Raw genomic sequence first — 109,660 nt, 5'->3', positions numbered from 1 at the left:
GTCATCCGTGTTCTCTGTGCCGTGCGTGCCTGGCACGCGGTGGAACGGGGGCGCGCCCTGCCTGTGCCAGACTGGGCGCGATGTCTGCCATGCTACCGGTGCCCGCCGACACGGCTCCGCGCCTCACCGACGTGCTCGGCAGTTGCCTCGCGAGTCTCGACGGCGGCGAGAACGCGCTCGGCCTCCCCGCCGCCCGGAGCGCGATCGTCGTGCTCGTCGACGGACTCGGTGCGACGAACCTCCGCAGCCGCGCCGGGCACGCGCGGTTCCTCGCGTCGCGGTTCGGCAGGCGCGACGTCGCCCGCACCGTCTTCCCGTCGACGACCGCCGCCGCACTCGCGAGCCTCACGACGGGCGCGTCGCCGGGCGAGCACGGCCTCGTCGGCTATCGCACCCTCGATCCGGCGCACGACCGACTCGTGAACCAGCTCAACGGCTGGGACGACCGGATGCGGCCCGACGTGTGGCAGCTCCGGCCGACGATCTTCGAGGCGGCGGGGGAGCGCGGCGTCGACGCCGTCGTGATCGGCGCGCCCAAGTACGTCGACTCCGGATTCACCCGTGCCGTCCTGCGCGGCGCCCGCTACGTCTCCGGCACGACCATCGCCGACCGGTTCGCCGCGGCGCTCGACGTGGTCGCAGCAGCCGATCCGGCGGTCGTGTACCTCTACGTCCCCGAGCTCGACCAGGCCGCGCACGCGCACGGCTGGGAGTCGGACCGCTGGCTGGGCCTGCTCGAACAACTCGACGCCGAGCTGGCCTCGTTCGAACGGCGGATGCCGCGTGGCACGGGCGTGCTCGTGACGGCCGACCACGGCGTGGTCGACGTGCCGGTGCACCGGCACGTGCTCGTCGACCACCGTCACGACCTCGTCGACGGCGTGCGGCACATCGGCGGCGAGCCGCGCGGCCTCCAGCTCTACGTCGAGCCCGATCTCGATGCGGCCGGGCTGGCGGCCCTCGTCGAGCGCTGGCGGGCCGCCGAGTCTGCGCGAGCCTGGGTGCTGACCCGTGAGGAGGCGATCTCGGCCGGGCTGTTCGGCGAGGTCACACCAGAGGTCGTGCCGCGCATCGGCGACCTCATCGTGGCGGCCCGAGCCGGCATCGCCTACTACGACGGTCGGCTCGCCGACCGGAAGGCGGAGCGCATGATCGGCCAGCACGGCTCGCTCACCGACGAGGAGTCCCGCGTGCCGCTCGTCCGGCTCGGTGCGTTCGCACGCGGCTGAGACGACGAAGCCCGGCTCGAGGCATCCTCGGCCGGGCCGTGCGTGCGCCCGGGACGGGCGCCTCGGGTTCAGGACGGGTACTGGCGGCGCTTGACCTGCGGCTTCGGGAGCCGGAGCGCGCGCAGCTGGAGCGCCCGCATCGCGGCGTACCAGCGCACCTTCTCGACCTTGCCCGCGCCGAACTTCGCGGTGAGCTTGCGCTGCAGGGTGAAGCCCAGGATGATCACGTCGACGAGCGCGATCAGGAAGAACGCCCAGAGCAGCATGATGCTCGCGGCCTGGATCTCGGCGCTCGGGATGAACGTCAGCACGATCACGGCGAACATCACGGGGATGAGCACCTCGCCGACGCTGAAGCGCGCATCGACGTAGTCGCGGACGTACTTCTTCTGCGGTCCGCGGTCGCGCGCGGGCAGGTACTTCTCGTCGCCCATCGCCATGCCGATGCGGGCCTTCTCACGGGCGTCGGCCGCCTTCAGCCGCGCCTGCTTCGCCGCCTCTTTGCGGTCGTTCGGCACGAGCGGGCGCTTGTTCGCGGCCTCGCGCTCGGCGCGCGTCGGGGTGGGGGCACCCTTGCCGCCCTGCTTCAGGCGGGCCTGGGTCTCTTCGAGCGACTCGGCGCTCGGCTGATCGGTGCTGTTGGGGTGCTTTGCCACGGGGATCCCTCGAATCGGTTCCCCTTAAGATTACCGGCATGACCGACTCTCTCCCCACCGCAGCAGCAACCTCGGCGACCACCCCGAATGCCGACGAACTGCGCGCGGCCGTCGAGGCGGGCTTCCCGTCGACGATCGCCGACCTCACCCGTCTCGTGAAGATCCCCTCGGTGTCGTGGCCGGCGTTCGACCCCGAGCACGTGGCCGCGAGCGCCGAGGCCGTCGCCGAGCTCGTGCGCGGGCTCGGGGTGTTCGATCTCGTCGACGTCCGGCGCGCACCCGTCGCCGGCGCAGAGGGCGACGCCGAGCCGCAGCTCGGCGCGCCCGCGGTGATCGCGCACCGCGCCGCGCGCAACGGCCGCCCGACCGTGCTGCTCTACGCGCACCACGACGTGCAGCCACCGGGTCGCGACGAGGACTGGGAGTCGGCGCCGTTCGAGCCGACGCTCCGCGGCGACCGGCTCTACGGTCGCGGCGCCGCCGACGACAAGGCCGGCATCATGGCCCACGTCGCCTCGATCCGGGCGCTCACCGAAGTGCTGGGCACCGACCTCGACCTCGGCATCGCCGTGTTCATCGAGGGTGAGGAGGAGTACCTCTCGCAGTCGTTCGGCAACTTCCTGCGCGAGCACCGCGACCTGCTCGAGGCCGACGCGATCATCGTCGCCGACTCCGGCAACTGGGACCTCGAGACGCCCGCGATCACGGTCGCGCTCCGCGGTGCGGTCGCGTTCAACCTGCGGATCGACACCCTCGGACACGCCTCCCACTCCGGCATGTTCGGGGGAGCGGTGCCCGACGCGATGTTCGCGGCGATCCGCCTGCTCGACACGCTGTGGGACGCCGACGGCGCGGTGGCGGTCGAGGGCCTCACCTCGGCCGGCTTCGAGACCCCCGAGTACGACGAGGCTCAGCTGCGCGCCGAGACCGGACTCCTCGACGGCGTCGAGCCCGTCGGCCGCGACTCGATCCTCTCCCGCATCTGGGCGAAGCCCTCGATCACGATCACGGGAATCGACGCGCCCGACATCGCGAACGCGTCGAACACGCTCGTGCCCGGGGTGAAGGTGCGCGTGAGTGCGCGGGTCGCGCCCGGACAGGACGCCCGTGAGGCGTTCGAGGCGATCCGGGCGCACCTCGAGGCGAACGCGCCGTTCGGGGCGAAGCTGACCTTCGACGACATCGACACCGGCCAGCCCTTCCTCGTGGACACGAGCGGCTGGGCCGTGGCCGAGACCCGCGCGGCGATGGCCGAGGCCTGGGGACGCGAGCCCGTCGAGATGGGCGTCGGCGGTTCGATCCCGTTCATCGCCGAGCTCGTCGACGAGTTCCCCGCCGCGCAGATCCTCGTGACCGGGGTCGAGGACCCCGACTCGCGCGCGCACAGCCCCAACGAGTCGCTGCACCTCGGAGTCTTCCGGCGGTCGGTGCTCGCCGAAGCGCTCTTCCTCGCGCGGCTCGACGCCCGTTCGGCGGAATGATGACGACTCACAGCCGTCGTGCTGCTCGCGGCGGCTACCATGGAGTGAGGATTCCGCGTTCCTGACGCACCGAGGAGAGACATGAGCGACACGATCACCGAGACCACGCACGGCGTGAAGCTGAGCGACCCCGCCGCCGACAAGGTGCGCAGCCTCCTCGCGCAGGAGGGCCGCGACGACCTCCGGCTCCGGGTCGCCGTGCAGCCGGGCGGCTGCTCGGGGCTCATCTACCAGCTGTACTTCGACGAGCGCCTGCTCGACGGCGACGCCGTGGTCGACTTCGACGGCGTCGAGGTCGTGGTCGACAAGATGAGCGTGCCGTACCTCGACGGTGCGGCGATCGACTTCGAGGACACGATCCAGAAGCAGGGCTTCACGATCGACAACCCGAACGCGCAGGGCAGCTGCGCGTGCGGCGACTCGTTCCACTGAGCGATACCGCAACTTCCTGAAAGGAGGCCGCATCTGCGGCCTCCTTTCGCGTATTCAGGCTGATCGAAGGATGTTTCCGCGCCGCGGCGCGCCCGACATGGGCCGGGGATGCACACCGCGGGTGCCGAGTCGGAGTAGGGTAGATACCGATCACCGCGCTTCACTGTGAAGCGCCTTCGAGTCTCCCGAAAGGTCACCGGTGCGCCACAATCGCCGTCTCCGATGGGCTGCAATCCCGATCGCAGCGTCTCTCAGTCTCGTGCTCGCCGGGTGCACGCAGGCGCAGCTCAACGGCTTCCTGCCCGGCTTCGTCGAGGGCGAAGCGCCGGTCACGAACCACACGGAGACCGTCTCCGGCCTGTGGGTCACGTCGTGGATCGTGCTGCTCATCGTCGGTGTGCTCACGTGGGGCCTGACCATCTGGGCGGTCATCGCGTACCGCCGGCGCAAGGGCCAGACCGGTCTGCCCGTGCAGCTGCGCTACAACATGCCGATCGAGGTGTTCTACACGATCGTCCCGCTCATCCTCGTGCTGGGGTTCTTCGCGTTCACCGCGCGTGACCAGCAGCAGATCGAGCAGCGCTTCGCCGCCGACGACGTCGACGTCCAGGTCGAGGTGATCGCCAAGCAGTGGGCCTGGGACTTCAACTACGTGAAGGAAGACGTCTACTCGCCCGGCATCCAGGGCCAGCTCGACGAAGAAGGCCCGCAGGGGTCGCTCGTCCAGTCCGAGCTCCCGACGCTCTACCTGCCGGTCGGCGCGAACGTCGAGATCGAACTCGAGTCGCGCGACGTGATCCACTCGTTCTGGGTCGTCGACTTCCTCTACAAGAAAGACATGTACCCGGGCAAGACGAACTACATGTCGTTCGTCCCCGAGCGCGAGGGCACCTACGCCGGCAAGTGTGCCGAGCTCTGCGGCGAGTACCACTCGCTCATGCTCTTCAACGTGAAGGTCGTCTCGCAGGCCGAGTACGACGACTACATCCAGTCGCTCCGAGACGCGGGCCAGGAGGGCCAGCTGTCGAGCGAGTACGACCGCAACCAGAACCTGCCCGGTGCAGGTGCACCCGACCTGAAGGAAGAGCGAGAAGCCGAATGAGCACCACGACCGCACCGGCTCGGCCGCAGTCGAGCAGCTTGCCGTTCGGCGCCTCGAAGGTCGAGCGCAAGGGCAACGTCCTCGTCAAGTGGATCACCTCCACCGACCACAAGGTCATCGGGTACATGTACCTGATCACCTCGTTCGTCTACTTCTGCATCGGCGGCGTGATGGCGCTGGTCATCCGCGCGCAGCTCTTCGAGCCCGGCCTCGAGCTCCTGCAGACCCGTGAGCAGTACAACCAGCTGTTCACGATGCACGGCACGATCATGCTGCTGATGTTCGCGACGCCGCTCTTCGCCGGCTTCGCCAACGTGCTCATGCCGCTGCAGATCGGCGCCCCCGACGTCGCGTTCCCGCGACTGAACGCCTTCGCGTACTGGCTGTTCAACTTCGGTTCGCTCATGGCGGTCGCGGGCTTCCTGACCCCGCAGGGCGCCGCCTCGTTCGGCTGGTTCGCCTACCAGCCGCTCGCCTCGACGACCTTCTCGCCCGGCGTCGGCGGCAACCTCTGGATGCTCGGACTCGGCCTCTCGGGCTTCGGCACGATCCTCGGTGCGGTGAACTTCATCACCACGATCATCACGATGCGTGCGCCGGGCATGACCATGTTCCGCATGCCGATCTTCACCTGGAACACACTCGTCACCTCGATCCTCATCCTGATGGCGTTCCCGGTGCTCGCCGCCGCCCTTCTCGCGGCCGGTGCCGACCGCGTGTTCGACGCGCACATCTACGACCCGGCCAACGGCGGCGTCATCCTGTGGCAGCACCTGTTCTGGTTCTTCGGCCACCCTGAGGTGTACATCATCGCCCTGCCGTTCTTCGGCATCGTGTCGGAGATCTTCCCGGTGTTCAGCCGCAAGCCGATCTTCGGATACAAGACCCTCATCTACGCGACGATCGCCATCGCGGCGCTGTCCGTGACGGTGTGGGCGCACCACATGTACGTCACCGGCTCCGTCCTGCTGCCGTTCTTCGCGCTCATGACGATGCTCATCGCGGTGCCGACGGGTGTGAAGATCTTCAACTGGATCGGCACGATGTGGCGCGGCTCGATCACCTTCGAGACGCCGCTCATCTGGTCGCTCGGCTTCCTCATCACGTTCGTGTTCGGTGGCCTCACCGGCGTCATCCTCGCGTCGCCGCCGCTCGACTTCCACGTTTCCGACACGTACTTCGTGGTCGCGCACTTCCACTACGTGGTCTTCGGCACGGTCGTGTTCGCGATGTTCGCGGGCTTCTACTTCTGGTGGCCCAAGTGGACCGGCAAGATGCTCAACGAGACCCTGGGCAAGTGGCACTTCTGGCTGCTCTTCATCGGCTTCCACACGACGTTCCTCATCCAGCACTGGATCGGAGTCGTCGGCATGCCGCGTCGCTACTTCTCGTACCTCCCCGAGGACAACGTGACCTGGATGAACCAGCTCTCGACGATCGGTGCCGGCATCCTCGCCGTCTCGCTCATCCCGTTCTTCCTGAACGTGTACATCACGGCGCGTCGCGCTCCGAAGGTCACGGTGAACGACCCGTGGGGCTACGGCGGCTCGCTCGAGTGGGCGACCAGCTGCCCGCCGCCGCGGCACAACTTCACGTCGATCCCGCGCATCCGCTCGGAGCGCCCGGCGTTCGACCTCAACCACCCCGAGGCCGGCATCCCGGTCGGCATCGGTCCGGCGAAGGACGCCCCTGAGGCGCCGACGTACGACGCCGCCACGGAGGAGATCAAGTAATGCGCGCCAACGTCATCCTGTTCTGGATCCTCTCGGTCTTCTTCCTCATCATGGCCGGGGTCTACTGGACCTGGACCACGCTCGAGTACGGACAGCCCGAGTGGGCCGGCTCGATCGCGATCACGCTCAGCGCGATCCTCGCGGCGTTCATCGCGTTCTACCTCGGCCGTGTGCACAGCGCCCAGGGCGCCGAGCTCCCCGAAGACCGCCTCGACGCCAACATCGACGACGGCGACGCCGAGCTCGGGTTCTTCAGCCCGTGGAGCTGGTGGCCGATCATGCTGGCGGGCGCCGCGGCGCTGCTGTTCCTCGGCCTCGCGGTCGGCTTCTGGATTTCGTTCATCGCGGTCGGCATCGGCGTCATCAGCCTCGTCGGCTGGGTGTACGAGTACTACCGCGGCAACTTCGCGCGCTGATCCACACCCAGACGTACGAAGCCCCGGACCGATCGGTCCGGGGCTTCGTCGTTCGCGCTGATCACCCGTGCACGGCGCCGACGACGCACCACGATCCGGCCCGCCGACGGTAGCGAGCCTCGAAGCCGTTGCGCTCGAGTGCGGCGACCATCGCCTCGGGAGAGTGGATGTACCCGCGGTAGCTCCGCCGCTGCAGTCGCATGAGGAGATTGCCGGATGCCGCAGCGAAGGTGGTCACGAGGTTGCGAGGGGGATGCGTGAAGACGAGGGCACGGCGCGCTCGTCCGGCTGCGGCCGTCAGCAACCGGTCCGCATCGGGGTAGCAGCAGACGACTCGGTGGAGGATGACGACGTCGGCCACGTCGACGGCGTCGGGATGCAGTGCGAGATCGATGCCGATCCGACGGGTCATGGCCTGCGCGGTGCCGGACTCCGCGGCGACGCGCGCCGCAACCGTCTCGTACGAACCGGACAGCTCGAGGTTCACCGCCGCGGCGGCGCCGCGCTTGATCAACTCGATCTGGATCTCGCCGATGCCGCCGCCGATCTCGAGCACGGTCGCGCCCTCGACCCCCACTTCATCGGCGAGGTACTCGACGATGCGCCGCTCGGGCGGCGTCAGGCCGTCCTTCGCGTAGCGTCGGGCGATGCGCTCCGCGAAGCGGTCGGTGAATACGGGCTCGTATCGATCGGCACCGTCGCCGGGCGCCGCGCAGCAGTCGTCCATGCTGCAAGTATCGACCCTGCCGGGTTCGGGCGCACCACCCGACTCATCGACGAGCGGGCGTCACCGCTCGAGCACGAGCAGCTCGACGGATACGGTGATCGGGAGCGGCCGTGCATCCGCGTCGGCCGATTCCGGCCTTCCGTCACCGGCATGGTGCGCCGACGGCCCCATGCCCGCCAGCAGGCGCTGCGTCGTCGCATCGGCACGGAGCTCGTACTCGATCGGACGAATCTCCACTGCCGTGAAGCCGTTCGTGGAGAGCTGATCCACGAGGCGATCGGACTTGCCGGCCGGCACGTCCAGCATGGTCCCGGTTGCGCGGAGTTCGTGCAGGTGACGTTCGGTGGGCACGACCGTCAGCAGGCGGCCGCCCGGACGGAGGATTCGTGCGAACTCGGGACCGTTCCTCGGGGCGAACACATTGAGCACCAGGTCGGCGCTCGACGACCGGAGCGGGAGAGGGCGCCAGATGTCGAGCACGATACCCGTCGACGCCGGAACGGCGCGGAGGCTCGCGCGCACCGCGTCGGGGGAGCGGTCAGCCAGGAGGAAGCTCGTACGCGGGAGTGCTCGGGCGAGTTCGGCGGAGTAGTGGCCGGTTCCGCAGCCGAGATCGGCGATACGCGTCGGCGAGGTCGAGGCGGTGCGGGCGCGTGCGGCGCCGACGACGGCGTCGGAGATCGGCGCATACGATCCGCCGCCGAGCAGTGCCGCACGGGCGTCGAGCATCGCCCGGTCGTCGCCGATCGTCTTCGGCGCCTTCGGCGGGAGGAGCGTCAGGAAGCCGTGCTTCGCACGATCGAAGCGGTGCCCTTCGGCGCAGCCGAACGTGCCCTCGGTGATCGGCGCGAGGTCGCCGAAACAGTTCGGGCACCGGAGCCACGTCGAATCGATCGACATGGCCCGGTGCCCGAATCCGTCAGTCAGCGAGTCAGTGGTGGCCGTCGTGGCCGGCCTCGAGCTCGCCCTTCGTGACCGGCGCGATGCGGTCTTCGAAGAACCAGCGAGAGAGCGAGGCGCGGACGCGCTGGCCGAACGTGATCTTGCCGCGTGCGTTCGGGCGGATCATCAGCGGCTCGTAGCTCTCGAAGTCGACGAGCTTCCACCGGTCGTACTCGTCGAGGGGCTGGTGCACCTCGATGAACTCGCCACCGGGCAGCTTCACGATGCGGCCCGACTCGTAGCCGTGCAGGACGATCTCGCGATCCTTCTTCTGCAGGGCGATGCACACGCGCTTCGTGATGAAGTACGCGATGAACGGGCCGATGATGACGACGGCCTGCAGTGCGTGGATCACGCCCTCCATCGTCAGCGAGAAGTGGGTCGCGAGGATGTCGGAGCTCGCCGCGGCCCAGAGACCGGCGTAGAACGTGACGCCGGCGGCGCCGATCGCGGTGCGGGTCGGGGCGTTGCGCGGGCGGTCCGCGATGTGGTGCTCGCGCTTGTCGCCCTTGATCCAGGCCTCGATGAAGGGGTAGAGCACGACGAGGATCAGGAACACGCCGATGCCGATGAGCGGCACGAGGATGTTGAACGACCAGGTCCGGTCGAGCCACACGAACTCCCAGCCCGGCGGGATGAGGCGCAGGGCGCCGTCCGCGAACCCGATGTACCAGTCGGGCTGGGTACCGGCGGAGACGGGGGAGGGGTCGTACGGGCCGTAGTTCCAGATCGGGTTGATCGTGAACATCGAGGCGATGAGCGCGAGCACGCCGAAGATGATGAAGAAGAACCCGCCGGCCTTGGCCGCGTAGATCGGGAGGATGGGCGGGCCCACGGCGTTCTGCTGGGTCTTGCCCGGCCCCGCGTACTGCGTGTGCTTGTGCACGACGACGAGCACGAGGTGGATCGCGACGAGTGCGACCACGAGTGCGGGGAGCAGGAGGATGTGCAGCGTGTAGAGGCGGCCGACGATCGCAGTGCCCGGGAACTCGCCTCCGAAGAGGAGGAACGAGGTCCACGTTCCGATGATCGGGATGCCCTTGATCATGCCGTTGATGATCGCGAGGCCGTTGCCCGAGAGGAGGTCGTCGGGGAGCGAGTAGCCGGTGAAGCCCTCGGCCATGGCGAGGATGAACAGCGTGAAGCCGATCACCCAGTTCAGCTCGCGGGGCTTGCGGAACGCGCCGGTGAAGAAGATGCGGAGCATGTGCAGCCCGATGGCGGCCACGAACAGCAGGGCCGCCCAGTGGTGCATCTGGCGGACGAAGAGGCCACCGCGGATGTCGAACGAGATGTCGAGCGTCGACGCCATGGCGACGGACATCTCGACGCCCTTGAGCGGGACGTACGAGCCGTCGTAGTGCACCTCGGCCATCGAGGCCTGGAAGAAGAACGTCAGGAACGTTCCGGAGATGAGCACGACGACGAAGCTGAAGAGCGCGACCTCACCGAGCAGGAACGACCAGTGATCGGGGAACGCCTTGCGACCGAGCTCCTTGACGAAGCCGGCGAGGCTCGTGCGCTCGTTGACGTAGACGGAGGCTGCCGCGGTGAACGACCGCTTCTGCGGCGCGGTGGCGGACGGTGCGGTGCTCAATGGCGCTCCCAGAAGCTCGGGCCGACGGGTTCGGTGAAGTCGCTTCGCGCGACGAGGTAGCCCTCGTCGTCGACGGTGATCGGCAGCTGCGGCAGCGGGCGCTTGGCCGGGCCGAAGATGACCTCGCAGTGGTTGGTGACGTCGAACTGCGACTGGTGGCAGGGGCACAGCAGGTGGTGCGTGTGCTGCTCGTAGAGTGCGACGGGGCAACCGACGTGCGTGCAGATCTTGGAGTACGCGACGATGCCGTCGTACGACCAGTCCTTGCGCTCGGGGAGCTCGTTGAGCTCGGCCGGGTCGAGACGCATGAGGAGGACGGCGGCCTTGGCCTTCGCCTCGAGCTTGCCGTGCTCGAGCTCGGCGAGCCCCTCGGGGATCACGTGGAACGCGCTGCCGATCGTGACATCGGCGGCCTTGATCGGGGTGCCCGACGGGTCGAGCGTGAGTCGGCTGCCCTTCTGCCACATCGTGTGGCTGAGCAGCTCGACCGGGTTCTCATCCTGCGGAGCAAAGCCGCGGAAGAGCACGACCGCGGGGAGCGGGAAGACCAGGAGCGCGCCGATGAGGCTGTTGCGGATCGCGGTGCGGCGCGTGAAGCCCGACTCACGGTCGGAGTCGGCGAACACCTTCGCCGCGGCGGCCTGGGTCTCGGGAGAGCCACCGATCGGGTGCCGCTCGTCGGCGAGCTCGACCTCGGACATGACGGCCTTACCCCAGTGCACCACGCCGAAGCCGATGCCGAGGAGGGCGAGGGTCACTCCGAGACCGAAGAACATGTTGTTCAGCCGGACCATCCCGACGTCGTTCGACTCGATCGGGAAGAGCATGTACGCGGCGATCGCCCAGACGCTGCCGAGGATCGACAGGTAGAACAGCGTGTAGACGGTGCGCTGGGCCCGCTTGTCGCGCTTCGGGTCCTCATCGGTCACGCGAGGACGGTGGGGCGGGAAGCCGGGGTTCTCGAACGCGTCGGCCGCGATCACCGCGGTGCCGTGCGAGACGTTCGAATCGTGCGCGGCGTGCGACGAGTCTGCAGCGGCGACTTCCGTGCCGCTGTGGTCGTCCTGTGCCATGGTTCTCCTTCTGAGTCTTCTTCGGTGCCGGGCTGCCGCTAGTTGGACTTCGCCGTGATCCACACGGTGATCGCGACGATCGTGCCGAGACCGAAGATCCAGATGAACAGGCCCTCCGAGACCGGGCCGAGCGAGCCGAGCTCGAATCCGCCGGGCGAACGGTTGTCCTGGACGTACTTGAGGTACGTGATGATGTCGCGCTTGTCTTCGGGCGAGATGTTCAGGTCGTTGAAGACCGGCATGTTCTGCGGGCCGCTGACCATCGCCTCGTAGATGTGGACGCCCGTGACCTCGGTCAGCGGGGGCGCGAACTTGCCCTCGGTGAGGGCACCGCCGGCACCGGCGACGTTGTGGCACATCGCGCAGTTGATGCGGAAGAGCTCGGCGCCGTTCGCAGCGTCACCGCCGCCGTTGACGAGGTGGTCGGCGGGGATCTCGGGCCCGGGGCCGAGCGAGGCGACGTAGTATGCGAGCTGCTTGACCTGCTCGTCGGTGAACTGCGGCGGCTTCTGCAGCGCCTGCGGCCCCTGCATCTGCATCGGCATGCGGCCGGTGCCGACCTGGAAGTCGACCGCGGCCGCGCCGACGCCGATGAGGCTCGGGCCGTTGTCGGTGCCCTGGGCGTCGAGGCCGTGGCACGTCGCGCAGTTCGCCTGGAAGAGCTTCTTGCCCTCGTCGATCGTCTGCTGCGACGTCGGGTCTCCCTCGGCCTGGGCGGCCGTACCGGCGCTGAGCGCAGCGTAGGCGCCGCCGGTGAAGACGAGGCCCAGGGCGAGGAGCGCGACGGTTGCGAGCGGGTGCCGGCGGCCGGTGCGACGCTTCTGGCGGGTCATGTGGTTCTTCCTGTTCACGGGCTTTCGGGACTGACGCATCGGGGACGGCCTATTTCAAGACGTAGATGACGAGGAACAGGCCGATCCAGACCACGTCGACGAAGTGCCAGTAGTACGAGACGACGATGGCGCTCGTCGCCTCGCGGTGGCCGAAGTTCTTGACCGCGAAGACCCGCCCGATGACGAGGAGGAAGGCGATGAGACCGCCGGTCACGTGCAGGCCGTGGAAACCGGTCGTCAGGTAGAAGGCGGAGCCGTAGGAGTCGGAGCTGAGGGAGATGCCCTCTGAGACGAGCGTCGCATACTCCCAGATCTGCCCGGCGACGAAGATCGCGCCCATGGCGTACGTGAGGAAGAACCACTCGACCATGCCCCACTTGGCCGGGTTCCACCACGGACCCCGCGCGTAGGGCTGCAGGCGCTCCGCCGCGAACACGCCGAACTGGCAGGTGAACGACGACAGAACGAGGATGATCGTGTTCGTCAGCGAGAACGGGAAGTTCAGCCGATCGGCCTGCGCCTCCCAGAGCTCGGGCGACGTCGACCGCAGCGTGAAGTAGATCGCGAAGAGTCCCGCGAAGAACATGACCTCGCTGCCCAGCCAGACGATCGTGCCCACCGCAACGGTGTTCGGTCGATTGATCACGGGCGCGCTCGCCTGATAAGTGATTGAGGTGCTCGTCACGCTCCCCATTATGGCCGAAATCCCGGCGGAGTTTTCGTCATCATCTGCCGTCGTGTCGCGCCAGAGGTGGTTAGGGAACCCTAAGTCGCACTGTGCAACGCCCGAGAATCCGCCGTGAATCGGGCAGATAGGATCGGCAGCATGCCCGCGCACCAGAATTGGCCAGACATCCTGAACTCCCTCCTGCAGGGCGAAGACCTCAGCGTTTCCGATGCCGCGTGGTGCATGGAGCAGGTCATGACCGGCCAGGCGACCGAGGCCCAGCTCGCCGCTTTCCTCGTCGCGCTCCGCATCAAGGGGGAGACCGTCGACGAGATCGTCGGCTTCCGAGACGCGGTGCTCGACCACGCGGTGCCGCTGCCCGCCGACCCCATGGCGCTCGACATCGTCGGCACGGGCGGCGACCGGTTCGGCACGGTGAACGTGTCGACGATGGCGTCGATCGTCGCGGCGGCGGCAGGCGTGCCCGTCATCAAGCACGGCAACCGTGCCGCGAGCAGCGCCTCGGGCTCGTCGGACGTGCTCGCGGCGCTGGGCCTCGACCTCGCACTCGCACCCGAGCGGGTCGCGTCGGTGCTCGAGGACGCCGGCATCACGTTCGCCTACGCGGCGGCGTTCCACCCGGGCTTCCGCCACGCCGGGCCGGTTCGCGCCCAGTTGGGCGTCGCCACGGTGTTCAACTTCCTCGGGCCGCTCTGCAACCCGGCCCGGCCCGAGGCGTCCGCCGTGGGCGTCGCCCACCTCGATCGGGTTCCGCTCATCGTCGGCGTCTTCCAGACGCGCGGGGCGACGGCGCTCGTGTTCCGCGGCGACGACGGACTGGACGAGCTGACGACCACGGGCCACTCCCACGTCTGGGAGGTGTCGGGCGGCACCGTGAAGGAGCACGACCTCGATCCGCGCGACCTCGGCATTCCGCGCGCGACCATCGACCAGCTCACCGGCGGCGACGCGGTGCACAACGCGGCGATCGTGCACGAGGTGCTCGGCGGCGCACGCGGCCCGATCCGCGACATCGTCGTCCTCAACGCGGCGGCCGGCCTCGTCTCGTTCGATCTCGCGAAGGACCCCGGTCAGTTCCAGCGGCCGATCCTCGACCGCTTCCGCGACAAGATGGCCGTCGCCGAGGAGGCGATCGACAGCGGTGCCGCCGCCGCCAAGCTCGAACAGTGGATCGCGGCGACCAAGCGCTGACGAACTGATCGTCGGCGGGGTTCCGGCATCCCCCCGGAGACGGAAGGAGGGCCCGTGGTTCCACGGGCCCTCCTTCGACGTCGATCACTGCACGTCGTCGTCGACCCAGTCGAAGGTCTTCGTCACGGCCTTCTTCCAGAGTCGCAGGCGGCGTTCGCGCTCCTCGGGGGCCATCGCCGGCTCCCAGCGCGAGTCCTCCTGCCAGTTGGCGCGGAGCTCGTCGAGATTCGCCCAGAACCCCACCGCGAGCCCGGCCGCATACGCGGCGCCGAGGGCGGTCGTCTCGGCGACGACGGGACGAACGACGGGCACGCCGAGGATGTCGGCCTGGAACTGCATGAGCGTGTTGTTCGCGATCATGCCGCCGTCGACCTTCAGCTCGGTGAGCTCGACGCCCGAGTCGGCGTTCACCGCGTCGAGGACCTCCCGCGTCTGGAAGGCGGTCGCCTCGAGTGCGGCCCGGGCGATGTGGCCCTTGTTCACGAACCGGGTGAGGCCGACGAGCGCGCCGCGCGCATCGGGTCGCCAATACGGCGCGAACAGGCCCGAGAACGCCGGCACGAAGTACGCGCCGCCGTTGTCCTCCACCGTCTTCGCCAGGTCTTCGACCTCTGGCGCGGACTGGAACAGGCCGAGGTTGTCGCGCAGCCACTGGATGAGCGACCCGGTGACGGCGATCGATCCCTCGAGTGCGTAGTGCGGAGCGTCATCGCCGAGCTTGTAGCCGAGCGTCGTCAACAGGCCGTTCTTCGAGTGGACGATCTCCTCGCCGGTGTTGAAGATGAGGAAGTTGCCGGTGCCGTAGGTGTTCTTCGACTCGCCGGGGTCGAAGGCGGCCTGGCCGAAGGTCGCCGCCTGCTGGTCGCCGAGGATGCCGGCCACGGGAACCTCCCGAAGGAGGCTCGACGGCTCGACGTTGCCGTAGACCTCCGACGACGACTTGATCTCGGGCAGCATCGAGCGGGGCACGTCGAACGCCGCGAGGATCTCGTCGTCCCACTGCAGGGTCTCGAGGTCCATGAACATCGTGCGGCTGGCGTTCGTGACGTCGGTCGCGTGCACGCCGCCGTCGGGTCCGCCCGTGAGGTTCCAGAGCACCCAGCAGTCGGTGGTGCCGAACAGCAGGTCGCCGGCCTCGGCCTTCTCGCGGGCACCGGGCACGTTCTCGAGGATCCAGACGATCTTCGTGCCCGAGAAGTAGGTCGCGAGCGGCAGGCCGACCTGCTGCTTGAACCGTTCGACGCCGCCGTCGGCCGCGAGGCGGTCGACGATCGGCTGGGTCCGCGTGTCCTGCCAGACGATGGCGTTGTAGACGGGCTCGCCGGTGCGGCGGTCCCAGACCACGGCGGTCTCGCGCTGGTTGGTGATGCCGACCGCGGCGATGTCGTGTCGGGTCAGGTCGGCCTTGCCGAGCGCCTGGCCGATCACTTCGCGGGTGTTGCGCCAGATCTCGGCGGGGTCGTGCTCGACCCAGCCGGCCTTCGGGAAGATCTGCTCGTGCTCGAGCTGTCCGGTCGCGACGATCGATCCGGCCTTGTCGAAGATGATCGCGCGCGAGCTCGTGGTGCCCTGGTCGATCGCGAGGATGTAATCGGGCATGGGTTCCTCTCATTCCTGCGCGCAGCACGACACGGCGCGCACGTTTCGTGTGGAGTCGAGTCGGTTCGGTGGCGGTGCTCCCGCGGCCTACGTGATCACCGGCAGCAGCACGAGGGCCGCCCAGCCGGCGATGAGTCCGCCGATGATCGGGCCGACGACCGGCACCCACGAGTACGACCAGTCGGAGCCGCCCTTGCCCTTGATCGGCAGGATGGCGTGCGCGATTCGCGGCCCGAGGTCGCGTGCCGGGTTGATGGCGTAGCCGGTCGGACCACCGAGCGAGGCGCCGATGCCGATCACGAGCAGCGCCACCGGCAGCGCGCCGAGCGATGCGAGCCCGGCGGGGTCGCCGTTGCGACCGAAACCCACGACCACGAACACGAGCACGAAGGTGCCGATGATCTCGGTGATGAGGTTCCAGCCGTACGACCGGATGGCCGGACCCGTCGAGAACACGCCGAGCTTGTTCGCCGCGTCGGGCTCTTCGTCGAAGTGCTGCTTGTAGGCGAGCCAGCACACGACGGCGCCGATGATCGCACCGATCATCTGCGCGCCGATGTAGGTCGCGATGGATGCGCCGTCGATCGGCACCCCCGGCACGAACTCGGTCTTGCCTTCGCCGAGCAGGTTGACCGTGAGCCCGAGCGTCACCGCCGGGTTGATGTGCGCTCCGGATGCGTAGGAGACGATGACGCCGGCGAAGACCGCGAGGCCCCAGCCGATGTTCACCATGAGGAACCCGCCGTTGTGCCCCTTGTTGCGGATGAGCGCGACGTTCGCGACCACACCGCAACCGAGCAGCACCAGCATGGCGGTGCCGACCAGTTCCGAAAGGAAGATGGTGCCGAGATTCATGTGCAACCCCCTTCGTTGCGGTGCGTCGTCGCAGCCGCTCGTCTGTCACGATAGCGCCGTGACCCCTTCGGGGGGAACGATCCGCCGCGAGTTCGGCGAGCGCCCTTACGGCCGAGTGCTCTCGGGGCGTAGGTTTGCCGGGGGAGCGCTGCGTCGGGGCGGCCGCGCCGCGACGGGCCCCTGACGAAGACGGAAGGGGTGACGATGAAGAAGATCATCAACGACCCGAAGCGCGTCGTCGACGAGTCGGTCGCGGGGTTCGCGCTCGCGCACGCCGACCTCGTTCGCGTGGAGGTCGATCCGATCCGGGTGGTGCGGGCCGACGCACCCATCGCGGGCAAGGTCGGCCTGGTCAGCGGGGGCGGCAGCGGGCACGAGCCGCTGCACGCGGGGTTCGTCGGATTCGGCATGCTCGACGCCGCGGTGCCCGGAGCGGTGTTCACCTCTCCGACGCCCGACCCCATCCTCGAGGCGACGAAGGCCGTCGACGGGGGTGCGGGCGTGCTCCACATCGTGAAGAACTACACGGGCGACGTGCTCAACTTCGAGACCGCGGCCGATCTCGCCGCGGCGGAGGGCATCGAGGTGCGGGCGGTCGTCACGAACGACGACGTCGCGGTTCGCGACTCGCTCTACACGGCCGGACGGCGCGGCGTCGCCGGAACCGTGCTCGTCGAGAAGATCGCGGGTGCCGCGGCCGAGCGAGGCGACTCGCTCGCCGAGGTCGCCGCGATCGCGGAGCGCGTCAACGCGGGCGCCCGGTCGATGGGGCTCGCTCTCACGCCGTGCGTCGTCCCGCATGCGGGCGAGCCGAGCTTCACGCTCGCCGATGACGAGATCGAGATCGGCATCGGCATCCACGGCGAGCCCGGACGTGAGCGAATCGGGCTCGAACCGGCCGACCGCCTCGTCGACCGCCTCCTCGACCCGATCCTCGAGGACCTGCCGTACGAATCGGGCGAGCAGACGCTGCTGTTCGTGAACGGCATGGGCGGAACGCCGCAGATCGAGCTCTACATCGCCTACCGGCGTGCCGCCGAGGTCCTCGCCGAACGAGGCATCCGCATCGCTCGCTCGCTCGTCGGCAGCTACATCACCTCGCTCGAGATGCAGGGGATGTCGATCACGCTGTTGAAGCTCGACGACGAGATGATCGAACTCTGGGATGCCCCGGTGCAGACACCTGCACTCCGTTGGGGTCGGTGACGGAAGAAGAAGGAGGATGGGTGGGCCTCGACATCACGTGGGCGGTCGATTGGACGCGGCGGAGCGCCGAACGCATCGGCGAGCATCGGGTGGACCTCATCACTCTCGACCGTGAGATCGGCGACGGCGACCACGGCGAGAACATGGATCGCGGGTTCCAGGCGGTCGCGGCGAAGCTCGACGATCTCTCGGCCGGTGCCGAGCCCGCCGACGTGCTGAAGCTCGTCGCCACCACGCTCATCTCGACGGTCGGCGGCGCCGCTGGCCCGCTCTACGGCACGGCGTACCTGAAGGCAGCGGCTGCCGTCGCGGGCGAGGTCTCGCTCGACGGGTCCGCGATCGCGCGCATGCTCGAGGCGGCGCGAGACGGAATCGTGCTCCGCGGCAAGGCCGAACCGGGCGACAAGACCATGGTCGACGCCTGGACCCCGGCCGTCGACGCGGCGGCTGCGGCGGCCGCGTCGGGCGCCGACGCGAGCGAGGTGCTCGACGCCGCGGCATCCGCCGCCGAACAGGGCGCGGTGGCCACAGAGCCTCTCGTCGCCCGGAAGGGGCGTGCGAGCTACCTCGGCGAGCGTTCGGCGGGGCACCGCGATCCGGGCGCGGAATCCAGCGCCCTGCTGCTGCGTGCCGCCGCGGACGCCGCCGACGGGGCGGCCGGAGCATGACGGCAGCGGGCACGGTCGGGCTCGTCGTCGTCTCGCATTCGGCGGAGATCGCGGCAGGGCTCGTGAAGCTGGCCCGGCAGATGGCCCCGACGGTCGCGCTCGTCGCGGCCGGCGGCACCGACGACGGCCGCATCGGCACGAGCTTCGACCTCGTCACCGCCGGGGTGGCCGAGGCGGACTCGGGCGCGGGAGTCGTCGTGCTGTGCGACCTCGGCTCGGCCATCCTCACCGCCGAGACGGTGCTCGACTTCCTCGACGACGACGCCCGCGCCCGCACGAGGATCGCCGACGCCCCGCTCGTCGAGGGCGCCGTCGCCGCGGCGGTCGCGGCGGAGTCGGGCGACGACCTCGACGCGGTCGTGCGCGCCGCCGAGAGCGCTCGCGGCGGGCCCGCGGGCTCGACGGATGCGGGCGACACGGCGACGTCGGCGGGATCGGCCGGCCCCGCGGCATCCGGTTATTCGCGCACCGTGACCCTCGTGAACAACGACGGCCTGCATGCCCGGCCCGCCGCCGAGCTCGTGAAGCTCGCGGCGCGCTACCCGCAGCGCATCACCGTCAACGGCGCCGACGCGAAGAGCCTGCTCGGGATCATGTCGCTCGGGCTGACCAAGGGGGCCGCGCTCGAGATCGCGAGCGAGGACGCCGAGGCCGTCGAGGCGATCGCGGCGCTCGCGCGATCCGGTTTCGGCGAGGCGTGACGGGCGGCGGCGATCAGTTCCCGCCGGCGATCCTGATGTCGGCTCCCGAGGTGTAGCTCGCGTCGTCCGAGAGCAGGTACGCGACCGCGCCTGCGATCTCGCGCGGCTCGCCGGGACGCCGCATCGGAATGCCGGGGGCTCGCTCATCGGGGGCGTGCGGCCTGCCGCCTGCGGCGTGGATCTCGGTGCGCGTCGTGCCCGGGGACACGGTGTTGACGCGAACGCCGGCCGGGCCGAACTCCTTCGACGCGCCGGTGGTGAGCGCATTCAGCGCGGCCTTGCTCATCGCGTAGTGGATGTAGGTGTTCGGCGCGCCCGACTTCGCCGCCCCCGAGGAGATGTTCACGATCGAACCGCCCGCGCCGCCCCGGTCGGTCGCCATGTGCTCGATCGCCGCCCGGGTGATGACGAGCGGCGCGAGCACGTTGATGCGGAACACCGCCTCGACCTCGTCGAGCGGCACGTCGAGGAACGGGCCGATCCGGCCGGTGACGCCCGCATTGTTGACGAGGCCCGTGACCCTGCCGAACGCGTCGATCGCCGCCGGTACCACGGTCGCCGCCGCGTCGAGATCGGCGAGGTCCACCTGCAGGACGAGCACCCGTGCGCCGGACGCCGTGCACCGCCGGGCGACCGCGTCGGCGTCGTCGGCTCGATCGCGATACGTGATCACGAGGTCGTGCCCCTCGGCGGCGAGGCGCTCGGCGATGGCGGCGCCGATGCCGCGGCTCGCGCCGGTGATGATCGTGACCGGGCGGGGGAGCGAGGCATCCGTCATCGGCCCAGCCTACGCGCGTGCGACCCCGGTGCGTGCGCGAGGAGCTCTCGCGCGCCTCTGGTGATGAGGATGCCTCGGGGCGTACGATCTCCCGTATGGCACGCGACGCGGCGAGCCGCCCAGACGACGGCAACGCATTCACGAGGTTCTTCGATCGAGTGGACAACGCACTCGAGCCGATCTTCGGCGCACCGCCCATCACCGAGGGCACCGATCAGGCCGACGAGCGGGAGTTGCAGGAGCGCCCGTGCCCTGTCTGCGGGCGTCCGATCTTCGAACATACGTTCGATGACGCCAACGGCAACATCGTCATGACCTGCCCGACCGACGAGCGGCTGCCCGAGCGGTCGACGACGGTACCGCTCAACGAGCTCGGCATGCCCGCCACCGGGCGCCGGCTCGAGCGGTACGAGGAACGCGAAGCCGCTGGCTGAGCCGGGGGAACACCGGGGGACCCGGGGGAGTGCGCCGCTCGAGGGGGAGCGGCGCACGTCGGCGGCCCGTGCCAGCATGGGTGCATGACGACGGTGACCGTGCGGGCGATGACGCCGGCCGAGTACGACGAATGGCAGCTCGAGATCGCGCACGCGTACGCCGATGAGCAGGTCGCTGCCGGCAGCTGGCCGCGCGAGGGCGCGGTGGAGCGAGCGCTCGGCGAGAATGCGCGACTGCTGCCGGGCGGGCTCGCGACGCCACGCATGCTCGTCTTACGCGGGGTCGACGAGGACGGCGCTCCCGTCGGGCGCGCCTGGGTCGGGCTCGACCGCCCGCGCGGCGCGCCCGGTGTCGCGTTCCTCTACGACCTCGAGATCCTCGAATCGCGTCGGGGGAGCGGGCTGGGGCGCGCTCTCCTCCTGGCGGTCGAGGCGGCCGCCCGGTCGGCGGGTGCGGCGGCGCTCGAACTCAACGTCTTCGGCCGCAACAGCGTGGCGATCGCGCTCTACGATTCGGCGGGGTACGAGGTCACGACCCAGCAGATGCGGAAGGAGCTGTGAGCGCCTGGAGCCGCTCGACACGAAGGAGTGCGATTCGATGACGAAGTACCTGATCTCGTTCCCGAGCGGAGCGATGAAGGTCTCTGCAGATGACCTGCCCGCCGTGGCGGACGCCGCCCATGCGGTCGTCCGAGCGGCGAAGGAGGCGGGCGTCTGGGTCTTCGGCGGCGGAATCGACGAGAGCATCCCGCCGGTGCTGGTCGAGGGTGACGGCACGATCACGCAGGGCACCTATCGCGAGACCCGTCGCCTCGAGGGCGGGTACACGGTGCTCGAGCTGCCCGGGCGCGACGATGCGCTGGCGTGGGCGGCGAAGATCGCTGCAGCCTGCCGGTGCGCACAGGAGGTGCGCGCCTTCCAGTACGACCCCGAGAGCTGACGGGGTGGCACCGAAGCCGAGGAGGACCCGAAGGGCAAGGTGGTCGCATACGACGCAGGGGATCAGGTCACGTCGAAGCCGTCGCGGGCCGGTAGCGCATGGCGACCGCCCCTGAGCCGAACTCGTGGCGGTCCACGAGCTCGAGCCGGATGCGCTCGTGCAGGCCCGCGAGCAGCGTCGGCCCGTGGCCGGCGAGGACCGGCTGCACGACGAAGACGTACTCGTCGATCAGGCCCAGATCCGCCAAGGCGAGGGGGAGTGTCACGCCGCCCACGAACAGGCCCTCGCCGGGCTCCTGCTTGAGTCGTCGAACCGCCGGCCCGACGTCGCCCGACATCAACTCGGCATTCCAGTCGACCTCGCTCAGCGTGCTCGACACGACGTGCTTCTTCGCCCGATCGATGGTCTCGGCGAACGGGATCTCCCACTCGTCCATCCAGTCGGGCCAGATGCCGGTCGTCGGCCGACGCCACGCGGACTCCATCATCCCGTAGGTCACCCGACCGAAGAGGAGTGCATCGGCTCGCTCGATCTCCGAGGTCCAGTAGCGCATTGACTCCTCGTCGGGCGGGAGCCCCGCCTCGTGATGGCAGCAGCCGTCGAGCGTGACGTTGATCGCGTAGCGAAGCGGTCTCATCTCGTCGCTCTCCCTCGATGCGCACGGGGTGTCCTCACCGGACGGTACTCAGACTAGCGTCGGTGCGATTTTCGTCTCTGCAGCTCGCACACAAGAGTTGAGCGCCCGTCACCGCGACACCGCGCGGGGAGGTCTCACGGGAATCGAAACGGGGTGCTGCCAGGCGTTGTGCTCCGCTCGAGGCTGCCGGGGGACCGGCTTTTGGACGCCGCCCGTCAAGTGAGTGAGGCGGCGACAAACAGTAGAAGCAACCCCATTCCGAGCCCGACGGAGCCCACCACGACAACCATCCATCTGCGAAGGTCAGCGCCGCTCTCATCGAACTTGACTCGAAGCCGCTTGAAGATCGGGTGGGACCAGATGAGAAGGCTTGATCCGAATACGATCTGGGCGAAGCCGATCGCGTAGATCGGCCACACGAGCCACGAGTCTGTCTCGGATCCGATCTCCGGTGAGAAAGGGCACTGACGGTGCCCGACATCGATGCACGTGCTCACCGTATGTTCCGACATAATGTGCATTATCGGCGCATTGCGTACGGCAGCGACCCAGCTCGTGGACGACTTACTCGGACGACGATTCGCGGGTGCTCACCGCTGGTGATCCAAGCCCGGTGAGCATGCGCGCGAGCACTGACTTCAGCCCGTCGAGTTCGACGGCATCGACCGACGCGAACAGTTCACCTGCGACGGCGCTCGTGCGCTCCTGGACCGCCTTCAGGGCGTGTTCGCCATCGCTCGTCAGGCTGAGGATCGATACGCGACGATCCGTCGCGGACGGCATCCTGACGAGCAATCCGAGTCGGTCGAGTTCGTCGACCGTGCGCACCATGCCGGTCTTGTCGGTATTGAGTCGCGCAACGAGGTCGCGCTGCGTCTGCACGCCGTCCCTGATCATGAACATGACCGACGCGTGCCGGGTCGTGAGGCTGAGTGGTTGCAGCGCCACGTTCAGCCGCTGCGCGGCCGCCGTATACACCTGGTGGAACAGCACTCCCACCTCGATGGCGGCGCGCTCCTCCGGGGTGCTCATGGTTCGAGTCTCCCCCAAGATAGATCCATTTGCAATAGATTCAATTGGAGCTATTTGCTACGATCCGGATATGTCGATGCTCGACGATCACGCGAATGGGCGCCGTTGGCCCATGACGCTGCTCCGGCTCTCACTCGTGCTCACCTCCGCCCTGCTGTTCGGGCAGGCCGTGCTGGCGGGCCTCTTCATGGGCGGAGTGCGCCTGGCCTTCGACCTGCACCGCGAGACGGCGACGGTGGCGGGCATCGTCCTCATGGTGGCCATCATCGCCGCCATCCTCGCCAGCGCGCTGAGCCATGCACCTCGCTGGCCGATCGTCGCTACGGTCGGCCTGCTCGCACTCATGTCGCTGCAGGCGTTCGCCGGCTTCCGTTCGTTGGTCGCGATGCACGTCCCGCTCGGCGTGCTCGTCATCACGCTCAGCGTCGCGCTCACGGTGTGGGCCTCGCGGTGGCACTCCCCCGGTGAACGGGGCTCGGGCGCGAAGCGAAATTTCGCCGGGCGACCGGCCGATGAGCCCGAGGCCGTCAACTCACTCGAATCCGACCACCGACAGGCATCGGGCCACGGCGGCGGTGTCCGTCGCGAGCGATGATGCCGACTCAGCACTGACCCGTCCCGCTGCCGCGAGATCGTCGATCTTCGGCTGCAGGTTCGTCAGCTTGACCAGGGCGTCGTCGTTCTTGCCGCCGCCCGCGAGTGCCGAGGCATCCCCGACGTGCTTCAGCAGCCCCGCACGCTCCTTGTCGGCCTTCACACCGTCGATGGGCACTGTGGTCACGTCGGATTGAAGCTGCGCGAACGCGTCGGCACACGTCGTGGCGGCGATCGCACCCGTGCTGCCGCTCACCGCCAGAATCGACGCGAGGAACGCGGTCGTCACCGCAGCCGGAACTCGAGCAAGCATCGTGGACTCCTTCTCGTGGTGGACGGGATCCTCGGCCCGCTCGTGCCGCGCGTCGAGGGACTCCGGCGAGTCACCGCCTCGAGTCGATGACCGACACCGTGCGCGTCGGGGCCGGTCGATTGGCCAGCACGATCGCGAGCACGCCGAGGAAGATCGACGCACCGCCCCGGACGACCTGGTCGAGTCCGACCACTGCGAAGAGCACTTGCTGCGACTCGATGCCGCCGGCGAACACGAGGAACTGGAGCGCCGTGCTGACGGCCACCCCGGCGAACGCCCAGGCAGGCGCCCAATTCCATGGCGGTGGGATCACGCCAGCTCGTCCGATCTGCACGACGGCGACGAGCACGACGACGGCGTTCACGAGCGAGAGCGTCTCGCCGAGAATCATCGTCGGAAGCGTGTTCGCGGAGTCGATCGGTACGAACGCGAAGACGGCCATCTCGGCGAGGCTCCAGACCGCGACGAGCACGAGCGCCGTCGTTCCGAGGGGGCGACGCGCGGTGACGCTCCCCCGACCACGGATCCCGAAGGCGAACACGAGCATCGCCAGCGCGTAGAGGAGCTCGCCGACGAGCCCGGGCCCGGGAACGGCGAACGCCCACGACTGCTCCGCGAACCCGATGACCGTGGAGGCCAGGAGCAACGAACCGCCGAGCACCCACGCGCGCCGCCGGTCGGAGAAGCGTTCCGCGTCGTCGCGGAGAGCGTCGGCTGTCATGACCGCAAGGCTACTTCCCGGGGGCCCGCGGTGGACGATTTCCGCGCAAGCTCGTCGGACGTGTGTGGCAGCCTCGGATCATGGATGCCGCCGACGAGACGACGCACGCGCTCTCCCTGCGCTGGCCGGCCACGATGCTTCCGGATGGGGCGACCGACGACGGGCGCGACCCCGACCGAGTTGCGATCGACGTCGTGAACACCGCCGGCACGCGCTGGTCGCCGGGCGATGCCGACGCGTTCCACGTCGCCGGTGTGCTCGTCCGCCCCGGCGAGATGCCGCACGGTGTCGCGTTCGGCCACGTCGGCGGAGCCGACCCAGCGTTCGCACTCGACCCGGGCGAGTACGTCCGCACCCGGGTGCACGCGTCGACCGACTGGAGCACGATGCGGCCAGGGCGCTACGAATTGCACGCGTGGCTCGTGCACCTCGGAGTGCGCACTCGTGCGCCGCTCCCGCTCGTCGTGACTGCCGAGGCGATCGATCGGCGAGCACGCCGAGCGCTCGGCCCACCGGCAGCGCCGTCGCCCGACTCGCACGCGGTCGAAGAACGCGCCGGGACGCTCCGTGCGATGCTCGCCGCATTCCACCGCTCCGTCGAAGTCATGGACGCCATCACCGGCGCGTCGTCGGACGAAGACGCACGACGACGAGTCGCCGAACTGCTCGACTGCACGCCGACCGTCGCCGTCGCCGTCTGCGCCATGCAGCTCAGACGATTCGCCCCCGAGCAGCGCGACCGGATCCGGCGAGAACTCGAGGACCTCGACCGACGTCCTGATGCGAAGGCCTGATCCCGGGGTCCGGGCAGCGCCACGTGGCGCGATGAAAGGCATCCGCCGGCACCCGACCGCCGAACTCGGCCACGTGAGCGGCCGATTCAGGATGCCTCGGCGCCCACGTACTCCGCGAGGTGCTGCCCGGTCAGGGTCGACCGGGCGGCGACGAGCTCGGCCGGGGTCCCCTCGAACACGATGCGACCGCCGTCGTGGCCGGCTCCCGGGCCGAGGTCGATGATCCAGTCGGCGTGCGCCATCACGGCCTGGTGGTGCTCGATGACGATCACCGACTTGCCCGAGTCGACCAGACGGTCGAGCAGCCCGAGGAGGTTCTCGACGTCGGCCAGGTGGAGTCCCGTCGTCGGCTCGTCCAGTACGTAGACGTCGCCCTCCTCCCCCATCGCGATCGCGAGCTTCACACGCTGTCGCTCGCCGCCGGAGAGTGTCGACAGCGGCTGACCGAGCGTGAGGTACCCGAGGCCGACGTCCTCGAGGCGGCCGAGGATCTTCGCCGCGGCGGCGATCTTCGCCTCGCCGTCGGAGAAGAACTCCCGCGCCTGTGCGACGGGCAGATCGAGCACCTCGGTGATATCGAGCCCGCCGAGCTTGTAGTCGAGCACGGCCGCCTGGAACCGCTTGCCGCCGCAGTCCTCGCACGGGGTCTCGATCGTGTCCATGAACCCGAGCTCGGTGATGATGACGCCCGACCCCTTGCAGGTGGGGCACGCTCCCTCGGAGTTCGCGCTGAAGAGCGCGGGCTTCACGCCGTTCGCCTTCGCGAACGCCTTGCGGATCGGCTCGAGGAGTCCGGTGTAGGTGGCGGGGTTGCTGCGGCGCGAACCCTTGATCGCGCCCTGGTCGATCGAGACGACGCCGTCGCGCCCCGACACCGAGCCGTGGATGAGCGAGCTCTTGCCGGAGCCCGCGACGCCCGTCACCACCGTGAGCACCCCGAGCGGAATGTCGACGTCGACGCCCTCCAGGTTGTTCGCGCTCGCATCGCGGACCTCGATCGCCCCGCTCCCCGAACGCACGTCGGGCTTGAGCGCCGCACGATCGTCGAGGTGCCGGCCGGTGAGCGTGCCGCTGGCCTTCAGCCCGTCGACCGTCCCCTCGAAGCAGATCTCGCCGCCGTTGCCGCCCGCGCCCGGGCCGAGGTCGACCACGTGGTCGCCGATCGCGATCGTCTCGGGCTTGTGCTCGACGACGAGCACCGTGTTGCCCTTGTCGCGCAACTGGAGGAGCAGCGTGTTCATGCGCTGGATGTCGTGCGGGTGCAGTCCGATCGTGGGCTCGTCGAACACGTAGGTCACGTCGGTGAGCGACGAGCCGAGATGCCGCAGCATCTTGATGCGCTGCGCCTCGCCGCCCGACAGGGTGCCCGAGGGACGTTCGAGGCTCAGGTAGCCGAGGCCGAGGGTGACGAAGGCGTCGAGGTTGGCGCCGAGCGCTGCGAGCAGGGGCCCCGCCTCGGGCTTGTCGAGCCCGCGCACCCACTCGGCGAGGTCGGTGACCTGCATGCGGCAGGCGTCGGCGATGCTGATGCCGTCGATCTTCGACGATCGCGCGCCCTCGGTGAGCCGGGTGCCGTCGCACTCGGGGCACTTCGCGAAGGTCGCCACGCGCTCGACGAAGGCGCGGATGTGCGGCTGCAGCGCGTCGAGATCCTTCGAGAGCATCGACTTCGTGATCTTCGGGATGAGCCCCTCGTAGGTCATGTTGATGCCGCTGATCTTGACCTTGGTGACCTCGCCGTAGAGGAAGAGGTGCCGCTGCTTCTCGGTGAACTGGGAGATCGGCTTGTCGGCGGGATAGAACCCCGACTGCGAGAAACCCTTCACCATCCACCCGTCGGCGGTGTAGCCGGGCACCATGATGGCGCCTTCGTCGAGCGACTTCGACTCGTCGACGATCTGCGAGAGGTCGAGGTCGGAGACCGAGCCGCGACCCTCGCAGCGCGGGCACATGCCGCCGAGGTAGATCGCGTCCTTGACGATCTTCTTCTCGCCGCCGGGACCCGTCATCACGCCGCTCGCGCGCTGCGTCGGGATGTTGAACGAGAACGCGGTCGGCCCGCCGATGTAGGGATCGCCGAGCTTCGAGAACAGGATGCGCAGCATCGCGTTCGCGTCGGTCACGGTGCCGACCGTCGAGCGCGGGTTGGCGCCGAGGCGCTCCTGGTCGACGAGGATGGCTGTGGTCAGCCCCTCGAGCACGTCGACGTCGGGCCGGGGTACTGAGGGCATGAATCCCTGCACGAACGCGCTGTAGGTCTCGTCGATCAGGCGGCGCGATTCCGCCGCGATCGTGTCGAAGACGAGCGAGCTCTTGCCCGACCCCGAGACGCCCGTGAACACGGTCAGCCGGCGCTTCGGCAGGTCGACGTCGACGTTCTTGAGGTTGTTCTCACGGGCACCGCGCACACTGATCCGTTCGTGGCGGTCGGCGGGGTTCGGCGCGTTCTTCTCGGTGGCCATGTGGTCTAGATTGTCACGGGCGCGGACGATGAGGCACATGCGGGTCACGCTAGCCGCGGCATCCCGGCCGCCGCTTCTCGATTCGTGACCGAACCGCTACGCCACCGCCCCGGTTCGTCGCATCGCGACGCGCGGGTTCACATCCGATACCCAGACACTCTTCGGCAATAGCCTTGGCGGGCACGGTTCACCCCCTGAAAGGACAGGTCATGTCTTCACCGCAGCCATCCGGGTTCTTCGCCACGTTCTCGCTCGACGCCGAGGAGTTGTCGAAGTCGGCGATCAACACGGTCCGCACGACGCTCGGCATCAGCGGTGCCGTCGCGCTCATCGTGGGCCTGCTGATCACCTTCTGGCCGAAGGACTCGGCCGTCGTGCTCACGGTCATCCTCGGCATCTACCTCGTGATCGCGGGCATCGCCTACCTCGGCCTCGGCATCTTCTCGAAGGGCATCTCGGGCGGAGCGAGGACGCTCGACATCATCCTCGGCCTCCTCTTCATCATCGGCGGCGTCTTCGCGCTCTCGAACCCGACCGAGAGCGCCGTCGTGCTCGGCATCTTCCTCGGCATCCTGATCGGTGTGCTGTGGATCGTGGAGGGCATCGTCGCGCTCGCGCAGCTCGGTGACGCACCCTCGAAGGGATGGGCGATCTTCTTCGGCATCCTGAGCATCATCGCGGGCATCGTGCTGCTGTTCTCGCCGCTCTACGTGGTCGTGCTGTGGTGGATCATCGGCATCAGCCTGATCGTGCTCGGCATCATCCAGATCGTGCGTGCGTTCACGTTCGGCAAGGGCGTCAAGACCGCCTGAACCTGCTCGTGCGCCCTGCGCGCATGAAGAAGGCCGGCCCCGGATGCTCCGGGGCCGGCCTTCTTCGTCGCGCGAGTCGTGCGGTGCTCAGCCCTCGCTCGCGAAGCCCGAGATGTCGCCGACGTAGCGCGTGTGGTCGGCGGGAACCGGGTCGACGGCGGCCGAGGCGACCTCGGCGGCGAACTCGGCGACGTTGTAGAGGCGGCCGGCATCCTGTTTGCGGGCGTCGATCGCACCGGGGTTGGCGCGCTCGAGGAGCGTCGCGGTGATCGTGCCCTCGATCATGTCGCCCGAGACGACGACGAACTCGACCCCGGCGGCGTCGAACTCGGGCAGCTTCGCGCGAAGCGCGTCTTCACCGGCGCGCTTCGAGAGGGCGACAGGCTCGTACTCGGGCATCGTCGGGGTGGTGCGGATGAAGTGCGCCTGGTGGCTCGTGACGAAGACGATGCGAGCGCCGTCGGCGAGGTGCGGCAGCGCGCCCTCGACGACGTTGACCTGCGCGTCGCGGTTGAGCCGCATCGCGTAGTCCTCGCCGAGGCCCGTCTCCATGCCCCCTGACGCGTTCAGCACGAGCACGTCGATCGGGCCGAGTTCGGCGACGGTGCGCTCGAACATCGCCGCGACCGACGCCGGGTCGGTGAGGTCGGCGCCGACGGCGATCGCGGTGCCGCCGGCCGCGGTGATCTCGGCGACCACCTTGTCGGCGCGCGGTGCCTTGCTGCGGTAGTTGACGACGACCGAGGCGCCGGCCTCGGCGAGGTAGCGGGCGGTGTCGGCACCGATGCCGCGCGACGAACCGGTCACGAGTGCGACGCGGCCGGCGAGCGAGCCGGGGGCGAGTGGATTGGTCACGGAGGCTCCTCGATGGTCTGAGCGCCGCGGGGTCGACCCCGCGCGGCCGAACCGAGACTATCAACTCCCCCATGCCGCGCCGGGCACTGCTAGTTTCGAGGGAAGCCGACCGCGTGCGAAGGAGACCCGATTTGGATGTGCTGACCCAGTACGCGTGGATCGTCTGGCTGGTGCTGATCCTGGCGTTCGCGACGATCGAGGTCTTCACGCTCGAGATGACGTTCCTGATGCTCGCCCTCGGCAGCGTCGCGGGCCTGCTCTCCGGATTGTTCGGCATTCCCTGGTGGGCGCAGTTCATCATCGCGGCGGTCGTGGCCGTGGCGCTCATGCTGGTGCTCAGGCCGCCGCTGCTGCGCGCGCTGCGCCGGGGCGGCGACCCCGCGCGCAGCAACATCGACGCACTCATCGGCGCCGAGGGCACGGTCGTGCAGACGGTCGGCGGCAACGGGGGCCAGGTTCGCCTGCAGAACGGCGAGACGTGGACGGCGCGCCTCTCCCCCGCGACCGAGCAGGCCGACGTACCGGTCGGCGAGCGGGTGCTCGTCACCGGGATCGATGGCGCGACGGCGGTCGTCGTGCCGGTAGAGAGGAGCACCACCGAGTAATGGACGTGCCCAGCATCATCGTGACGATCGTCGTCATCGCGATCGTCATCTTCGTCATCGTCGTCATCGCGCGGTCGATCAGGATCATCCCGCAGGCATACGCGGGCATCGTGGAGCGGCTCGGCCGCTATCACAAGACGCTCACGCCGGGCCTCAATCTGCTGGTGCCGTTCATCGACCGGTTGCGCCCGCTCGTCGACATGCGCGAGCAGGTCGTCTCGTTCCCGCCGCAGCCCGTCATCACCGAGGACAACCTCGTCGTCTCGATCGACACGGTCGTCTACTTCCAGGTGACCGACGCGCGTGCCGCGACGTACGAGATCGCGAACTATCTCGGTGCGGTCGAGCAGCTGACGACGACGACCCTCCGAAACGTCGTCGGCGGGCTCAATCTCGAAGAGGCGCTCACCTCGCGCGACAACATCAACGGCCAGCTGCGCGTCGTCCTCGACGAGGCGACCGGCAAGTGGGGCATCCGCGTGTCGCGCGTCGAGCTCAAGGCGATCGACCCGCCCATCTCCATCCAGGACTCGATGGAGAAGCAGATGCGCGCCGAGCGGGACCGCCGTGCACTCATCCTGACCGCCGAGGGCACGAAGCAGTCGGCGATCCTCACGGCCGAGGGCGAGCGGCAGGCGGCGATCCTCCAGGCCGAGGGTGACGCGAAGGCCGCCGTGCTGCGGGCGCAGGGCGAGGCCGAGGCCATCCTCACGGTCTTCGACGCCATCCACAAGGGCGACCCCGACCCGAAGCTGCTCGGCTACCAATACCTCCAGATGCTGCCCCAGCTCGCGCAGGGCGACGCCAACAAACTCTGGGTGATTCCGAGCGAGCTCACCGAGGCGCTCAAGGGCATCGGTCGTGCGTTCACTCCCCCGGCCCCCGGGGCGGCGCCTGTGCCGGGCGCGACGCAGCCGGCGGCACCCACGGCCGACGCGCCCCGATCCCCGTCTGGGCAGTATCCGCAGTACCCGCAGGCCTGAACCACGTGGCCTCGACGTACTTCGACATCCCGGGCCCCCGTGTGCTGGCGCACCGGGGGCTCGCGCTCGACGCCCCCGAGAACACCCTGCTCGCCTTCGCGAAGGCGATCGCGGCGGGAGCCCATTATCTCGAGACCGACGTGCGCACCTCGCACGACGGCGACTCGGTGATCGCGCACGACGAATCACTCGCACGCGTCGCCGGGCGCGACGTCGCGGTCTCGCAGCTCACGATGGCTGAGCTGCGCCGCATCGACCTCGGCCACGGACAGGGGCTGCCCTCGCTCGAAGAGGCGCTCGACGCCTTTCCCGACGCCCGGTTCAACATCGACGTGAAAGACGAGCGCGCCGTCGATCCGACGGTTGCGGCCATCACGCGCACGCGATCGGCTGCGCGCGTACTCGTCACGAGCTTCTCCGATCGCCGCCGTCGTCGGATCGCGCGCCTCCTGCCCGACACGGTCGGCTCGGTCGGCGCCACCGGTGTGCTCGCATTCAGGCTCGCGTCGTTCGTGCACTCCCGCGGGCTCGCCGCGCAGGCCCTTCGCGGTGCGCGGGCGCTCCAGATCCCCGAGCGGACGGGGCCGCTCCGGCTCGTCACCCGGCCGCTCCTCGACACCGCTCATGCGCTCGGTGCCGAGGTCCACGTCTGGACGGTCAACGACCCCGGCGACATGACGCGACTCCTCGACCTCGGCGTCGACGGGCTCGTGACCGACCGGGCGGATGTCGCCCTCCGGGTGATCGCCGACCGAACCTGAGAATTCCCCGCGAAACTTCAGGCTTCGGAAAGGGAACGTCCAGCTTGATCGTTGAGACTGTCAGACGATCGAGAGGAGAACGCCATGGCGGATCGGAGCCTTCGGGGCATGCGGATCGGTGCGCAGAGCCTGCAGAGCGAAGACGGCGTGGTGTTCGCCGACCGCGCCGAGTACACGTACAAGTGCGAGACCTGCGGCCGGGACACGACGATGGTGTTCTCGACCGAGGCCGAGATCCCCGAGACGTGGGAGTGCCGTCACTGCGGCGCGTCTGCCGTGCTGCTCGTCGACTCGAAGCCGGTCGAGATCGACCGCTCGGGCGAGAAGGTCGCCCGCACCCACTGGGACATGCTGCTCGAGCGCCGCACCATCCCCGAGCTCGAAGAGCTGCTCGAGGAGCGCCTCCAGTACCTGCGCGCCCGTCGCGGCCAGAAGGTCGGCGCCTAGCCTTCCAGTGCTTCTTCGTCAGGGTCGACCGTCGGGTCGGCCCTTTCGTCGTCCTCCCTCGGGCCGCCAGTCGAGCGTTGGCGCGCGAGGACGCCCGCGGCGACGAGCCCCGCGATCGACCCGAACACGATGACGATCGCGACCCACGAACCGAGCACGACCGACGGCGTGAGCCCGTGCCTGAGCTCGACGTCGGTGACCATCGCCCCCGCCTCGTAAGCGGGCAGCGAATCGACGGTGCGCCCCGACGGGTCGATCACCTGGCTCGTGCCGACGGTCGAGATGTTCACGACCGACCGGCCGGTCTCGATCGCCCGCAGGCGCGCGATCGCCAGCTGCTGCTGGTTCTCGTCGGTGCCCCGGAAGTCGGCGTTGTTCGTCTGGAACATGTACAGCTCGGCGCCCTCGCGAGCACCCTGCCAGATCACGTCGTCGTAGATGACGTCGAAGCAGATCGCGAGTCCGGCGACGGCGTCGCCCAGGTCGAACACCGGAGAGTTCACGCCGGGTGAGTACCCGCGCTGGACGAGCCCGGTCAGGTCGGGCACGATCGCGTCGTAGAACCACCGATCGGGGATGTACTCGCCGAACGGCACGGGGTGACGCTTGTCGTAGCTGTCGACGGCGCCCTCACCGGCTCGCCACAGCAGCGACGTGTTGAAGTACTCGTCGTCGCGTGTCGTGACCGTGTTGAGCACGATCGGCGCGTCCAGGCGTTCGCCGAGCGTGTCGAAGATGCCCGCGGCCGCGTCGCTGCGCGTGGGATCGATGTCGGACCCGCCTTCGGGCCACAGCAGCACGTCGATGCCCGGCTCCTCGAGCACGGGTTCGGTGGCCGCGAGCTGCGCCGAGAGCACGTCGCCGGGTTCGCGCTCGTCGAAGTAGCCGGAGGGGCCGTTGCCCTGCACGCTCGCGACCGTGAGCTCGCCCGCGGGCGTCGTGGGGAAGGCGGGCACGAGCACCGCAGCGATCGTCGCGGCGACGACGGGGAGCGCCGTCCGGAGATCTCGCCAGCCGCGCAGGCGCACCCATTCGATGATGCCCGCGACGATCGCGACCATGACGAAGCCGAGGCCCGTCGAACCGACCCACGCCACCGCCTCGGCGAAGGGACTCTCCGACTGGCTGAGCGCGGCGCGCCCCCACGGGAATCCGCCGTACGGCATGGTGCCTGCGGCCGTCTCGCGGACGATCCAGAGCCCGGCGACGAGCAGCGGGAGCCACACCAGCCGCACCCAGCGGGAGGCGCTCGCCCGGGGCACCCAGCGGTACGCCAGTGCGATGAGCACCGCGCCTCCTGCCATGAAGAACGATTCGAAGACCGACAGGGCGAGCCACGGGATCGGGCCGAGGTAGAGCGAGGTCCACGACACGTGCTGCAGGTAGAACGCGAGGCCGAACACGAACCCGACGAGCGCCGCGCTCCAGGCGCGACGACCGATCAGCGGCAGGAGCGCGAGCGCGATGCCGACGAAGGCGAGCGGCCATGCCGAGACGTCGGGGAAGCCGAGGTCGTAGACGAGGCCGCCCGCGGCCGAGACGACGACGGCCGCCCACAACGGCAGCGGCAGGAGACGGCGGCGCGCGGGGGTCGATGGCACCAGATCAGCCTAGGCGACCGAGCTCAGGCGACGGCGCCGTACGCGACGACACCACGGCGCACGGCATCGATGGCGGCGCGCGCCGTCGCCGCGAGCTCCGCCTCGGCGACGATCGAGATCTGGTCGAGGAGGTCGATCACCTGCTTCGTCAGTCGCACGAAGTCGCCGGCGGCGAGCTCGGTGTCCTCGAGCACGCTGCCGAGCCCGCTGCCGCGCGCCCACAGGTGCATCGCCGACGCGAGCGCCGGTGAGGGCTGCTCGCTCGACGGCAGGCGATGATCGCGTTCGAGGTCGTCGAGCGCGCTCCAGACGTCGAGCGTCCGGTCGAAGGCCTCGCGGAAGCCGCGCCGCGGCAACCGGTACTCGACGCCGCGATCGTCGCGTCGCGGTTCGTACACGAGGGATGCGGCCATGGCGGCGATGCCGGGAACGTCGAGCTCGTCCCACAGCCCTCGGCGGAGGCACTCCGCCACGAGCAGGTCGCGTTCGCCGTAGATGCGCTTGAGGACGCGCCCGGCGTGCGTCGAAACGAGTCGGCCGCGCGGATCGACCTCGAGGTAGCCGAGCTCGGAGAGCACGTCGGAGACGCGGTCGAACCGCTTCGCGACCTGGCCGGTCCTGCTGCGGATCTGGCGGGAGAGGTCGTCGTGTTCCTGCTTCAGCCGCCACCAGCGCTCGGCCCAGCGCGCGTGCGACTCGCGCTCGGCGCATCCGTGGCAGGGGTGCGCGCGCAGTCGCTTGCGCGCGGCACCGAGCTCGCGCTGCAGGCGCTCGCGCTCGGCATGGGTCGGATTGCCCTTCGAGGACTGCCGCTCGAGCCGACCGATCTCGCGCCGGATGCCCGCGTACTCGGCGAAGTCGCCGAGGTGGCAGCGCATCGCCTCCTCGTAGCCGGACATCGACTCCTCCTGCTTGCGGAGGGTGCGGGCGAGGTCGACGACCGCGCGGTCGGCCTGGAACTGCGCGAACGAGAGCTCGAGGATCTGGCGCGTGCGGTCGCGACCGAACTGGTCGATCAGGTTGACCGCCATGTTGTACGTCGGGCGGAAGCTCGAGTTCAGCGGATAGCTGCGGCGCGAGGCGAGGGCGGCGACCGACTCGGGGTCGAGGCCGTCGACCCACTGGATGACCGAGTGCCCCTCGATGTCGATGCCGCGCCGGCCGGCACGGCCGGTGAGCTGGGTGTACTCCCCCGGCGTGATCGGCACGCGTGCCTCGCCGTTGAACTTGTCGAGCTTCTCGAGCACGACCGAGCGCGCCGGCATGTTGACGCCGAGCGCGAGCGTCTCGGTCGCGAACACCACCCGCAGCAGTTTCTTCTGGAAGAGCTCCTCGACGATCTCCTTGAACGCCGGCAGCATGCCCGCATGATGGGCCGCGACGCCGCGCTCGAGGCCCTCGAGCCACTCCCAGTAGCCCAGCACTGCGAGATCCTCGTCGCGGAGCATCCTCGCCCGCTCTTCGACGATCGCCCGGATCTCGGCGCGTTCGTGGCTCTCGGTGAGCCGGATGCCGCTGCGGAGGACCTGCCGGACCGCCTGGTCGCAGCCCGCGCGCGAGAAGATGAAGACGATCGCGGGCAGCAGGTTCTTGCCCTGCAGGAGCGCCACGACCTCCGAACGTTCGAGGCGGCCGCCGCCCTTCTCGGCCTGGTGGAAGCGCCCTCGGTCGCCGCCGCGCCGCCCCCGCGACGAGCGCGACCCGATCGAACGGCCGCCGGCGCGGGCGAGTTGCTTGAGCTCGGGGTTCACCCGGTGGGTCGCCGCCTGCCCCGACGAGTCGAACAGGTCGACGAGCTTCGACTTCACGAGCACGTGCTGCTCGAGCGGTACCGGGCGGTCTTCGGAGACGATCACCTCGGTGTCGCCGCGGACGGCCTGCAGCCAGTCGCCGAACTCCTCGGCGTTCGACACGGTCGCGCTCAGGGAGACGAGGCGCACCGCCTCGGGCAGGTGGATGATCACCTCTTCCCAGACCGCGCCGCGGAACCGGTCGGCGAGGTAGTGCACCTCGTCCATCACGACGTAGGCGAGGCGGTCGAGCAGCGGCGAGTCGGCGTAGAGCATGTTGCGCAGCACCTCGGTCGTCATGACGACGATGCGCGCGCCCGAGTTGACGTTCGTGTCGCCCGTCAGGAGGCCGACCTGGTCGGCGCCCCAGGTGTCGGCGAACTCCTGGTACTTCTGGTTCGAGAGCGCCTTGATGGGCGTCGTGTAGAAGACCTTCGCGCCCTGCTCCTGCATGGCGAGGTGCACCGCGAACTCGGCGACGACCGTCTTGCCGGCGCCCGTCGGGGCGGCCACGAGCACGCTGCGCCCCTCGTCGAGCGCCGAGCAGGCGGCCGTCTGGAAGGGATCGAGGTCGAAGCGCATCGAGGCGGCGAACTCGGCGAGCCGAGGCTGTCGTCGTTGGCGGCGGGACTGCGCGTAGCGTTCGGCCGGCGAGAGGCTCATCACTCCCCCAGCCTAGACAGCGACGTGGCCTAGACGGACTCTCCGAACTCGGCGAGGTTGCGACGGGCGACGCGCTTGTCGTGCAGGTTGGCGATGAACCAGGCGGCGAAGTACAGCACGATCATCGGGATGGCGAGCATGAACATCGAGACGATGTCGGCCGACGGGGTGGCGACCGCAGTGAAGAGCACGATCACGAGGATCGCCACCCGCCACGACTTGATGATCGCGGCGGCGCTGATGACGCCGGCGAAGTTCAGCAGCACGATGAACACCGGCACCACGAAGGCGATGCCGATCGCGATCACGAGCTTCAGCACGAAGTCGATGTACTCCTTGGCCGTCAGCAGCGACATCGCGCCTTCGGGCACGAAGCTCGTCATGAGCTTCACGATGTTCGGCAGCACGAACCAGCCGGCCGCGCAGCCGGCGAAGAACAACGGGATGGCGGTCGCGAAGAAGGCGAGCGTGAAGCGGCGTTCTTTCTGGTTCAGGCCGGGCACGAGGAACGCGAAGATCTGGTACAGCCAGACCGGGCTCGAGATCACGAGGCCCAGCGTGAACGCGATCTGCAGGCGGAGGTCGAAGGCGCTCGAGATCGTCGGGAAGACGATCGCGGTCTCAGCGCTGTGCCCCTGCGCCTCGGCGACCCGCACGACCGGCTGCTGGATCGCGTCCCAGACGTAGAGGTCGGTCAGGATCCAGCCGGCGACCATGCCGACGACGATCGCGATCGCCGAGATGAAGAGGCGCTTGCGCAACTCGATGAGGTGCGCGGCCAGAGACATCCGCTTCTCGCGGTTCTTCTCCCCGCGATCTTTCACCGCGGTCATCTGTGTCAGGCGCTCTTGCCGGAATCCGACTCTTCGGACTTCGGCGTCTCGTCACCGGCGGCGGCCGCGTCGCCGTCGCCCTTGTCGCTGCGCACCTCGGTCTTCAGGATCTTCATCGACTGCCCGAGGCTACGGGCGAGGGCCGGAAGCTTGGGGGCGCCGAACAGCAGCAGGATGACCACGAGGATGATCAGCGCGTGCCAACCGGTGAAGCCTTGCCACATAGGTTTTCGTCCGTTTCTCGGGGGATGTTGGCGACAGTCTACCTGCCGGAGGTTTCTGCGAGCCCACGCCTGTGGACGGATGCCCCGACGAACCGTCGGGTTCGGCGCGGGGATCCGTACTCAGCGTTCGGATGCCTCGTCGTCAGCGTAGCCGGAGAGGCCCGCGTCGGCCCAGCCGGCGACCGCCGCGCGCGCCTCAGCTGGCGAGACGACCGTCACGAGCCCCGGGAGCCCGGCGACGAGCCGCTTGAGCCCGTGCACGTGCGCGAGGCGGAGGGTGACCCTGAGCCGGCCGTCGACCTCTTCGGTCTTCGAGTCGGCGAGATAGTCGGCCAGGAGGGGCAACGCCTCGGGCAGCGCGTCGACCACGACGTCGAAGTCGCTCTCCGATCCCTGGAACAGCGTGTCGGGGACCACGGTCTCGGCGTGCTCGCCGATCGGCAGCTCGGAGACGACGAGGTCGCTCATGCGGTCGACGCGGAAGTTGCGCACGTCTTCGCGCGTGTGGCAGTACGCCTGCAGGTACCAGTCGGCGTCTTGCGAGAGGATGCGCAGCGGATCGACGCGACGGCGACCGGCGACGCCCACCGCGTTGCGATAGTCGAACTCGAGCTGGCGCCCGCCCGCGACCGCCTCGCGGATGACCGCGAGCGAGGCGGCGTCGCTGCCGGACTCGGCGACCGCGATGCGGCTGGGCGCCGCCGAGGCGCCCGCCGTGAGCTTCTGCATGAGCGCGCCGAGCGACGCACTGCCGGCGTTCTCGGGCAGGGCCGACAGGTACTGGAGCCCTGCGATGAGTGCGGCGGCCTCGCGCGCCGACAACCGCGGGGCGTCGTCGATCGCGACGTGGTGCACGATCACGATGACGTCCTCGTCCTCGAACGAGTCCCAGTCGATGTCGAACAGGTCGTTCGGCTGATAGGTGCCCGTGGCGCCCGGGAGGCCCGACGTCGCGATGAGGCGCACGGCGTCGCGGATCTCATCGTCGGTGACGCCGAAGTGCGCGGCCGCGACGGGCACGTCGACGACCTGCTGCTCGAGCAGGTACGGCACGAGGGACAGCAGGAAGACGAGCTTGTCGGAGGCCTTCTGCGGCTTGCGGCGCGGTTCGTTCATCGGGCGGCTCCCTCGCGGTGCGCCTCGGCGACGACGCGGAGGCGGTCGCGCACGGCGGTCCGCAGCGTCTCGGGGGCGAGCACGCGGACCTCGGGGCCGTAGGCGGCGAGTTCGTCGGCGAGCACGGCCTCGTCGGTGTAGTGCAGGCGGATGACCCCCGCGTCTTCGTCGCCCTCGACGGCGCGCTTTCCGAGGCGGACCTCGGCATCGCTGCCGGCGCTGACCGCGAGGTCGGCGACGTTCGCGAGCCGGAGCGCGTCGAGCTCCGCGATCACCCGGTCCTGGATGCCGGGCGGCGGGGCGTCGAACGTGGCGCCCGGGACGGGTTCGACCTCGCCGACGATGCGCGACAGCAGGAACGTGCGGGGCTCGTCGACCGCGCGGTCGCGCGCGTGCAGGTGCCACCGGCCCTCGTGCAGGACGACGGCGAGCGGATCGACCGTGCGCAGTCGCGGCTCCCGCTCGCCCGGCTTGAAGTAGCGGAACCGGACGGTCTGTCGGCGGTCGAGCGCCTGGCGGAGGGGCTCGAACGCGGCGTCGCGGACGCGCAGGCGCGGCGCATAGCCGATGACGGGGTCGCGCGGCTCGATGCCGAGCGAGCGCAGCTTCGTGAGCGCCCGCTGCGAATCGGCCGAGACGGATGCCTCGCGCCAGACCTCGGCGGCGAGGCCGAGCAGCGCGAGCTCGTCGGGGCTGAACCTGACCGCCTCGGGCAGTTCGTACTGGCCCTTCGGGATGCGGTAGCGCAGCGACTGGTTGTCACCGGGCCGATCGGGCGACTCGACCGTCTCGAGCGGGATGCCGAGGTCGCGGATCTCGTCTTTGTCGCGCTCGAACTGGCGCTCGAGGTTCGCGTTCGAACCCGTCGAGTCGTAGCGCTCGGCATAGCCGCGCACGGTCGAGAGGATCTCGGACTTCAGCAGGCCGGTCTCGGTCGCGACGAGTGCGAGGACGAGGCTGAACAACCGGTCTTCGACCGGAACCTTCGCTGCACCACTGGGTTCTGTTCCGGCCACACGAGCGATCATACTGAACCGCCGGCGCCCCTCGGGCGCCGGCGGCGGGTCGGCGGACGACTCAGAGGACGCCGAGGACGTCGACGACGTAGAACTGCGCGGAACCGCTCGCGTCGCCGCTCTCGGGCACAGCGATCACGCCGATCTGCGAGCCCGCCCTCTTGCCGACGAGGGCCTTCGTGACGGTGGGGGGAAGCGCGCCGCCCTGGCCTCCCTCACCGGCGACGACACCGGTCGGCGAACCGTCCTCCCACGTCGAGGCGGCGACCTTGTTCGTGTCCCAGTCGACCGCGGTGAACTGCACCACGACCTGGTCGCCGTCCTCGACGGCCTTGCCCGATCCGGCCTTGAGGAGTTCGACCTCGGACTGCTTCGGCGGATCGGCTTTCGGTACCGTGATTCCGGGGCGGCCGTCGGGCGCGAGCACCACTGCAGGGAAGCCGTCGCGGGTCAGCTGTGGCGCACCGTCGGCGCGCGAGGGGTACGCGTCGTGCACATCGACGACGAAGACGAGGCTGTCACCTGGGTTGAGTCCGAGCTGCAGCGCGTCGGGGCTCTCACCGAATCCGTCCTTCTGCGGCATGACGATGGCGACGCGCGACCCTTCTCGAGCGCACGTGAGGCCCTTCGCCAGACCGGGGAAGACTGCCGACTTCGAAGCCACGACCGGAGTCGTCGGCTGCTCGCCGAACCCGTTCGACTGCAGGAGATCTCCGGTCGCACCGTTGTACATCGCGAAGCCGATCGCGACGGGCTGTCCTGCCTGGATCAACGGGCCCTCCCCCTCGATGACCACGCTGCACTCGGTCTCTTCGGGAGTCAGCGGCGTCGGGAACTCGACCTCCGGCGTCTCGCCGAAGTCGCCCGTCACGTCGATCGTCGACGACGAGTTGCCCGGCTCCGCCTCGGGCGCAGGGGCCTGGGCGGCGCAGCCGGAGAGCACGACGGCGACGAGTCCGGCCGTGGCGATGAGCGCGAGAGACGAGCGCACAGATCCTCGATTCTTCAGGGGTCGCATCTGGGGTGGTCGCTGAGCGGCGTTGAAAGCCTACCCGTCCGAGACGGGAGCCTCCTGCCCTGCGGCGTCGGCCCCGCCGACCTCGTCGGCGCCGGCGGACTTGCGCGCGGCCGTGTCGGCGGCGCGAACGCGCTTGCGCAGCGCCTTCGGGCTCACCTGGCGCTCACCGAGGGCACCGGGCGTCCACGCCTCGACGTCCTCGTCGCTGAACTCGGTCTTCGACGGACGTCGCTTGAGCTCGGGGAGCACGGTGTCGGGCGCGAGCCGTCGGGCGGTGATGAGGAAGCCCGTGTGGGCGATCATGCGGTGGTCGGGGCGCACCGCGAGACCCTGCACGTGCCAGCCGCGCACCATCGTCTCCGACGACTGCGGCTCGGTGTAGTGGCCCGTGGCGCGGATTGCCTCGGCGACGCGCGACAGCTGCGTCACCGTGGCGATGTAGCAGAGCACGACGCCGCCGGGCTTCAGCGCGCGGGACACCTCGTCGATGCACTCCCACGGAGCGAGCATGTCGAGCACGACCCGGTCGACGCTCGCGGGCGCCACCGTCTCGGGCAGCACCTCGGCGAGGTCGCCGAGCGTGATCGACCAGTTCTCGGGCACGGCGCCGTGGAAGGTCGCGACGTTGCCGCGGGCCACGTCGGCGAACTCCTCGCGCCGCTCGAAGGAGTGCAGGCGACCGTGCTCGCCGATCGCGCGCAGCAGCCAGAGCGAGAGTGCGCCCGAGCCGACGCCCGCCTCGACGACGGTCGCGCCCGGGAAGATGTCGGCTTGGGCGAGGATCTGCGCCGCATCCTTCGGGTAGACGATCGCGGCGCCCCGCGGCATCGACATGACGAAGTCGCTGAGCAGCGGCCGGAGCGCGAGGTACTCGATGCCGACCTGGTTCGCGACGACCGATCCGTCGGGCAGGCCGATCAGGTCGTCGTGCGCGATGGGCCCCTTGTGCGAGTGGAACAGCTTGCCCGGCTCGAGGGTGATCGTGTGCATCCGCCCCTTCGGCCCGGTCAGCTGCACGCGGTCGCCGACCCGGAAGGGGCCGCTCTGCTCGCCTCGGCTCGTGTTCATCGTGCGGTCTCCTTCTCGCCGACGAGCGCGGCGACGTCGGCGACGGTCATGCCCTCGAGCGTCGGCCAGAGCACCGTCGAGGGCACGGCGTCGAGCGCGAGGATGTTCGGGACGCCGACCGCGATCGCGCCGGCGTCGTAGGCGCTCGTGAGGCCCGTGGGCGAGTCCTCGAAGGCGACGCAGTCGGCGATGTCGACGCCGAGCTCCGCCGCGGCCTGCAGGTACGGCTGCGGGTGCGGCTTGGCGTGCTCGACCGAGTCGCCCGTCACGATCGCGTCGAACGCGGTGAAGGGCATGGCCGAGATGATCTCGTCGGCCATCGAGCGCAGCGACATGGTCACGAGGGCGGTGGGCACGGATGCCTCGCGGAGCGCGAGGAGCAGCTCGCGGGCGCCGGGCCGCCACGGCACGCCGTGCTCGGCGAGCATCTCGGCGACCCGATCGGTCAGGCGGTTCACGATCGTGTCGGCGTCGAGGTCGACGCCCTTCGCCTGGAAGACCTTGGCCGACTCCCAGAGGCCGCTGCCGACGAGCGCGAGCGCGTCCTCGTGGGTCCAGCCGCCGCCGAACGCCTCGACGAGCTCCTCCTCGGCGGCCATCCAGTAGCGTTCGGTGTCGACGAGGGTTCCGTCCATGTCCCAGAGGACGGCGGCAGGCAGGCGTGCGGTCACAACCCCCAAGTCTACGGGCACGGCCTATTGTGGAGAGGACCCCGGGCGTCCGGGGCGGGAAGCGGGGCACGCGGAGTGATTCAGCCGGCCGGATTCGAGGGCAAGAGGCTGCTCGTCGTCGCCTTCGAGGGGTGGAACGACGCCGGCGAGGCGGCGACCGGGGCGGCGAAGCTCCTCGTCGACCGACTCGGCCTCGTCGAGATCGCCGCCGTCGATCCCGAGCTCTACTTCGACTACCAGTTCACCCGGCCGACGGTCGTCGCCGGCGACGACGGCGTCCGCCGGCTCGAATGGCCGGGAGCCGCCATCCTCGGCCCCAGCGGGCCGGGCGACGCCGACGAGCCGGTCACTGGCCCCGGGGCATCCGGCCTGCACGTGCTCATGGGCGCCGAACCCGCCCGCAGCTGGAAGGCGTTCGCCGCCGAGCTCATCGACGCCGCCCTGGCAGCCGACGTCGACGGCATGGTGCTGCTCGGGGCGATGCTCGCCGACGCCCCGCACACGCGCCCGCTCACGGTGTTCGCGTCGAGCGAGAACCCCGAGGTCCGCGAGGCGCTCGGCGTCGAGCGCTCGACCTACGAGGGGCCGGTCGGCATCCTCAGCGTGCTCGCCGACCGGGCGGAGCGCCTCGGCATCCCCACGGTCTCGCTGTGGGCGTCGGTGCCGCACTACGTGCACAACGCGCCGTCGCCGAAGGCCGTGCTCGCGCTGCTCGGCAAGCTCGAGGAGCTGACCGGGCTGTCGATCCCCCGCGGCACGCTCGAGGCCGAGGCCCAGGCGTGGGAGGCGGGTGTCGACGCGCTCGCCGCCGACGACGACGAGATGGCCGGGTACATCGCCCAGCTCGAGCAGGCGCGCGACGCGGTCGACGCCCCGGAGGCGAGCGGCGAGGCGATCGCGCAGGAGTTCGAGCGATACCTGCGCCGCCGCGGCGACGGCCCCGAGGGCCGTGCCGACGGGCGCGGTCCGAGCGCGCCCTGACGCGATCGGCCGGGCGGCGTCATGCCGTCGTGGATGCCTCGGCCGAGGCATCCGCACCCTCGATCTAGACCGGCTGGAGCGTGCCGTTCGCCAGCAGGACGAAGATGAGGCCGCCGAGCACGATGCGGTAGATCACGAACGGCAGGAAGCTGTGCTTCGAGATCCACTTCATGAAGAACGCGATCACGAGGATCGCCACGAAGAACGCGACCGCCGTCGCGGCCGCCGTCTCGAGCGGGCCGTACACGCTCGGCTCGTCGAGGCTCTTCACGAGCTGGAAGAGTCCGCTGCCGAACACGGCGGGGATCGCGAGCAGGAACGCGTACCGGGCGGCGGCCGCGCGCTCGTAGCCGAGCAGCAGGCCCATCGAGATCGTGCCGCCCGAGCGCGAGACGCCCGGCACGAGCGCGAGCGACTGCGCGAGCCCGAAGAGGATGCCGTGCGGGTAGGTCAACTCGTCGAGCTTGTGGCGCTTGGCGCCCGCCCAGTCGGCGAGGCCCAGGATGATGCCGAACACGACGAGCATCGTCGCGGTGATCCAGAGCGAGCGCAGCACCGTCTCGATCTCGTCCTGGAAGAGCAGGCCGAACACGACGATCGGGATCGAGCCGATGATGATGAGCCAGCCCATGCGCGCGTCGGGGTCGTTGCGCGGCACGCGGCCGGTGAACGAGCCGAACCAGTGCGAGACGATGCGCACGATGTCGCGCCAGAAGAACACGACGACCGCGGTCTCGGTGCCGAGCTGGGTGATGGCGGTGAAGGCCGCCCCCGGGTCGTGGGCGCCCGGGAGGAACTCCCCCAGGATGCGCAGGTGGGCGCTCGACGAGATCGGGAGGAACTCGGTGAGGCCCTGGACGAATCCGAGGATGAGCGCTTCGATCACGTGGTGCATCCGCCTTCCGCCTCCGCGGAAGCCGGAGGTGCGAGCAAGCCTTCGGCGCGGCTCGCGGGCCGCTGCGCCGACGACTCGCCGGTCAGTACTCGAGGAGCAGGTCGCGAAGGACCCGCCTACCGAAGACTAGTGCGTCGAGCGGCACCCGCTCGTCAACGCCGTGGAACATCGCAGGGAAGTCCAAGCCCTCGGGCAGGCGCAACGGTGCGAAGCCGTAGCCCGCGATGCCGAGTCGGCTGAGCGCCTTGTTGTCGGTGCCGCCCGAGAGCAGGTAGGGGAAGACCGGGGCACCGGGGTCGTGCGCCTCGAGCGACCGCTTGACGGCGTCGACGAGCGCCCCCGAGGTCGCCGACTCGAGTCCGACGTCTCGGTGCACGATCTCGATCTCGATGTCGTCGCCGACGAGCGCCTGCACCTCGGCCAGCACCGCCTCCTCCTCGCCGGGGAGCGTGCGGATGTCGATGAGCGCCTCGGCCCGGTCGGGGATGACGTTGTGCTTGTAGCCGGCGTCGAGCAGCGTCGGGTTCGACGTCGTGCGGAGCGTCGCCGTGATGAACCCCGAGGCCGAGCCGGTCGCGAGCGCGAGCTCGTCGGGCGAGACCTGCTGCGGGTCGACGCCGAGCACCCCGGCGATCTCGGCCAGCAGCTCGCGCGTGGTGTCGGTGAGCCGCATCGGCCATTCGGTGCGCCCGAGCGTCGCCACGGCCTCGGCGAGCTTCGTGATCGCGTTGTCGCGGATGAGCCGCGAGCCGTGCGCGGCGACGCCGCGGGCGACGAGCCTGATCCAGAGCAGCGACTTCTCGCCCGTCTGCAGCAGGTACGCGCGTCGCCCGCCGACGGTGATCGAGTAGCCGCCGACCTCGCTGATCGCCTCCGTCGCGCCCGCGAAGAGCTCGGGGTGGTGGTCGACGAGCCAGCCCGAGCCTGCTCCCCCGCCGGCCTCCTCGTCGGCGAAGAACGCCACGACGAGGTCGCGCTCGGGCTGCCCGCCGCCGTCGAGGATGTCGCCGAGCGCGGCGAGCATCATCGCGTCCATGTCCTTCATGTCGACGGCGCCGCGGCCCCACAGCATGCCGTCGCGGATCTCGCCGGCGAAGGGATCGACGCTCCAGTTGCGCGCGTCGGCGGGAACGACGTCGAGGTGGCCGTGCACGACGAGGGCGGGCTTGTCGGGGTTGCGCCCGGGCACGCGGGCCACGACGCTCGTGCGCCGGGGCTCTGGTTCGAACATCCTGGGTTCGAGGCCGAGCCCGGCGAGGCGCGCCTCGACGTACTCCGCGGCCTCGCGTTCGCCGTTCGCGCGGCCGCTGCCGTAGTTCGAGGTGTCGAAGCGGATGAGGTCTCGCGCGATCACCGCGGTCTCGTCGAGCTCGGTCTCTGGGTTCGCGGATGCCTCGGCCATGCGTCCCACGCTAGTCGGTACCGTCGCGGCAGCGCCGACGGGCGTCGCGTCGAACGCGTGCAGGCGAGTTTTCACGGGTCTCATCCGGGGTTTCGTACTCGAGGGCGACCGCCCGGCGCCGTTTGGTCAAATGCCCTCTCCAAACCGTGCTAATGTCTTCTACGGCCGCTGAGCGATCAGCGGAAACCACGCGCGGGTGGCGGAATTGGCAGACGCGCTAGCTTGAGGTGCTAGTGCCCGTATAGGGCGTGGGGGTTCAAGTCCCCCCTCGCGCACGTGGTCGAAAGGGCCGGATCGAAAGATCCGGCCCTTTCGCGTTTTCCGGCGCGGGTCGGGGACGTTCGGTCGGGGCGACTTGCCAGTTTCGAACATGTGTTCGAAACTGGAAGGGTGACGCCAGCCGCCGCTCCCCTCTCCTCGTCGACGGCCCGCCTCGAGCGGGTCGACGAGCTGCAGGCGCGCATCCACGGCATGCAGTCGACCCGGCTCGACACCAGGGCCGTGCCCACCCATCCGGCCTTCGCCGACCTGCTGCCGGGCGGCAGCCTGCGCGAGGGCACCGTCGTCGAGGCGCGGGGGTCGACCACGCTCGTGATGGCGCTGCTCGCGACCCCGTCGGCGAGCGGGCGCTGGGTCGCGGTCGTCGGCATGCCCGACTTCGGGGTCGAGGCCGCGGCCCGATTCGGCATCGACCTCGACCGGCTCGTGCTCGTCCCCGAGCCGGGGCGGCAGTGGCTCCCGGTGGTCGCGGCACTCGCCGACGTCATCCCCGTCGTCGCGGTGCGACCCGTCGAGCGGGTGGCCCCTGCCGAGGCATCCCGGCTCGCCGCCCGCCTGCGCGAGCGCGGTGCCGTGCTCATCGCGGCCGGCGCCTGGCCGGGCAGCGACGCGAGCCTCGACGTCGAGGCGAGCGAGTGGCACGGGCTCGAGGCGGGTCACGGGCTGCTCGACGAGCGCGAGGTCGTGGTGAGCGCGGCCGGGCGGGGCTCGTTCATGAAGCGACGCCGGTCGAGGCTGCGCCTGCCCGATCGGTCGCTCGGGTTCGAGGCGGTGGGCGCGGCGTCGGCCCCCGGGGCTCCGGCCGCACCGTCGTCCGACGCGGGGGCCGGGCTCGCGGCCGTGCTGCACGGCGATTTCCGGAGGCCGGCATGACCGCCGTCTCCTCCACGCGCTCGATCGTGCTCTGGTGCCCGGACTGGCCGGTGTTCGCCGCCGCGCGCGAGGCGGGGCTCGACCTCGACGCGCCGATCGCCCTCACCGACCGCGGCGCGGTGCACTCGTGCTCGGCGGCGGCGCGCCGCGACGGGGTGAAGCGTGGCCTGCGGCTGCGCGAGGCGCAGTACCGCTCCCCCGCGCTCGTCGTGCTGCCGTACGACCCGGTGCTCGACGTGCGGGCCTTCGAGCCCGTCGTGCGGCAGGTCGAGGGCGCCGTGCCCGGGGTGCAGATCGTGCGGCCCGGCACGCTCGCGATGCGGTCGCGCGGCCCCGCCCGCTACTACGGCGGCGAGGAGGCCGCCGCCCGTGCGCTGCTCGACACCGTTCGGCGGCTCGGCCCCGAGGTGCGGGTCGGCATCGCCGACGGGCCGTTCGCGGCAGAGCAGGCGGCTCGTGCCGTGCGTGTCGTCGGGCGGTCGGAGGCCGCAGCCGACACCGCTCGAGACGCCGAGCCGCCCGTCGGCATCGTCGAGCCTGGCGGCTCGGCCGCGTTCCTCGCTCCGCTGCCGGTCGGGCTCGTGGTCGACGACCGCACCCGGGTGCTGCTCGACCGGCTCGGCGTGCGCACCCTCGGCGAGTTCGCGGCGCTGCCCGCCGACGACGTGCGCCGCAGGTTCGGGGCGGCCGGCGCGTTCGCCCACGATCGTGCCGCGGGGCGCGAGGCCACTGGAGTGGCCGCCCGCACCCCGCCGCCCGAGTTCGAGGTGCTCGCCGAGTTCGAGCCGCCGCTCGACCGCATCGACCAGCTCGCCTTCGCGTTCCGGGTGCGGGCCGAGGAGTTCATCGACCGCATGCGGGCGGTGCGGCTCGTGTGCACCGCGATCCGGGTCGAGCTCGACGACGAGCGCGGCGCCCGGTCGAGTCGCAGCTGGCTGCACCCGCGCTGGTTCACCCCCGCCGACGTCGTCGACCGGGTGCGCTGGCAGCTGCAGGGCGCCGGCACGGCCGACAGCGGGCTCGCCTCGCCGATCACGGCGCTGCGGGTGATCCCCGAGCGGGTCGATTCGACGGCGAACCACGAGGAGGGTCTGTGGGGCCGCGCACCCGACGAGCGGGTGCACCACGCGCTCACCCGGGTGCAGAGCATGCTCGGGCACGAGGGCGTCGTCACCGCGGCCGTCGGCGGCGGGCGCATGCTCGCCGACCGGCAGGTGCTCGTGCCATGGGGCGACCGCGCACCCGAGCGGCGCGAGGCGCCGTGGCCGGGCAGCCTGCCGGCGCTCGCACCGGCGAGCGTGTTCCGCGAGCGGCATCCGGTCGTCCTGCTCGACGCGGCGAGCGCGACCGTCTCGATCGACGAGCGCGGCGCGATCTCTTCCCCGCCCGAGACGTTCGCCGTCGGCCGTGCCGCACCGGCCGGGGTGCGCGCCTGGGCGGGACCCTGGCCGGTCGTGGAGCGGTGGTGGGACGACGAGCGCGCGCGGCGCGTGCACCGCTTCCAGCTCGTCGACCACGACGGCTGCGCGTGGCTGCTCGTGCGCGACGCCGAGGGCTGGTGGGCCGAGGCGAGGTACGACTGATGGGCGCGGCGCCGAAGGGGCTCGGCTGATGGGCTGGAACAACCCCGAGATCCCGTGGTCGGAGCTCGAGCGCAAGCTCTCCGATCGCCGCAGGCCCAGCCCCTCGAAGCTCATCGCCGACGGCGGCGACGGCCCGGCGTTCAGCCGCAAGCGGCAGCCCTATCGGCCGAGCGAGGGGCTCACCGCGCCCGAGGGCCCGGTCGTGCCGTACGCCGAGCTGCACGCCCACACCAACTACAGCTTCCTCGACGGCGCCTCGGCGCCCGAGCAGCTCGTGGAGGAGGCGCACCGGCTCGGGCTCTCGGGCCTCGCGGTGACCGACCACGACGGCTTCTACGGCATCGTGCGCTTCGCCGAGGCGGCCGAGAGCTTCGCCGAGCTCACGACCGTCTTCGGTGCCGAGCTCTCGCTCGGGCTCGGCGCACCCCAGATGGGCGAGGCCGACCCCGAGGGCGAGCACCTGCTCGTGCTCGCCCGGCAGGAGGCGGGCTACCACCGGCTCGCCGCGGCGATCACGGCCGGGCAGCTCGCGGGCGGCGAGAAGGGCCGCCCGGTCTACGACCTCGACGACCTCGGTGCCCGATCGGGCGGCGACTGGACGGTGCTCACGGGGTGCCGCAAAGGTGCAGTCAGGCGAGCACTCGCGACCGGGGGCGCCGATGCCGCGCAGCGCGAGCTCGACCGGCTCGTGGCCCTCTTCGGACGCGACCAGGTGATCGTCGAGCTGTTCGACCACGGGCACCCGACCGACCAACGGGCGAACGACCTGCTGGCCGGCCTCGCCGAGCGCGCCCGGCTGCGCGTCGTCGCGACGAACGCCGTGCACTACGCCACCCCGCCCGAGCACCGGCTCGCGAACGCGCTCGCCGCCGTGCGCGCCCGGCGCAGCCTCGACGAGCTCGACGGATGGCTGCCCGCCTCCGGCGGACAGCACCTGCGCAGCGGCGCCGAGATGCAGGCGCGGTTCGCGAGGTATCCGGGCGCGGTCGCGCACTCGGTCGTGCTCGCCGAGGAGCTCGGCTTCACGCTGCGCAGCGCCAAGCCCCGACTCCCCCGCCAGGAGGTGCCCGAGGGGCACACCCCGATGAGCTGGCTGCGCGAGCTCGTGCGACAGGGCGCCGCCGAGCTCTACCCCGACGCCTCCGACGCGGTGCACGCCCGGCTCGAGCACGAGCTCGCGATCATCGAGCAGAAGGACTTCCCCGGCTACTTCCTGATCGTGCACGATCTCGTGCGTGAGGCGCGCCGGCGAGGCATCCTCTGCCAGGGTCGCGGCTCGGCCGCGAACTCGGCCGTCTGCTACGCACTGCGCATCACCGCCGTCGACTCGATCAAGTTCGACCTGCCGTTCGAGCGGTTCCTCTCGGCGCTGCGCGACGAGGAGCCCGACATCGACGTCGACTTCGACTCCGACCGGCGCGAGGAGATCATCCAGTACGTCTACGAGAAGTACGGCCGGCAGAACGCCGCGCAGGTGGCGAACGTCATCAGCTACCGGCCGAAGGTCGCGGTGCGCGACATGGCGAAGGCGCTCGGCTACTCGACCGGGCAGCAGGACGCGTGGTCGCGGCAGGTCGAGCGCTGGGGCGCGGTCGTCGAGACCGACGACCACGACATCCCCGCGCCGGTCGTCGAGCTCGCCGAGCAGGTGCTCGGGTTCCCCCGGCACCTCGGCATCCACTCGGGCGGCATGGTGCTCACCGATCGGCCGGTCGGCGAGGTCTGCCCCATCGAGCACGCCCGCATGGAGCACCGCACGGTGCTCCAATGGGACAAGGACGACTGCGCCTGGATGGGCCTCGTGAAGTTCGACCTGCTCGGGCTCGGCATGCTCGCCGCCCTGCAGTACACGTTCGACCTCGTGCGCGAGCACACGGGCGAGGCCTGGGAGCTGCAGTCGATCCCGAAGGAGGAGCCGGCGGTCTACGACATGCTCTGCCGGGCCGACTCGATCGGCGTCTTCCAGGTCGAGAGCCGCGCGCAGATCGGCACGCTCCCCCGCCTGAAGCCGCGCCGCTACTACGACCTCGTCGTCGAGATCGCGCTCATCCGGCCCGGGCCGGTGCAGGGCGGGGCCGTGCACCCCTACATCAGGCGGCGCACCGGCGAGGAGACGGTGACCTACCTGCACCCGAACCTCGAGCCAGTGCTCGAGCGCACGCTCGGCGTGCCGCTCTTCCAGGAGCAGCTCATGCAGATGGCCGTCGCGGTCGGCGGCTGCACCGCGGCCGACGCCGACCTGCTGCGGCGGGCGATGGGCTCCAAGCGCGGGGTCGAGAAGATCTCGAAGCTGCGGGCGAAGCTCTTCGAGGGCATGGCCGACAACGGGCTCAGCGACGACGACGCGCAGGCGATCTACGACAAGATCGAGGCCTTCGCGAACTTCGGCTTCGCCGAGAGCCACGCGCTCTCGTTCGCCCTGCTCGTCTACGCGAGCTCGTGGCTGAAGCTGCACTACCCGGCCGCGTTCCTCGCGGCGCTCCTGCGCGCGCAGCCGATGGGGTTCTACTCGCCGCAGACCCTCACCGCCGATGCGCGACGGCACGGGGTGCGGGTGCTGCGGCCCGACGTGCTGCGCTCGGGCGTGCACGCCGGGCTCGAGGCGCTCGACGCGGCGGGCTCGTCGGGCGGTCCGGGCTCGTCGGGCGGTCCGGGCTCGTCGAGCGGTCGTACCGGCTCGGATGCCCCGGGGCCTGAGTCATCGCAACGCCGCGAGCCGACCGGCTCGGCGGCGTGCGCACGCCCGGACCAGCCCGAGGTCGGCGCCTTCGACCTCGAGGCTCCCGACCGCTCGGCCGAGCACCGCCGCGACGGCGCCTTCGCGGTGCGGCTCGGCCTCGCCGACGTCTCGTCGATCGGCGTCGAGGTCGCGCAGCGGATCGTCGACGAGCGCGCGGCGCACGGTCCCTACCGCGACATGAGCGACCTCTCGAGGCGTGCCGCACTCGACACCGAGCAGTTGGAGGCGCTCGCCGCGGCCGGTGCGTGCGAGGGCTTCGGGCTCGCCCGCCGAGAGGCGCTGTGGCTCGCGGGCGAGGCGTCGCAGGACCGCGCCGAGTTCCTGCCGGGCTCGGTCGTCGTCGTGCAGCCCCCGCTCCTGCCCGTGCTCTCGCCCGCCGAGCAGGTCGTGTACGACCTGTGGGCGACCGGCATCTCGCCCGACGACCATCCGATCCGGCACATCCGCGAGCGGCTCGACGAACGCGGGGCCATCCGCATCGACCGCCTGCGCGAGGTCGAGTCGGGGCGCCGGGTCGAGGTCGGAGGCGTCGTGACGCATCGGCAGCGGCCCGCGACCGCGTCGGGCATCACCTTCCTCAACCTGGAGGACGAGTCGGGCACGCTCAACGTGATCGCCGGGGTCGGCGTCTGGAACCGCTACCGGCGCGTCGCCCGCGAGGCGCCGGCGATGATCGTCCGCGGCATCCTCGAGCGTTCGAAGGAGGGGGTGACCAACCTCATCGTCGACCGGTTCGAGTCGCTCACGGTGCAGGCGAGCACCAGGTCGCGCGACTTCCGCTGAGGGCCACTCGCTGCGCGACGCGACGAGGAACGACGCAGCCGCGTGCTCGTGCCGCTCCGGGGCGTACGCTGGAGCCAGCCCGAATCCACCGCCCCGAGGGGCGCGATGGAGGGTCGCCCATGGCCGCGCCGACGCCCGAACCGCTCTTCACCCGTGCGTTCATCGCCCTGGGTGCGGCCGACCTCGCCTACTTCACGGCCGCCGGCCTCGCCATCTTCGCACTGCCCCTCTACGTGACCGGGCCGCTCGGCGACCACGAGGCCGCCGCCGGGCTCGCCGTGGGCGCCTTCGCGGTCTCGGCGCTCGTGCTGCGGCCGTTCGCCGGCCGCGCCGCCGACCGGTACGGCCGTCGGCCCCTGCTCATCGGCGGCGCCGCGCTCGCCGCGATCTGCTTCGCGCTCCTCGCCGTGACCGAGGACCTCGCCGTGGTCGTCGCGCTGCGCCTCCTGGCGGGAGTCGCGGAGGCCGCGTTCTTCGTCTCGACCTTCGCGGCGCTCGCCGACCTCGCCCCGGCGGCACGCATGGGCGAGGCGCTCTCGTACAACTCCCTCGGGCTCTACCTCGGCATCGCCCTCGGCCCGCTGCTCGGGCAGCTGCTGCTCGCGTGGACGGGCTACCCCGGAGCCTGGATCGGTGCGGCGCTGCTCGCCGTCGTCGCGGGCGCGCTCGCCCTCCTCGTCGGGGAGACCCGCGAGGCGCCGCCCGACCTCGCGGCTCCGCTGCGGATCGTGCACCGCCCTGCGATCCCGGCCTCGATCGGCTTCCTCGCCTCGCTCGCAGCGGTCGGCGGCTTCATGGCGTTCGCCTCGCTGCACGCCGAGCGCGTCGGCATGCTGCCGAGCGTCGCCCTCGCCGCCTACGGCGGCATCGTCGTCATCTGTCGCATCGCCTTCGCGCGAGTGCCCGACCGTGTGCCGCCGCTCCGGCTGGCCGTCGCCTCGCTCATCGCCATCGCCGTCGGTCTCGCGACCGCGGCGCTCCTCCCCTCCTGGTGGGGGTTCGTCGGCGGCATCGCGGTGCTGGCGCTCGGCATCACGTTCAGCACGCCCGCGTTCTTCTCGGCGATCTTCGCGACCGCGGCACCGTCGGAGCGCGGCATCGCGTCGGGCACCGCGAGCGCGGCGATCGACCTCGGGTTCGGCATCGGGCCGATCGCGCTCGGACTCGTCGCGACGCCTTTCGGCATCCCGTGGGCGTTCGCGCTCGCGGCGGCGATCGCGCTCGCGGGTGCCGTGTGGACCGCCGGCATCGCGCGCCCCGGAGCCCGACCGGCACGCCGCTCGCCGTGTCGGCGTCGCCCCGCGCAGCCGCTCCGATAGCCTCGTGCGGTGCCCGCGACTCCCCCATTCGACGCCGACCCCTTCGACCGCTACGGCAGCGACGTGCTCGCCGGCGACTGGAAGGCCCGTGGGCGAACGGTGATCCCGACGGTCGAGGCCGAGCGCGACCTCGTCGTCGAACTCTCCGAGTCGGGGTACTGCGGTGCCGTCGTCGGCATCGAGCAGGGCAACGTCGTGCTCGAGGACCGCTTCGGCAAGCGCCGTCTCTTCCCGCTCGGCCACGGGTTCCTCGTCGAGGGACGCGCCGTGCAGCTCGTCAAGCCGAAGCCGAAGGCCCCGGCGGGCCGGCTGCGCACCGCTTCGGGATCGTTCGCGGTCGAGCAGGGTCGGCCCGCGAAGGTCGCGCTGCCGAGCCGCATCTTCGTCGAGGGGCGGCACGACGCCGAACTCGTCGAGAAGGTGTGGGGCGCCGACCTGCGCGTCGAGGGCGTCGTCGTCGAATACCTCGAGGGCGTCGACGTGCTCGACGAGATGCTCGCGGAGTTCCGCCCCGGGCCCGGCCGCAGGGCGGGGGTGCTCGTCGACCACCTCGTGCCCGGCTCGAAGGAGCAGCGCATCGCCGACGGCGTGGCGCGGGGCCCTCACCGCGCGCACGTGCTCGTCGTGGGACATCCCTTCATCGACGTCTGGCAGTCCGTGAAGCCCGCGCGCCTCGGCAAGACCGCCTGGCCCGTCGTGCCGCGCGGCACGGAGTGGAAGCACGGCGTGTGCGAGGCGTTCGGCTGGCCGCACGCCGATCAGGCCGACATCGCCCGGGCCTGGCAGCACATCCTCGGCCGCGTGCGCGGCTACGGCGACCTCGAGCCGGCCCTCCTCGGCCGGGTCGAGGAGCTCATCGACTTCGTGACGGCACCGGCCTGACGCGGTCGGTCTCGCAGGCCCGGCGCGCCGGGCACGGCGCTCAGCTCGAGAAGCCGCCGTCGCTGTGGATGAGCTGGCCGGTCACCCACCGCGCTTCGTCGGAGACGAGGAACCGGACGAGCCTGGCGGTGTCGTCGGGAGTTCCGAGCCGCCCGGTGGGCTGCTGCGCCGTGAGCGCCGCGCGGGTCGCCGCATCCATCCACCCCGTGTCGACGGGGCCGGGGTTGACGAGGTTCGCGGTGATGCCGAGCGGCGCGAGCTCGCGCGCCGATGCCATCACGATCCGGTCGAGCGCGCCCTTCGACGCGCCGTACGGCAGGTTGCCGACCACGTGGTCGCTCGTGAGCGCCACGATGCTGCCGCCGTCGGCGGGCACCTGCTCCGCGAACGCCCGCACGAGCAGCCAGGCGGCGCGCGTGTTCACGGCGAAGTGCCGGTCGAAGCTCTCGAGCGACGTGTCGAGCACGCCCGAATCGACGCTCTGCGCATGCGAGAGCACGAGCGCCCGCACCGGTCCGAGCGCGGCGGATGCCTCGGCGACGAGCCGCGCGGGCACGTCGGGGTCGGCCAGGTCGGCGTCGAGACCGATCGCCGCGCCGCCCATCGCGTGGAGTTCGGCCTCGAGCGAGGCCGGGTCGCGGTCGGGATCGCCGCCGAGGTCCATGCGCCGGTCGTAGTCGGCGAGGTGGCTGAAGGCGATGTCCCACCCGTCGGCCGCGAGACGCGTCGCGATCGCCCACGCGATCGTGTTGCGCCGGCCGGCGCCGGTGATGAGCGCGACTGGTCGGGTCATGCGGTTCCTCCTCGATGCGGCGTCCGGCCGATCAGCCGATGGTCGTGCCGAACGCGAGGCCCAGCAGGTAGGTGACGGCGGCCGCACCGAGCCCGATCGCGAGCTGGCGCAGGGCGCGCTTGAGGGGTGAGGCGCCCGAGAGGAGTCCCACCGTCGCGCCGGTCGCGAGCAGCGCGATGCCGACGAGCACGGTTGCCGTCACGACGGCTGCGATGCCGCTCATGCCGAACAGGTACGGCAGCACCGGGATGAGCGCACCCGACGCGAAGAAGCAGAAGCTCGAGATCGCCGCCGACATGCCGGTGCCGATCGCCTCGTCGTCGTCGGGCTCGACCGCGAGGGCGTCGGTCGGCGACTGGGCGAGCTCCGCCGCCTGCACGCGGGCGACCACGAGGGCCGCGTGCTCGACGGCGTCGTCGGGGTCCATGCCGCGGGCGCGATAGACGAGCGCGAGCTCGTTCGCGTCGACGTCGAGGTGCGGCAGGGCCTCGCGCGCCGTCGGGTCGGGAGCGGAGGCCTCGAGCAGTTCGCGCTGCGAGCGCACCGACACGTACTCGCCCGCGCCCATCGACAGCGCGCCCGCGAGCAGGCCCGCGATGCCCGTGAAGAGCACGACGCTCGCCGGTACCCCGGTCGCGCCGATGCCGAGCACGAGCGCGAGGTTCGAGACGAGGCCGTCGTTGGCTCCGAACACGGCGGCGCGGAAGGTGCCGGCGAGCCGGCGGCGGCCGCGAGCGGCGAGCCCGCGCACGACCTCGCCGTGGATGCGCTCGTCGGCGGCCATCGCCGCGGTCGCGTCGGGGTCGGAGGCGTACGGCGAGCGGGACTCGGCGCGCTGCGCGAGGGCGAGCACGAAGATGGAGCCGAAGCGACGCGCGAGCGACGCGAGCATGCGGGTGCGCACGTCGGCGCGCGGAACCCCCGAGTCGTCCCCGCCGAGCAGGGCGAGCCAGTGCGCCTCGTGGCGCCCCTCGGCCGCGGCGAGGGCGAGCAGGATCTCGCGCTCCTCGCCGTCGCGGCGCGCGGCGAGCTCGCGGTAGACCGCGGCCTCGGCCCGTTCGGCGGCGAGGTACCGTCGCCAGCGGTCGCGGTCGGCGGGGGTGCCCTTGGGTGCCTCGACGGTCATCGTGCCTCCTCGATCGTGGACGGCGCGGGCGCGGGCCGAGACGGTCGTGGGCCCGCGTCAGCGCGCGGCCGCGTCACGGCCGACGACCACGCTATCGGCCGCGATGGGCGGGCAGGCGCGATTCGGCGGGATTGGCAGCATTTCGGACGGCCGAACGGCCGTCGGTGGGGATGCCGCGTCGCGCGAGCGGTCAACCGACGAGCTTGTTCCAGCCGTCGCCGTCGACGTGCTCGAAGATGAGGTTGGTCTCGGTGTGGGCGACGGCCGGGTGGCCCGTGAGATGCGCCAGCACGAACTCCCGCAGCTCTTCGGCGTCGCGCGCGGCGACGTGGAGGAGGTAGTCCTCCGCACCGGCCATGTGGAACACGCCGAGCACGCCCGGCAGGTGCGGCACCTGGGCACGGAACGCGTCGATCTCACCGCGGTCGTGCTTCACGAGGCGCACGGCGATCAAGGCCTGGAGCGAGACGCCGAGCGAGGCGAGGTCGACATCGACGCGGTACCCGCGGACCGTGCCGAGGGACTGCAGCCGGCGCAGGCGCAGCGAGACCGTCGACTCGGCGACGCCCACCTCGGCGGCGAGCGCCGCGCCGGAGGCGCGGGCGTTCGTCGAGAGCGCCTGCAGCAGGGCGCGGTCGACGCGATCGAGTTCGGGCTTCTGCGCCATGTCGGCACTCCTCTCGGTCGGCGTTGCAGATACTTCGAGATTTCCAGCATATCGCAGCGATCGTGCGACCCGAGTTGAATGATTCGACAGATTCTGCTTCAGTGCCAGCCATGCAGACATCGTCGTCGCACCTCGAGACCCGCGCCGTCCACGGCGGAATGCGCGGTGTCCGAGAGAGCGGATCCCATGTGCCCGTCATCGACTTCTCGACCACGAACCCGCTCGGCTCGGTCGAGACCGGCGGCCTCTCGTACGAGGAGCTCGCGACGGGGCACGACCTCGGCGACGGCCGCTCGGCCGTCTACCAGCGCCTCTGGCAGCCCGGCGTCGCGCGGTTCGAGGAGTCGCTCGCCGGCCTCGAGGGCACCGACGGTGCGGTCGCCTTCGGCAGCGGCATGGCCGCGCTCGCCGCGGTGCTCATCGCGACGGCGTCGGCGGGACGGCCGCACGTGGTCGCGGTCCGCCCGCTGTACGGCGGCACCGACCACGTGCTCGCGAGCGGACTGCTCGGCACCGAGGTGACGTGGGCGACGGTCGACGAGATCGCGTCCGCCATCCGGCCCGACACCGGACTGGTCGTCGTCGAGACGCCGGCCAACCCGACGCTCGAGCTCGTCGACCTCGGCAGGCTCGCCGCGGCGGCGGGCGACGTGCCGGTGCTCGTCGACAACACCTTCGCGACGCCCGTGCTGCAGCGCCCGGCCGAGCACGGCGCCCGCCTCGTGCTGCACAGCGCGACGAAGTACCTCGGCGGCCACGGCGACGTGATGGGCGGCGTCGTCGCCGCCGACCGCGAGTGGGTCGAGCGGCTGCGCCGCGTGCGCGCACTCACCGGCGGCCTGCTGCACCCGATGGCGGCGTACCTGCTGCACCGCGGACTGCGCACGCTCCCCCTCCGGGTGCGCGCCCAGCAGGCGACGGCCGAGGAGCTCGCGACCCGCCTGGCCGAGCACCCGGCCGTCGGGCACGTGCACTACCCGGGCCTGCCGGGCCAGGACCCCCAGGGCCTCATCGGCCGGCAGCTCGACGGTGCGGGCTCGATCATCGCCATCGACCTCGCCGGCGGCTTCGATGCAGCCGTCGCGTTCACGGAGGCGTGCGAGCTCGTCACCCACGCCGTGTCCCTCGGCGGGGTGGACTCGCTCGTGCAGCATCCCGCTTCGCTCACCCATCGCCCGGTCGCGGGCGATGCGAAGCCCGGTGACGGCGTCGTCCGCCTCTCGATCGGCCTCGAGCACATCGACGACCTCACCGCCGACCTCATGAGCGCCCTCGATGCGGCCGCGGTCGCGGCGGGCATCGCGGGCGAGGCCCGGGTCGCCGCGAACTGAGACGACCGGCGCCGCCTCAGCGCCCGCCGAGGCGGCGCCGGAGCAGTTCGATGCGGGCCTGCAGCTGCGTGACCGTCGCCTGCGCGACCTCTGGCCCGCCGCACGCTCGCCGCAGCTCGGCATGCACCATCGAGTGCGGCTGGCCGTTCTGGCGCGCGTAGAGGCCGACCAGGCTGTTGAGCAGTGAGCGCTGCTCTTTCAGGGTGCGGTAGAGCGCGACCGGCTCGGCGGTCTCGCCGGTGCCGTCGGCGCCCTCGGCCGTCGTCGCGTGCCGTCGGCGGTCGCTCTGGCGTCGCGCCTGCCTCGCCTGCCGGTGCCGCAGCAGCTCCGACACCTGCTCGGGCTCGAGCAGCCCCGGGATGCCGATGAAGTCGAACTCCTCGTCGCTGCCGGGCTCGGCGAGCGTGCCGAACTCGGTGCCGTCGAAGACGACCCGGTCGAAGCTCGCGTCGGACGCGATGGCCTGCCACGTGAACTCGTCGGCGAGCTCGTCGGACGCCTTGTCTTCGCGGTTCGCGGACTCGAGCAGGCCGTCGTCGAGGCCCGGGTCGTCGCCGCCGTCGCCGTCGCGCCGGTCGAGGGCGTGGTCGCGGGCCTTCTCGAGCTCGGACGCGAGGGCCATGAGCACGGGCACGTTCGGGAGGAACACCGATGCGGTCTCGCCGCGACGGCGGGCCCGCACGAACCGGCCGATCGCCTGTGCGAAGAACAACGGCGTCGACGAGCTCGTGGCGTACACCCCCACCGCGAGCCGCGGCACGTCGACCCCCTCGGACACCATGCGCACCGCGACCATCCACCGGCGCTCGTTGCCCGAGAACTCCTCGATGCGGCTCGACGCCTCTTTGTCGTCGGAGAGGACGACCGTCACGGGCTCGCCGCAGATGCGTTCGAGGATCTCGGCGTAGGCGCGTGCCACGGTCTGGTCGGTCGCGAGCACGAGCCCGCCCGCGTCGGGGATCGAATGGCGCACCTCGGTGAGCCGGCGGTCGGCGGCCTGCAGCACCGCCGGGATCCACTCGCCGGTCGGCTCGAGGGCGGTGCGCCACGCCGACGACGTCACGTCCTTGGTGTTGTCCTCGCCGAGCTTCGCCTCCATCTCGTCGCCCGCCTTGGTGCGCCAGCGCATGTGACCGGCGTAGACCATGAACATCACGGGACGCACGACCCCGTCGGCGAGCGCTCGGCCGTACCCGTAGTCGTAGTCGGTCTGCGAGAGGCGCACGCCCTTCGCGTCGGGCGCGTACTCGACGAACGGGATCGGGGCGGTATCGCTGCGGAACGGCGTGCCCGTGAGCGAGAGCCGCTTGGTCGCCGGCTCGAACGCCTCGCGGATCGCGTCGCCCCACGAGAGCGTGTCGCCGCCGTGGTGCACCTCGTCGAGGATGACGAGCGTGCGCCCGGAGAGCGTCAGCTCGCGGTGCAGCGCCGGACGCATCGCGACCTGCGCGTAGGTGACGGCGACGCCGTGGTAGTGGCGTGCGGACCGGCCGTGGGCGTTGCGGAAGCCCGGGTCGAGCCGGATTCCGACGCGCGCGGCGGCATCGGCCCACTGGCGCTTGAGGTGGTCGGTCGGTGCGACGACCGTGAACCGGTCGACGATGCGGCGCGACCGCAGCTCGGCGGCGAGGCGCAGCGCGAAGGTCGTCTTGCCGGCGCCCGGTGTGGCCGCAGCGAGGAAGTCGCGTGGAAGCTCGGACAGATACTGCTCGAGCGCCTCGGCCTGCCAGGCCCGCAGCTTCGAGGCGGTACCCCAGGCGGCGCGTTCGGGGAACGACGGTGAGAGGTGCTCGGCGGCCGACGTGCCCGGCTGGGCTCCTGAAGGCATCGCGGTACTCACTGGTTCGAGGGTAGTGGAGCCCTCCGACAACCTCGAACCGGCGTCTTGTGCAAAATGGAGGGATGGTCACCCAGCAGCATCCCTGGTCTCGCTACGTCGCCATCGGCGACTCCTTCACCGAGGGCATCGGCGACCCCGAGCCCACCGTTCCGGGCGGTCACCGCGGCTGGGCCGACCGCGTCGCCGAGGTGCTCTCGCAGGGCACCGAGGACTTCGCCTACGCGAACCTCGCGGTGCGCGGCAAGCTCATCCAGCAGATCATCGACGAGCAGCTCGAGCCCGCGCTCGCCCTGCGGCCCGACCTCATCACGATCTCGGCGGGCGGCAACGACGTCATCCGCCCCGGTACCGACCCCGACGAGATCTCCGCCCGGTTCGAGTACGCGATCGACCGGCTCTCGCGCGACCACGCGACGATCGTGATCTTCACGGGCGTCGACGTGGGCTTCTCCCCCGTGTTCCGCGGCATCCGCGGCAAGGTGGCGATCTACAACGAGAACCTGCGCACGATCGCCGCGAAGTACGACTGCATCGTCGCCGACCAGTGGGCGCTCACGGCGATCCAGGACCAGCGCATGTGGTCGCCCGACCGCCTGCACCTCAACGCGCTCGGGCACCACACCGTGGCGCGCATGGTGCTCGCCGCGCTCAACGTGGACAACGACCTCGACGCGCTGACGCCCGAGCCGCTGCCCGCGACGACGTGGCGGCAGGCGCGTGTCGAAGACCTGGCCTGGGCGCGCGAGTACCTCGTGCCGTGGGTCGTGCGACGCATCCGCCACCAGTCGTCGGGCGACTTCGTCTCGGCGAAGCGCCCCGAGGCGGGCCCCTACTCGCTGCCCGACTGAGCGGTGCTCGGGCTGAGCCCGTCGGGGTTCGCGAGCCGCCACCACGTGCCCGGGTCGTCGATCTCGCCGTCGAGCTCGAGCGGCACGGTGATCTCCTGCCCGCCCGCGCGCACGATCGCCGTGCCGACGTCGGCACCGTCGGGCGCGACCGTGACGGGCTCGGCGCGCACCTCGACCTCGACCGGGGTGTCGCTCCAGACGACGAGGGATGCCCCGTCGGCGGCCCTGGCCGTCGCGGTGTCGCCCCACGGGGTGTCGTAGCTCGCGAGCTCCTGGCCCGCCTCGAGCGGCTCGACCTGGTGGAACCCGGGTGCGACGCTGTCGAGCAGCTTCGCGACGGCCTCGCGCAGCACGGCGTGGTTCTCGGCCCCGAGGAGCACGCCGACGACCGTCACGGTCTGGTCGCCGACCGCGTAGTCGGCCGAGAAGAGCAGGTTCGCGGCATCGTCGGTCGTGCCGGTCTTGATGCCGTCGACGCCGTGCGTGCCGAGCAGCTTGTTCGAGTTGTCGAGCTCGCCGAGCTCGGGGATGTCGACGGACTTCGTGGCGACGATCGCGGCGAGCGCGGGTTCGGCGAGGGCGAGCTCGCCGAGCTTCACGAGGTCGGCGGGGGTCGACACGTTGTCGAGCGAGAGGCCGCTCGAGTCGGCGATGCGGGTGTTCGCGAGGCCGTGGTCGGCGAGCCACTTCGTCGCGGCGGTCACGAGCCCGGCCTCCGAGCCGTACGCCCAGTTCGACAGCGAGATGGCGTAGTTGTTGCCCGACGGCAGCAGCATCGCCTCGAGGCTCTCGGTCAGCGTGAGCGACGCACCCGCCTCGACCGGGGCGACCGAGCCGTTCTGAGCGATCATGTCCCAGTAGATGTCGACGTCGGCCTCGGTGTAGGCGATCTCGGGGCCGCTCTCGCCCTCGGCGATCGGATGGTCCTGCAGGATCGTCAGCGCGGTGATGATCTTCGTGATGCTCGCCGTCGCCATCCGACGGTCGGGCTCCGCCGCCGCGAGCAGGCCGTCGAAGCCGACGGCGCCGACCGCGTACCCGCCGAAGCCGGGCAGGTCGAGGGCCTGCGGTGCCGCGGCGACGGGTTCGGGCTGCTCGACCACGGGTGCCGCCGCGGGCACGGCCGCACCGAGGGCGTTCGCCGAGTACACGCCCCCGCCGATGACGAGGGCGAGCACGACGGCGAGCGAGCCGAACACGACGATGCGCCTGCGGCGGTACACGCGCTTGCGCGCCTCACGGTCGTCGGTCGTCGTCATCGGGGCTCCTCGGGGTCTGCGGCGACGGCGTAGAGCACGACGGCCGCGGCGGCGGCGACGTTGAGCGAGTCCACCCCGTGCCGCATCGGGATGGTCACGACGTGGTCGGCCGCGGCGAGGGCGCGACGGCTCAGGCCGTCGCCCTCGGCGCCGAACACGAGCGCGAGTCGGTCGGGGGCCGATCCGGCGAGCCGGCGGAGCGGCACGGCGTCGTCGGCGAGCGCGAGGGCGGCGATCTCGAAGCCGGCACCGTGCAGCAGCTGCGCGGCGGACTCCCACTCGGGCAGTCGCGTCCACGGCACCTGGAAGACGGTGCCCATGCTCACCCGCACGCTCCGCCGGTAGAGCGGGTCGGCGCAGCGCGGCGACACGAGCACGGCGTCGGCGCCGAGCGCGGCGACCGACCGGAAGATCGCGCCGACGTTCGTGTGGTCGACGATGTCCTCGAGCACGACGACCCGGCGAGCGCGTGCGAGCAGCGACTCGACGCTCGGCAGCTCGGGCCGTTCGAACGCGGCGAGCGCCCCGCGGTGCACGCGGTAGCCGGTGATCGCCTCCAGCTGCTCGGCGTCGGCGAGGTGCACCGGGATGTCGAACGGCTCGAGCACGGGTGCGAGCCCCGCGAGCCACTTCTCCTCCATGAGCACCGACCGCGGGCGGTGCCCGGCGGCGATCGCCCGACGGATGACCTTCGCCGATTCGGCGATGTAGAGGCCCTCCTCGGGCTCGCGCACGCTGCGCAGGGCGACGTCGGTGAGCCTCGCGTAGTCGGCGACGGCATCGGATGCCGCGTCGCGGACTCGTTCGATGTGCATGGATCTCCTCCACTCAAGAGTGCCAGTCCGTGAAACAAACCGGAAAACGACGGCGTTTACTCTCAGGGGTGTCGAAGGGAGACGACGTGGAGCAGACGATGGGCCGCACGCACGCGGCCGGGATCGACGAGGCGATCGAGCTCATGCGCGGTTCGCGCGTCGCGGTGCTGACGGGAGCGGGCGTGAGCACCGACTCCGGGATTCCCGACTACCGCGGCGAGGGCGCACCGGTGCGCACCCCGATGACCGTGCAGACCTTCCTCTCGTCGGAGGCGGCGCGCAAGCGCTACTGGGCGGGCAGCCACCTCGGCTGGCGCGACTTCGCGTCGGCCGCCCCGAACCGCGGCCATCGGGCGCTCGCCCGCCTCGAGGCGTCCGGGATCGTCACCGGCGTCGTGACGCAGAACGTCGACGGCCTGCACCGGCGGGCGGGCAGCCGTCACGTCGTCGAGCTGCACGGCGGCATGGACCGCGTCGTGTGCCTCGAGTGCGGCCAGCACTACGCCCGGCAGGCGATCGCGCACGAGCTCACGACGCAGAACCCGTGGCTCGACGCCGACCGCGCGGTGCGCCTCAACCCCGACGGCGACGTCGAGATCGACGACGTCGAGGCGATGCGGATCCCGGTGTGCACCGTCTGCGGCGGCGTGCTGAAGCCCGACGTCGTCTTCTTCGGCGAGTTCGTGCCCGTGCCGACCTTCCGCGCCGCGGCGTCGCTCGTCGCGGGTGCCGACGTGCTGCTCGTGGCCGGTTCGTCGCTCGTGGTGAACACCGGCATGCGCCTGCTCGAGCAGGCGCGGCGCAGCCGGCTCCCCGTCGTGATCGTCAACCGGGGTGCCACCAAGGGCGACGCCAGGGCCGCCGTCAGGATCGACGCGGGCACGAGCGAGACCCTCGCCGCGTTCGCGTCGGCGCTCGATTCGTGATCCGCGCCGCGCGCGTGCCAGAGTCTTCGACATGACGGATGCCTCGACCCGCCCCGCACCGGTGACCATCGCGCTCGTCCGGCACGGCGAGACCGACTGGAACGTGCAGCGCCGCATCCAGGGGCGCACCGACATCCCGCTCAACGACACCGGGCGGCGGCAGGCCGTGCAGGTCGGTGCGGATCTCGCGGACTCGTCGTGGGACGCCGTGTACGCGAGCCCGCTCTCGCGCGCGGCCGAGACCGCCGCCCTCATCGCCGGCGAGCTCGGCGTTCCCGTGCAGGGGCACCTCGACGCCCTCTCCGAACGCAGCTACGGCGTGCTCGAGGGCCTCGACCACGCCGGTCGCACGGCCGTCGAAGCGCAGGCGGCGACGATCGAGGGGCTCGAGACCCGGTCGGCCGTGATCGAGCGAGCGGGTGCCGCCCTCACGCAGATCGCGGCGGCGCACCCCGGCGGGCGCGTCGTGGTCGTCTCGCACGGCGGCGTCATCCACTCGCTCATCCTGCACCTGAGCGGTTGGACGCTGCCCGGCGCCGGCTACACCGTGACGAACGGCTCGGTGCACCTCGTGACGGCCACGGGCGACGAGCTCGAACTCGCCGAACCCGAGCTGCTCACGGGCACGGAGGGCTGATCCGTCAGCCGCGCCGCCGCCGGCCCGGTTCGGCGACCACCCGCTGCATGAGCTCGTAGAGGGCCGCCGCGGACCTCGCCCAGGTGAACCGAGCCGCGACCTCGACCGAGGCGGCGGAGCGCCGCTCCCACTCGTCGGCCTCGTCGAGGGTGCGCAGCGCGGCGACGAGCGTCTCGGGTCGGTCGGCGTCGAAGAACAGTGCGGCGTCGCCGCCGATCTCGCGGAAGATCGGGATGTCGCTCACGACGACGGGCGTGCCGAGGCGCATGGCCTCGACGAGCGGGATGCCGAATCCCTCGGCCTTCGACGCGTGCACGAGGGCCGTGGCCCCCGAGAGCAGCTCGCCGTACGCGGCATCCGTCACGCCGTCGTGGAAGACGAGCCGCGCCTCGGGCGCCAGCCGGGTCAGCCGCTCGCGCTCGGACGGGCTGATGCGGCTCAGCAGGTGCAGCTCGTGGTCGGGCAGGGCCGCGGTCGCACGAACGAGCGTGTCGACGTTCTTGTAGGGCATGTACGAGCCCATGTAGACGAGCCGGTGGCCCGTGGGGCGCGTGCGCGGCAGCTCGGGCACCGCGAGGTCGTCGGCCGCGTTCGGCACGACCGTGATGGGTCGCCGGGTCAGCCGGTGCTCGCGGATGAGCCCCGCGGTGGTCTCCGACACCGTGACGACGGCGTCGGCGCGGTTGAGCAGCACGCGCTGCGGCCACCACGCGAGGTGGTAGAGGCGCCACAGCAGCCGGATCGGGGCGGAGAGGTCGCGCGGAGGGGTGCGGTTCTCGTAGTAGATGAGGTCGTGCAGCGTGAGCAGCAGGCGGTAGTCGCGCCCCCAAGATCCCATCGTCTGCATGGGCGAGAACACGATGTCGGGTCGCAGGCGACGCACCTGCCGGGCGACGAACGGTTCGCGCGCGCTCGTCGGCGAGCTCACGAGCTGCCAGGGCAGCGGCGGCAGCATCTCGAGCTGGCGGTGGTCGCTCACGAGCATGGTCACGGGATGCAGCTTCGCGAGCTCCCCGACGATGCCCGCGGTGAACCGGCTGATGCCGTCGTGGTGGCCGATGCGGGTGTAGCGGCAGTCGACGACGATCCTCACGCGCGCTCCCCCGCCCCGAGGAAGCGGGTGATGCGGGCTGCGGCGTCGCCGGGCGTCTCGTAGTGGATGAGGTGCCCGACCTCGGGGATCACCTCGAGGGTCGCATCGGGGAACCTCGTCACGAGCCGGTGCTGCGCCTCGAGCGGCGTCACGTCGTCGCGCTCGGCGGCGACGAGCAGCGTCGGAACCGGGATGCGGGCGGCGTACTCGCTGACGTCGTGGCTCACGGAGGCCCGGAACGCCTCGAGCAACTGGTCGCGGTCGCCGAAGTCGGAGAAGTACCGGTCGTGCTGGTCGTGGATCCAGCGGCGCAGTTCGCGGTCGTGCGTCTTGGCCATCGTCACGCTCATGACGCGCACGATCGCCCCATTGCGCAGCAGTGCGAAGCCGGTGCGCTCGGGAAGCGCCGCCGATGCGCGGTAGTAGAGCACGGCGAGCCGGGTCATGACCCCGCGCGGCCCCTCGAGTGCCGGTGCGCCGATCGGGTTCACGAGCACGAGGCGGCGCGGTGCGAGGCCGCCCGCGACGGCCGCGCTCGCCACGATCGAACCGAACGAGTGGCCGAGCAGGTCGTAGTCGCCGTCGATGCCGATCGCCTCGATGAACGCGCCGAGCCAGCGGGCGTACCCGTCGATGTCGTGGGCGCGATCGGCGAACGTCGCCGATGCGCCGAAGCCCGGGAGGTCGGGCGACACGATGCGGTAGCCGGGCAGCTGCGCGACGATCGGCTCGAGTCCGTGGTGGTCGCCGCGGAATCCGTGCACGAGCACGAGCATGGGGGCGTCGGCCTCGCCGTACTCCCACCAGGCCGTCGTGGTGCCCTCGACCTCGATGCGGTGCTCCCGGACGGGGATGCGGTCGAGCGCTGAGGCGTACGGCGAGGCGATCATCCCCGCCATTCTACGGACGCGGACTGCACGCGAGCTGCGCGCCGAAGCGGCGGGGCGGCGGACACGCGCCGTCGTTCGTCCGCGATGACGGTGGGCCTGCATAGCCTTTCGCACATGGATGCAGTGAACGAGGCCCGCTGGGCCGACACCCTCGCCGTCTTCGACCTCGAGACGACCGGCATCGACGTCGACGTCTGCCGCATCGTTACGGCGCACGTCGGCGTGCTCGGCCCGTCGGGCGAGGTGCTCGAACGACGGGAGTGGCTCGTCGACCCCGGTGTCGAGATCCCGACGGCTGCGTCGCTCATCCACGGCGTCACGACCGAGCGGGCGCGTCTCGAGGGCCAGAACGCCGCGACCGCGGTCGCCGAGATCATCGACGAACTGGCGCACGCGGCGGCGAGGGGCCTGCCGATCGTCGCCTACAACGCCGCGTACGACCTGACGGTGCTCCACCGGGAGGCGGAGCGGTACGGGCACGCACCGCTGCCGGGTCCGGGCCCCGTCATCGACCCGCTCGTCATCGACAAGGCCGTCGACCGGTACCGCCGGGGCAAGCGCACGCTCTCGGTGACCGCCGAGCACTACGGGGTCGTCCTCGACGACGCGCACGACGCCGGCGCCGATGCGGTGGCCGCCGGCCGAGTGGCCCAGGCGATCGCGCGGGTGTACCCCGAACTCGCCGCCCTGGCCGTCGGTGACCTGCACGCGCGCCAGATCGACTGGTGCCGCGACCAGGCCGAGAGCTACCAGGCCTGGCGGCGCAGCAACGGCGAGCCCGAGTTCACGACGTCGGGCGCCTGGCCGGTACGGGCGCGCGCCTGAGACCGCATCACGCCCGGCGCGGGCACGACGAAGGGGCGGGCGACCTGAGTCGCCCGCCCCTTCGTTCGGCTGGATTACTTGCCGAAGTTCTTGAAGCGCTGGTTGAACTTCTCGACGCGGCCGGCCGAGTCCATGATGCGCTGCTTGCCCGTGTAGAACGGGTGCGACTCGCTCGAGATCTCGACGTCGATGACCGGGTAGGTGACACCGTCGAGCTCGATCGTCTTGTCGCTCGTCGCGGTCGAGCGCGTGAGGAACGTGGCGCCCGAAGCCAGGTCGCGGAAGACGATGGCGTTGTACTCGGGGTGGATGTCGGTCTTCATGGAGACTTCCTTGGATTTCGGTTGATAGAGCGATCGGATGGTATTCGAGTTCCCGCCGCGCGAACGCGGCACCTTCGCGGTGCGGCTCGCTGGAGGGAAAGCATGATGGCGGTAGGGCCAGCTGACGAGTTTAGCAGAGTCAGCGCCCGAACGCCTCAGACGGCGCGCGCGGCGAAGCGACCGTCGCGCTCGGTGAGCTCGATCTTCATGTCGAACGTCGTCGACAGGTTCTCGGCGGTGAGCGCCTCGGCGAGCGGCCCCGCTGCGACGATGCCGCCCTTCGCGAGCAGCAGCGCGTGCGTGAAGCCGACGGGGATCTCCTCGACGTGGTGGGTGACCATGACGATCGCCGGCGAGGCCGGCGACGCGGCGTAGCCGCCGAGCAGCCCCACGAGCTCTTCGCGCGCGCCGAGGTCGAGGCTCGCGGCGGGCTCGTCGAGCAGCAGCAGCTCGGGGTCGGTCATGACCGAGCGGGCGATCTGCACGCGCTTCTGCTCACCGTCGGAGAGGCTGCCGAACCGGCGGCCCGAGAAGCCGTCGAGGCCCCACTCCTTGAGCACTCGCTCGGCGCGGCGGAGGTCGATGCCCTCGTACTCCTCGTTCCAGCGACCCGTCACGGAGTACGCGGCGGTGAGCACCACGTCGAGCACGGTCTCGTCGCGCGGGATGCGACGGGCCATCGCCGTCGAGGCGAAGCCGATCATCGGCCGCAGCTCGAAGACGTCGACCTTGCCGAGCTTCTCCTGCAGCACCTCGGCCTTGCCCGCGGTGGGGTGCATCGCGGCAGCGGCGATCTGCAGCAGGGTCGTCTTGCCCGCACCGTTCGGCCCGAGCACGACCCAGCGCTCGTCGGAGGCGACGTCCCACGTCACCGAGTCGAGGATCGTGTTGCCGTCGCGGACCACCGACACATCGCGGAACTGCAGAACCGTACTCGCACTCGCCATGCGTCCAATGCTATCGGGAGCGGAGACCCCCTCAGACGCAGGGGCGGCCGTCAGCGGCCGAGCACCCGTCCGTAGACCTCGATCGTGCGGGCGGCGATCGCGTCCCATGCGAAGCGCGTCTCCGCGCGACGACGGCCGGCGGCCCCCATCTCGGCGGCGCGCGCCGGATCGGCGACGACGCGCGTGAGCGCCGACGCGAGATCCGCGACGAACCGGTCGGGGTCGAGCGGCGTACCGGTGCCGTCGTCGGCCTGCTCGATCGGCACGAGCACACCGGTCACCCCGTCGTCGACGACCTCGGGGATGCCGCCCGTGGCCGTGCCGACGACCGGTGCGCCGCACGCCATCGCCTCGAGGTTCACGATGCCGAGCGGTTCGTACACCGAGGGGCAGACGAAGCACGTCGCGGCCGTGAGCAGCGCCGTGAGCTCGCCCCGCGGCAGGTGGCGGTCGATCCAGACGACGCCGTCGCGCTCGCGGCGGAGCCCGTCGACGAGCCCCTCGACCTCGGCCATGATCTCGGGGGTGTCGGGCGCGCCCGCACAGAGCACGAGCTGCACGTCGGCGGGCAGCATCCGAGCCGCGCGGAGCAGGTACGGCAGGCCCTTCTGCCGGGTGATCCGGCCGACGAACACGATCGACGGCCGCTCGGGGTCGACCCCGAGGGCGCGCACCGTGTCGAGGTCCTGCGACGGCGCCCAGTCGTCGAGGTCGATGCCGTTGTAGACGACCTCGACGCGCGCCGGGTCGAGATCGGGATAGGACCGCAGGATGTCGCGGCGCATGCCGTCGCTCACCGCGATGACCGCATCGGCATCGGCGAACGCCGACCGCTCGATCCACGAGCTCAGCCGATAGCCGCCGCCGAGCTGCTCGGCCTTCCACGGGCGCAGCGGTTCGAGGCTGTGCGCCGTGACCACGTGCGGAATCCCGTGCAACCGCTTCGCGGTGAGGCCGGCGAAGTTGGCGTACCACGTGTGCGAATGCACGAGGTCGGCGCCGGCGGCTTCTCCGGCCATGAGCAGGTCGACCGCCATGGTCGAGAGCGCCGCGTTCGACTCCGAGAACTCGGCGGGCACGGGATAGGCGGTCGTCCCGGCCTCGTCGCGCGGTGCGCCGAAGCAGCGCACCCGCACGTCGATGCTCGCGCGCAGCGCCCTGACGAGCTCCGCGGCGTGCACCCCGGCGCCCCCGTACACCTCGGGCGGATACTCACGGGTGAGGAGGTCGACGCGCATGCTGCAACGGTAGCGCAGGGCGGTCGACACGCTCCGAAACCGAGGTCTCGGAATTCACCGCGGCTCGTTACAGTGGGCACATGGTTGCGCGCAAGGTCTTCGGAATCGTCCTCGCCGGCGGCGAGGGCAAGCGGCTCATGCCACTGACGGAAGACCGCGCGAAGCCCGCGGTGCCGTTCGCCGGCCAGTACCGGCTCATCGACTTCGCGCTCTCGAACCTCTTGAACTCGGGCCTGCGCCAGGTCGTCGTGCTCACCCAGTACAAGTCGCACTCGCTCGACCGGCACGTCTCGCAGACGTGGCGGCTGAACGGCCTCCTGAACTCCTACGTCGCCTCGGTGCCGGCGCAGCAGCGCCTCGGCAAGCGCTGGTTCTCGGGATCGGCCGACGCCATCCTGCAGAGCCTCAACCTCATCTACGACGAGCGGCCCGACCTCATCGTCGTCGTCGGCGCCGACCACGTCTACCGCATGGACTTCTCCCAGATGATCGACGCGCACGTCGAGTCGGGCGCCGCAGCGACGGTCGCCGCGATCCGCCAGCCGATCGCGCTCGCGAACCAGTTCGGGGTCATCGAGGTCGACCCCTCGTCGCCCGAGCGCATCAGCCGCTTCCTCGAGAAGCCGAACGACCCGGTGGGCCTTCCCGACTCCCCCGGCGAGGTGCTCGCGTCGATGGGCAACTACGTGTTCGACGCCCAGGCCCTCATCGAGGCCGTGCTGCGCGACGGCGAAGAGGCCTCGTCGAGCCACGACATGGGCGGCGACATCATCCCCGCCTTCGTCGAGCAGGGAGCGGCCGGCGTCTACGACCTGAAGCGCAACGAGGTGCCCGGGTCGACCGATCGCGACCGCTACTACTGGCGCGACGTGGGAACGATCGACTCGTTCTTCGAGGCGCACCAGGACCTCATCTCGGTGCTGCCCGTGTTCAACCTCTACAACCGGGAGTGGCCGATCTTCAGCCAGCAGCTCAACTCGCCGCCCGCGAAGTTCACGCGCGACGCGCGGGGCTCGCTCGGTACCGTCATCGACTCGATCGTCTCGCTCGGCTCGGTCATCTCGGGCGCGCACGTCGAGCGCAGCGTGATCGGCCCGTGGGCGATCGTCGGGTCCGGGGCGCACGTCGCCGACGCGATCCTCTTCGACCGCGCCCGCATCGAGGCCGGCGCGACGGTGCAGCGCGCGATCCTCGACAAGGAGGTCGTCGTCGAAGCGGGTGCTCGCATCGGGGTCGATCGCGCCGAGGACGTGGCCCGCGGCTTCATCGTGACCGACAGCGGCATCACCGTCGTGGGCAAGGGCTCGCGCGTCCGGACGCACGCGTGAGCGCCGCGCAGCCCGGCCGCCTCGGCGGCCCGCTCGTCGTGCTCGACGCCGATTCGACCCTCATCCGCGAGGAGGCGATCGAGCTCCTCGCCGAGGCGGCCGGCAGCCTCGAGCACGTCGCCGCCGTGACCGAGCGCGCCATGCGCGGCGAGCTCGACTTCGCCGCGAGCCTGCGCGAGCGCGTCGCGACGCTCGCGGGCCTCGACGCCGAGGTGCTCGCCGCCGCGCGTGCCCGCATGACGCCGACCGACGGCGTCGAGGAGCTCATCGCCGGCGTGCACGCCGCGGGTGGGCGCGTGGGCGTCGTCTCCGGCGGCTTCCACGAACTCCTCGACCCGCTCGCCGAGCGGCTCGGGCTCGACTTCTGCCGGGCGAACCGGCTCGAGATCGCCGACGGCCGGCTCACCGGCCGGGTCGATGGTCCCGTCGTCGACGCCGAGGCGAAGCGCTTCGCGCTCGAGGAATGGGCCGGGGCGAGCGGCATCCCGATCGCGCGGACCGTTGCCGTCGGCGACGGCGCCAACGACCTGCGCATGCTCGATCGGGCGGCGCTCGGCGTCGCGTTCTGCGCGAAGCCGGTCGTTCGCCGGCAGGCGGATGTCGCGATCGACGCACCCGACCTCGGCGTCGTGCTCGCGCTGCTCGGGCTGCGGGGCTGAGCGAGCGGCATCCTTATCGGCATGGAGGGGTCCGCGACGTCGTTCCGCTCGGCTGGGAGCTTCCTCCGAACCGCGACCGCGCCGAGTGCGCAGTCGTAGCATGTGGCCATGTCCGGTCGCATCGTCGCACGTACATTCGCCGCCGCCGCACTGACAGGTCTCCTCGCTCTCAGCGCGGTCGGCACCGCACAGGCTGCGGGTTCGCCGCCGGGCGGCGCCACGGTCGAGGACCTGATCGCCCTCCCCGACGGGTTCCAGCCCGAGGGCATCGCGATCGGTGACGGTCCCGTCGGCTATGTCGGTTCCCTGGCGGACGGCGATGTCTACGTCTTCGACCTCCGCACCGGCGCGGAGATCACCACGCTCGAGGGCCCCGGCACGCCCTCCGTGGGCCTCAAGATCGACGAGCGCGGGCGGCTCTTCGTCGCCGGCGGCCCCACGGGTCAGGCCCGGGTGGTCGACGCCGCAACCGGCGACGTGCTGCAGACCTACCAGTTGACCACCGGCCCGGCGTTCATCAACGACGTCGTGCTCACGGTCGACGGCGCCTGGTTCACGAACAGCTTCGCCGGCGAGCTGTACTTCGTGCCGCTCGGTCCGGCGGGTGCGCTGCCCGACGCCGCTGACGTCGTGACCCTTCCGCTCACGGGCGACTGGGTGCAGCAGGCCGGGTTCAACGCCAACGGCATCGTCGAATCGCCCGACCACCGGGCCCTGCTCGTCATCCAGTCGGCGACCGCCACGCTCTTCCGCGTCGACCCCGCGACGGGCGCGGCCACCGCGGTCGACCTCGGCGGCGCATCACTGCCGGCGGGCGACGGCCTGCTCGTCGTCGGCCGCACGCTCTACGTGGTGCAGAACCAGCTCAACACCGTCGCGGTCGTCGACCTGTCGGCCGACGGCACGACCGGCACCATCGTCGACCGACTGACGAGCCCCGAGTTCCAGGTGCCCACGACGGTCGCGTCGTTCGGCCGCAGCCTGTTCCTCCCGAACGCCCGCTTCGGCACGCCGCCGACGCCCGACACCGAGTACTCGGTGGTGCGCATCGACCGCTGAGCGGCGGAGATCGCGCCGTCGGCTAGTGGCCCATGCCGAGGCCTCCGTCGACGGGGATGACGGCACCCGAGATGTACCCCGCGTCGTCGCCCGCGAGCCACGTGACGACGCGCGCGACCTCATCGGGCGAGGCGAACCGGCCGAGCGGGATGTTCTTCTTGTACTCGGCCTGCTGCGCCTCGGGCAGCTCGTCGGTCATGTCGGTCTCGATGAAGCCGGGCGCGACGACGTTCGCCGTGATGTTGCGCGCGCCGAGCTCGCGGGTGAGCGAGCGGGCCATGCCCACGAGGCCCGCCTTCGACGACGAGTAGTTGATCTGGCCGGGCGAGCCGTAGAGGCCGACGACGCTCGAGATGAGCACGATGCGGCCGAACCGCGCCTTGAGCATGCCCTTCGACGCGCGCTTCACCACGCGGAACGCGCCCGTGAGGTTCGTGTCGATGACGCTCGTGAACTCGTCCTCGCTCATTCGCAGGAGCAGCGTGTCGCGCGTGATGCCCGCGTTCGCGACGAGCACCTCGACCGGGCCGAGCTCGGCCTCGATCTCGGTGAACGCACGGTCGATCGACTCGGCGTCGGTGACGTCGGCGCGCACGGTGAGCGAGCCCTCGGGACCTTCGCCCGAGCGGGCGGTGACGGCGACGCGGTGCCCCTGGGCGATGAACTCGCGGGCGATGGCGTAGCCGATGCCCCGGTTGCCACCGGTCACGAGGACGGTGCGGCTCGTCGTCATGCTGGACTCCTTCTGAGGGTCGATGCAGGGGTCGGGCCGTGCGGCCCGTCCCAGCATAGAACGTCCGCGTTCGCGGCATCCGCCGAGCCGAATCGGACGTAGGCTTGACGTAAGAGGAGCGCCGTCAGAGACCCGGCGACCACCCATGAAGCAGCAGTCGATCACCTCGCTGCCGCCCTCTCCCGACGCGGAGCGGCGTGCACGCATGATCAAGTACACGGTCGCGATGACGATCCGTGTCGCCTGCATCTTCGCCATGCTCTTCGCGCGGGGCTGGTGGCTGGCGGTCTTCGCCGCCGGAGCGATCTTCCTCCCCTATATCGCCGTGGTGCTCGCGAACGCGCAGGGCTCGGGCCGCGCGGGTCGCGCGGTGCGCCCCGACCGGGCGCTGCCCGCCGGGCCGTCGGCACCGCCGCCCGACGACGGCGACGGAACGCGATGATCGGCGGACTCCACGGCGCACCCGACGGCGCCGTCTGCTCCCGCGCGGCGTGCACGATGCCGGCGACCTGGCGCATCGACTGGCGCAATCCCAAGATCCACACGGGCGACCGCGGCAAGACCTGGCTCGCGTGCGACGAGCACGTCGGCTACCTGCGCGACTTCCTCGAGGCCCGGTCGTTCCCGGTCGCCGTCGCGGCGTTCGACCGCGACGGCGACGCGCAGGATGCCTCGGCGGGGAGCGACTCGTGAACGACTGGCGATTCCTCCTGAGCGGCCGGTGGGCCGGCTACCTCGCCCTCGTCGTGATCTTCGCGATCGCCTGCTCGGCGCTTGGAACCTGGCAGCTGAACCGCCGCGCCGAGGCGCTGGCCGAGGTCGCCCGGATCGACGCCAACTACGACGCCGACCCGATCCCGGTCGCGGAGGCCCTGCCCGACCCGGCGGCGTTCGACGTCGACCAGCGCTGGCAGGTCGTGGCGCTCGAAGGCGAGTACCTGTCCGGCGACGAGATCGTCGTGCGCAACCGCCCGCAGAACGGCAACGTCGGCTACGAGGTCATCACGCCGTTCCGGCTCGAGGACGGCACCGTGTTCATGGTCGATCGCGGCTGGATCCCCGAGGCATCCGACGGCGGCCCCGGCGACCGCGCGCCCGCCCCCGCCGGCGACGTCGTCGTCGACGTGCGGCTGAAGGCCGGCGAGGGCCGGATCGAGGGGCGCACCTCGACGAGCACCGAGCTCGCGACCATCGACCTCGACGAGCTCGCCGACCGGGTCGGGGTACCGGCCTACACCGGTGCGTACGGATTGCTCGTGCAATCGCCCGACGACGCCGCCGAGCCGCCGCTCGCCGCACCCCGGCCCGAGCGCGACGAGGGCCCGCACCTGTCGTACGCACTGCAGTGGTACGTGTTCGCGCTGCTCGCCTTCATCGGCCTCGGTTGGGCGGCGAACCAGGAGCGCAAGGCGCTCGCCGAGGCATCCCCCAGCGGTGCTGTCGCCGCGCAGCGCCGCGCGCCGCGCCGGCCCGAGCGCAAGCCGCGACGCGACGCCGATGCCGATGTCGAGGACGGGATCCTCGACCGGCACTAGGCCTCCCCCGAACACGGCTCGGCCGCACGCCGGGGTTCGCCGTTCAGGCGAGCTCGATGAGCTCCTGGTACTCGGCCGACCAGTGGTCTTCGACGCCGTCGGGCAGGATGAGCACGCGCTCGGGGTTGAGCGCCTCGACGGCGCCGGGGTCGTGCGAGACGAGCACGACGGCGCCCTCGAAGTGCGAGAGCGCGTCGAGGATCTCGGCGCGGCTCGCCGGGTCGAGGTTGTTCGTCGGCTCGTCGAGCAGCAGCACGTTCGCACCCGACACGACGATCATCGCCAGCGCGAGACGGGTCTTCTCGCCGCCCGAGAGCACCCCGGCGGGCTTGTGCACGTCATCGCCCGTGAACAGGAACGAGCCGAGCACCTTGCGCGCTTCGGTCTCGGTGAGGCTCGGCGACGACGACACCATGTTCTCGAGCACGCTGCGCTTGACCTCGATCGTCTCGTGCTCCTGCGCGAAGTACCCGATGCGGAGACCGTGGCCGGGTTCGACCGTACCGGTGTCGGGCTCGTCGACGCCCGCGAGGATGCGCAGGAGCGTCGTCTTGCCCGCACCGTTGAGTCCGATGATGACGACCTTGGAGCCCCGGTCGATCGCGAGGTCGACGGCGGTGAAGATCTCGAGCGACCCGTAGCTCTTCGAGAGGTCGCTCGCGCTGATCGGCGTGCGGCCGCACGGCGCGGGCGTCGGGAACCGCAGCTTCGCGACGCGGTCGACCTGCCGCACCTCGTCGAGGCCGGCGAGCAGCTTCTCGGCGCGGGCGACCATCTGGTGGGCGGCGGCCGCCTTCGACGCCTTCGCGCCGAACTTCGCGGCCTGCAGCTTGAGCACGTCGGCCTTCTTCTCGGCGTTGGCGCGCTCCTTCTTGCGGCGCTCCTCGTCGGCGGCGCGCTGGCGCTGGTAGTGCTTCCAGCCCATGTTGTAGACGTCGATCACGGAGCGGTTGGCGTCGAGGTAGAACACGCGGTTCACGACCTCGCCGACGAGCTCGACGTCGTGCGAGATGACGATGACGCCGCCCTTGTACGCCTTCAGGAACTCACGGAGCCACACGACCGAGTCGGCGTCGAGGTGGTTGGTCGGCTCGTCGAGGATCATCGTCTCGGCGTCGCTGAACAGGATGCGGGCGAGCTCGATGCGCCGGCGCTGGCCGCCCGAGAGGGTCTTCAGCGGCTGGTCGAGGATACGGTCGGGCAGGTTGAGGTTCGAGGCGATCGAGGCGGCCTCGGCCTCGGCGGCGTACCCGCCGAGCGCGTTGAAGCGGTCGGTGAGGTTGCCGTACTTCTTCATGGCCTTCTCGGCGACGACCGGGTCGTCGCTGCCCATGTTCATCGACGCCTCGTGCATGCCGAGCGCGAGCGTGCCGAGCCCGCGCGCATCGAGGATGCGGGTGCGGGCGAGCATCTCGGGGTCGCCCGAGCGCGGGTCCTGCGGCAGGTAGCCGATCTCGCCCGACCGATCGATGCGGCCGTCGGTCGGCAGCGTCTCGCCGGCGAGCGTCTTGGTGAGGGTCGTCTTGCCCGCGCCGTTGCGGCCGACGAGGCCGATCTTGTCGCCGTCGGACACGCGGAACGAGACGTTCTCCATGAGCAGGCGCGCGCCGACGCGGATCTCGAGGTCGTGGACGGCGAGCACGGCGGGGCCTCCTGGATGGTGGGGAATCGACTGCGCCGAGTGGCACAGCCTCCCAGTCTAACGTCGGTGCGGGCGCGGTGGTCGCGTCGCGTCGGCGGCATCCGGCAGACTCGCAGCATGACGACGGATGCCTCGCCCGCTGCCTCGCTCACGGCGCTCCGCGCCGCCCGGCTTGGTGCGCAGGGGCTCACGACGCCGTTCGAATCCCCGGCGGCGGCGATCGAGCGACTCGTCTGCGTGCAGGCCCAAGACCTCGCGGCCGCCAAGTGGGTGCTCGGCGCGCGCTTGACCGACGCGACCGAGGCCTCGATCGACGCCGCGATCGACGAGCGACGAGTCGTGCGCTCGTGGCCGATGCGCGGCACGCTGCACTTCGTCGACCCGGCGATGCTCCGGCCGATCCTGCGCCTGGCCGCACCTCGTGCCCGCATGCGCTCGGCGAAGCTCGAGCGCGACGAGGGTCTCGATGCGCGCGTGCTCGCCACGGCGCGCGAGGTCGCGGTGGGCATGCTCGACGGCCACCGCTCCGCGACGCGCGACGAACTGCAGGCCGCGTGGAGCGCTGCGGGCATCTCGACCGAGGGCCAGCGCGGCTATCACCTCATCTGGGTCCTCGCGACCGAGGGGCTCCTCTGCAACGGTCCCGTCGAGACGCGGGCGCGCCAGCGCTTCGTGCTGCTCGACGAGTGGTCGCCGCCTGGTGCCGACGAACCCGACGACGACGAGGCGCTCGCCCGGCTGTTCGCGGGCTACGCCCGCGGGCACGGCCCGGTGACCGTGCGTGATTTCGCGTGGTGGACGGGTCTGACGCTCACGCAGGCGCGCACCGCGGTCGCCGCGGCGGGCGATGCAGTCGAACCGTGGGGCGACGAGCACTACGTCGCGCCCGACGCGACCGACGGCCACGCCCGTGGGGTTCACGTACTGGCGCCGTTCGACGAGTACTTCCTCGGGTACGGCGACCGCACCGCCTTCTGCTCCCCTGACGACGCACTGCGCGTCGTTCCCGGCAAGAACGGGCTGTTCCTGCCGATCCTCGTGCGCGACGGCGAAGTGGTCGGCACCTGGCGCCGTTCGCCCGAGCGACGCAGCGGCACCTCGATCACGCTCCAGCCGTTCGCCGACGGCCGCGGATTCGAGCGCTTCCGGCCGGCCCTCGAGCGGTGGGCCGCGTTCTGGTCGATGCACCTCGACGGGGTCGACGTCGTCGGCGCGCCCTGAGCTGCGCGGCCCCGCACGGCTCGACGACGACGAAGGGCCGGACGCCCGCGGCATCCGGCCCTTCGATCGCGTCGCAGGCTACTGCTGGAGCTGCGCCTGCAGGTCGAGCGTGATGGTGACCTTCTCGCCGAGCAGCACGCCACCGGTCTCGAGGGCGGCGTTGTACATCAGGCCGAAGTCCTCGCGGTTGATCACGGTCGTCGCGGCCGCGCCGCCGACGTAGTTGCCGTACGGGTCGCCGCCGAAGCCGCCGAAGTCGAAGTCGAAGGTGACGGGCTTCGTGATGCCGCGGATGGTGAGATCGCCGTCGACCTTGAAGTCGCCGTTCTCGACGCGCACGCCGGTCGAGACGAAGTCGATCGTCGGGTACGTGTCCGCCTCGAAGAAGTCGCCGGTGCGGAGGTGGCCGTCGCGGTTCGGCTCGTTGGTGTTGACCGAGGCGACCTCGGCCGACGCGGTCACGGTCGAGTCGAGCGGGTTCTCGGCGGTCACGAACGTGGCCGAGAAGCGCTCGAACTTGCCCTTGACCTTGCTGATCATCAGGTGGCGGATGCTGAACCCGACCTCGCTGTGGGCGGTGTCGATCTTCCAGGTGCCAGCGCGGTAGCCGGGGATCTCGATCGTCGGGGCGGTGGTCGTCATAGCTCGCTGTTCTCCAGTTCGGATGTCTCGGGGCCGATCGGCCTCACCGTATGCAAACGTATGGATCTTCGCAGACTATTCCCGCCGTCACGAAATTCTTCTCGCGAGGTTTCAGGGTCCCGGCCGGTCAGCTCAGTTCGCGCCGGAGCTCGAGCACCCGGGACACCGCGTCGTCGAGCCTCGCCTCGGGGATGCGGCCCGACGTCACGGCGTCGCGGATCGCGCCGACGAGGCCGTCGACCGAGATGCCGAACTCGGCGGGATCGGCGGGCAGCACGTAGAGCAGCAGGTCTGCGCCGGCGGCGACGGCGCGTACGGCGTTCTCGCCCGGATCGGCGTACTCGGGCAGCCCGTTGTGCTGGAGCATGAGCATGTCGTCGGTGACGACGACCCCGTCGAAGCCCAGTTCGTCGCGCAGGATGCGGTGCCACTCAGGTGACAGCGACGCCGGCGCGGGGTCGATCGCGGGATAGGCGAGGTGTCCGGTCATCACGAGCTCGGCACCGGCATCGATGCCCGCGGCGAACGGGATCGCGGGACCGGCGCGCCAGGCCGCGAGGTCGAGCGGCGCGCTCGGCACGCTCGAGTGCGAGTCGCCGGGAGCCGCGCCGTGGCCGGGGAAATGCTTGAGCGTTGTCGCCACGACCCCGCGCTCGCCCGCCACCGCCGCGGCCACGCGCTCTGCGGCGGCACCCGGCTCGGTGCCGAGCACCCGTCCCGCGATGAACGACTCGGGGTCGGCCGTGACGTCGGCGATGACCCCGAAGTTGACGTTCGCGCCGCCCGCGTCGACGCTCTGCGCACGGCTCGCGAACGCGGTCGTCGTCTCGGCGGGCGGCGCGTCGCGGAGCGTGTCGGCGCTCGCGGCGGTGTCCCAGTCGAGGCGCTGCACCTCCCCGCCCTCCTCGTCGACCGCGACGAGCGGCACGAGCTCGGGATCGACGGTGAGCACATCGGTGAGGCTCCGGAGGGTCGCCGCGTCGCCGGCGATGTTGTCGCCCATCAGGATCACGCCCGAGGCTCCGGCGTCGAGGTAGGCACGGAGCGGCCCCGGGTCGGTACCCGGCGCATGCAGCATCAGGAGCGCGGCGGCCTTCTCGTCGACGGTCATCGAGGAGACACGATCGGCCACCCACTCGGCCGTCGACTCGGGCGTCGGGGTCGGGGTGGGAGACGTGACGGAGGTCGTCGACGCCGGAGCCCCACCCGTGGTCCCGGCCGGGACGCCTGTGGGCGCGCAGCCGACGAGCGCGGCGGCGGCGGCGAGCGCGATCAACGGCGGGAGCAGCAGGCGGGGGGAACGCACTCGCCGAGTGTACGCTGCGTGTCTGATCGGGCGCAGAACGCGGCGCTGGGTAGACTCGCGGCCTCGGAAGGGGTGAGTCGATGCGCCGCAGACGACTGGTCGCGCACGCCGCGGCCGTGATCACCCTCATCCTCGGACTCGGCCTCAGCGCCGCGCCGGCCGCCGCCGAGGACTACCCCAGCTGGGACGAGGTCGAGGCCGCCAAGCAGAGCGTCGCCGGCCGTGAGGCCGAGGCAGCCCGCATCACCACCCTCGTCGACGGGCTCGAGCAGGAGGCGGGGCGCCTGGGCGACCTCGCCGTCGAGTCCGCCGCGACCGCAGCCACGGCCGCCGCCGAGCATCGGGCGGCCGCCGCGCGTGCGGGCGATCTCCGGGCCGCCGCCGACGAGGCGACGCGCACGGCCGATCAGGCCGCCGCACGGTTCGCCCGGCTGAGCTCGCTGCTCGCCCGCACCGGCGGCACCGACGTCACGATGCGGCTCTTCGTCGACGCAGGCGAGGCCGACGACCTGCTCGACAGCCTGACGCGAGGAGCGCAGCTCACCGATCTCGCCGCCGGCCTCGCCGCTCGCGCCCGAGCGGCCGGGGCCGACGCCGAATCGATCAGCGCCCAGGCCGACGTCGCGGAACGCGAGCGGGCCCGACTGGCCGAGGCCGCCGAACGGGCGGCCGACGAGGCGCGCGAGGCGCACGAGGCCGCCGAGGCGCGCGCCGCCGAACAGCGGCAGGCGCTCGACACGCTCTACGCCCAGCTCGCGAGCCTGCGCGACCGCTCGGTCGAGCTCGAGCGCCGGTACCGCATCGGCGAGCAGGCGCGGCTCGAGGCCGAGGCACGCGAGCGGGCCGCCGCGGAGGCGGCCGAGGACGCGGCCGACGCCGATGCCGGCTCGGGAGATGACGCGCCGCCCCCGGGCATGATCGTCGACCCCGAAGCGGCCAAGGCCTACGCGGCCGGCGCGATCGGCCGCTACGGCTGGGGCTCAGCCCAGTACGAGTGCCTCGTGCTGCTGTGGACCCGCGAGTCGAGCTGGCGGGCGGACGCCTACAACGCCTCGAGCGGCGCCTACGGCATCCCGCAGTCGCTGCCCGGCAGCAAGATGGCCGCCGCGGGAGCCGACTGGCGCACGAACGCCGCGACCCAGATCGAGTGGGGACTCTCGTACATCTCGAGCCGCTACGGGGCCCCCTGCGGTGCCTGGGCGCACTCCGAGCAGTTCAATTGGTACTGATGGACTCCGACGAACGCCTCTTCCGCCGGCACGCCGCCGAGGGCGTGCTGCTGCTCGGCGGCGGCGCCGCGATCCTGCTGCAGCTCGCCGATGCGCGGGTCGCTCGCGGCGTTGCACGGCACAGCGACTTCGCGCACCGCCCGCTCGACCGGCTCTTCGGCACGCTCGACTACGTCTACGCGATCGGGTTCGGCGACGAGGCGGTCGTGCGCGAGGCGGTGCGACGCGTGAACCGACGCCATGGCCCGGTGCGCGGCGTGGCCGACGGCGACTCCCCCGCCTACAGCGCGTTCGACGCCGACGCCCAGCGATGGGTGGCGTCCACGATCCTGGCGACCGCCCTCGAGCTCGAGGAGCGGCTCTGGGGGCCGCTCGAGCCCCGGATCGCCGACGTGGTCGTGCGCGGGTACGGCGAACTCGGCTCACGACTCCAAGCCGGGCGCACCGATTGGCCGGGCACCCGTGCGGAGTTCGACGCCTGGTGGCGCGAGCGGCTCGCGAGGCTCGAGGTGGGCGACGACGCACGTCGCGTCGCCCGCACGCTGCTCGGCGACTCGGCCGCGCTCCCACCCGGTTCGCGGGCGCTGCTGCCGTTCGTCCGGCTCATGACGGCCGCGCTCCTCCCCGAGCCGGTCCGCGACGCCTACGGCTTCCGCTGGACACCGCGCGCCGAGCGCGTGAGCACCGCGTGGATCCGGGTGATCGCCGCCGTCTGGCCGATGCTGCCGGGCTTCGTACGGCACGCCCCCATGCTCGCCTCGCTCGGGTGCGCGAGGCGGTCGAACCGGTACGCTGGGCGGTGAAGCAGAGGACGAGGATGACCCCGCAGGCACCACACCGCAACGAGGCGCTCGACAGCATCGACCGCCGCATCGTGGCCGAACTCAGCCGCGACGGTCGGCTCTCGGTGCGCACCCTCGCCGACCGGGTGCACATCTCGCGCACCGCGGCCCACAACCGCCTGCAGCAGCTGCAGCAGCGGGGGGTCATCACGGGGTTCGGGGCGCAGATCGACCGCCGCTCGATCGGCCTGCACATCTCGGCGCTCGTCGTCGTGCGCATCGGCGAGGTGTCGTGGGAGGAGATCGCCGCCAAGCTCGCGACCCTGCCGTTCGTCGAGAAGGTGCAGGCCGTCTCCGGCGACATCGACATCATCCTCACGGTGAGCGCTCCCGACCACGAGCAGTTGAGCCAGGCGATCCTGCGCGACATCCACGACATGCCCGGCGTCGTGTCCACTCGCAGCCACCTCATCCTCGAGGAGATCGACGGTCAGCCGCCCGCGCAGACCCTGGACATCTGGCGCAGCTGACCGCGCCGACGGTGGACGATCGGCACGGATTCCGGTGCCCGCGAGCCGTTCGTTCCCGGATGGATGACACGCCCGCCGCGCCGGGCGAGCATGTCGCACGATGGGCTCATGAGCCTCAATGTCGAGCATCTCCCGACGCGCACCCTTCCCGCCGAGAAGCCCCTCCGCCTGCTCGACAACGCCGGGCACGCGGTCACCGGCCAGTCGACCGGCGGCTTCTCGCTTCCCGACGCCGAGACCCTCCTCGACCTCTACCGCAAGATGGTCGTGGCCCGACGCTTCGACGTCCAGGTGACGGCGCTCACCAAGCAGGGGCGCCTCGCCACCTACCCGTCGGCGTACGGCCAGGAGGCCTGCGAGATCGGCGCCGTCGCCGCGCTCGACGCGGTCGACTGGCTGTTCCCGACCTACCGCGACAGCATCGCCCTCCTCACGCGCGGCATCGCTCCCGGCGAGATCCTCCAGTCGTTCCGCGGCGACTGGCACAACGGGTACGACCAGCACGCCCACCGCACGGCGGCGCAGGCCACGCCGCTCGCGACGCAGGCGCTGCACGCCGTCGGGCTCGCGCACGCGGCGCGCCTGCGTCATGACCCGATCGTCGCCATGACCTATCTCGGCGACGGCGCCACGAGCGAGGGCGACGCCCATGAGGCCTTCAACTTCGCCGCCGTGTGGCAGGCGCCGACGGTCTTCATCGTGCAGAACAACCAGTTCGCGATCAGCACGCCGCTCAGCCGGCAGACGCACGCGGCGACGCTCGCCGACAAGGCCGTCGGCTACGGCATGCCCGGGTTCCACGTCGACGGCAACGACGTCGCCGCCATGTACGCCGTCACCCGCGCGGCCGTCGAGCGTGCACGAGCCGGCGGCGGTCCGACGCTCATCGAGGGCGTCACCTACCGCATCGAGTCCCACACGAACTCCGACGATCCCACCCGCTATCGGTCGGCGCGCGACGTCGAGCACTGGAAGCGGCGCGACCCGATCGAGCGCCTCGAGAAGTACCTCGTCTCCGAGGGCGCGCTCACCGAGACCGTGCGCGCCGACATCGCCGACGCCGCCGAGGAGCTCGCCGCCGCGACCCGCGAGGTCATGACGGTCGAGGCCGACCTCGACCCGCTCGAACTGTTCGACCATGTCTACTCGCGGCCGCGGACCGCCCTCGCCGAGCAGCGCGCCTTCCTCGCCGCCGAGCTCGCCGCGGCACACGCCCAGGAGGCCGGCCGATGACCGCCACGAGCACCGAGACACCTCGCACCGCGGCATCCCACACCGAGCTGACGATGGCGGGCGCGCTCAACGCCGCCCTCCGCGATGCGATGGCCGCCGACGATCGCGTCATCGTCTACGGCGAGGACGTCGGTCCGCTCGGCGGCGTCTTCCGCGTGACCGACGGTCTCCAGGCCGAGTTCGGCGACGAGCGCATCTGGGACTCGCCGCTCGCCGAGTCGGGGATCATCGGCACCGCGGTCGGCATGGCGATGTACGGCATGCGCCCCGTGGTCGAGATGCAGTTCGACGCGTTCAGCTACCCGGCGTTCGAGCAGATGGTGTCGCACGTCGCGAAGATGCGCAACCGCACCAAGGGGCGCATCACCCTGCCGATGGTCGTGCGCATCCCGTGCGCAGGCGCGATCGGCGGCGTCGAGCACCACTCCGACTCCTCCGAGTCGTACTGGGCCTCGACGCCCGGCCTCACGGTCATCATGCCGTCGAACCCCGCCGACGCGTACTCGATGCTGCGCGAGGCGATCGCGAGCGACGATCCCGTCGTCTTCATGGAGCCGAAGAGCCGGTACTGGGCGAAGGCGCCGCTCGCGCTGCCCGTCACGACGGCGCCGCTCGATCGCGCGGTCGTCGTGCGCGAGGGCACCGACGTGACCCTGCTCGCCTACGGGCCGACCGTGCGCACGGCGCTCGAGGCAGCCGAGGCGGCGGTCGACGAGGGGCTCTCGATCGAGGTCGTCGACCTGCGCAGCCTCTCGCCCTTCGACGACGAGACGGTCGGCGCGTCCGTGCGCAAGACCTCGCGCGCCGCCGTCATCCACGAGGCCGCGCAGTTCGGCGGCTACGGCGCCGAGGTCGCCGCGCGCGTCACCGAGCGCAACTTCCACCACCTCGCGGCGCCGATCCTGCGCATCACGGGCTTCGACATCCCGTACCCGTCGCCGAAGCTCGAGGAGCACCACCTGCCGACGGCCGGCCGCGTGCTCGCCGCGCTCGACACCTGGGAGTGGGACGCATGACCCGCGAGTTCATCCTGCCCGACCTCGGCGAGGGCCTGACCGAGGCCGAGATCGTCGCCTGGCTCGTCGCCCCCGGCGACGAGGTCGCAATCGACCAGCCCGTCGTCGAGCTCGAGTCGGCGAAGTCGGTCGTGCAGCTGCCGACCCCGTTCGCGGGCGTCGTCGAGTCGCTCGGGGGCGAGGTCGGCGAGACCCTGCACGCGGGCGCGGTGCTGCTGACGCTCGCCGCGGCGGCACCGGTCGGGGATGCCTCGGCCACGGCGCCGGCCGCGGGCGGCGAGGCCGCGGGCCCCGACGCCGCATCCGGCGGTGCACGACCGGTCCCCGCCGAACCGGGCATCGCCGCGCCGACGGAGGTCGCGACCGAGGAGTCCGGCGCGGTGCTCATCGGCTACGGCACCCGCCCGAGCAGTGCCACGAAGCGCGCGGCCTCGGCGCCGGCCCGGTTCGGACGCCGAGGAGCCGTCTCTGCCACCGCCGGCACGGCCGTTGCTCGCGCATCGGACGTCGTCGGCGCCGGGAATGCGCCCCAGGCCGGGGCGACCATGCTGCTCGACCCGACGCGTCGCTCGCCCGTGGTCTCGCCCATCGTGCGTCGGCTCGCCAGGCAGCACGGCTTCGACGCGAGCCGACTCGCGGGCACCGGTCCCGACCACCTCGTGATGCGCCGCGACGTCGAGGCCTTCATCGGCGAGCAGGCCTCGCTGCGTGCCGCGACTGCGACGAGCGTCCCCGAGGCGACCTCGCTCGCCGGCGATTCGGGCCCCGCGGCATCCGCGGCCACGACCGGTCTCGCCGATGAAGGCCTCGCCGTCGCCGGCGCCTCCGGCGACGAACGGCTGCCGCTGGACAGCGTCGCCCGCGCGGCGGCTGCGCACTTCTCGCGATCGCGCCGGGAGATCCCCGAGGCCACGGTGTGGATGGACGTCGACGCGACCGCACTCGCCGATGCCCGGCGGCGACTGCACGAGGCGACCGGCGAGCGCTTCGGCACGACCGCCCTGATCGCGCGTTTCGTGGTAGCCGGGCTCCGCCTCCATCCGCGGCTCAACTCGAGCTTCGACGCCGAGCGCGGCGAGCTCGTGCTGCATGGCGCGATCAACCTCGGCCTCGCGGCACAGACCCCGCGAGGACTCATGGTCCCCGTCGTGCACGGCGCGGAGCGGATGACGCTGCGTCAGCTGCGCGACGCCGTCGTCACGCAGACGGAGGCCGCGTCGACCGGGGTGTTCGCTCCGAACGCCCTCTCGGGCGGGACGTTCACCCTCAACAACTACGGCACGCTCGGCGTCGACGGCTCGGCGGCGATCATCAACCACCCCGAGGCGGCGATGCTCGGCGTCGGGCGGCTCGTGGAGCGGCCCTGGGTCGTCGACGGCGAGCTCGCGGTGCGAACCGTCACCGAGCTCACGCTCTCATTCGACCATCGCGTGTGCGACGGCGCGGAGGCGGCCGCATTCCTGACGTTCGTCGCCCGCTGCATCGAACAGCCGATCTCGCTGCTCGCCGAGCTCTGAGTGCGGAAGCGCCCGCCCGGTGGAGACCGGGCGGGCCTTCGGATCGCTCAGGGGCGCTCGGGATCGCTCAGAAGAACTCGTCGGGCGTTCCCGCGGCGCGCTCGACGTCGCGCGTGTCGACGCCGGCGGCACGGAGCTTGGCGACCGACACCCGGAGCCCCGACTCCATCTGGGCCGCCCACGCGTCGGACTCGCGGGCGCTCGTCTCCGCAGCGCGGGCGCGGGCGTCCGCCGACTCGGCGGCGTCACGCGCATCGCGCACCTGGCGGAGCGCGAGCGAGATGCCGTAGTAGGCGGCGACCATCGTCGCGATCGGCGCGGCGACGATCGCGAGGGCGCTGATGGCCCCGGCCGACGGACCGAAGGCGACGACGAGTGCGAACGAGATGAAGAGCACGACGACGGCGACGAGCACGACGAGCATGAAGCGCAGGTCGCGCCCCCACGGCCGCGCGTCGTTCACGGGAGCGGGCGGAGTCACGACGGCGTCGACGGCTGGATCGGGCGCCGGTGCGAAGTCGGGAACCGTCGGCTGGTCGTCCTGGCTCGGACGGGCGTACACGTCAGACATTCGGGCTCCGCTCCTACGTTCAGATCGACCCCCCAATTGTGGGCCGCCCCCGTCGGAGGGTCAAGGAACCGCGCCGCGTGCGCTCGGATGCCTCAGGCCGCGCGGCGCGCTCTTCGAGGCCCCGTTCGATCGTCTCGATGATCGCCGGGTCGTCAGGCTCCGTCGTCGGCCGGAAGCGGTGCACCTCGCCGTCCGGCAGGATCACGAACTTCTCGAAGTTCCACTTCACACGGCCCGCCTTGCCGCGCGCGTCGGGCACTTTCGTCAGCTCTTCGTAGAGGGCGTGCCGGTGGCGGCCGTTGACCTTCACCTTCTCCATGAGCGGAAAGCTCACGCCGTAGGTCATGGAGCAGAACTCCTTGATGTCGGCGGCGCCGCCGGGCTCCTGGCCGGCGAACTGGTTGCACGGGAAGCCGATGACGGTGAAGCCCCGGTCGCCGTATTCGCGCTGCAGTGCCTCGAGCTTCTCGTACTGCGGGGTCAGCCCGCAGCGCGACGCGACGTTCACCACCATGACGACCTCGTCGGCGTGGTCGGCGAGCGAGGCGGGATCGCCGTCGATGGTCGTGAGGGGGATGTCTCTGATCTCCACCCCTCGAGCCTACGCGGCCGCACGGCTCGTGTGGGCAGGTGCCGCTACGATCGCAACGCCCTACCGGAAGGACCCGCCCGATGCACCGCTCCCCCACGACCTTCGACGCCGCTCTCGAGGGCCGTCGCACGTGATGGGTGTCAACCACGCGGTCAGCGGCGCGGCCGCCTGGATCGCGATGACCGGCGCGGTCCCGTACCTCACGACCGGTGCGCTCCCGCTCGACCCTGTGGCCGTCGTCGCCGGCTCGGTCGTGTGCGCCGGAGCGGCGCTCCTGCCCGACGCCGACCACCACAGCGCGACCATCGCCCAGTCGGTGCCGGTGCTCGGTCGACTCGGCGCCCGCACGATCGAGGCGGTCTCCGGCGGCCACCGGCACGGCGCCCATTCGCTGCTCGGCGCCATCGTCGCCACCGCAGCCGCCTGGGCGCTCACCTTCGCGACCGTCGACGTCGCCGCCGTCGGACCGGTCGCGGTCGGCGTCGGCGCGGGCATCGCCGCGCTCACGTGCTTCGCGGTCAAGGCGCGGGACTTCGTGCGCTCGTGGTTCGTCGCGTGGGTCACGGGCCTCGCACTCGCGCTCGCGCTCGTCGTCGTGGTGCCCGACGGGCTCGCGTGGTTCCCGCTCGCCGTCGCGGTCGGCTTCATCGCGCACCTCGTGGGTGACGCGCTCACGACCGGCGGGCTGCCGGGCCTGCTCTGGCCGTGGATGCCGCGACCGCCGTCGATCGTTCGCGCCGTGCCCTTCGTGAACCGCATCTGGCTGCCGAACGGCTTCGTCGCGCTCCCGCTGCTCGGCGACACCGGCTCATGGCGGGAGAAGACGTTCGGCGGGGTGCTGACGCTCTACAGCACGGCCGCCGTCGCGGCCGAGATGCTGCTCGCGATCGGTGTCGACCTCGGGCCATGAGCGCGTGGGCCTCCGGAGCCGCCGACGCCCGCTCCGCTCACGCTCCCGGCACCTACCAGACGGTGCCGCCGCCCGCGGAGATGCCGGCCCAGGTGAGGGCGATGAAGATTGCGGCGAACACCACGGGAGCGATGCCGGTACCGCTTCGCGCGAGACCCTTCAGAAGTGCGATCACGGCGAGGACCGCTGCGATGATCGAGAGCCCTCCGCCCACGATCAGTCCGATGAACAGCGGAATGGGCATCAGCACCAGACCAGCCAGGGCGACCCAGAATGCGGCCCAGGCGGTCGGGTTCGAACGGCGTTCAGTCGAGTCTGCCATGCGGTCGATCATTGCAGACTTCGACGATGCGCACGGCGACCGCGGCGCCGATCCCGGCGCTCGCCCTGGTGACGGGCACGCATGCCCCGCGCCAGTGCGCGTGCTCGTGCCCTGTAGGCCGCGACGACACTTCTCCGAGTCGCACTTCTTCGCGCCGGTGCAACGAGAAAAACCCCTGACAAATCTCGCGATTCATCAGGGGTTCTTGGTGGATCTGAGGGGACTCGAACCCCTGACCCCCTGACAGTGCTGCGCGTCGGCGTGAGCGCACCTGTTTGGTTGTGGATGCCAGCAATTGTAAGGGCAGGACGGGTGTTCTCGCGAGACGGAATACTCGTTGGTTGGGGTCAATCGCTGGTCCCTGTGGTTGAAAACAGCCCCAAGATGGCCCCAATCGAGTTGAGTGTTCAAGCTGGCCATAAGTCCCGACGCACGTTTCGGAACCAGGGTCACATTCACCAGCCGGACAGGCGGCAGAATCACTCGGCTCGTCCGACAAAGGGACACTCCCAATTTGGATCACTGATCGCGGCCGCGGCTCCTATCCAGGAGGGGCTCCTCCTGACCTGGCCAGATGCTCTGGCCATTCTTGGACGATCGCAGCAGGAATTCGCCTCGATTGGAGGCGCGATCCGAGATCCGGGCGAATACATTCGCACCACCGACTTCTTCATTTCGAGTGCTGCGCCCTTACTCGCCTGACGAATGCCAAGCGGTGTCTAATCGATGTCGGTCATGGCGGTAACCCCAAGAAGCGCTCGGGCCCCCGCGAGCTCGTCGCTTCCGAACGCGCCAAGGCAGAGTACGGCGAGGCCGCTCCTCGCGCGCGAGAAGCACACATACAAGAGCTTCCGAGACCGTTCGAGTCGCTGTGCGTTCGACGCATCATTGAGGAATACCTGGGCGAACTTGTACTGATTCCAAAGCGTGTCATCGACGATGACCAGTACGTTCTCGAATTCGGCGCCCTTCACCCCGTGCTTCGTCGAGAACGGAGTGTGTTCGTTCGCGTAATCGACAAAGCTCTTTACCTCGCTCCAAGGCACCGCGAGTACAGCATCGTAGAAGGGTCGCTTCTTCGACTGCGCCTCGCTGTCCTCCGCAGGGTCGGACGCCATAACCTCTTGAAGGCTCATCAAGCGTCTCGGTCGTGGAATAAGTTCGCTCGAAGTGATCACGTCGATGACGCTGCCAATCGTGCCCGATTCTGAGGCTGCAATCAGGGAGCTCATCTCCTCGGCGACCGTGAGCTTGTCCGCCGGCGACGAGATCACAAAGCCGGACTTTCCAAGCAGCCCAAGGAAGTCTCCATACTTCTTGGCCTCATAGCTACCGATCAGCGCATCAACGTACGTAAACAGCTCGCCGAACTCGTCTTCGCGTTCCATCAGCCGTTCAGTGCCAAAGCTCCTCTTGCTGTAAGCCTCGAGTAGCGCCTTGAACCCGACCTCTCGAGCAATCCCACGGTGAGTGAGCATAAGGATCTTCGTATTCTCGACAGCCCACCCGGCGTCAGCGAGTTTCGCCAATGCTTGTTCGTGTGAACGGCCAGATTCGCCGCTCGAGATCATCAGGTGGACATCGCCTTGCAGGTTGTGCCCGGCGGGGACTTGCTGCAGATCCGTTCTCAGCCGGTTTAGAACATCTATCACCGCGATAGAGCACCGATAGTTCTCCGTCTTCGTAATCAGTCGAAGCTCGTGCTGGCCCGCAACGTCACTGATCTTGGAATCATAGATCTGCTGCATCGAGTCTCCGAAGAATCCGACGACAGGCCGCTGGTCGTTCTTGACGAAGTGATTGAGTAGTAGATCGACGACGTCCTGAGATGTGTCTTGGTATTCATCCACGAAGATGAATGGGAAGCGATTTGCGGCGATTCGCGCGATCTTTGGGTACTTCTCGAACAGGGCTCTTGCGACGACGATGACATCGTCGTGGAACAGCTCGCCGCGATCAAAGTGCCGACCGAACTTGCCGTAACTAATTCTCAAGGAGTCAATGGATTCCGCGAGGTCCAAGACGGGCTTCTTAGCTTGCGAGTTGATCTCAAGCACCTCGCGCCGAAGTTCGCGCTGAAACCCGGAAACGACTTGCCAGAGAAACTCGTGGATCGTGCCGACTAGGACAAGCGGATCGCCGTTCAGCCTTGTCGTAATCTCGTCCTTGGCGACGTTCGTGTACGTGATGCAGACGACCTGCTTGCCCGAACGTTCAAGCAGAGACTTGTCTGTGTCGAGAATCGAGCGCACGGTGTCGATCAGAGCGCGGGTTTTTCCAGACCCTGCGCCCGCCTCGACGACGAAAGAATCTCGTTGCTTGATGCAGCCTCGTATCGCCTCTAGGGTGTCCGGTTGAGCCACTCGAGCCCCTCTTGTATGTACTTGGGGACAGCCCAGTTGTCCATCTGAAGGATGTCGAAAGCGAAATCTGTCTTCTTGGTGATCTTGCGAGATATTTCCCACGAGTTGAGGACTACATCTACAGCCGTCATCGGCGATCCGTCATCGTTCTCGAACGCAGTTTTCGTTGCCATGAGATCCTCGGCCGCCAGCGCGCCGCTGTTGGCCAGAATAAAGGCTTCCTCGAAGCTACGGCCAACGCGATCGCCAGCCGCCTCAGGAATCTGGTAGGCGACCGAAACACGGCCCGCAGTCTTTTCCTCGGCGGTAGCCGCAAGGAGGCCACCGATGCTGTCCTCGGCTGGCAACCACTTGGTGAGGGTTTGGTTGCTGCTTACTAGCCCCACCTCGACCGGCGCTGCACGTCGTTTCTCTGCCGGATTGATGGAGTCGATGTCGGTGATGATGAGGGTTTGGACGTTCAGGAACTCAATGATGGCTCGGAAGAGATGGGCGTACGCTCCGCCCACCTCAATGACTGAGACGTACTGGTGGGCGAGGTCGGCCGCAACTTTCTGAATCATTGCGGGGAGAAGGAGCCGTTCGACTGTACCCTCGATCAATACCAACTTATCGGCGAAGAACATGTCGCACCGATCTAGCACCATGTACTGGCGGAGGAACTGAAGCGCCAACTTTCCGTCGTCACTCTCACTCTGTCCCGCCTGGAAGTCGGAAAGGTCCCTGACGACCATCGGAACGACAGAATTGTCAAAGTACCGGATGCTCCCAAACCCACTCTCGGCGACCATGTGGGACGAGTGAGTGGTCACGATCGTTTGCGCGTTCCACTCCTTCTTGCTCGACACGAAGTCCCGAATGCTCCTCACAAAGACGTACTGCATTTGCGGGTGGAGGTGGGCCTCTGGCTCTTCAACGAAGATAAGTTGGATCGGCGGCTCGGGAATGCTTCGCTTTAGGTCTTCGTAGAAGCCGATGAACTGGAGAATCGTAAAGATCAGCTTCGAGTAGCCGAGCCCGTTGTGTGCCTCAGGTAGTAATTTGGATTGCCCCGCATCGCTGTAATAGAGGTGTGCGCTTCCGGTTAGGACGCGAACGCCTTCTAGCTCGGAAACGACCGACAGCTCCGGCAGCCCTGGCATCCGACCCACGCCGAATATCTTGAGGTCCCTGTAGATCGAATCAAACAGATCCTTGTACTGAAGATCAAGTTCCTTGCCCGCCCCCTCGAGCAGCTCTGCAATTTTCTCCGCGATCGTGTTGTCGGTCTGATTGGAGCGAAAGAAGCTCTCGAAGCCTCTTGAAAGGCCATGGCCGACGTCTGAGGACAGGTCGTCAATCTGATTCTGTGCGTATATGAACTTTACAGAGAGCAAGCGGCTGAGCTCTGCATCCGAAATCGGCCTGCGATTTGATGCGTCTTCGGCATCAATGGCTTCGACCGATGAGCGAGTGTGTGCCGCAAAGTTCTTCCTCAGGAACCGGAACAACTCAAGCGGCTTCCTGGCGTTCGCCTCCCGATACTCCTTGAACATCAGGATGGGGTCCTTCACGACGGTACGAAATACGATCGTGGCGTCAGCTCGATCCGGGTCGAGGTCCAGGATGAACGGCGAGAGTGCCGTGATGTCGTCCGCCGCAGAGTAGTTGATTGTGAGCGTCAGCTCGATGGCGGGAAGATCTCGGGCCGATGTCTCGTATAAGGTGATGGCTTCCTCATCACCGGATTCCTTCGCAGCTATGTAGGCGTCGTAGGCGGCAAGGGCAGCTTCGAACTTGGAGTGCGAACGCAGCGATAGATCGTCGAACGTGAAGGGAGATACGTCTGTCCGTACGAGCTTGCGAAAGATCTCGACAACCGAGGTCTTCCCGCTGTTGTTGCGGCCCACGATCATCGTGGTCGCGTCATCGAGGGCAATGTGGGCGTCCTCGAGGAGCCGGAAGTTGGATACGTGGACCTTAACGGCTTTCATTCGTCTCCTGGGTGACGGTCTGGCAGGACGCTACCCACGCGACCCGCGTGCCGGTTGACTCCGGTCGTTACTGGGGACTCAAGCATGTCCTTGCCCCTTCAAATACTCGTACAACATCGCCGGCAACGCCTTGCTCAGCTCGGCATACAGCCCGGCGTCGCTGAACACATCGTCCACGATCTGCGACGTCTCATCTCTCGTCCCGAGCATCGCCTTGTTGAACGCCTTCACGAGCGCCGGCGACTCGGCGAACTGCTCAGGAGTGTTCGCCTCAGCCTGCTCGACGAGTTCCGTGTCGATTGCGAGTCGCCCGAGCACCCCACCGATCGTGATGTCGACGGCGCCGGGCGCGTATTTGTCACCGAAGCGCTCGTTGAGTTTCGCGATGATCGCCTCGAGCGCCGATCGGTGCTTCTCGTGCACAGCACCCGAGCCGATCGCCGAGATCGGGTCGAGACCCGGCCCCTGGCCGAGCTTGAGCTGCACCGACTCCCCCGCGCTGATCTGCACGCCCACCAGCGTCACCTTCGAGATGTCGACCGGGTCGTCGTAGGTCGCCGTCGACAGCTGCGGCAGGATGCGCCGGAAGAAGTAGTGCCGACGCGGCAGGTCGGTGTCCTCGAGGTTACGTGCCTGCGAGATGAAGTCGTAGAACTTCACGAACGCACCGACATCGCTCTTGAAGAGCTGCAGCTCTTCCTGCTCAACGGTGTCACCGTCGAGCACCGCGTTCACCCACCGATGCTGGAACCGCGAGGCCGCGGGGGCGGTCGCCGCCGAGACCTTCGAGTTCGCATTCGTCCCGCCCATCAGCGCGGCATCGAACGCTTGCTCGACCTCCTGCATCGTGTAGATGCCCGAGGCATCCAGCTTCGTGACAAGGTCGTAGATGAGGTTCGGGTCCGTCGTCGCCGTGAGCTGAGCGCCCCGGAAGTACGGCAGGAACGCGTCCAGCACGTCGCCCGGCTCGTTGACGAAGTCGAGCACGAACGTCTTGTCCTTGCCCGGGTACGTGCGGTTGAGCCGCGACAGCGTCTGCACCGCCTGCACCCCGCCGAGCCTCTTGTCGACGTACATCGCGACCAGGCGCGGTTGGTCGAATCCGGTCTGGAACTTCTCGGCAACGATCATCACGTTGTATGTCGACGGCTTGAACGCCTCCGCGAGATCCGACGTGTGCAGCCCTGGGTTCTGCGTCTTCTCGGTCAGCCCTTCACCGACATCCTCGGGGTCGTCGACCGTGCCCGAGAACGCGACGAGTGCCCGCACCCCCTGCACCTGCGACGACGCGAGGTACTGGTCGAGGTACTTCTTCCACCGCACTGCTTCTTTGCGCGACCCGGTGACGACCATGGCCTTCGCCTTGCCGTCGAGCTCCGACTGCACGTAGGTGCGGAAGTGGTCGACGACGATCTTCGCCTTCTGGCTGATGTTCGTCGGGTGCAGCCGCACGTACTGCACGAGCGCCTTGACCGCGGTCGACTCGTCGACCTCGTCGAGGCTGTCGTAATCGGCACCGGGATGCTGCAGCTGCCACGCGACCTTATAGGGGGTGTAGTTCGCGAGCACGTCGAGGATGAATCCCTCCTCGATCGCCTGCTGCATCGAGTACAGATCGAACGGCTCCGGCGTCGGCTCGGTGCCGTCGAGCGGTATGGATGCCTCGGCCGGCACTCGCCCGAAGAGCTCGAGTGTCTTCTGCTTGGGAGTGGCCGTGAACGCGAAATAGGAGATGTTCGGCGCCTTCGCCGTGACCTCCATCGCCCACGCCAGGTATGCCTCTGAATCGATCGGCGCGCCCTCGGCGATCGCCGCCTGCTCGGCAGGCGAGAGCACCTTCGTCAGCGCGCCCGCGGTCGACCCCGTCTGAGAGGAGTGCGCTTCATCCGCAATCACTGCGAACCTGCGCCCTTCCAGCTCGGGCAGTGTCTGGATCGCGGTGATGAGCGCCTCAAATGACTGGATCGTCACGATCACGATGTGCTTGCCACCCGTGAGCGCCTCGGCGAGCTGCTTCGACTTCGACTCACCACCGTCGCGCGTGATCGACTGCACGACGCCGGCCTGTTTCTCGAACTGCGCGATCGCGTCCTGCAATTGCTTGTCGAGCACCGTGCGATCCGTCACCACCACGACTGTGTCGAACACCCGCTCGTTCGCGTCATCGTGCAGTTGCGAGAGCCGATGCGCGAGCCACGAGATCGAGTTCGTCTTGCCCGACCCCGCCGAATGCTGCACCAAGTACCGATGGCCCGGGCCCTCGGCGCGGGCGGCCTCAACAAGCCGAGTTACGGCACGCCACTGGTGGTATCGCGGAAAAAGCACCTTCTCGGTCTTCGTCTTCTTCCCCGTGTCGGGGTCGACGTCGACCTCGACCTGCAGGTGCACGAACGACCCCAGCAGCGCCAGCCACGTGTCGCGCTGGAGGATCTCCTCCCAGAAGTACGACGATGCCGACCCGTCCGGGTTCACCGGATTGCCTGCACCCTGATCGTCGCCGCGGTTGAACGGCAAGAACCGTGTGTTCGCACCCGCGAGCTTCGACGTCATCCGCACCTCGGAATTCGACACCACGAAATGCACCAACGACCGCTTCGCGAACGCGAACAACGGCTCCCCCGCGGGCGACCGATCGAACCGGTACTGCTCGACCGCGTTCTCGATCGGTTGCGTGAAGTCGGTCTTTAGCTCCACCGTCGCCACCGGGATGCCGTTCACGAACAGCACCAGATCCAGCGCCTTGCTCGGATGCTTCGCCGAATAATGCACCTGCCGCATCACCCTCAGCCGCATCTTCGCGTACGCGTCCAGCGTCGCCGGGTTATTGGTCGTCGCAGGCCGGAACTGCGCCAACTTGAACTTCACCGCCCCACCCACCGACGGCACCATCGAGAAGCCCTCATGCAGAATGCGAATCGTCCCGCCGTTCTTCAACGGGTCGTTGTCGAGCGCCTTCGCCAGCCGGTCCAAGATGCCGCGAGCTGCCGCCGCGCGCTGCGCCTCGGTATCCCCCGGCCGCACGACCTTCGCGAACGCCTCCGGCTGCGTCTCCTCGAGCCACCCGAGCACATCGTCAGGCAATAGTGCGAGCTCACGGTCATAGCCGGCATCCGTCGCCGAGGACAACCAGCCGTTCGTGGCAAGGTGCTCCGCGATCTCGTTCTCGAGGACGAACTCGAGATGCACGCCAGCCGGACCCGTCATGCCGCCACCCCCACGTCGATCTTGCCGGTCACCGCGGCCGAGATGAGGGCGGCGCGACGTTCCCGCGCGAGTTCAATCCCACGTTCTGCGACTCTGATCGATTGATTCGCGTCGGCGGTGAGTCGCTCGAGTTCAGAGCTGATCGCGTGCTGCTCAGAGGCTGGAGGAAGGGCCACCCACATCTGCCCAAGATGCGAGGGTCCAAAGTGTTGGATTGTTGAGCCCGTCCTTAGAGATTGCACCTGCAACAGGAACTCCTCTGAGACGAAGAACCACTTGGCGAATTCGCGTGTCATCACGCCTGGAGCAATGCGAATTATCCCCGTGTATGGAACGGCACCAACGACATCATCGGTGGCAACTTCAGAGATGGTTCCCATGCTGGCGCTCGCGCTGATAAGCAGATCACCTTTCTCGACCTGGAAATGCGACCAACGGCCTCGCACCTTGTCGGGATCGAGATAATTGCAGCCGTCCAGCGTCGCGATCGAACGACTGACCGACGAAATCCGAAGTAATGGGACGCCGCCATCGGTGAAGTCACTGGCCAGGATGCCGGGGCCCTCCTGGTAACCGACAGCTCGCTTGAGCGGCATCAGCGCCCAGTCCGCTGGCATCGCCCCGAGCGCCAGTCTCGAACTTTGGACGGTCGTCCGATCAGTCCCGAATCCGAATGAGACCGCAAGCGAAATCTGCGACGCCCGCCGCTCGGTAAGGAGGGCGATGAGTTCCTCGTTCTTCGCAATGAACGCATCGATCTGCGCCGTCTCCCGATCCAGAAAGTCCGCAATCGCCCGCTGCTCTACCAGCGGTGGAATGCAGATCCGGTACTGACGGAACGCCTGCACGTCGAGAGACGGCACAGTCCCGGGGTTCGCAAGAAGTTCAAAGTCCAAAGCGCTCAGGCTGTGGGCGAGAAATCTTGGATCCGTATCCGAACTCGGCACGACCGCCATCATGTTGTTGTCGATCGTTGATAACCGGTCGGTTCGGCGAATTCGGCCGAGAAGCAAGGCTGCGCCAATCTTTGCCAGCACGATTGACCCCGGCGGCAGCAATGGGGCCCGGAGGCGATGAGCAGTTGACATCGAGATCGTGTCCCATGCCCCGCGAATGACGCCGTCAGAGTCCGCTTGTGCGAGCGCATTCACCTTGTAGAAGGCGACCTCCTCGTCTCCGATCCCCTGCTCATCGACGGGAAAGCCAGCACCACCGACCATTCGAGCCATCCGGCCGAGTCCGCTCACGCGCCAGTGCTCAGGGAATTGACCGACTTCGTCGGCGCCAGACTCGCCCACGGAACGACTCACCGTTCGACCTCCACGAGCATCGCCCGGAGCTGGTCCATGACGGCTTCGAGATCGCGGTCGATCTCTTCGAGTGGGCGCGGCGGAACGTAATGGTAGAAGTTGCGGGTGAAGGGGATCTCCGCGCCTTCCTTCGTCTTGGTGTGGTCGATCCAGGCGTCCGGCGCATACGGGAGGACTTCGCGGGCGACGTAGGCGTCGACGCCCTCGTCCCAGGGCACGTTTTCAGTATCGCGGAGGGAGGCATCCGGTTCTGGGTTGCCCTTGAGGTCGGTGCAGGCGTCGGCTGAGTCGTCCTGCTCGCCGAGCGCAAGGGTGAGGGTCTTGAGCAGTGGTGCCGGCAGGACGAGACCTTCAGCTCTTACGGCATCCTTTAACGCCTTCTGGAAGGCGGGGCGATCCGTCCAGGTCTGCTCATCACCGAGGGAATCGAGGGCGGCACGGAGCGCCGAGGCATCCTGCTCGCTAAGTTTTTGGACGGGCTTGGTCTCGAAGACGGCGTCGATACGCTCAGGGGTGACCTGCCAGTTGAGCTTGAGCGGGCGCTCGACGGTGATGGTGCGGTAGAGGAAGTCTTCGTTGCGGAAGATCTTGGAGTGCGCGCTCACCTCGAAGCCGGCGTAGAGGCCGACGATGTCCTCGATGTTCTCCGGCGAGAGTTCGTTCCGCTTGGAGCCGAGGCCCTTGCGGAGCTTGACGAACATCTCGCGGCCGTCGATGAGCTGCACGCGACCCTTGCGATCATCAGTCTTGCGGTTGCTGAGCACCCAGATGTAGGTCGAGATGCCGGTGTTGTAGAACATGTCCTTCGGCAGGCCGATGATCGCCTCGATGAGGTCGTTGTCGAGCAGCCACTTGCGGATGTTCGACTCGCCGCCGCCCGCGCCGCCGGAGAACAACGGCGACCCGTTCAGCACGATCGCCACCCGCGAGCCGCCGTCTTCGGGCTTGCGCATCTTCGAGACCAGGTGCAGCAGGAACAGCATCGCACCGTCACTGACGGTCGGGGTGCCCGGACCGAAGCGTCCGTTGAAGCCGAGCTTCGTGTGCTCGTCCTCGACGTCCTTGCGCTGGTCTTTCCAGTCGACGCCGAACGGCGGGTTCGAAAGTCCGTAGTCGAACTTTTTGTCGTCGAAGTGGTCTTCGGTGAGGGTGTCGCCGAGTCGGATGTTGTCGACGTCCTGGCCTTTGATGACCATGTCGGCCTTGCAGATCGCGTACGAACCGTCGTTGATGTCCTGCCCGTACAGGCTGAGCTGGATGCTCGGGTTCACCGAGTGCAGGTACTCGTCGGCGACCGAGAGCATTCCGCCGGTGCCGGCGGTCGGGTCGTAGATCGAGCGGACGGTGCCGGCCTTGGTCAGGGCGTCGTCATCGAGCGCGAACAGCAGTTGCACCATGAGCGCGATCACTTCACGCGGTGTGTAATGGTCACCCGCGGTTTCGTTCGACTTCTCGTTCGCCCACCGGATGAGCTCTTCGAACACAAGCCCCATCTGGATGTTGCTCACGACGCTCGGGTGGAAGTTCGCCTGAGCGAACTTCTCGGTCACCGCGAACAGCTTGTTCTTCTCGGCGAGCTTGTTGACCGTCTCATCGAACTTGAAGCGGTCGAAGATGTCGCGCACGTTCTCGGAGAAGCCCGCGAGATACGACGCGAGGTTCGCCCGAAGGTCGGCCGGGTCAGCGGTGAGCTTCGCCATCGTGAACGGGCTCGTGTTGTAGAACTCGTGACCCGATGCCTCACGGAGCTGCAGGTCGCGGACCTTCTCGGGAAGCGTGGCCGCCTGACCCGCGGCCGTCTCGAGCACCTGCGCCTTCGTGCTCGCAAGCACCGCGTCAAGGCGGCGCAACACCGTGAACGGCAGCACCACCGACCCGTACTCGGAGGGCTTGAACGGGCCGCGAAGGGACTCGGCGATGTTCCAGATGAAGGAGACGTGGTTCACCACAGGTAGGGCACTCCTGGTCGGGTCGATACTGACAGGCGGCAGCGACGGATGCTGCCACTGTTGTTCATCATTCCTCACTCACCCCCCTTGAGCGTGGAGGCGATGACACCAGAACTGGGGACAGCCGCGAGGCCCTTGACGCCTGCTGAGCTCCGGCAAGACCGGGAAGATGAGAGTCGTGCCCCGCCCGAAAGCCCTCTTCGCCGTTTTCCTTGCGATTCCGCTCATCCTCACCGGGTGCAGCGGCTACGGCTCGAGTCATTCGTCGTCTGCTCAAGATCAGATGAGCTGCGACGATCTGCTCGACTACCTCGTCGATCACGAACGATCCGGATCCACGACAAACGTGGACGACACCGTTGGGTGGATGAGCGAGAACTGCGGCGAGCCGTTCGACGTGTTCATCGACTACGTCTCCACCAAGGGCATGGTCGACACGATGGGCATCGAATCGTGTTCGACGCACGCCGAGCGCATCTCGAGGGAAGCAGTCGAGCTTCTCTACGAGGACGGCCTCTGCTCCGACACCGCCGATGCTGCCGTACCGAATGCACCGGCGGTCGATCAACCCGGTGGCGGCATCGCCTGGAGCGAGGCCGTCGACTACGCCGGTACGACGCAGCGGGTGTGCGGTCCGCTCGCCGGCGGCGGCAATTCGGAGGACGATGTCTTTCTGAACCTCGGCCTCGACTACCCCGACCCGGGCCGTTTCCAGATCGTCGTTTGGGATATCGGCAGCCTCGAGCCCATCGATGGCGGCAAGACGCTCTGTACCGAGGGCCTCATCACGCTCTACAACGGAGTCGCGCAGATCGAGCTCTACGATCCGAGCGTGATCGAGATCTACGGGTAACTCCGGCGCGACGCCTCAGTCATTGCCCCGCCCTGGAGGGCGGACGAAAGGATCCACACGTGGAAATTGCCGGTAATCCAATTCTCGGCTGGTTGATGCTCTTCGGAGGGCTCGCTCTCGCAGGGTGGGTGACGTCATTTCCGCTGATCTGGCTACTCACGCTCCGGACGGACGGTAAGTAGCCCAGCCCGAAGAATCCGCTCGCGCGGTACCAATGGCTCGTTGCGACACTCATCGCGATCATCTACTTCATCCTGCTCGGAAACGCGGTGAACTGGCAGCTCTAGCGTCTCGGCTCGGTACCGCCAGACCAGCTGATACGTCGCACCCGCGCCGTCTTGTGGCACGATCGAGCCATGCCCGGATCCCTGCATGCATACGTCGTCGAAGGCACGCGCCTCAGCGTCAAGGTGACCTCGGATCAAGGAGCGACACTCTCGCTCACGGGCGACCTGACCGACCTCGAGCCCGTTGTCGAAGACAGCGGCGCTCTTGAGACCAACCAGGCGCTGCGCAGCAACATGTGGGCGTACGCGAAGACCTGGTACGCGGCTCGCGCGGCGTCGAATGCCGAAGCACTCGGCATCTCAGACCCCGTCGAGCAGAAAGCTGCACTGAAACTCGTAGCGGAGGCGCAGCGAGTTGCTCAGAAGCGGGCCGACTCGTACGCCAAGGCCGCACAGTGGATCGCCGACGTCGCAGATGATCTCTCTTCACTGGACGTGCTGAACGGCTGGTGCTCCTCGTGCTTCACGAAGGATGAGCACCGAAAGTCGAACCGCCCTGCTGGGCAGTTGCCGGTGTACGTCTGCCAAGGTTGCGGATCCCCCACGCTGCCGTGCGTCGCGGTCGGCTGCGACAACATGGCCGTGCGTGATCGTGGAGCGATCCGCGTGCCCCAGTTCTGCGCAGAGCACCGCCGCGACATCCCAGGCTTCGAGAAGTCGCAAGGGACGTTCGGGGATCTTCACGACTACGAGGATTACCTCCAGTACGAGAAGCCCGACCTCGACAAGACATCCAAGATCGTTGTGGGCAGCGCGCTCGCGGTCGGTGTGGCTGTGCCGCTCGCCCTACTCGCCGCGCCAGCCATCGGAGGCGCGATCGGTTCGCTCGGCGTGTTCGGCGGCTTCTCGGGTGCGGCCGCCACCTCCCACGGTCTCGCGCTGCTTGGCGGCGGCAGCCTTGCAGCCGGCGGGCTCGGCATGGCCGGTGGCACCGCCGTCGTCACCGCAGTCGGCGCCGCGGTCGGCGGAGCGCTCGGTGCATCAGTCGCCAACGCCTACCTCCGCGAGGACAAGTCGTTCCGCATCGACCTCCTCCGCCCGGGAAAGGGCGGCGTGCCTGTTCTCGTGGCAAATGGGTTCCTCACCGACGGAGAGGGTGAGAAGTGGGGAGGGTGGAAGAAGATCGTCAACGATCGCTATCCAGACTCCCCCGTGTACCGCGTCCGGTGGGGGTCAAAGGAACTCCGCGACTTCGGCATCCTCGGCGTGAATGCAATCGGAAAGGCTGGTGCTGTCGCGGGTGCGAAGGCCGCAGCGGCAATGGCAAACAAGGCCGGCGCCAAGCTTCTCGGAAACGTGATCGGCCCAGCGATGATCGCGACCGACCTCGCCAAGAACCCGTGGCACGTCGCGAAGAGCCGCGCAGACAAGACGGGCGTAGTCCTCGGAGACCTGCTGGCTCGTACGGAGGCCGACTCATACGTGCTCATCGGCCACAGTCTCGGCGCACGCGTGATGGTCGTCGCCGCTGAATCCCTCGGTACGAAGCCCGGCGGCCCGAGAATCCAGGCGGCTCACCTGCTCGGCGCCGCAATCGGGGCGAAGAGCAACTGGGACGCGCTCACAGCCGCCGTCGACGACGCCGTATACGGCTATCACTCGACCAATGACAGCGTGCTGAAGTACATCTACACCACGGCACAGGTCGGCGAAACTGCCGCAGGACTCGCCGGATTCACTCCTGCATCAGGCAAGTTGCTGAATATCGACGTCTCGGACCGAGTGAAGACGCACTTCGAATACCAGGACAACGTCCAACTCACATAGCGCCCCGGCCCTCGACACCTGTTCACCGATAACAGAGCGACGACTTGGAGGCGATCTGCGGAGTCGATCGCTCGACTGCTGCAGTGGGAGACTGCAGCACGCGAAGCCGAACCGATCGTTAGTGAGGACAAGCTCCGGGTTCGCATGGAACGCATAGCAGCGAAGCAGATGCCCGGCCAGGCAGCTTGCTCGGAGCCACCCGAGCTAGTGGCGGTGCACGATGCCTTGGTAGAACCTCTGGCAGGCCGGATTCCGGCGCCAACCCTGAGGCAATAGGGCAGCGAATCTTTGCACGCCGGAGTATCCTTCGGCTGTGAACTCGGCAACTGCCGCTCTACTTGGTGCCGCCGTCGGTGCATCGATTGCGGGTCTCTTGGCCTTGTTCAACAGCTGGGCCCAACACAGGCGCGACCGCCGGCGGCGCAGTCAGGACACGAGACGGGAAGCGTACATCGACTTCCTTTTCCAAACCCAGCATCTCTGGAACAGCACACGACAGATCGCTCGAGAACTGGAGAAGTCCATCGCCGCGAACAAGACTGGCGCGTGGCCCCTGATGACCGCGGAGCGGGCCGCGGACCTAAAACTTGAAGCTAATCGGGCCTTCAACGACTTGGGCAGGAGTTTGATGGCGGTGGAGTTGATCGGGAGCCCGCCCGTCCGGGCCGAAGCCGTACACACTGCCAAACAGTTGCGACAATTCAACATCGAAGTGATCCAGGCGCTCGACGAAGTTCAGTTGACGAGCCAAGGCAGCTACGACTGGTCCGAAAAGATGCAGCGGGTAATGCAACTGAACGTAGCCTCTCGAGGCGACACCACACTGATCGGAATGATGCGCCACGACATTCAGTAGTGGATCAAGCGTGAACCCCAGGGAGGATGACGCCATGCCACCGGACGCTGTCTGGATCGCTCCGACGGGGCTGCGCGCTGTCGGCGACGAGCGCGCCGCGCAACTGCCGGACGACGTCATGCGCGATACGAAGCTCTCGTTAATGGCGCGCGGCCTCTACGCGCTCGTACTCTCCGGATGTGGTGCACCCATCAATCCCTTCAAGGATGCCTTCGAATCCAGCGAAGACATTCGCGCCGCGATTGATGTACTGGTGGCCGCAGGACTCGTCGTCGAGGTGCCCACGCCGTGAACAACTTCTCCGACTTTGTCCCGGCGACCTGGAATCGCGTCGGACTTGAGACCGCGGGCTATGTGGGATTCGTGACGTTCAGCGAGCTTCGCCAGATGGGCGCCTCGAAGCGACCGGGCATTTACGTCGTCGTCAGAGATGGTGGGACACAACCGGAGTTCTTGCCTGCGAGCACTGCCGGAAAGACAAAGGACTTCACTGAGCAGGTGCCATTATTGGCTGCGGAGTGGATCGACGGCGCGGAGGTGGTCTACATCGGCCTCGCGACGTACGGTGCCAGGCGCGACGGCATCCATCGGCGGCTGAAGCAGTACCGGCGCACCGGTGCTGGGACGGCTGACAACCATGGCGGTGGTGTGTGGGTCTTTCAGCTCGCTGATGCCGAAGAACTAAAGGTCTGCTGGCGAGACTCTGACGACGAGTCCGATGTGTACATCGCGGCGCTCGAACACCACCTCATCAAGGATTTCGTCGCCCGCCCGGAGCACGGCAGACGGCCCTATGCGAATCGGAAGGATTAGCAGCCCAGTGGAATGGGAGCCGAACGCTACGGTCACACCCTGAACGAAGCTGCCGGAAACCCACGTCCAAACGCTCACGCGCGTTGATGTTAATGGCATACAGGTTTCGGCGCGCAACTGCTTGAAGCCAATTCGCTGACCTTCCCCAATGCGTCGAGCTAAATGCCGGGGATTTGCAGTGCGGTATCGCCCCTCGGTTCAGACTCGATGATCCGCCCGAGCTCCTGTGTGACGGTGCCGCGCACTCGGCCGTCCGGCAGGTCGTGGTAGGTGATCTCCCCGTGTGAGCCGGGTTCCATTCTGCTGCGTGGCATTGCAATCGCCCTCTGTGTTCGCAGAGTATGAAGCCATCGCCGTGCTCACCGTCGGTCCGTCCGGGCCTGCAGCCAGGCCTGAACGTTCTCGCGGCTGTATCGCAGATGTTTGCCGAGCTTGGTGGCCTTCGGGCCGGTGCCTTCGAGACGCCAGTGGTAGATCGTCTCTTTGGACAGCTGCAAGTACTGCGCCAGTTCGTCGACGCTGAGGTAGTCCCCCAGCTCGTCGACGAACCGCGATGCCGGAACGGTGTGATCGGTTGATGTGCTCATACTCCTCAGGAGTGCGCATCACGCCGCATTGCTTGCCTTCTCAGGACATCGCATGTGGAAGCCTGTGGAAGCCTGTGGAAGCCTGTGGAAGCCTGTCATCGTTCTGAAAAGTGACCCAAAACAGCCCCAACGGCCCATTTCCGGCCCATTTCAACGAAACAACCCCTGACAAATCTCACGATTCATCAGGGGTTCTTGGTGGATCTGAGGGGACTCGAACCCCTGACCCCCTGCATGCCATGCAGGTGCGCTACCAGCTGCGCCACAGACCCGTTCGGAACTCTCGTTCCGCGGTGCTTCCCGCTCTCGCGGGGCAACATGTCGAGCTTACACCAGCGGATGCCGCCTCGCGAAATCGGCGGTGACACCCCGGGCGATTCGCGCCTCGATCAGGACTTCGCCGCGAGCAGCGGCTCGACCGGCAGGGCTGGGCAGTCGGACCAGAGCCGCTCGAGCCCGTAGTACATCCGCTCCTCGCGGTGGAACACGTGCACGACGAGGTCGCCGAAGTCGAGCAGCACCCAGCGCCCGGCGTCGTGCCCCTCGCGGCGGCTCGCCCGCCCGAGCACCTCCTCGATCGCGTCGGCGATCGCGACGACGTTGCGCTCGGAGTTGCCGGTCGCGAGCAGGAAGACGTCCGCGAACGGCAGCGGCCCCGAGACATCCAGTGCGACCAGGTCTTCGGCGCCCTTCGCGTCGGCCGCACGTACTGCGCGGGACAGGGAGTCGAGGGCTTGTGCGGATGCGGTCATTCGCTCACTTCCGGGGTCGGAGTTCGGTGTCGAGGAGTCGGGGTGACGTCGTCGGGGTCAGAAGAGGCCCGTCATCGCGCCGATGACGAGGGTGCCGACGACGCCGAGGGCGAGCACACCGGCCGTGACCGCGAGCACGAGGGGCACGTTCATGCCCTCCTTCTTCGGCGGCGCCATCATCGTGCGCGCGGCCGCCTGCGTGCTGATCGCGCTCGTCGCGGCGACCGGGGCCACGCCGGTGCCCACCTCTTCGACGCTGTCGAAGAGGCGGTCGACGTCTGAGGAGTCGATCTGGCTCGGGTGCACGCCGGTCGCACCGTAGCTGCGCGGCAGGTCGATCGAGCCGGTCGCGATGACCTCGCCCGACTGGGCGAGCGCGTCGCCGAACGGGCCCTGGTCGGGCAGCGACGGCAGGATCAGCGCGTTCGTCGTGGTCGGCACGCCGTGGCTCAGCGAGCCGCGCGAGAGCAACTGGTCGAACGGCCCCGAGGGTTCGTCATCCGGCACGTTGAGCTGCGTCGTCCAATGCGCGGGCGCGGGCGCGCTCGGCGTGGGTGCGGGGGCCTCGGCGATCGGCGTCGCGAGCGAGGCGGGCATCGGCGACTGCGCTCCGGGCAGCACGAGCGGAGAGGCCGGCGGGACCGGTGCTGGCGCGACGGGCGCCGAGGACGACATCGGCTGTCCGGTCTGCGGATGCACGACGTGCGGCTGCGCCGGTTCGGCCGGATACGGTGCGGCGTCGCCCTCGAGCTCGTCGTCGAACTCGTCGAGCGCGGCCCCCTCGAGCATCGCCCGCAGTTCGCGCCGCGTCAGCGTGCGCTCGGGCGTCTGGGCCGCGGCTGCGGCCGCACTCACGGGAGCGGACTCGACCGGAGCGGCGGGCGGTGACGTCGCGGGCATCGGCACCGCGGGTGCCGACGGCGCGGGAACAGGTGCTGCGGTCGCGGCTGCCGGAGCAACTGGGGCCGACGGCGGCGCGAACGGGTTCTGCTGCGGCAGCTGCGACTGCGTCGGAACCTGCGGTGTCGCGATGACCGCGTCGAAACCGCCCGCGGGACGCGGCGGCGCGTAGCTCGGGCTCGGTGCGACCTGCGCGGCCGCGGAGACCGGCGCGGCGAACTGGGGACTCGCCGGCTGCGGCGCCGGCGTCACCGGCTGGGGCGCCGGCACGACCGGTGCCTGCTGCGGGAGCGCGGGCGCCGCAGCGGGGGCCGGCGGGAACGGCTGGGCGGGGGCGTCGGGGGTCGACGAAGACGCCTGCTGCTCGCGCAGGCGCTCTCGCTCCCGCAGCTCACGACGAGTGAGCGGCGGTTCGTTCGACGACGTCATTCGACACTCCGGTAGAGATGGTGCTTGGAGATGTACTGGACGACCCCATCGGGGACCAAGTACCACACCGGGAAACCCCGGCGCACCCTGCTCCGGCAATCGGTCGACGAAATCGCCAGTGCCGGAACCTCAAGCAAGCTTACGTCCTGCTCCGGCAAACCCGAAACGCTCAGCACATGTCCCGGGCGACTCACAGCAACGAAGTGCGCCAGCTCCCAGAGCTCGTCGACGTCCTTCCACGAGAGGATCTGGGCGATCGCATCCGCACCGGTGATGAAGAACAGATCGGCATCGGGCCGTTCACGACGGATGTCGCGGAGCGTGTCGATCGTGAACGTCGCCTTCTCGCGGTCGATGTCGACCCGGCTCACCGTGAAGCGCGGGTTCGAGGCCGTCGCGATGACCGTCATGAGGTAGCGGTGCTCCGCCGGCGTCACGACCGTCTTGTAGCTCGGTTGTCCGGTCGGCACGAAGATCACCTCGTCGAGGTCGTGCGATTGCGCGACCTCGCTCGCGGCCACGAGGTGGCCGTGATGGATCGGATCGAACGTGCCGCCCATGATCCCGATGCGGGATCGGCGGCCCGGCACCGTCACCGGGCGACCACTCGCCTCAGTGACCGTGCCCGTGCGCGTCACCGTGGCGGGCGGCGTACGCCTCCGCCTTGGCGCGGTGGCGGTTCGCGACGTCGCGGTACGACGCGGTGACGACGGCGAGGATCGCGAAGATGATGAGGGCGATGAGCCCGAACACCCAGGTCTCGACACCCAGCTCTTGCGCGTGCGCCGACTCGGCGACCACCGTTCCGGTCAACGCTGCGGTGCTGAGGCTCATTCGGCCGTTCCTTTCGATCCTGCGGGTAACGCTCGGGCCAGTCTATCGAGGTCGAGCGGTGCCGTGCGCTCAGGCGCGCACGTGACCCGCTCCGCGCACGATCCACTTCGTGCTCGTCAACTGCGGCAGGCCCATGGGCCCGCGTGCATGGAGCTTCTGGGTGGAGATGCCGACCTCGGCGCCGAAGCCGAACTCCGCGCCGTCGGTGAAGCGCGTCGACGCGTTCACCATGACGGCGGCGGCGTCGACCTCGTTGAGGAACCGCTCGGCGTTGCCGAGGTCGTTGGTCACGATCGCCTCGGTGTGCTTCGTCGAGTACCGGCGGATGTGGGCGAGCGCGTCGTCGAGCGAGTCGACGACGCCGACCGACAGGTCGAGGCTCATGTGCTCGGTCGCCCAGTCCTCGTCGGTCACCGGCACGGTCTCGGGCCGGATCGCCCGAGCTCGCTCGTCGGCGTGCACGGTGACCCCGGATGCCTCGAGCCGGTCGATCACGGCCGGCAGCAGCCGCTCGGCGGCGGCGCGATGCACGAGCAGCGTCTCGAGCGCGTTGCAGACGCTCGGTCGCTGCACCTTGGCGTTGTGCACGAGCTCGACGGCCCACGACTCGGGCGCGCTCTCGTCGAGGAACATGTGCACGACGCCCGCGCCCGTCTCGATCACGGGCACGCGCGCCTCGTCGACGACCGCGCGGATGAGCCCGGCGCTCCCCCGCGGGATGAGCACGTCGACGTACTCGCGCGCCTGCATGAGGTGGCGGGCGCCCACTCGGCCGAAGTCGTCGACCGTCTGCACGGCGTCGGCCGGCAGTCCGGCGCGCTCGAGCGCGGCCCGGAGCACCTCGACGAGCACCGCGTTGGTCTGCTCGGCGGCGCTGCCGCCACGCAGGACGACGGCATTGCCGCTCTTGAGCGCGAGCACCGCGATGTCGATCGTGACATTGGGGCGCGCCTCGTAGATCGCCCCGACGACGCCGAGCGGAACCCGCACCTGGTCGATGCGCACGCCGCTCGGCAGCGAACGTCCGCTCACGGTCTCGCCGATCGGGTCGGTGAGCGCGATCACCTCGAGCACCGCATCGGCGAGCGCGTTCACGCGGCGCACGTCGAGGGTCAGGCGATCGAGCAGTCCGCTCGAGAGGCCGTTGTCACGACCCGCCTCGAGGTCGCGCGCGTTCGCCGCCACGATCTCGTCGGCGCGCTCGCGCAGGATCGCAGCGACCTGGGCCAGGGCCTCGTCCTTCTCGGCGGTCGACGCCTGTGCGAGGCGGTACGACGCGGACTTGGCCGCGGCGAGCCGATCGTCGAGCACATCGGGATCCAGGTCGGGTTGCTCCATGGCTCAAGCCTAGGCGAGGCAGTCGGCACCCGACCGCCGTGTGACGTCAGCGGGCGGGCTCGAACCAGGTGCCGAGCTCCGCACCCGCGAGCGCGTCGGCGACGCGAGGCGTCGCCGTGATCAGCACGGCGGCACCCGCCTCGGCGGCGACCCGCGCCGCAGACACCTTCGTCTCCGCGCCGCCCGTGCCGACGCCCGCGCGACCGACCGAGCCGATCTCGACCCCGGCGAGCTCGTCGCCGAACGCGACGTGCCCGATCCGCTCGGCACCCGGCAGGTGGGGCGGTTTCGTGTAGAGGGCGTCGACGTCGGAGAGCAGCACGAGCAGGTCGGCGCCGATCAGCTCGGCGACGAGGGCCGCGAGACGGTCGTTGTCGCCGAAGCGGATCTCGTGCGTCGCGACGGTGTCGTTCTCGTTGACGATGGGCATGATGCGCAGGGCCAGCAGCCGATCGATCGCGCGCTGCGCGTTGACCCGCGGGGTGTCGTTCTCGAGGTCGCCCGCCGTGAGCAGCACCTGGCCGGCGACGATGTCGTAGCGGTCGAGGGCGTCCTGGTAGCGCACCATGAGCAGGTTCTGCCCGACGGAGGCCGCGGCCTGCTGGGTCGCGAGGTCGGTCGGCCGCGCGTCGAGCCGCAGGTACGGCATGCCCGTCGCGATCGCGCCCGACGAGACGAGCACGACCTCGGTGCCGCGCCCGTGCGCCGCGGCGAGCGCCTCCACGAGCGGTGCGATCTGGCCGGTGTTCTCGCCGCTGATCGACGATGAGCCGACCTTGACGACGATCCGGCGTGCGGACGGGATGTCGGAGCGGGAGCCGAGCGTCATCGTTCGCCGTCTCCCGTGCCGGCCTCCTCGTCGCCCGCCGACTCGTCCGACCAGATGCCGGCCTCGCGCTCGCGCTCGAGCTCGGCGCGGGCCTCGGCCTTCGCGTCCATGCGCTCGTGGTAGCCGCTCTTGCGCTCGGCGCGCGTCGCCCGCCGGTTCTCGTCGAGGCGCACGTCGGTGCCGCGGGGCGAGGTGAT

108 protein-coding genes, 2 tRNA genes and 1 pseudogene (2 of these 111 only partly in view) are annotated in these 109,660 nt (G+C 69.7%); 51 read left to right on the top strand and 60 right to left on the bottom strand.

All coding sequences use genetic code 11. The annotated features are described in order from the left end of the window. Window positions 1–5, bottom strand: partial view of a DNA gyrase/topoisomerase IV subunit A gene (locus AC3RJ6_RS13535; RefSeq protein ID WP_491427594.1) — the start only. The gene continues 2,470 nt to the left of window position 1, outside the view; only the first 5 of its 2,475 coding nucleotides appear in the window; the start codon lies at window positions 3–5; its stop codon lies off the left edge, out of view. A 75-nt stretch (window positions 6–80) separates the two neighbouring features. Here AC3RJ6_RS13535 and AC3RJ6_RS13530 point away from each other — a divergent pair, with 75 nt between their 5' ends. Further along, window positions 81–1,229 carry an alkaline phosphatase family protein gene (locus tag AC3RJ6_RS13530; RefSeq protein ID WP_491427593.1) on the top strand — a complete coding sequence of 383 codons (1,149 nt, stop codon included), beginning with the start codon at window positions 81–83 and terminating at the stop codon, window positions 1,227–1,229. A gap of 68 nt (window positions 1,230–1,297) precedes the next feature. On the opposite strand, the gene AC3RJ6_RS13525 is transcribed toward AC3RJ6_RS13530, so the two are convergent. Beyond that, window positions 1,298–1,885, bottom strand: a complete 588-nt coding sequence (locus AC3RJ6_RS13525) for a DUF3043 domain-containing protein (protein ID WP_491427592.1) — start codon at window positions 1,883–1,885, stop codon at window positions 1,298–1,300. 38 nt (window positions 1,886–1,923) lie between these two features. Here AC3RJ6_RS13525 and AC3RJ6_RS13520 point away from each other — a divergent pair, with 38 nt between their 5' ends. From AC3RJ6_RS13520 to AC3RJ6_RS13500, 5 genes are all read left to right on the top strand, one after another. Next, window positions 1,924–3,366 (top strand): dipeptidase, encoded by a 1,443-nt coding sequence (locus AC3RJ6_RS13520; RefSeq protein WP_491427591.1) that lies wholly within the window; start codon window positions 1,924–1,926, stop codon window positions 3,364–3,366. Between the two features lie 81 nt (window positions 3,367–3,447). Continuing rightward, window positions 3,448–3,798: an iron-sulfur cluster insertion protein ErpA gene (gene erpA / locus AC3RJ6_RS13515; protein WP_244854142.1), complete on the top strand. Its 351-nt coding sequence runs from the start codon at window positions 3,448–3,450 to the stop codon at window positions 3,796–3,798. A 199-nt stretch (window positions 3,799–3,997) separates the two neighbouring features. Continuing rightward, window positions 3,998–4,900, top strand: a complete 903-nt coding sequence (gene ctaC / locus AC3RJ6_RS13510) for an aa3-type cytochrome oxidase subunit II (RefSeq protein WP_491427590.1) — start codon at window positions 3,998–4,000, stop codon at window positions 4,898–4,900. Further along, window positions 4,897–6,633, top strand: coding sequence for an aa3-type cytochrome oxidase subunit I (gene ctaD / locus AC3RJ6_RS13505; RefSeq protein WP_491427589.1), 1,737 nt, complete (start codon window positions 4,897–4,899; stop codon window positions 6,631–6,633). The genes ctaC and ctaD overlap by 4 nt, the downstream gene beginning before the upstream one ends. Then, complete coding sequence (locus tag AC3RJ6_RS13500; protein ID WP_244854138.1) at window positions 6,633–7,049, top strand: cytochrome c oxidase subunit 4; 417 nt, start codon at window positions 6,633–6,635, stop codon at window positions 7,047–7,049. Before ctaD ends, AC3RJ6_RS13500 begins: the two co-directional genes overlap by 1 nt. 61 nt (window positions 7,050–7,110) lie before the next feature. Here AC3RJ6_RS13500 and AC3RJ6_RS13495 read toward each other — a convergent pair whose 3' ends face one another. The 6 genes from AC3RJ6_RS13495 to ctaE are packed head-to-tail and all read right to left on the bottom strand — an operon-like array spanning window position 7,111 to window position 12,915. Beyond that, window positions 7,111–7,776, bottom strand: a complete 666-nt coding sequence (locus AC3RJ6_RS13495) for an SAM-dependent methyltransferase (RefSeq protein WP_491427588.1) — start codon at window positions 7,774–7,776, stop codon at window positions 7,111–7,113. 60 nt (window positions 7,777–7,836) lie between these two features. Then, on the bottom strand, window positions 7,837–8,676 hold the full coding sequence (locus tag AC3RJ6_RS13490) for a methyltransferase domain-containing protein (protein ID WP_491427587.1): 840 nt from the start codon (window positions 8,674–8,676) through the stop codon (window positions 7,837–7,839). A 31-nt stretch (window positions 8,677–8,707) separates the two neighbouring features. After that, window positions 8,708–10,315: a cytochrome bc1 complex cytochrome b subunit gene (gene qcrB, locus AC3RJ6_RS13485; RefSeq protein WP_491427586.1), complete on the bottom strand. Its 1,608-nt coding sequence runs from the start codon at window positions 10,313–10,315 to the stop codon at window positions 8,708–8,710. After that, entirely contained in the window at window positions 10,312–11,388 is a 1,077-nt protein-coding gene (gene qcrA / locus AC3RJ6_RS13480; RefSeq protein WP_491427585.1) for a cytochrome bc1 complex Rieske iron-sulfur subunit, read from the bottom strand. Before qcrA ends, qcrB begins: the two co-directional genes overlap by 4 nt. A 38-nt stretch (window positions 11,389–11,426) precedes the next feature. Further along, window positions 11,427–12,221, bottom strand: coding sequence for a cytochrome bc1 complex diheme cytochrome c subunit (gene qcrC, locus AC3RJ6_RS13475; RefSeq protein ID WP_491427584.1), 795 nt, complete (start codon window positions 12,219–12,221; stop codon window positions 11,427–11,429). 49 nt (window positions 12,222–12,270) lie between these two features. Further along, the gene (ctaE, locus tag AC3RJ6_RS13470; protein WP_491427583.1) at window positions 12,271–12,915 is read right to left on the bottom strand and encodes an aa3-type cytochrome oxidase subunit III; all 645 of its coding nucleotides are present in this window, start codon (window positions 12,913–12,915) and stop codon (window positions 12,271–12,273) included. Between the two features lie 132 nt (window positions 12,916–13,047). Here ctaE and trpD point away from each other — a divergent pair, with 132 nt between their 5' ends. After that, on the top strand, window positions 13,048–14,100 hold the full coding sequence (gene trpD, locus AC3RJ6_RS13465) for an anthranilate phosphoribosyltransferase (protein ID WP_491427582.1): 1,053 nt from the start codon (window positions 13,048–13,050) through the stop codon (window positions 14,098–14,100). 84 nt (window positions 14,101–14,184) lie between these two features. On the opposite strand, the gene glpK is transcribed toward trpD, so the two are convergent. Continuing rightward, window positions 14,185–15,699: a glycerol kinase GlpK gene (gene glpK / locus AC3RJ6_RS13460; RefSeq protein ID WP_491427581.1), complete on the bottom strand. Its 1,515-nt coding sequence runs from the start codon at window positions 15,697–15,699 to the stop codon at window positions 14,185–14,187. Window positions 15,700–15,786: 87 nt separating this feature from the next. Next, window positions 15,787–16,554 carry an MIP/aquaporin family protein gene (locus AC3RJ6_RS13455; RefSeq protein WP_491427580.1) on the bottom strand — a complete coding sequence of 256 codons (768 nt, stop codon included), beginning with the start codon at window positions 16,552–16,554 and terminating at the stop codon, window positions 15,787–15,789. Window positions 16,555–16,758: 204 nt separating this feature from the next. On the opposite strand from AC3RJ6_RS13455, the gene dhaK reads away from it, so the two are divergent. The 3 genes from dhaK to dhaM are packed head-to-tail and all read left to right on the top strand — an operon-like array spanning window position 16,759 to window position 19,129. After that, window positions 16,759–17,760, top strand: coding sequence for a dihydroxyacetone kinase subunit DhaK (gene dhaK / locus AC3RJ6_RS13450; protein ID WP_491427579.1), 1,002 nt, complete (start codon window positions 16,759–16,761; stop codon window positions 17,758–17,760). Between the two features lie 20 nt (window positions 17,761–17,780). Continuing rightward, a complete protein-coding gene (gene dhaL, locus AC3RJ6_RS13445) occupies window positions 17,781–18,428 on the top strand; it encodes a dihydroxyacetone kinase subunit DhaL (RefSeq protein WP_491427578.1) in 648 nt (215 codons plus the stop codon). After that, a complete protein-coding gene (dhaM, locus tag AC3RJ6_RS13440; protein WP_491427577.1) occupies window positions 18,425–19,129 on the top strand; it encodes a dihydroxyacetone kinase phosphoryl donor subunit DhaM in 705 nt (234 codons plus the stop codon). Before dhaL ends, dhaM begins: the two co-directional genes overlap by 4 nt. Before the next feature lie 13 nt (window positions 19,130–19,142). Here dhaM and AC3RJ6_RS13435 read toward each other — a convergent pair whose 3' ends face one another. Continuing rightward, window positions 19,143–19,907, bottom strand: a complete 765-nt coding sequence (locus AC3RJ6_RS13435) for an SDR family NAD(P)-dependent oxidoreductase (RefSeq protein WP_491427576.1) — start codon at window positions 19,905–19,907, stop codon at window positions 19,143–19,145. Window positions 19,908–19,939: 32 nt separating this feature from the next. Between AC3RJ6_RS13435 and AC3RJ6_RS13430 the strand changes: the two genes are divergently transcribed. From AC3RJ6_RS13430 to AC3RJ6_RS13420, 3 genes are all read left to right on the top strand, one after another. Next, window positions 19,940–20,341 carry a hypothetical protein gene (locus AC3RJ6_RS13430; protein ID WP_491427575.1) on the top strand — a complete coding sequence of 134 codons (402 nt, stop codon included), beginning with the start codon at window positions 19,940–19,942 and terminating at the stop codon, window positions 20,339–20,341. An 84-nt stretch (window positions 20,342–20,425) separates the two neighbouring features. Further along, entirely contained in the window at window positions 20,426–20,902 is a 477-nt protein-coding gene (locus AC3RJ6_RS13425) for a GNAT family N-acetyltransferase (RefSeq protein WP_491427574.1), read from the top strand. A gap of 37 nt (window positions 20,903–20,939) precedes the next feature. Then, entirely contained in the window at window positions 20,940–21,281 is a 342-nt protein-coding gene (locus AC3RJ6_RS13420) for a YciI family protein (RefSeq protein WP_491427573.1), read from the top strand. 67 nt (window positions 21,282–21,348) lie between these two features. On the opposite strand, the gene AC3RJ6_RS13415 is transcribed toward AC3RJ6_RS13420, so the two are convergent. Continuing rightward, window positions 21,349–21,918 (bottom strand): dihydrofolate reductase family protein, encoded by a 570-nt coding sequence (locus AC3RJ6_RS13415; protein WP_491427572.1) that lies wholly within the window; start codon window positions 21,916–21,918, stop codon window positions 21,349–21,351. A 564-nt stretch (window positions 21,919–22,482) separates the two neighbouring features. Further along, on the bottom strand, window positions 22,483–22,950 hold the full coding sequence (locus AC3RJ6_RS13410) for a MarR family winged helix-turn-helix transcriptional regulator (protein ID WP_491427571.1): 468 nt from the start codon (window positions 22,948–22,950) through the stop codon (window positions 22,483–22,485). 70 nt (window positions 22,951–23,020) lie between these two features. On the opposite strand from AC3RJ6_RS13410, the gene AC3RJ6_RS13405 reads away from it, so the two are divergent. Continuing rightward, complete coding sequence (locus tag AC3RJ6_RS13405) at window positions 23,021–23,545, top strand: hypothetical protein (RefSeq protein ID WP_491427570.1); 525 nt, start codon at window positions 23,021–23,023, stop codon at window positions 23,543–23,545. On the opposite strand, the gene AC3RJ6_RS13400 is transcribed toward AC3RJ6_RS13405, so the two are convergent. Both AC3RJ6_RS13400 and AC3RJ6_RS13395 read right to left on the bottom strand, forming a co-directional pair. Then, a complete protein-coding gene (locus AC3RJ6_RS13400) occupies window positions 23,483–23,857 on the bottom strand; it encodes a hypothetical protein (protein WP_491427569.1) in 375 nt (124 codons plus the stop codon). The genes AC3RJ6_RS13405 and AC3RJ6_RS13400 overlap by 63 nt on opposite strands. Before the next feature lie 70 nt (window positions 23,858–23,927). Then, window positions 23,928–24,578, bottom strand: a complete 651-nt coding sequence (locus tag AC3RJ6_RS13395) for a hypothetical protein (protein WP_491427568.1) — start codon at window positions 24,576–24,578, stop codon at window positions 23,928–23,930. Window positions 24,579–24,658: 80 nt separating this feature from the next. Between AC3RJ6_RS13395 and AC3RJ6_RS13390 the strand changes: the two genes are divergently transcribed. Continuing rightward, the gene (locus AC3RJ6_RS13390; protein ID WP_491427567.1) at window positions 24,659–25,372 is read left to right on the top strand and encodes a hypothetical protein; all 714 of its coding nucleotides are present in this window, start codon (window positions 24,659–24,661) and stop codon (window positions 25,370–25,372) included. Window positions 25,373–25,458: 86 nt separating this feature from the next. On the opposite strand, the gene AC3RJ6_RS13385 is transcribed toward AC3RJ6_RS13390, so the two are convergent. After that, a complete protein-coding gene (locus AC3RJ6_RS13385) occupies window positions 25,459–27,834 on the bottom strand; it encodes an ATP-binding cassette domain-containing protein (RefSeq protein ID WP_491427566.1) in 2,376 nt (791 codons plus the stop codon). A 209-nt stretch (window positions 27,835–28,043) separates the two neighbouring features. Here AC3RJ6_RS13385 and AC3RJ6_RS13380 point away from each other — a divergent pair, with 209 nt between their 5' ends. Then, entirely contained in the window at window positions 28,044–28,646 is a 603-nt protein-coding gene (locus AC3RJ6_RS13380) for an HdeD family acid-resistance protein (protein ID WP_491427565.1), read from the top strand. A gap of 87 nt (window positions 28,647–28,733) precedes the next feature. On the opposite strand, the gene AC3RJ6_RS13375 is transcribed toward AC3RJ6_RS13380, so the two are convergent. Continuing rightward, window positions 28,734–29,501 (bottom strand): SDR family oxidoreductase, encoded by a 768-nt coding sequence (locus AC3RJ6_RS13375; protein WP_491427564.1) that lies wholly within the window; start codon window positions 29,499–29,501, stop codon window positions 28,734–28,736. A gap of 71 nt (window positions 29,502–29,572) precedes the next feature. On the opposite strand from AC3RJ6_RS13375, the gene AC3RJ6_RS13370 reads away from it, so the two are divergent. The 4 genes from AC3RJ6_RS13370 to AC3RJ6_RS13355 all read left to right on the top strand — a co-directional run bounded on the left by AC3RJ6_RS13370 (window position 29,573) and on the right by AC3RJ6_RS13355 (window position 32,297). Continuing rightward, window positions 29,573–30,106: an NfeD family protein gene (locus AC3RJ6_RS13370; RefSeq protein WP_491427563.1), complete on the top strand. Its 534-nt coding sequence runs from the start codon at window positions 29,573–29,575 to the stop codon at window positions 30,104–30,106. Further along, the gene (locus AC3RJ6_RS13365; RefSeq protein WP_491427562.1) at window positions 30,106–31,089 is read left to right on the top strand and encodes an SPFH domain-containing protein; all 984 of its coding nucleotides are present in this window, start codon (window positions 30,106–30,108) and stop codon (window positions 31,087–31,089) included. The genes AC3RJ6_RS13370 and AC3RJ6_RS13365 overlap by 1 nt, the downstream gene beginning before the upstream one ends. Window positions 31,090–31,094: 5 nt before the next feature. Further along, complete coding sequence (locus AC3RJ6_RS13360) at window positions 31,095–31,850, top strand: glycerophosphodiester phosphodiesterase family protein (RefSeq protein WP_491427560.1); 756 nt, start codon at window positions 31,095–31,097, stop codon at window positions 31,848–31,850. Between the two features lie 84 nt (window positions 31,851–31,934). After that, complete coding sequence (locus AC3RJ6_RS13355; RefSeq protein WP_491427559.1) at window positions 31,935–32,297, top strand: RNA polymerase-binding protein RbpA; 363 nt, start codon at window positions 31,935–31,937, stop codon at window positions 32,295–32,297. Here the strand turns inward: AC3RJ6_RS13355 and lnt are convergent. The 9 genes from lnt to AC3RJ6_RS13310 all read right to left on the bottom strand — a co-directional run bounded on the left by lnt (window position 32,294) and on the right by AC3RJ6_RS13310 (window position 42,297). Beyond that, window positions 32,294–33,898 carry an apolipoprotein N-acyltransferase gene (lnt, locus tag AC3RJ6_RS13350; protein WP_491427558.1) on the bottom strand — a complete coding sequence of 535 codons (1,605 nt, stop codon included), beginning with the start codon at window positions 33,896–33,898 and terminating at the stop codon, window positions 32,294–32,296. The genes AC3RJ6_RS13355 and lnt overlap by 4 nt on opposite strands. Before the next feature lie 23 nt (window positions 33,899–33,921). Continuing rightward, entirely contained in the window at window positions 33,922–36,351 is a 2,430-nt protein-coding gene (locus AC3RJ6_RS13345) for a DEAD/DEAH box helicase (RefSeq protein ID WP_491427557.1), read from the bottom strand. Between the two features lie 29 nt (window positions 36,352–36,380). Next, the gene (gene tatC, locus AC3RJ6_RS13340; protein ID WP_491427556.1) at window positions 36,381–37,139 is read right to left on the bottom strand and encodes a twin-arginine translocase subunit TatC; all 759 of its coding nucleotides are present in this window, start codon (window positions 37,137–37,139) and stop codon (window positions 36,381–36,383) included. A 50-nt stretch (window positions 37,140–37,189) separates the two neighbouring features. Then, a complete protein-coding gene (tatA, locus tag AC3RJ6_RS13335) occupies window positions 37,190–37,408 on the bottom strand; it encodes a twin-arginine translocase TatA/TatE family subunit (RefSeq protein WP_491427555.1) in 219 nt (72 codons plus the stop codon). A 120-nt stretch (window positions 37,409–37,528) separates the two neighbouring features. Then, on the bottom strand, window positions 37,529–38,524 hold the full coding sequence (locus tag AC3RJ6_RS13330) for a helix-turn-helix transcriptional regulator (RefSeq protein WP_491427554.1): 996 nt from the start codon (window positions 38,522–38,524) through the stop codon (window positions 37,529–37,531). After that, on the bottom strand, window positions 38,521–39,540 hold the full coding sequence (locus AC3RJ6_RS13325) for a helix-turn-helix transcriptional regulator (protein WP_491427553.1): 1,020 nt from the start codon (window positions 39,538–39,540) through the stop codon (window positions 38,521–38,523). Before AC3RJ6_RS13325 ends, AC3RJ6_RS13330 begins: the two co-directional genes overlap by 4 nt. A 61-nt stretch (window positions 39,541–39,601) precedes the next feature. Then, window positions 39,602–40,531, bottom strand: coding sequence for an FKBP-type peptidyl-prolyl cis-trans isomerase (locus tag AC3RJ6_RS13320; protein WP_491427551.1), 930 nt, complete (start codon window positions 40,529–40,531; stop codon window positions 39,602–39,604). Between the two features lie 57 nt (window positions 40,532–40,588). Beyond that, window positions 40,589–41,626: a tRNA (adenine-N1)-methyltransferase gene (locus tag AC3RJ6_RS13315; RefSeq protein ID WP_491427550.1), complete on the bottom strand. Its 1,038-nt coding sequence runs from the start codon at window positions 41,624–41,626 to the stop codon at window positions 40,589–40,591. After that, window positions 41,623–42,297, bottom strand: coding sequence for an HAD family hydrolase (locus AC3RJ6_RS13310; protein WP_491427549.1), 675 nt, complete (start codon window positions 42,295–42,297; stop codon window positions 41,623–41,625). Before AC3RJ6_RS13310 ends, AC3RJ6_RS13315 begins: the two co-directional genes overlap by 4 nt. Before the next feature lie 75 nt (window positions 42,298–42,372). On the opposite strand from AC3RJ6_RS13310, the gene AC3RJ6_RS13305 reads away from it, so the two are divergent. Beyond that, window positions 42,373–43,278 carry a PAC2 family protein gene (locus AC3RJ6_RS13305; RefSeq protein WP_491427548.1) on the top strand — a complete coding sequence of 302 codons (906 nt, stop codon included), beginning with the start codon at window positions 42,373–42,375 and terminating at the stop codon, window positions 43,276–43,278. Between the two features lie 64 nt (window positions 43,279–43,342). Here the strand turns inward: AC3RJ6_RS13305 and AC3RJ6_RS13300 are convergent, their stop codons facing one another. Together AC3RJ6_RS13300 and AC3RJ6_RS13295 are read right to left on the bottom strand one after the other, a co-directional pair. Beyond that, window positions 43,343–44,173: an undecaprenyl-diphosphate phosphatase gene (locus tag AC3RJ6_RS13300; RefSeq protein ID WP_491427547.1), complete on the bottom strand. Its 831-nt coding sequence runs from the start codon at window positions 44,171–44,173 to the stop codon at window positions 43,343–43,345. 82 nt (window positions 44,174–44,255) lie between these two features. Continuing rightward, a complete protein-coding gene (locus tag AC3RJ6_RS13295) occupies window positions 44,256–45,575 on the bottom strand; it encodes a M20/M25/M40 family metallo-hydrolase (protein WP_491427546.1) in 1,320 nt (439 codons plus the stop codon). A gap of 190 nt (window positions 45,576–45,765) precedes the next feature. Between AC3RJ6_RS13295 and AC3RJ6_RS13290 the strand changes: the two genes are divergently transcribed. The 6 genes from AC3RJ6_RS13290 to AC3RJ6_RS13265 all read left to right on the top strand — a co-directional run bounded on the left by AC3RJ6_RS13290 (window position 45,766) and on the right by AC3RJ6_RS13265 (window position 54,034). Continuing rightward, window positions 45,766–45,850 (top strand) — tRNA-Leu (locus tag AC3RJ6_RS13290). Between the two features lie 115 nt (window positions 45,851–45,965). After that, complete coding sequence (gene imuA' / locus AC3RJ6_RS13285) at window positions 45,966–46,727, top strand: DnaE2-dependent mutagenesis accessory factor ImuA' (RefSeq protein WP_491427545.1); 762 nt, start codon at window positions 45,966–45,968, stop codon at window positions 46,725–46,727. Beyond that, window positions 46,724–48,310 (top strand): DNA polymerase Y family protein, encoded by a 1,587-nt coding sequence (locus tag AC3RJ6_RS13280; protein WP_491427544.1) that lies wholly within the window; start codon window positions 46,724–46,726, stop codon window positions 48,308–48,310. Before imuA' ends, AC3RJ6_RS13280 begins: the two co-directional genes overlap by 4 nt. Before the next feature lie 28 nt (window positions 48,311–48,338). Next, entirely contained in the window at window positions 48,339–51,833 is a 3,495-nt protein-coding gene (locus AC3RJ6_RS13275) for an error-prone DNA polymerase (protein WP_491427543.1), read from the top strand. A gap of 119 nt (window positions 51,834–51,952) precedes the next feature. Further along, window positions 51,953–53,152: an MFS transporter gene (locus tag AC3RJ6_RS13270; protein ID WP_491427542.1), complete on the top strand. Its 1,200-nt coding sequence runs from the start codon at window positions 51,953–51,955 to the stop codon at window positions 53,150–53,152. 9 nt (window positions 53,153–53,161) lie between these two features. Then, a complete protein-coding gene (locus tag AC3RJ6_RS13265; protein ID WP_491427541.1) occupies window positions 53,162–54,034 on the top strand; it encodes a DUF3097 domain-containing protein in 873 nt (290 codons plus the stop codon). Window positions 54,035–54,074: 40 nt separating this feature from the next. Here AC3RJ6_RS13265 and AC3RJ6_RS13260 read toward each other — a convergent pair whose 3' ends face one another. From AC3RJ6_RS13260 to AC3RJ6_RS13250, 3 genes are all read right to left on the bottom strand, one after another. Beyond that, window positions 54,075–54,827, bottom strand: coding sequence for an SDR family oxidoreductase (locus AC3RJ6_RS13260; protein ID WP_491427540.1), 753 nt, complete (start codon window positions 54,825–54,827; stop codon window positions 54,075–54,077). 31 nt (window positions 54,828–54,858) lie between these two features. Beyond that, window positions 54,859–55,953 (bottom strand): VIT1/CCC1 transporter family protein, encoded by a 1,095-nt coding sequence (locus tag AC3RJ6_RS13255; protein WP_491427539.1) that lies wholly within the window; start codon window positions 55,951–55,953, stop codon window positions 54,859–54,861. A gap of 190 nt (window positions 55,954–56,143) precedes the next feature. Then, window positions 56,144–56,620 (bottom strand): Lrp/AsnC family transcriptional regulator, encoded by a 477-nt coding sequence (locus AC3RJ6_RS13250; protein ID WP_231431019.1) that lies wholly within the window; start codon window positions 56,618–56,620, stop codon window positions 56,144–56,146. Window positions 56,621–56,730: 110 nt separating this feature from the next. Between AC3RJ6_RS13250 and AC3RJ6_RS13245 the strand changes: the two genes are divergently transcribed. After that, window positions 56,731–57,951, top strand: coding sequence for a trans-sulfuration enzyme family protein (locus AC3RJ6_RS13245; protein WP_491427538.1), 1,221 nt, complete (start codon window positions 56,731–56,733; stop codon window positions 57,949–57,951). A gap of 16 nt (window positions 57,952–57,967) precedes the next feature. Here the strand turns inward: AC3RJ6_RS13245 and AC3RJ6_RS13240 are convergent, their stop codons facing one another. Next, window positions 57,968–59,779, bottom strand: coding sequence for a DEAD/DEAH box helicase (locus AC3RJ6_RS13240; protein ID WP_491427536.1), 1,812 nt, complete (start codon window positions 59,777–59,779; stop codon window positions 57,968–57,970). 74 nt (window positions 59,780–59,853) lie between these two features. Here AC3RJ6_RS13240 and AC3RJ6_RS13235 point away from each other — a divergent pair, with 74 nt between their 5' ends. Further along, a complete protein-coding gene (locus AC3RJ6_RS13235; protein WP_491427535.1) occupies window positions 59,854–60,639 on the top strand; it encodes an SGNH/GDSL hydrolase family protein in 786 nt (261 codons plus the stop codon). On the opposite strand, the gene AC3RJ6_RS13230 is transcribed toward AC3RJ6_RS13235, so the two are convergent. Next, window positions 60,621–61,898, bottom strand: coding sequence for a D-alanyl-D-alanine carboxypeptidase family protein (locus tag AC3RJ6_RS13230; RefSeq protein WP_491427534.1), 1,278 nt, complete (start codon window positions 61,896–61,898; stop codon window positions 60,621–60,623). The two genes, AC3RJ6_RS13235 and AC3RJ6_RS13230, sit on opposite strands and share 19 nt — an antisense overlap. Continuing rightward, window positions 61,895–62,713 (bottom strand): TrmH family RNA methyltransferase, encoded by an 819-nt coding sequence (locus tag AC3RJ6_RS13225; protein WP_491427533.1) that lies wholly within the window; start codon window positions 62,711–62,713, stop codon window positions 61,895–61,897. The genes AC3RJ6_RS13230 and AC3RJ6_RS13225 overlap by 4 nt, the downstream gene beginning before the upstream one ends. Window positions 62,714–62,811: 98 nt before the next feature. On the opposite strand from AC3RJ6_RS13225, the gene AC3RJ6_RS13220 reads away from it, so the two are divergent. Further along, on the top strand, window positions 62,812–63,639 hold the full coding sequence (locus AC3RJ6_RS13220; protein ID WP_491427804.1) for a Sir2 family NAD-dependent protein deacetylase: 828 nt from the start codon (window positions 62,812–62,814) through the stop codon (window positions 63,637–63,639). 31 nt (window positions 63,640–63,670) lie between these two features. Beyond that, window positions 63,671–64,276: a histidine phosphatase family protein gene (locus AC3RJ6_RS13215; RefSeq protein ID WP_491427532.1), complete on the top strand. Its 606-nt coding sequence runs from the start codon at window positions 63,671–63,673 to the stop codon at window positions 64,274–64,276. A 4-nt stretch (window positions 64,277–64,280) separates the two neighbouring features. On the opposite strand, the gene AC3RJ6_RS13210 is transcribed toward AC3RJ6_RS13215, so the two are convergent. Further along, window positions 64,281–65,369, bottom strand: a complete 1,089-nt coding sequence (locus AC3RJ6_RS13210) for a glycosyltransferase family 4 protein (RefSeq protein WP_491427531.1) — start codon at window positions 65,367–65,369, stop codon at window positions 64,281–64,283. Further along, a complete protein-coding gene (locus AC3RJ6_RS13205; RefSeq protein WP_491427530.1) occupies window positions 65,366–66,259 on the bottom strand; it encodes an alpha/beta fold hydrolase in 894 nt (297 codons plus the stop codon). Before AC3RJ6_RS13205 ends, AC3RJ6_RS13210 begins: the two co-directional genes overlap by 4 nt. A 114-nt stretch (window positions 66,260–66,373) precedes the next feature. On the opposite strand from AC3RJ6_RS13205, the gene AC3RJ6_RS13200 reads away from it, so the two are divergent. Beyond that, complete coding sequence (locus AC3RJ6_RS13200) at window positions 66,374–67,084, top strand: exonuclease domain-containing protein (RefSeq protein ID WP_491427529.1); 711 nt, start codon at window positions 66,374–66,376, stop codon at window positions 67,082–67,084. A 74-nt stretch (window positions 67,085–67,158) separates the two neighbouring features. Here the strand turns inward: AC3RJ6_RS13200 and AC3RJ6_RS13195 are convergent, their stop codons facing one another. From AC3RJ6_RS13195 to glgA, 3 genes are all read right to left on the bottom strand, one after another. Beyond that, complete coding sequence (locus tag AC3RJ6_RS13195) at window positions 67,159–67,407, bottom strand: type B 50S ribosomal protein L31 (protein ID WP_376954735.1); 249 nt, start codon at window positions 67,405–67,407, stop codon at window positions 67,159–67,161. 155 nt (window positions 67,408–67,562) lie between these two features. Continuing rightward, window positions 67,563–68,354, bottom strand: a complete 792-nt coding sequence (locus AC3RJ6_RS13190) for an ABC transporter ATP-binding protein (protein ID WP_491427528.1) — start codon at window positions 68,352–68,354, stop codon at window positions 67,563–67,565. A gap of 50 nt (window positions 68,355–68,404) precedes the next feature. Further along, window positions 68,405–69,592, bottom strand: coding sequence for a glycogen synthase (gene glgA, locus AC3RJ6_RS13185; RefSeq protein ID WP_491427527.1), 1,188 nt, complete (start codon window positions 69,590–69,592; stop codon window positions 68,405–68,407). 80 nt (window positions 69,593–69,672) lie between these two features. On the opposite strand from glgA, the gene AC3RJ6_RS13180 reads away from it, so the two are divergent. From AC3RJ6_RS13180 to AC3RJ6_RS13170, 3 genes are all read left to right on the top strand, one after another. Continuing rightward, window positions 69,673–70,920, top strand: a complete 1,248-nt coding sequence (locus tag AC3RJ6_RS13180; protein ID WP_491427526.1) for a glucose-1-phosphate adenylyltransferase — start codon at window positions 69,673–69,675, stop codon at window positions 70,918–70,920. After that, window positions 70,917–71,579 carry a phosphoserine phosphatase SerB gene (gene serB / locus AC3RJ6_RS13175; protein ID WP_491427525.1) on the top strand — a complete coding sequence of 221 codons (663 nt, stop codon included), beginning with the start codon at window positions 70,917–70,919 and terminating at the stop codon, window positions 71,577–71,579. The genes AC3RJ6_RS13180 and serB overlap by 4 nt, the downstream gene beginning before the upstream one ends. 108 nt (window positions 71,580–71,687) lie before the next feature. Further along, window positions 71,688–72,638, top strand: coding sequence for an SMP-30/gluconolactonase/LRE family protein (locus tag AC3RJ6_RS13170; RefSeq protein ID WP_491427524.1), 951 nt, complete (start codon window positions 71,688–71,690; stop codon window positions 72,636–72,638). Window positions 72,639–72,660: 22 nt separating this feature from the next. On the opposite strand, the gene AC3RJ6_RS13165 is transcribed toward AC3RJ6_RS13170, so the two are convergent. Continuing rightward, window positions 72,661–73,371: a beta-ketoacyl-ACP reductase gene (locus AC3RJ6_RS13165; protein WP_491427523.1), complete on the bottom strand. Its 711-nt coding sequence runs from the start codon at window positions 73,369–73,371 to the stop codon at window positions 72,661–72,663. Window positions 73,372–73,516: 145 nt separating this feature from the next. Here AC3RJ6_RS13165 and AC3RJ6_RS13160 point away from each other — a divergent pair, with 145 nt between their 5' ends. Genes AC3RJ6_RS13160 through AC3RJ6_RS13150 form a run of 3 tightly spaced genes read left to right on the top strand, consistent with a single transcriptional unit; the run spans window position 73,517 to window position 74,906 of the window. Then, window positions 73,517–73,813, top strand: a complete 297-nt coding sequence (locus AC3RJ6_RS13160) for a DUF3099 domain-containing protein (RefSeq protein WP_491427522.1) — start codon at window positions 73,517–73,519, stop codon at window positions 73,811–73,813. After that, window positions 73,810–74,064, top strand: a complete 255-nt coding sequence (locus AC3RJ6_RS13155; protein WP_491427521.1) for a hypothetical protein — start codon at window positions 73,810–73,812, stop codon at window positions 74,062–74,064. Before AC3RJ6_RS13160 ends, AC3RJ6_RS13155 begins: the two co-directional genes overlap by 4 nt. Further along, a complete protein-coding gene (locus AC3RJ6_RS13150; RefSeq protein WP_491427520.1) occupies window positions 74,061–74,906 on the top strand; it encodes an SURF1 family cytochrome oxidase biogenesis protein in 846 nt (281 codons plus the stop codon). Before AC3RJ6_RS13155 ends, AC3RJ6_RS13150 begins: the two co-directional genes overlap by 4 nt. 43 nt (window positions 74,907–74,949) lie before the next feature. On the opposite strand, the gene AC3RJ6_RS13145 is transcribed toward AC3RJ6_RS13150, so the two are convergent. Then, window positions 74,950–76,548, bottom strand: a complete 1,599-nt coding sequence (locus tag AC3RJ6_RS13145) for an ABC-F family ATP-binding cassette domain-containing protein (protein ID WP_491427519.1) — start codon at window positions 76,546–76,548, stop codon at window positions 74,950–74,952. Window positions 76,549–76,665: 117 nt separating this feature from the next. On the opposite strand from AC3RJ6_RS13145, the gene AC3RJ6_RS13140 reads away from it, so the two are divergent. Next, window positions 76,666–77,769: a winged helix DNA-binding domain-containing protein gene (locus AC3RJ6_RS13140; protein ID WP_491427518.1), complete on the top strand. Its 1,104-nt coding sequence runs from the start codon at window positions 76,666–76,668 to the stop codon at window positions 77,767–77,769. A 78-nt stretch (window positions 77,770–77,847) separates the two neighbouring features. Here the strand turns inward: AC3RJ6_RS13140 and AC3RJ6_RS13135 are convergent, their stop codons facing one another. Together AC3RJ6_RS13135 and AC3RJ6_RS13130 are read right to left on the bottom strand one after the other, a co-directional pair. Further along, complete coding sequence (locus tag AC3RJ6_RS13135) at window positions 77,848–78,411, bottom strand: YceI family protein (protein ID WP_491427516.1); 564 nt, start codon at window positions 78,409–78,411, stop codon at window positions 77,848–77,850. A 127-nt stretch (window positions 78,412–78,538) separates the two neighbouring features. Then, on the bottom strand, window positions 78,539–79,717 hold the full coding sequence (locus AC3RJ6_RS13130; RefSeq protein WP_491427515.1) for a glycoside hydrolase family 3 N-terminal domain-containing protein: 1,179 nt from the start codon (window positions 79,715–79,717) through the stop codon (window positions 78,539–78,541). 80 nt (window positions 79,718–79,797) lie between these two features. On the opposite strand from AC3RJ6_RS13130, the gene AC3RJ6_RS13125 reads away from it, so the two are divergent. The 6 genes from AC3RJ6_RS13125 (at window position 79,798) to AC3RJ6_RS13100 (ending at window position 86,024) form a co-directional block, all read left to right on the top strand. Beyond that, entirely contained in the window at window positions 79,798–80,946 is a 1,149-nt protein-coding gene (locus tag AC3RJ6_RS13125; RefSeq protein WP_491427514.1) for an aggregation-promoting factor C-terminal-like domain-containing protein, read from the top strand. Next, complete coding sequence (locus AC3RJ6_RS13120) at window positions 80,946–81,749, top strand: oxygenase MpaB family protein (RefSeq protein WP_491427513.1); 804 nt, start codon at window positions 80,946–80,948, stop codon at window positions 81,747–81,749. Before AC3RJ6_RS13125 ends, AC3RJ6_RS13120 begins: the two co-directional genes overlap by 1 nt. A gap of 14 nt (window positions 81,750–81,763) precedes the next feature. Continuing rightward, on the top strand, window positions 81,764–82,258 hold the full coding sequence (locus AC3RJ6_RS13115) for an Lrp/AsnC family transcriptional regulator (RefSeq protein WP_491427512.1): 495 nt from the start codon (window positions 81,764–81,766) through the stop codon (window positions 82,256–82,258). Between the two features lie 108 nt (window positions 82,259–82,366). Beyond that, the gene (pdhA, locus tag AC3RJ6_RS13110) at window positions 82,367–83,491 is read left to right on the top strand and encodes a pyruvate dehydrogenase (acetyl-transferring) E1 component subunit alpha (protein WP_491427511.1); all 1,125 of its coding nucleotides are present in this window, start codon (window positions 82,367–82,369) and stop codon (window positions 83,489–83,491) included. Continuing rightward, complete coding sequence (locus tag AC3RJ6_RS13105; RefSeq protein WP_491427510.1) at window positions 83,488–84,507, top strand: alpha-ketoacid dehydrogenase subunit beta; 1,020 nt, start codon at window positions 83,488–83,490, stop codon at window positions 84,505–84,507. The genes pdhA and AC3RJ6_RS13105 overlap by 4 nt, the downstream gene beginning before the upstream one ends. Further along, window positions 84,504–86,024 carry a dihydrolipoamide acetyltransferase family protein gene (locus AC3RJ6_RS13100; protein WP_491427509.1) on the top strand — a complete coding sequence of 507 codons (1,521 nt, stop codon included), beginning with the start codon at window positions 84,504–84,506 and terminating at the stop codon, window positions 86,022–86,024. The genes AC3RJ6_RS13105 and AC3RJ6_RS13100 overlap by 4 nt, the downstream gene beginning before the upstream one ends. Before the next feature lie 67 nt (window positions 86,025–86,091). Here the strand turns inward: AC3RJ6_RS13100 and AC3RJ6_RS13095 are convergent, their stop codons facing one another. Together AC3RJ6_RS13095 and AC3RJ6_RS13090 are read right to left on the bottom strand one after the other, a co-directional pair. Beyond that, window positions 86,092–86,595 carry a hypothetical protein gene (locus tag AC3RJ6_RS13095; protein WP_491427508.1) on the bottom strand — a complete coding sequence of 168 codons (504 nt, stop codon included), beginning with the start codon at window positions 86,593–86,595 and terminating at the stop codon, window positions 86,092–86,094. A gap of 115 nt (window positions 86,596–86,710) precedes the next feature. After that, a pseudogene (locus AC3RJ6_RS13090) lies at window positions 86,711–87,187 on the bottom strand (glutathione peroxidase); the annotation flags it as partial. A 133-nt stretch (window positions 87,188–87,320) separates the two neighbouring features. Between AC3RJ6_RS13090 and AC3RJ6_RS13085 the strand changes: the two are divergent. Continuing rightward, the gene (locus AC3RJ6_RS13085; RefSeq protein ID WP_491427803.1) at window positions 87,321–88,097 is read left to right on the top strand and encodes a metal-dependent hydrolase; all 777 of its coding nucleotides are present in this window, start codon (window positions 87,321–87,323) and stop codon (window positions 88,095–88,097) included. 52 nt (window positions 88,098–88,149) lie between these two features. On the opposite strand, the gene AC3RJ6_RS13080 is transcribed toward AC3RJ6_RS13085, so the two are convergent. The 6 genes from AC3RJ6_RS13080 to AC3RJ6_RS13055 form a co-directional block, all read right to left on the bottom strand. Then, window positions 88,150–88,431 (bottom strand): hypothetical protein, encoded by a 282-nt coding sequence (locus tag AC3RJ6_RS13080; protein ID WP_491427507.1) that lies wholly within the window; start codon window positions 88,429–88,431, stop codon window positions 88,150–88,152. Window positions 88,432–89,138: 707 nt separating this feature from the next. Continuing rightward, window positions 89,139–90,782, bottom strand: a complete 1,644-nt coding sequence (locus AC3RJ6_RS13075) for a UvrD-helicase domain-containing protein (protein ID WP_491427506.1) — start codon at window positions 90,780–90,782, stop codon at window positions 89,139–89,141. Next, entirely contained in the window at window positions 90,761–92,755 is a 1,995-nt protein-coding gene (locus AC3RJ6_RS13070; RefSeq protein ID WP_491427505.1) for an ATP-dependent nuclease, read from the bottom strand. The genes AC3RJ6_RS13075 and AC3RJ6_RS13070 overlap by 22 nt, the downstream gene beginning before the upstream one ends. 78 nt (window positions 92,756–92,833) lie before the next feature. Beyond that, a complete protein-coding gene (locus AC3RJ6_RS13065; RefSeq protein ID WP_491427504.1) occupies window positions 92,834–95,959 on the bottom strand; it encodes a type I restriction endonuclease subunit R in 3,126 nt (1,041 codons plus the stop codon). Further along, on the bottom strand, window positions 95,956–97,206 hold the full coding sequence (locus AC3RJ6_RS13060; protein WP_491427503.1) for a restriction endonuclease subunit S: 1,251 nt from the start codon (window positions 97,204–97,206) through the stop codon (window positions 95,956–95,958). Before AC3RJ6_RS13060 ends, AC3RJ6_RS13065 begins: the two co-directional genes overlap by 4 nt. 59 nt (window positions 97,207–97,265) lie before the next feature. Beyond that, on the bottom strand, window positions 97,266–99,215 hold the full coding sequence (locus AC3RJ6_RS13055) for a type I restriction-modification system subunit M (protein WP_491427502.1): 1,950 nt from the start codon (window positions 99,213–99,215) through the stop codon (window positions 97,266–97,268). A 181-nt stretch (window positions 99,216–99,396) separates the two neighbouring features. Between AC3RJ6_RS13055 and AC3RJ6_RS13050 the strand changes: the two genes are divergently transcribed. From AC3RJ6_RS13050 to AC3RJ6_RS13030, 5 genes are all read left to right on the top strand, one after another. Then, entirely contained in the window at window positions 99,397–100,071 is a 675-nt protein-coding gene (locus AC3RJ6_RS13050) for a hypothetical protein (protein ID WP_491427501.1), read from the top strand. A 356-nt stretch (window positions 100,072–100,427) separates the two neighbouring features. Beyond that, complete coding sequence (locus tag AC3RJ6_RS13045; protein WP_491427500.1) at window positions 100,428–102,125, top strand: DUF726 domain-containing protein; 1,698 nt, start codon at window positions 100,428–100,430, stop codon at window positions 102,123–102,125. Window positions 102,126–102,438: 313 nt separating this feature from the next. Further along, the gene (locus tag AC3RJ6_RS13040) at window positions 102,439–102,981 is read left to right on the top strand and encodes a hypothetical protein (RefSeq protein ID WP_491427499.1); all 543 of its coding nucleotides are present in this window, start codon (window positions 102,439–102,441) and stop codon (window positions 102,979–102,981) included. Between the two features lie 34 nt (window positions 102,982–103,015). Further along, window positions 103,016–103,273 (top strand): hypothetical protein, encoded by a 258-nt coding sequence (locus AC3RJ6_RS13035; RefSeq protein WP_491427498.1) that lies wholly within the window; start codon window positions 103,016–103,018, stop codon window positions 103,271–103,273. Beyond that, window positions 103,270–103,794 carry a hypothetical protein gene (locus AC3RJ6_RS13030; protein WP_491427497.1) on the top strand — a complete coding sequence of 175 codons (525 nt, stop codon included), beginning with the start codon at window positions 103,270–103,272 and terminating at the stop codon, window positions 103,792–103,794. The genes AC3RJ6_RS13035 and AC3RJ6_RS13030 overlap by 4 nt, the downstream gene beginning before the upstream one ends. A gap of 359 nt (window positions 103,795–104,153) precedes the next feature. Here AC3RJ6_RS13030 and AC3RJ6_RS13025 read toward each other — a convergent pair whose 3' ends face one another. From AC3RJ6_RS13025 to obgE, 9 genes are all read right to left on the bottom strand, one after another. Then, window positions 104,154–104,381 carry a helix-turn-helix transcriptional regulator gene (locus tag AC3RJ6_RS13025; protein WP_244853949.1) on the bottom strand — a complete coding sequence of 76 codons (228 nt, stop codon included), beginning with the start codon at window positions 104,379–104,381 and terminating at the stop codon, window positions 104,154–104,156. A 196-nt stretch (window positions 104,382–104,577) separates the two neighbouring features. Further along, a tRNA-Ala gene (locus AC3RJ6_RS13020) sits at window positions 104,578–104,653 on the bottom strand. A gap of 117 nt (window positions 104,654–104,770) precedes the next feature. Beyond that, on the bottom strand, window positions 104,771–105,133 hold the full coding sequence (gene rsfS, locus AC3RJ6_RS13015; protein WP_491427496.1) for a ribosome silencing factor: 363 nt from the start codon (window positions 105,131–105,133) through the stop codon (window positions 104,771–104,773). A gap of 57 nt (window positions 105,134–105,190) precedes the next feature. After that, window positions 105,191–106,462, bottom strand: coding sequence for a hypothetical protein (locus tag AC3RJ6_RS13010; RefSeq protein WP_491427495.1), 1,272 nt, complete (start codon window positions 106,460–106,462; stop codon window positions 105,191–105,193). Continuing rightward, the gene (gene nadD / locus AC3RJ6_RS13005) at window positions 106,459–107,058 is read right to left on the bottom strand and encodes a nicotinate-nucleotide adenylyltransferase (protein WP_491427802.1); all 600 of its coding nucleotides are present in this window, start codon (window positions 107,056–107,058) and stop codon (window positions 106,459–106,461) included. Before nadD ends, AC3RJ6_RS13010 begins: the two co-directional genes overlap by 4 nt. A gap of 16 nt (window positions 107,059–107,074) precedes the next feature. Beyond that, window positions 107,075–107,296 carry a hypothetical protein gene (locus tag AC3RJ6_RS13000; RefSeq protein WP_491427494.1) on the bottom strand — a complete coding sequence of 74 codons (222 nt, stop codon included), beginning with the start codon at window positions 107,294–107,296 and terminating at the stop codon, window positions 107,075–107,077. A 69-nt stretch (window positions 107,297–107,365) separates the two neighbouring features. Next, complete coding sequence (locus tag AC3RJ6_RS12995; protein ID WP_491427493.1) at window positions 107,366–108,634, bottom strand: glutamate-5-semialdehyde dehydrogenase; 1,269 nt, start codon at window positions 108,632–108,634, stop codon at window positions 107,366–107,368. A gap of 46 nt (window positions 108,635–108,680) precedes the next feature. Then, on the bottom strand, window positions 108,681–109,463 hold the full coding sequence (gene proB / locus AC3RJ6_RS12990; RefSeq protein ID WP_491427492.1) for a glutamate 5-kinase: 783 nt from the start codon (window positions 109,461–109,463) through the stop codon (window positions 108,681–108,683). Continuing rightward, a protein-coding gene (obgE, locus tag AC3RJ6_RS12985) for a GTPase ObgE (RefSeq protein WP_491427491.1) crosses the window boundary here: on the bottom strand, window positions 109,460–109,660 show its end. The gene runs 1,341 nt beyond the window's last position; the window shows 201 of its 1,542 coding nt (coding positions 1,342–1,542); the start codon falls outside the window, past its right edge; its stop codon occupies window positions 109,460–109,462. Before obgE ends, proB begins: the two co-directional genes overlap by 4 nt.

This window comes from Agromyces cucurbitae (assembly GCF_058349945.1).
This window is presented reverse-complemented; position numbering and strand designations above follow the sequence as displayed.

What these genes read in the sequence shown, in the direction of transcription:
- AC3RJ6_RS13530 (WP_491427593.1), top strand. Translation starts at nt 81, where the DNA reads ATGTCTGCCATGCTACCGGTGCCCGCCGACACGGCTCCGCGCCTCACC.
- AC3RJ6_RS13520 (WP_491427591.1), top strand. Translation starts at nt 1,924, where the DNA reads ATGACCGACTCTCTCCCCACCGCAGCAGCAACCTCGGCGACCACCCCG.
- erpA (WP_244854142.1), top strand. Translation starts at nt 3,448, where the DNA reads ATGAGCGACACGATCACCGAGACCACGCACGGCGTGAAGCTGAGCGAC.
- ctaD (WP_491427589.1), top strand. Translation starts at nt 4,897, where the DNA reads ATGAGCACCACGACCGCACCGGCTCGGCCGCAGTCGAGCAGCTTGCCG.
- AC3RJ6_RS13500 (WP_244854138.1), top strand. Translation starts at nt 6,633, where the DNA reads ATGCGCGCCAACGTCATCCTGTTCTGGATCCTCTCGGTCTTCTTCCTC.
- AC3RJ6_RS13495 (WP_491427588.1), bottom strand. Translation starts at nt 7,776, where the DNA reads ATGGACGACTGCTGCGCGGCGCCCGGCGACGGTGCCGATCGATACGAG.
- AC3RJ6_RS13490 (WP_491427587.1), bottom strand. Translation starts at nt 8,676, where the DNA reads ATGTCGATCGATTCGACGTGGCTCCGGTGCCCGAACTGTTTCGGCGAC.
- qcrA (WP_491427585.1), bottom strand. Translation starts at nt 11,388, where the DNA reads ATGGCACAGGACGACCACAGCGGCACGGAAGTCGCCGCTGCAGACTCG.
- qcrC (WP_491427584.1), bottom strand. Translation starts at nt 12,221, where the DNA reads ATGACCCGCCAGAAGCGTCGCACCGGCCGCCGGCACCCGCTCGCAACC.
- ctaE (WP_491427583.1), bottom strand. Translation starts at nt 12,915, where the DNA reads ATGGGGAGCGTGACGAGCACCTCAATCACTTATCAGGCGAGCGCGCCC.
- trpD (WP_491427582.1), top strand. Translation starts at nt 13,048, where the DNA reads ATGCCCGCGCACCAGAATTGGCCAGACATCCTGAACTCCCTCCTGCAG.
- glpK (WP_491427581.1), bottom strand. Translation starts at nt 15,699, where the DNA reads ATGCCCGATTACATCCTCGCGATCGACCAGGGCACCACGAGCTCGCGC.
- AC3RJ6_RS13455 (WP_491427580.1), bottom strand. Translation starts at nt 16,554, where the DNA reads ATGAATCTCGGCACCATCTTCCTTTCGGAACTGGTCGGCACCGCCATG.
- dhaK (WP_491427579.1), top strand. Translation starts at nt 16,759, where the DNA reads ATGAAGAAGATCATCAACGACCCGAAGCGCGTCGTCGACGAGTCGGTC.
- dhaM (WP_491427577.1), top strand. Translation starts at nt 18,425, where the DNA reads ATGACGGCAGCGGGCACGGTCGGGCTCGTCGTCGTCTCGCATTCGGCG.
- AC3RJ6_RS13435 (WP_491427576.1), bottom strand. Translation starts at nt 19,907, where the DNA reads ATGACGGATGCCTCGCTCCCCCGCCCGGTCACGATCATCACCGGCGCG.
- AC3RJ6_RS13425 (WP_491427574.1), top strand. Translation starts at nt 20,426, where the DNA reads ATGACGACGGTGACCGTGCGGGCGATGACGCCGGCCGAGTACGACGAA.
- AC3RJ6_RS13420 (WP_491427573.1), top strand. Translation starts at nt 20,940, where the DNA reads ATGACGAAGTACCTGATCTCGTTCCCGAGCGGAGCGATGAAGGTCTCT.
- AC3RJ6_RS13415 (WP_491427572.1), bottom strand. Translation starts at nt 21,918, where the DNA reads ATGAGACCGCTTCGCTACGCGATCAACGTCACGCTCGACGGCTGCTGC.
- AC3RJ6_RS13410 (WP_491427571.1), bottom strand. Translation starts at nt 22,950, where the DNA reads ATGAGCACCCCGGAGGAGCGCGCCGCCATCGAGGTGGGAGTGCTGTTC.
- AC3RJ6_RS13405 (WP_491427570.1), top strand. Translation starts at nt 23,021, where the DNA reads ATGTCGATGCTCGACGATCACGCGAATGGGCGCCGTTGGCCCATGACG.
- AC3RJ6_RS13400 (WP_491427569.1), bottom strand. Translation starts at nt 23,857, where the DNA reads ATGCTTGCTCGAGTTCCGGCTGCGGTGACGACCGCGTTCCTCGCGTCG.
- AC3RJ6_RS13395 (WP_491427568.1), bottom strand. Translation starts at nt 24,578, where the DNA reads ATGACAGCCGACGCTCTCCGCGACGACGCGGAACGCTTCTCCGACCGG.
- AC3RJ6_RS13390 (WP_491427567.1), top strand. Translation starts at nt 24,659, where the DNA reads ATGGATGCCGCCGACGAGACGACGCACGCGCTCTCCCTGCGCTGGCCG.
- AC3RJ6_RS13385 (WP_491427566.1), bottom strand. Translation starts at nt 27,834, where the DNA reads ATGGCCACCGAGAAGAACGCGCCGAACCCCGCCGACCGCCACGAACGG.
- AC3RJ6_RS13380 (WP_491427565.1), top strand. Translation starts at nt 28,044, where the DNA reads ATGTCTTCACCGCAGCCATCCGGGTTCTTCGCCACGTTCTCGCTCGAC.
- AC3RJ6_RS13370 (WP_491427563.1), top strand. Translation starts at nt 29,573, where the DNA reads ATGCCGCGCCGGGCACTGCTAGTTTCGAGGGAAGCCGACCGCGTGCGA.
- AC3RJ6_RS13365 (WP_491427562.1), top strand. Translation starts at nt 30,106, where the DNA reads ATGGACGTGCCCAGCATCATCGTGACGATCGTCGTCATCGCGATCGTC.
- AC3RJ6_RS13355 (WP_491427559.1), top strand. Translation starts at nt 31,935, where the DNA reads ATGGCGGATCGGAGCCTTCGGGGCATGCGGATCGGTGCGCAGAGCCTG.
- AC3RJ6_RS13345 (WP_491427557.1), bottom strand. Translation starts at nt 36,351, where the DNA reads ATGAGCCTCTCGCCGGCCGAACGCTACGCGCAGTCCCGCCGCCAACGA.
- tatC (WP_491427556.1), bottom strand. Translation starts at nt 37,139, where the DNA reads ATGTCTCTGGCCGCGCACCTCATCGAGTTGCGCAAGCGCCTCTTCATC.
- tatA (WP_491427555.1), bottom strand. Translation starts at nt 37,408, where the DNA reads ATGTGGCAAGGCTTCACCGGTTGGCACGCGCTGATCATCCTCGTGGTC.
- AC3RJ6_RS13330 (WP_491427554.1), bottom strand. Translation starts at nt 38,524, where the DNA reads ATGAACGAACCGCGCCGCAAGCCGCAGAAGGCCTCCGACAAGCTCGTC.
- AC3RJ6_RS13315 (WP_491427550.1), bottom strand. Translation starts at nt 41,626, where the DNA reads ATGAACACGAGCCGAGGCGAGCAGAGCGGCCCCTTCCGGGTCGGCGAC.
- AC3RJ6_RS13300 (WP_491427547.1), bottom strand. Translation starts at nt 44,173, where the DNA reads ATGCACCACGTGATCGAAGCGCTCATCCTCGGATTCGTCCAGGGCCTC.
- AC3RJ6_RS13295 (WP_491427546.1), bottom strand. Translation starts at nt 45,575, where the DNA reads ATGGCCGAGGCATCCGCGAACCCAGAGACCGAGCTCGACGAGACCGCG.
- AC3RJ6_RS13280 (WP_491427544.1), top strand. Translation starts at nt 46,724, where the DNA reads ATGACCGCCGTCTCCTCCACGCGCTCGATCGTGCTCTGGTGCCCGGAC.
- AC3RJ6_RS13275 (WP_491427543.1), top strand. Translation starts at nt 48,339, where the DNA reads ATGGGCTGGAACAACCCCGAGATCCCGTGGTCGGAGCTCGAGCGCAAG.
- AC3RJ6_RS13270 (WP_491427542.1), top strand. Translation starts at nt 51,953, where the DNA reads ATGGCCGCGCCGACGCCCGAACCGCTCTTCACCCGTGCGTTCATCGCC.
- AC3RJ6_RS13260 (WP_491427540.1), bottom strand. Translation starts at nt 54,827, where the DNA reads ATGACCCGACCAGTCGCGCTCATCACCGGCGCCGGCCGGCGCAACACG.
- AC3RJ6_RS13255 (WP_491427539.1), bottom strand. Translation starts at nt 55,953, where the DNA reads ATGACCGTCGAGGCACCCAAGGGCACCCCCGCCGACCGCGACCGCTGG.
- AC3RJ6_RS13250 (WP_231431019.1), bottom strand. Translation starts at nt 56,620, where the DNA reads ATGGCGCAGAAGCCCGAACTCGATCGCGTCGACCGCGCCCTGCTGCAG.
- AC3RJ6_RS13245 (WP_491427538.1), top strand. Translation starts at nt 56,731, where the DNA reads ATGCAGACATCGTCGTCGCACCTCGAGACCCGCGCCGTCCACGGCGGA.
- AC3RJ6_RS13240 (WP_491427536.1), bottom strand. Translation starts at nt 59,779, where the DNA reads ATGCCTTCAGGAGCCCAGCCGGGCACGTCGGCCGCCGAGCACCTCTCA.
- AC3RJ6_RS13235 (WP_491427535.1), top strand. Translation starts at nt 59,854, where the DNA reads ATGGTCACCCAGCAGCATCCCTGGTCTCGCTACGTCGCCATCGGCGAC.
- AC3RJ6_RS13230 (WP_491427534.1), bottom strand. Translation starts at nt 61,898, where the DNA reads ATGACGACGACCGACGACCGTGAGGCGCGCAAGCGCGTGTACCGCCGC.
- AC3RJ6_RS13225 (WP_491427533.1), bottom strand. Translation starts at nt 62,713, where the DNA reads ATGCACATCGAACGAGTCCGCGACGCGGCATCCGATGCCGTCGCCGAC.
- AC3RJ6_RS13220 (WP_491427804.1), top strand. Translation starts at nt 62,812, where the DNA reads ATGGGCCGCACGCACGCGGCCGGGATCGACGAGGCGATCGAGCTCATG.
- AC3RJ6_RS13215 (WP_491427532.1), top strand. Translation starts at nt 63,671, where the DNA reads ATGACGGATGCCTCGACCCGCCCCGCACCGGTGACCATCGCGCTCGTC.
- AC3RJ6_RS13205 (WP_491427530.1), bottom strand. Translation starts at nt 66,259, where the DNA reads ATGATCGCCTCGCCGTACGCCTCAGCGCTCGACCGCATCCCCGTCCGG.
- AC3RJ6_RS13200 (WP_491427529.1), top strand. Translation starts at nt 66,374, where the DNA reads ATGGATGCAGTGAACGAGGCCCGCTGGGCCGACACCCTCGCCGTCTTC.
- AC3RJ6_RS13195 (WP_376954735.1), bottom strand. Translation starts at nt 67,407, where the DNA reads ATGAAGACCGACATCCACCCCGAGTACAACGCCATCGTCTTCCGCGAC.
- AC3RJ6_RS13190 (WP_491427528.1), bottom strand. Translation starts at nt 68,354, where the DNA reads ATGGCGAGTGCGAGTACGGTTCTGCAGTTCCGCGATGTGTCGGTGGTC.
- glgA (WP_491427527.1), bottom strand. Translation starts at nt 69,592, where the DNA reads ATGCGCGTCGACCTCCTCACCCGTGAGTATCCGCCCGAGGTGTACGGG.
- AC3RJ6_RS13180 (WP_491427526.1), top strand. Translation starts at nt 69,673, where the DNA reads ATGGTTGCGCGCAAGGTCTTCGGAATCGTCCTCGCCGGCGGCGAGGGC.
- AC3RJ6_RS13170 (WP_491427524.1), top strand. Translation starts at nt 71,688, where the DNA reads ATGTCCGGTCGCATCGTCGCACGTACATTCGCCGCCGCCGCACTGACA.
- AC3RJ6_RS13165 (WP_491427523.1), bottom strand. Translation starts at nt 73,371, where the DNA reads ATGACGACGAGCCGCACCGTCCTCGTGACCGGTGGCAACCGGGGCATC.
- AC3RJ6_RS13160 (WP_491427522.1), top strand. Translation starts at nt 73,517, where the DNA reads ATGAAGCAGCAGTCGATCACCTCGCTGCCGCCCTCTCCCGACGCGGAG.
- AC3RJ6_RS13155 (WP_491427521.1), top strand. Translation starts at nt 73,810, where the DNA reads ATGATCGGCGGACTCCACGGCGCACCCGACGGCGCCGTCTGCTCCCGC.
- AC3RJ6_RS13140 (WP_491427518.1), top strand. Translation starts at nt 76,666, where the DNA reads ATGACGACGGATGCCTCGCCCGCTGCCTCGCTCACGGCGCTCCGCGCC.
- AC3RJ6_RS13135 (WP_491427516.1), bottom strand. Translation starts at nt 78,411, where the DNA reads ATGACGACCACCGCCCCGACGATCGAGATCCCCGGCTACCGCGCTGGC.
- AC3RJ6_RS13125 (WP_491427514.1), top strand. Translation starts at nt 79,798, where the DNA reads ATGCGCCGCAGACGACTGGTCGCGCACGCCGCGGCCGTGATCACCCTC.
- AC3RJ6_RS13120 (WP_491427513.1), top strand. Translation starts at nt 80,946, where the DNA reads ATGGACTCCGACGAACGCCTCTTCCGCCGGCACGCCGCCGAGGGCGTG.
- AC3RJ6_RS13115 (WP_491427512.1), top strand. Translation starts at nt 81,764, where the DNA reads ATGACCCCGCAGGCACCACACCGCAACGAGGCGCTCGACAGCATCGAC.
- pdhA (WP_491427511.1), top strand. Translation starts at nt 82,367, where the DNA reads ATGAGCCTCAATGTCGAGCATCTCCCGACGCGCACCCTTCCCGCCGAG.
- AC3RJ6_RS13105 (WP_491427510.1), top strand. Translation starts at nt 83,488, where the DNA reads ATGACCGCCACGAGCACCGAGACACCTCGCACCGCGGCATCCCACACC.
- AC3RJ6_RS13100 (WP_491427509.1), top strand. Translation starts at nt 84,504, where the DNA reads ATGACCCGCGAGTTCATCCTGCCCGACCTCGGCGAGGGCCTGACCGAG.
- AC3RJ6_RS13095 (WP_491427508.1), bottom strand. Translation starts at nt 86,595, where the DNA reads ATGTCTGACGTGTACGCCCGTCCGAGCCAGGACGACCAGCCGACGGTT.
- AC3RJ6_RS13085 (WP_491427803.1), top strand. Translation starts at nt 87,321, where the DNA reads ATGGGTGTCAACCACGCGGTCAGCGGCGCGGCCGCCTGGATCGCGATG.
- AC3RJ6_RS13080 (WP_491427507.1), bottom strand. Translation starts at nt 88,431, where the DNA reads ATGATCGACCGCATGGCAGACTCGACTGAACGCCGTTCGAACCCGACC.
- AC3RJ6_RS13070 (WP_491427505.1), bottom strand. Translation starts at nt 92,755, where the DNA reads ATGAAAGCCGTTAAGGTCCACGTATCCAACTTCCGGCTCCTCGAGGAC.
- AC3RJ6_RS13065 (WP_491427504.1), bottom strand. Translation starts at nt 95,959, where the DNA reads ATGACGGGTCCGGCTGGCGTGCATCTCGAGTTCGTCCTCGAGAACGAG.
- AC3RJ6_RS13045 (WP_491427500.1), top strand. Translation starts at nt 100,428, where the DNA reads ATGCCCGGATCCCTGCATGCATACGTCGTCGAAGGCACGCGCCTCAGC.
- AC3RJ6_RS13035 (WP_491427498.1), top strand. Translation starts at nt 103,016, where the DNA reads ATGCCACCGGACGCTGTCTGGATCGCTCCGACGGGGCTGCGCGCTGTC.
- AC3RJ6_RS13025 (WP_244853949.1), bottom strand. Translation starts at nt 104,381, where the DNA reads ATGAGCACATCAACCGATCACACCGTTCCGGCATCGCGGTTCGTCGAC.
- rsfS (WP_491427496.1), bottom strand. Translation starts at nt 105,133, where the DNA reads ATGACCGCATCCGCACAAGCCCTCGACTCCCTGTCCCGCGCAGTACGT.
- AC3RJ6_RS13010 (WP_491427495.1), bottom strand. Translation starts at nt 106,462, where the DNA reads ATGACGTCGTCGAACGAACCGCCGCTCACTCGTCGTGAGCTGCGGGAG.
- AC3RJ6_RS13000 (WP_491427494.1), bottom strand. Translation starts at nt 107,296, where the DNA reads ATGAGCCTCAGCACCGCAGCGTTGACCGGAACGGTGGTCGCCGAGTCG.
- AC3RJ6_RS12995 (WP_491427493.1), bottom strand. Translation starts at nt 108,634, where the DNA reads ATGGAGCAACCCGACCTGGATCCCGATGTGCTCGACGATCGGCTCGCC.
- proB (WP_491427492.1), bottom strand. Translation starts at nt 109,463, where the DNA reads ATGACGCTCGGCTCCCGCTCCGACATCCCGTCCGCACGCCGGATCGTC.